At 71.8% G+C, this 113,238-nt stretch carries 104 protein-coding genes (2 of these 104 running past the window's edge); 46 read left to right on the top strand and 58 right to left on the bottom strand.

The window, feature by feature from the left end; genetic code table 11:
• A protein-coding gene (locus ACZ32T_RS11685) for an AMP-binding protein (RefSeq protein ID WP_467366514.1) crosses the window boundary here: on the bottom strand, positions 1-885 show its 5' portion. The gene continues 723 nt to the left of window position 1, outside the view; only the first 885 of its 1,608 coding nucleotides appear in the window; it begins with the start codon at positions 883-885; its stop codon lies beyond the left edge, outside the window.
• Positions 882-2,558 carry an AMP-binding protein gene (locus ACZ32T_RS11680; protein ID WP_467366512.1) on the bottom strand — a complete coding sequence of 559 codons (1,677 nt, stop codon included), beginning with the start codon at positions 2,556-2,558 and terminating at the stop codon, positions 882-884. The genes ACZ32T_RS11685 and ACZ32T_RS11680 overlap by 4 nt, the downstream gene beginning before the upstream one ends.
• 115 nt (positions 2,559-2,673) lie before the next feature.
• Here ACZ32T_RS11680 and ACZ32T_RS11675 point away from each other — a divergent pair, with 115 nt between their 5' ends.
• Both ACZ32T_RS11675 and ACZ32T_RS11670 read left to right on the top strand, forming a co-directional pair.
• Positions 2,674-3,525 (top strand): helix-turn-helix transcriptional regulator, encoded by an 852-nt coding sequence (locus ACZ32T_RS11675; RefSeq protein WP_467366510.1) that lies wholly within the window; start codon positions 2,674-2,676, stop codon positions 3,523-3,525.
• 54 nt (positions 3,526-3,579) lie between these two features.
• A complete protein-coding gene (locus ACZ32T_RS11670) occupies positions 3,580-3,747 on the top strand; it encodes a hypothetical protein (protein WP_467263984.1) in 168 nt (55 codons plus the stop codon).
• A gap of 74 nt (positions 3,748-3,821) precedes the next feature.
• Here ACZ32T_RS11670 and ACZ32T_RS11665 read toward each other — a convergent pair whose 3' ends face one another.
• Positions 3,822-4,940 carry a winged helix DNA-binding domain-containing protein gene (locus ACZ32T_RS11665; protein WP_467366507.1) on the bottom strand — a complete coding sequence of 373 codons (1,119 nt, stop codon included), beginning with the start codon at positions 4,938-4,940 and terminating at the stop codon, positions 3,822-3,824.
• A gap of 105 nt (positions 4,941-5,045) precedes the next feature.
• On the opposite strand from ACZ32T_RS11665, the gene ACZ32T_RS11660 reads away from it, so the two are divergent.
• Positions 5,046-5,915: a DMT family transporter gene (locus tag ACZ32T_RS11660; protein ID WP_467263981.1), complete on the top strand. Its 870-nt coding sequence runs from the start codon at positions 5,046-5,048 to the stop codon at positions 5,913-5,915.
• Positions 5,916-5,924: 9 nt separating this feature from the next.
• On the opposite strand, the gene ACZ32T_RS11655 is transcribed toward ACZ32T_RS11660, so the two are convergent.
• Both ACZ32T_RS11655 and ACZ32T_RS11650 read right to left on the bottom strand, forming a co-directional pair.
• On the bottom strand, positions 5,925-6,956 hold the full coding sequence (locus ACZ32T_RS11655) for a glutathione S-transferase family protein (protein WP_467366505.1): 1,032 nt from the start codon (positions 6,954-6,956) through the stop codon (positions 5,925-5,927).
• Positions 6,953-8,449 carry an MFS transporter gene (locus ACZ32T_RS11650; protein ID WP_467366503.1) on the bottom strand — a complete coding sequence of 499 codons (1,497 nt, stop codon included), beginning with the start codon at positions 8,447-8,449 and terminating at the stop codon, positions 6,953-6,955. Before ACZ32T_RS11650 ends, ACZ32T_RS11655 begins: the two co-directional genes overlap by 4 nt.
• Positions 8,450-8,578: 129 nt before the next feature.
• Here ACZ32T_RS11650 and ACZ32T_RS11645 point away from each other — a divergent pair, with 129 nt between their 5' ends.
• Complete coding sequence (locus ACZ32T_RS11645; RefSeq protein WP_356715338.1) at positions 8,579-8,983, top strand: VOC family protein; 405 nt, start codon at positions 8,579-8,581, stop codon at positions 8,981-8,983.
• Between the two features lie 28 nt (positions 8,984-9,011).
• Here the strand turns inward: ACZ32T_RS11645 and ACZ32T_RS11640 are convergent, their stop codons facing one another.
• From ACZ32T_RS11640 to ACZ32T_RS11615, 6 genes are all read right to left on the bottom strand, one after another.
• Positions 9,012-10,388: an LLM class flavin-dependent oxidoreductase gene (locus tag ACZ32T_RS11640; protein WP_467366501.1), complete on the bottom strand. Its 1,377-nt coding sequence runs from the start codon at positions 10,386-10,388 to the stop codon at positions 9,012-9,014.
• A 21-nt stretch (positions 10,389-10,409) separates the two neighbouring features.
• The gene (locus ACZ32T_RS11635; protein ID WP_467263973.1) at positions 10,410-11,156 is read right to left on the bottom strand and encodes an ABC transporter ATP-binding protein; all 747 of its coding nucleotides are present in this window, start codon (positions 11,154-11,156) and stop codon (positions 10,410-10,412) included.
• Positions 11,132-12,016: an ABC transporter permease gene (locus tag ACZ32T_RS11630; protein WP_467366499.1), complete on the bottom strand. Its 885-nt coding sequence runs from the start codon at positions 12,014-12,016 to the stop codon at positions 11,132-11,134. Before ACZ32T_RS11630 ends, ACZ32T_RS11635 begins: the two co-directional genes overlap by 25 nt.
• Positions 12,013-13,077, bottom strand: coding sequence for an ABC transporter substrate-binding protein (locus tag ACZ32T_RS11625; protein WP_467366497.1), 1,065 nt, complete (start codon positions 13,075-13,077; stop codon positions 12,013-12,015). The genes ACZ32T_RS11630 and ACZ32T_RS11625 overlap by 4 nt, the downstream gene beginning before the upstream one ends.
• Positions 13,078-13,090: 13 nt before the next feature.
• Entirely contained in the window at positions 13,091-13,648 is a 558-nt protein-coding gene (locus tag ACZ32T_RS11620) for a flavin reductase family protein (RefSeq protein ID WP_467263967.1), read from the bottom strand.
• A gap of 342 nt (positions 13,649-13,990) precedes the next feature.
• A complete protein-coding gene (locus ACZ32T_RS11615) occupies positions 13,991-15,244 on the bottom strand; it encodes an ROK family protein (RefSeq protein ID WP_467366495.1) in 1,254 nt (417 codons plus the stop codon).
• A gap of 498 nt (positions 15,245-15,742) precedes the next feature.
• Here ACZ32T_RS11615 and ACZ32T_RS11610 point away from each other — a divergent pair, with 498 nt between their 5' ends.
• Entirely contained in the window at positions 15,743-18,157 is a 2,415-nt protein-coding gene (locus ACZ32T_RS11610; RefSeq protein WP_467263963.1) for an endonuclease/exonuclease/phosphatase family protein, read from the top strand.
• A gap of 79 nt (positions 18,158-18,236) precedes the next feature.
• On the opposite strand, the gene ACZ32T_RS11605 is transcribed toward ACZ32T_RS11610, so the two are convergent.
• Genes ACZ32T_RS11605 through ACZ32T_RS11595 form a run of 3 tightly spaced genes read right to left on the bottom strand, consistent with a single transcriptional unit; the run spans position 18,237 to position 20,666 of the window.
• Positions 18,237-19,142 carry an alpha/beta fold hydrolase gene (locus ACZ32T_RS11605; RefSeq protein WP_467366493.1) on the bottom strand — a complete coding sequence of 302 codons (906 nt, stop codon included), beginning with the start codon at positions 19,140-19,142 and terminating at the stop codon, positions 18,237-18,239.
• Positions 19,143-19,161: 19 nt separating this feature from the next.
• Positions 19,162-20,436 (bottom strand): beta-ketoacyl-[acyl-carrier-protein] synthase family protein, encoded by a 1,275-nt coding sequence (locus tag ACZ32T_RS11600; protein WP_467263959.1) that lies wholly within the window; start codon positions 20,434-20,436, stop codon positions 19,162-19,164.
• Positions 20,433-20,666: an acyl carrier protein gene (locus ACZ32T_RS11595; RefSeq protein ID WP_365930546.1), complete on the bottom strand. Its 234-nt coding sequence runs from the start codon at positions 20,664-20,666 to the stop codon at positions 20,433-20,435. The genes ACZ32T_RS11600 and ACZ32T_RS11595 overlap by 4 nt, the downstream gene beginning before the upstream one ends.
• A 211-nt stretch (positions 20,667-20,877) precedes the next feature.
• Between ACZ32T_RS11595 and ACZ32T_RS11590 the strand changes: the two genes are divergently transcribed.
• From ACZ32T_RS11590 to ACZ32T_RS11580, 3 genes are all read left to right on the top strand, one after another.
• The gene (locus tag ACZ32T_RS11590) at positions 20,878-21,348 is read left to right on the top strand and encodes a nitroreductase family deazaflavin-dependent oxidoreductase (RefSeq protein WP_467366490.1); all 471 of its coding nucleotides are present in this window, start codon (positions 20,878-20,880) and stop codon (positions 21,346-21,348) included.
• A 76-nt stretch (positions 21,349-21,424) separates the two neighbouring features.
• Positions 21,425-22,156, top strand: a complete 732-nt coding sequence (locus tag ACZ32T_RS11585; protein WP_467263955.1) for a nitroreductase family protein — start codon at positions 21,425-21,427, stop codon at positions 22,154-22,156.
• A gap of 214 nt (positions 22,157-22,370) precedes the next feature.
• The gene (locus tag ACZ32T_RS11580) at positions 22,371-23,915 is read left to right on the top strand and encodes a peptidoglycan-binding protein (RefSeq protein ID WP_467366488.1); all 1,545 of its coding nucleotides are present in this window, start codon (positions 22,371-22,373) and stop codon (positions 23,913-23,915) included.
• A gap of 342 nt (positions 23,916-24,257) precedes the next feature.
• Here the strand turns inward: ACZ32T_RS11580 and ACZ32T_RS11575 are convergent, their stop codons facing one another.
• The 12 genes from ACZ32T_RS11575 to ACZ32T_RS11520 form a co-directional block, all read right to left on the bottom strand.
• The gene (locus tag ACZ32T_RS11575; RefSeq protein WP_467366486.1) at positions 24,258-24,992 is read right to left on the bottom strand and encodes an urease accessory protein UreD; all 735 of its coding nucleotides are present in this window, start codon (positions 24,990-24,992) and stop codon (positions 24,258-24,260) included.
• A complete protein-coding gene (ureG, locus tag ACZ32T_RS11570) occupies positions 24,989-25,726 on the bottom strand; it encodes an urease accessory protein UreG (RefSeq protein WP_467263949.1) in 738 nt (245 codons plus the stop codon). Before ureG ends, ACZ32T_RS11575 begins: the two co-directional genes overlap by 4 nt.
• The gene (locus ACZ32T_RS11565; RefSeq protein WP_467263947.1) at positions 25,692-26,357 is read right to left on the bottom strand and encodes an urease accessory protein UreF; all 666 of its coding nucleotides are present in this window, start codon (positions 26,355-26,357) and stop codon (positions 25,692-25,694) included. Before ACZ32T_RS11565 ends, ureG begins: the two co-directional genes overlap by 35 nt.
• Positions 26,357-28,069, bottom strand: a complete 1,713-nt coding sequence (locus tag ACZ32T_RS11560; RefSeq protein ID WP_467263945.1) for an urease subunit alpha — start codon at positions 28,067-28,069, stop codon at positions 26,357-26,359. Before ACZ32T_RS11560 ends, ACZ32T_RS11565 begins: the two co-directional genes overlap by 1 nt.
• Positions 28,069-28,404 (bottom strand): urease subunit beta, encoded by a 336-nt coding sequence (gene ureB, locus ACZ32T_RS11555; protein WP_467263943.1) that lies wholly within the window; start codon positions 28,402-28,404, stop codon positions 28,069-28,071. Before ureB ends, ACZ32T_RS11560 begins: the two co-directional genes overlap by 1 nt.
• Positions 28,401-28,703 (bottom strand): urease subunit gamma, encoded by a 303-nt coding sequence (locus ACZ32T_RS11550; RefSeq protein ID WP_467263942.1) that lies wholly within the window; start codon positions 28,701-28,703, stop codon positions 28,401-28,403. Before ACZ32T_RS11550 ends, ureB begins: the two co-directional genes overlap by 4 nt.
• Before the next feature lie 242 nt (positions 28,704-28,945).
• The gene (locus ACZ32T_RS11545) at positions 28,946-32,596 is read right to left on the bottom strand and encodes a S8 family serine peptidase (RefSeq protein WP_467366982.1); all 3,651 of its coding nucleotides are present in this window, start codon (positions 32,594-32,596) and stop codon (positions 28,946-28,948) included.
• Between the two features lie 207 nt (positions 32,597-32,803).
• The gene (locus ACZ32T_RS11540; RefSeq protein WP_467366484.1) at positions 32,804-33,943 is read right to left on the bottom strand and encodes an XdhC family protein; all 1,140 of its coding nucleotides are present in this window, start codon (positions 33,941-33,943) and stop codon (positions 32,804-32,806) included.
• A gap of 41 nt (positions 33,944-33,984) precedes the next feature.
• Positions 33,985-35,442, bottom strand: coding sequence for an NCS2 family permease (locus ACZ32T_RS11535; RefSeq protein ID WP_467263938.1), 1,458 nt, complete (start codon positions 35,440-35,442; stop codon positions 33,985-33,987).
• 222 nt (positions 35,443-35,664) lie between these two features.
• The gene (locus tag ACZ32T_RS11530; RefSeq protein ID WP_467263936.1) at positions 35,665-38,082 is read right to left on the bottom strand and encodes a xanthine dehydrogenase family protein molybdopterin-binding subunit; all 2,418 of its coding nucleotides are present in this window, start codon (positions 38,080-38,082) and stop codon (positions 35,665-35,667) included.
• 2 nt (positions 38,083-38,084) lie between these two features.
• On the bottom strand, positions 38,085-38,681 hold the full coding sequence (locus ACZ32T_RS11525) for a (2Fe-2S)-binding protein (protein ID WP_467263935.1): 597 nt from the start codon (positions 38,679-38,681) through the stop codon (positions 38,085-38,087).
• Positions 38,682-38,683: 2 nt separating this feature from the next.
• A complete protein-coding gene (locus ACZ32T_RS11520; protein WP_104784529.1) occupies positions 38,684-39,574 on the bottom strand; it encodes an FAD binding domain-containing protein in 891 nt (296 codons plus the stop codon).
• A gap of 271 nt (positions 39,575-39,845) precedes the next feature.
• Here ACZ32T_RS11520 and ACZ32T_RS11515 point away from each other — a divergent pair, with 271 nt between their 5' ends.
• The gene (locus tag ACZ32T_RS11515) at positions 39,846-41,561 is read left to right on the top strand and encodes a PucR family transcriptional regulator (RefSeq protein WP_467366479.1); all 1,716 of its coding nucleotides are present in this window, start codon (positions 39,846-39,848) and stop codon (positions 41,559-41,561) included.
• Positions 41,562-41,755: 194 nt separating this feature from the next.
• A complete protein-coding gene (locus ACZ32T_RS11510; protein ID WP_467263929.1) occupies positions 41,756-42,541 on the top strand; it encodes a hypothetical protein in 786 nt (261 codons plus the stop codon).
• 49 nt (positions 42,542-42,590) lie between these two features.
• Here the strand turns inward: ACZ32T_RS11510 and ACZ32T_RS11505 are convergent, their stop codons facing one another.
• Positions 42,591-43,337, bottom strand: coding sequence for a GntR family transcriptional regulator (locus ACZ32T_RS11505; protein WP_467366477.1), 747 nt, complete (start codon positions 43,335-43,337; stop codon positions 42,591-42,593).
• Between the two features lie 144 nt (positions 43,338-43,481).
• Between ACZ32T_RS11505 and ACZ32T_RS11500 the strand changes: the two genes are divergently transcribed.
• Together ACZ32T_RS11500 and ACZ32T_RS11495 are read left to right on the top strand one after the other, a co-directional pair.
• Positions 43,482-44,330: a (2Fe-2S)-binding protein gene (locus ACZ32T_RS11500; protein WP_467366475.1), complete on the top strand. Its 849-nt coding sequence runs from the start codon at positions 43,482-43,484 to the stop codon at positions 44,328-44,330.
• Between the two features lie 205 nt (positions 44,331-44,535).
• Positions 44,536-45,615, top strand: a complete 1,080-nt coding sequence (locus ACZ32T_RS11495) for a DUF2637 domain-containing protein (RefSeq protein WP_467263923.1) — start codon at positions 44,536-44,538, stop codon at positions 45,613-45,615.
• Positions 45,616-45,618: 3 nt separating this feature from the next.
• Here ACZ32T_RS11495 and ACZ32T_RS11490 read toward each other — a convergent pair whose 3' ends face one another.
• Complete coding sequence (locus ACZ32T_RS11490) at positions 45,619-46,002, bottom strand: ATP-binding protein (RefSeq protein WP_467263921.1); 384 nt, start codon at positions 46,000-46,002, stop codon at positions 45,619-45,621.
• Positions 46,003-46,281: 279 nt separating this feature from the next.
• On the opposite strand from ACZ32T_RS11490, the gene ACZ32T_RS11485 reads away from it, so the two are divergent.
• Together ACZ32T_RS11485 and ACZ32T_RS11480 are read left to right on the top strand one after the other, a co-directional pair.
• Positions 46,282-46,680, top strand: a complete 399-nt coding sequence (locus ACZ32T_RS11485; RefSeq protein ID WP_467263919.1) for a guanyl-specific ribonuclease — start codon at positions 46,282-46,284, stop codon at positions 46,678-46,680.
• A gap of 97 nt (positions 46,681-46,777) precedes the next feature.
• Positions 46,778-47,167, top strand: a complete 390-nt coding sequence (locus ACZ32T_RS11480; RefSeq protein ID WP_467366473.1) for a barstar family protein — start codon at positions 46,778-46,780, stop codon at positions 47,165-47,167.
• Here the strand turns inward: ACZ32T_RS11480 and ACZ32T_RS11475 are convergent.
• From ACZ32T_RS11475 to ACZ32T_RS11445, 7 genes are all read right to left on the bottom strand, one after another.
• Complete coding sequence (locus ACZ32T_RS11475; RefSeq protein WP_467263914.1) at positions 47,153-47,992, bottom strand: ABC transporter ATP-binding protein; 840 nt, start codon at positions 47,990-47,992, stop codon at positions 47,153-47,155. The genes ACZ32T_RS11480 and ACZ32T_RS11475 overlap by 15 nt on opposite strands.
• The gene (locus ACZ32T_RS11470) at positions 47,989-49,041 is read right to left on the bottom strand and encodes a FecCD family ABC transporter permease (protein ID WP_467263912.1); all 1,053 of its coding nucleotides are present in this window, start codon (positions 49,039-49,041) and stop codon (positions 47,989-47,991) included. Before ACZ32T_RS11470 ends, ACZ32T_RS11475 begins: the two co-directional genes overlap by 4 nt.
• Positions 49,038-50,081, bottom strand: coding sequence for a FecCD family ABC transporter permease (locus tag ACZ32T_RS11465; RefSeq protein WP_467263910.1), 1,044 nt, complete (start codon positions 50,079-50,081; stop codon positions 49,038-49,040). Before ACZ32T_RS11465 ends, ACZ32T_RS11470 begins: the two co-directional genes overlap by 4 nt.
• The gene (locus ACZ32T_RS11460; RefSeq protein WP_467263908.1) at positions 50,078-51,115 is read right to left on the bottom strand and encodes an iron-siderophore ABC transporter substrate-binding protein; all 1,038 of its coding nucleotides are present in this window, start codon (positions 51,113-51,115) and stop codon (positions 50,078-50,080) included. The genes ACZ32T_RS11465 and ACZ32T_RS11460 overlap by 4 nt, the downstream gene beginning before the upstream one ends.
• Positions 51,116-51,328: 213 nt before the next feature.
• Complete coding sequence (locus ACZ32T_RS11455; RefSeq protein ID WP_467263906.1) at positions 51,329-52,102, bottom strand: helix-turn-helix domain-containing protein; 774 nt, start codon at positions 52,100-52,102, stop codon at positions 51,329-51,331.
• A 116-nt stretch (positions 52,103-52,218) separates the two neighbouring features.
• On the bottom strand, positions 52,219-53,961 hold the full coding sequence (locus ACZ32T_RS11450; protein WP_467263904.1) for a pyruvate dehydrogenase: 1,743 nt from the start codon (positions 53,959-53,961) through the stop codon (positions 52,219-52,221).
• 60 nt (positions 53,962-54,021) lie between these two features.
• Complete coding sequence (locus tag ACZ32T_RS11445) at positions 54,022-55,404, bottom strand: protein phosphatase 2C domain-containing protein (protein ID WP_467366471.1); 1,383 nt, start codon at positions 55,402-55,404, stop codon at positions 54,022-54,024.
• 308 nt (positions 55,405-55,712) lie between these two features.
• Here ACZ32T_RS11445 and ACZ32T_RS11440 point away from each other — a divergent pair, with 308 nt between their 5' ends.
• Positions 55,713-56,699 (top strand): helix-turn-helix domain-containing protein, encoded by a 987-nt coding sequence (locus ACZ32T_RS11440; RefSeq protein ID WP_467263900.1) that lies wholly within the window; start codon positions 55,713-55,715, stop codon positions 56,697-56,699.
• A gap of 70 nt (positions 56,700-56,769) precedes the next feature.
• Complete coding sequence (locus ACZ32T_RS11435; protein WP_467366469.1) at positions 56,770-57,252, top strand: DUF456 domain-containing protein; 483 nt, start codon at positions 56,770-56,772, stop codon at positions 57,250-57,252.
• Positions 57,253-57,307: 55 nt separating this feature from the next.
• On the opposite strand, the gene rsgA is transcribed toward ACZ32T_RS11435, so the two are convergent.
• The gene (gene rsgA / locus ACZ32T_RS11430) at positions 57,308-58,471 is read right to left on the bottom strand and encodes a ribosome small subunit-dependent GTPase A (protein WP_467366467.1); all 1,164 of its coding nucleotides are present in this window, start codon (positions 58,469-58,471) and stop codon (positions 57,308-57,310) included.
• 318 nt (positions 58,472-58,789) lie between these two features.
• Between rsgA and ACZ32T_RS11425 the strand changes: the two genes are divergently transcribed.
• Positions 58,790-59,290 (top strand): DUF5949 family protein, encoded by a 501-nt coding sequence (locus ACZ32T_RS11425; RefSeq protein ID WP_467366465.1) that lies wholly within the window; start codon positions 58,790-58,792, stop codon positions 59,288-59,290.
• A gap of 130 nt (positions 59,291-59,420) precedes the next feature.
• On the opposite strand, the gene ACZ32T_RS11420 is transcribed toward ACZ32T_RS11425, so the two are convergent.
• The 5 genes from ACZ32T_RS11420 to ACZ32T_RS11400 all read right to left on the bottom strand — a co-directional run bounded on the left by ACZ32T_RS11420 (position 59,421) and on the right by ACZ32T_RS11400 (position 62,387).
• Positions 59,421-59,828 carry a rodlin gene (locus ACZ32T_RS11420; RefSeq protein WP_467263894.1) on the bottom strand — a complete coding sequence of 136 codons (408 nt, stop codon included), beginning with the start codon at positions 59,826-59,828 and terminating at the stop codon, positions 59,421-59,423.
• 612 nt (positions 59,829-60,440) lie between these two features.
• Positions 60,441-60,851 (bottom strand): rodlin, encoded by a 411-nt coding sequence (locus ACZ32T_RS11415; RefSeq protein ID WP_467263890.1) that lies wholly within the window; start codon positions 60,849-60,851, stop codon positions 60,441-60,443.
• 186 nt (positions 60,852-61,037) lie between these two features.
• Positions 61,038-61,340 (bottom strand): hypothetical protein, encoded by a 303-nt coding sequence (locus tag ACZ32T_RS11410; protein ID WP_467263888.1) that lies wholly within the window; start codon positions 61,338-61,340, stop codon positions 61,038-61,040.
• Positions 61,341-61,530: 190 nt separating this feature from the next.
• Positions 61,531-61,764 carry a chaplin gene (locus ACZ32T_RS11405; RefSeq protein ID WP_467263887.1) on the bottom strand — a complete coding sequence of 78 codons (234 nt, stop codon included), beginning with the start codon at positions 61,762-61,764 and terminating at the stop codon, positions 61,531-61,533.
• Between the two features lie 221 nt (positions 61,765-61,985).
• The gene (locus tag ACZ32T_RS11400) at positions 61,986-62,387 is read right to left on the bottom strand and encodes a rodlin (protein ID WP_467263885.1); all 402 of its coding nucleotides are present in this window, start codon (positions 62,385-62,387) and stop codon (positions 61,986-61,988) included.
• Positions 62,388-62,652: 265 nt separating this feature from the next.
• Here ACZ32T_RS11400 and ACZ32T_RS11395 point away from each other — a divergent pair, with 265 nt between their 5' ends.
• The gene (locus ACZ32T_RS11395) at positions 62,653-63,405 is read left to right on the top strand and encodes a chaplin (RefSeq protein WP_467366464.1); all 753 of its coding nucleotides are present in this window, start codon (positions 62,653-62,655) and stop codon (positions 63,403-63,405) included.
• 81 nt (positions 63,406-63,486) lie between these two features.
• Here the strand turns inward: ACZ32T_RS11395 and ACZ32T_RS11390 are convergent, their stop codons facing one another.
• From ACZ32T_RS11390 to ACZ32T_RS11370, 5 genes are all read right to left on the bottom strand, one after another.
• Positions 63,487-64,422: a dihydrodipicolinate synthase family protein gene (locus ACZ32T_RS11390; protein WP_467366462.1), complete on the bottom strand. Its 936-nt coding sequence runs from the start codon at positions 64,420-64,422 to the stop codon at positions 63,487-63,489.
• Complete coding sequence (locus ACZ32T_RS11385) at positions 64,419-65,423, bottom strand: oligopeptide/dipeptide ABC transporter ATP-binding protein (protein WP_467366460.1); 1,005 nt, start codon at positions 65,421-65,423, stop codon at positions 64,419-64,421. Before ACZ32T_RS11385 ends, ACZ32T_RS11390 begins: the two co-directional genes overlap by 4 nt.
• Positions 65,420-67,396, bottom strand: a complete 1,977-nt coding sequence (locus ACZ32T_RS11380) for a dipeptide/oligopeptide/nickel ABC transporter permease/ATP-binding protein (protein ID WP_467366458.1) — start codon at positions 67,394-67,396, stop codon at positions 65,420-65,422. Before ACZ32T_RS11380 ends, ACZ32T_RS11385 begins: the two co-directional genes overlap by 4 nt.
• A 1-nt stretch (position 67,397) precedes the next feature.
• Positions 67,398-68,348: an ABC transporter permease gene (locus ACZ32T_RS11375; protein WP_467366456.1), complete on the bottom strand. Its 951-nt coding sequence runs from the start codon at positions 68,346-68,348 to the stop codon at positions 67,398-67,400.
• Between the two features lie 71 nt (positions 68,349-68,419).
• Positions 68,420-70,015 (bottom strand): ABC transporter substrate-binding protein, encoded by a 1,596-nt coding sequence (locus tag ACZ32T_RS11370; protein WP_467366454.1) that lies wholly within the window; start codon positions 70,013-70,015, stop codon positions 68,420-68,422.
• Positions 70,016-70,182: 167 nt separating this feature from the next.
• On the opposite strand from ACZ32T_RS11370, the gene ACZ32T_RS11365 reads away from it, so the two are divergent.
• The 3 genes from ACZ32T_RS11365 (at position 70,183) to ACZ32T_RS11355 (ending at position 73,875) form a co-directional block, all read left to right on the top strand.
• Positions 70,183-70,914: a FadR/GntR family transcriptional regulator gene (locus tag ACZ32T_RS11365; RefSeq protein ID WP_467263872.1), complete on the top strand. Its 732-nt coding sequence runs from the start codon at positions 70,183-70,185 to the stop codon at positions 70,912-70,914.
• A gap of 215 nt (positions 70,915-71,129) precedes the next feature.
• Complete coding sequence (locus ACZ32T_RS11360; protein WP_467366452.1) at positions 71,130-72,566, top strand: exo-alpha-sialidase; 1,437 nt, start codon at positions 71,130-71,132, stop codon at positions 72,564-72,566.
• Positions 72,567-72,672: 106 nt separating this feature from the next.
• A complete protein-coding gene (locus ACZ32T_RS11355) occupies positions 72,673-73,875 on the top strand; it encodes an FAD-dependent monooxygenase (protein WP_467366450.1) in 1,203 nt (400 codons plus the stop codon).
• On the opposite strand, the gene ACZ32T_RS11350 is transcribed toward ACZ32T_RS11355, so the two are convergent.
• Positions 73,833-74,558: a FadR/GntR family transcriptional regulator gene (locus tag ACZ32T_RS11350; RefSeq protein WP_467263865.1), complete on the bottom strand. Its 726-nt coding sequence runs from the start codon at positions 74,556-74,558 to the stop codon at positions 73,833-73,835. The genes ACZ32T_RS11355 and ACZ32T_RS11350 overlap by 43 nt on opposite strands.
• Before the next feature lie 163 nt (positions 74,559-74,721).
• On the opposite strand from ACZ32T_RS11350, the gene ACZ32T_RS11345 reads away from it, so the two are divergent.
• From ACZ32T_RS11345 to ACZ32T_RS11325, 5 genes are all read left to right on the top strand, one after another.
• Positions 74,722-75,681: a dihydrodipicolinate synthase family protein gene (locus tag ACZ32T_RS11345; RefSeq protein ID WP_467263863.1), complete on the top strand. Its 960-nt coding sequence runs from the start codon at positions 74,722-74,724 to the stop codon at positions 75,679-75,681.
• Positions 75,678-76,622, top strand: a complete 945-nt coding sequence (locus tag ACZ32T_RS11340) for an ROK family protein (protein WP_467366449.1) — start codon at positions 75,678-75,680, stop codon at positions 76,620-76,622. Before ACZ32T_RS11345 ends, ACZ32T_RS11340 begins: the two co-directional genes overlap by 4 nt.
• A complete protein-coding gene (locus ACZ32T_RS11335) occupies positions 76,619-77,299 on the top strand; it encodes an N-acetylmannosamine-6-phosphate 2-epimerase (protein ID WP_467263859.1) in 681 nt (226 codons plus the stop codon). Before ACZ32T_RS11340 ends, ACZ32T_RS11335 begins: the two co-directional genes overlap by 4 nt.
• 45 nt (positions 77,300-77,344) lie before the next feature.
• A complete protein-coding gene (locus tag ACZ32T_RS11330) occupies positions 77,345-78,829 on the top strand; it encodes a sialate:H+ symport family MFS transporter (RefSeq protein ID WP_467263857.1) in 1,485 nt (494 codons plus the stop codon).
• 91 nt (positions 78,830-78,920) lie between these two features.
• Positions 78,921-81,809, top strand: coding sequence for an FAD-binding and (Fe-S)-binding domain-containing protein (locus ACZ32T_RS11325; protein ID WP_467366448.1), 2,889 nt, complete (start codon positions 78,921-78,923; stop codon positions 81,807-81,809).
• Here the strand turns inward: ACZ32T_RS11325 and ACZ32T_RS11320 are convergent.
• From ACZ32T_RS11320 to ACZ32T_RS11305, 4 genes are all read right to left on the bottom strand, one after another.
• Complete coding sequence (locus ACZ32T_RS11320) at positions 81,800-82,258, bottom strand: MaoC family dehydratase (protein WP_467366446.1); 459 nt, start codon at positions 82,256-82,258, stop codon at positions 81,800-81,802. The two genes, ACZ32T_RS11325 and ACZ32T_RS11320, sit on opposite strands and share 10 nt — an antisense overlap.
• Before the next feature lie 35 nt (positions 82,259-82,293).
• A complete protein-coding gene (locus tag ACZ32T_RS11315) occupies positions 82,294-83,637 on the bottom strand; it encodes an MFS transporter (protein WP_467366444.1) in 1,344 nt (447 codons plus the stop codon).
• Positions 83,638-83,743: 106 nt separating this feature from the next.
• The gene (locus tag ACZ32T_RS11310) at positions 83,744-84,970 is read right to left on the bottom strand and encodes an acetyl-CoA C-acetyltransferase (protein WP_467366442.1); all 1,227 of its coding nucleotides are present in this window, start codon (positions 84,968-84,970) and stop codon (positions 83,744-83,746) included.
• 103 nt (positions 84,971-85,073) lie between these two features.
• Positions 85,074-85,976: a LysR family transcriptional regulator gene (locus ACZ32T_RS11305; RefSeq protein ID WP_467366979.1), complete on the bottom strand. Its 903-nt coding sequence runs from the start codon at positions 85,974-85,976 to the stop codon at positions 85,074-85,076.
• A 155-nt stretch (positions 85,977-86,131) separates the two neighbouring features.
• On the opposite strand from ACZ32T_RS11305, the gene ACZ32T_RS11300 reads away from it, so the two are divergent.
• The 4 genes from ACZ32T_RS11300 (at position 86,132) to ACZ32T_RS11285 (ending at position 89,905) form a co-directional block, all read left to right on the top strand.
• Positions 86,132-87,049, top strand: a complete 918-nt coding sequence (locus ACZ32T_RS11300; protein ID WP_467264377.1) for a CoA transferase subunit A — start codon at positions 86,132-86,134, stop codon at positions 87,047-87,049.
• A 26-nt stretch (positions 87,050-87,075) separates the two neighbouring features.
• Positions 87,076-87,852: a CoA-transferase subunit beta gene (locus ACZ32T_RS11295; RefSeq protein ID WP_467366440.1), complete on the top strand. Its 777-nt coding sequence runs from the start codon at positions 87,076-87,078 to the stop codon at positions 87,850-87,852.
• A gap of 60 nt (positions 87,853-87,912) precedes the next feature.
• Complete coding sequence (locus ACZ32T_RS11290; protein WP_467366438.1) at positions 87,913-89,442, top strand: 3-hydroxyacyl-CoA dehydrogenase; 1,530 nt, start codon at positions 87,913-87,915, stop codon at positions 89,440-89,442.
• A 67-nt stretch (positions 89,443-89,509) separates the two neighbouring features.
• Positions 89,510-89,905, top strand: coding sequence for a VOC family protein (locus ACZ32T_RS11285; protein WP_467366435.1), 396 nt, complete (start codon positions 89,510-89,512; stop codon positions 89,903-89,905).
• Here the strand turns inward: ACZ32T_RS11285 and ACZ32T_RS11280 are convergent.
• Entirely contained in the window at positions 89,842-90,603 is a 762-nt protein-coding gene (locus tag ACZ32T_RS11280; protein WP_467366433.1) for a DUF6597 domain-containing transcriptional factor, read from the bottom strand. The two genes, ACZ32T_RS11285 and ACZ32T_RS11280, sit on opposite strands and share 64 nt — an antisense overlap.
• A gap of 22 nt (positions 90,604-90,625) precedes the next feature.
• Positions 90,626-91,753 carry a YihY/virulence factor BrkB family protein gene (locus ACZ32T_RS11275; protein ID WP_467366431.1) on the bottom strand — a complete coding sequence of 376 codons (1,128 nt, stop codon included), beginning with the start codon at positions 91,751-91,753 and terminating at the stop codon, positions 90,626-90,628.
• Between the two features lie 17 nt (positions 91,754-91,770).
• On the opposite strand from ACZ32T_RS11275, the gene ACZ32T_RS11270 reads away from it, so the two are divergent.
• From ACZ32T_RS11270 to ACZ32T_RS11210, 13 genes are all read left to right on the top strand, one after another.
• Positions 91,771-93,408: an acyl-CoA dehydrogenase family protein gene (locus tag ACZ32T_RS11270; protein ID WP_467366429.1), complete on the top strand. Its 1,638-nt coding sequence runs from the start codon at positions 91,771-91,773 to the stop codon at positions 93,406-93,408.
• Positions 93,409-93,681: 273 nt separating this feature from the next.
• Positions 93,682-94,974, top strand: a complete 1,293-nt coding sequence (locus ACZ32T_RS11265; protein WP_467366427.1) for a GAF domain-containing protein — start codon at positions 93,682-93,684, stop codon at positions 94,972-94,974.
• A gap of 47 nt (positions 94,975-95,021) precedes the next feature.
• Positions 95,022-95,627, top strand: a complete 606-nt coding sequence (locus tag ACZ32T_RS11260) for a GNAT family N-acetyltransferase (protein ID WP_467366425.1) — start codon at positions 95,022-95,024, stop codon at positions 95,625-95,627.
• A 346-nt stretch (positions 95,628-95,973) separates the two neighbouring features.
• A complete protein-coding gene (locus tag ACZ32T_RS11255) occupies positions 95,974-97,671 on the top strand; it encodes a nitrite/sulfite reductase (RefSeq protein ID WP_467263833.1) in 1,698 nt (565 codons plus the stop codon).
• Positions 97,668-97,847 carry a hypothetical protein gene (locus ACZ32T_RS11250; RefSeq protein WP_467263831.1) on the top strand — a complete coding sequence of 60 codons (180 nt, stop codon included), beginning with the start codon at positions 97,668-97,670 and terminating at the stop codon, positions 97,845-97,847. The genes ACZ32T_RS11255 and ACZ32T_RS11250 overlap by 4 nt, the downstream gene beginning before the upstream one ends.
• The gene (locus tag ACZ32T_RS11245; protein ID WP_467263829.1) at positions 97,844-98,560 is read left to right on the top strand and encodes a phosphoadenylyl-sulfate reductase; all 717 of its coding nucleotides are present in this window, start codon (positions 97,844-97,846) and stop codon (positions 98,558-98,560) included. The genes ACZ32T_RS11250 and ACZ32T_RS11245 overlap by 4 nt, the downstream gene beginning before the upstream one ends.
• Entirely contained in the window at positions 98,560-99,129 is a 570-nt protein-coding gene (gene cysC / locus ACZ32T_RS11240) for an adenylyl-sulfate kinase (protein WP_467263827.1), read from the top strand. The genes ACZ32T_RS11245 and cysC overlap by 1 nt, the downstream gene beginning before the upstream one ends.
• Positions 99,126-100,061 carry a sulfate adenylyltransferase subunit CysD gene (cysD, locus tag ACZ32T_RS11235; protein ID WP_467263826.1) on the top strand — a complete coding sequence of 312 codons (936 nt, stop codon included), beginning with the start codon at positions 99,126-99,128 and terminating at the stop codon, positions 100,059-100,061. The genes cysC and cysD overlap by 4 nt, the downstream gene beginning before the upstream one ends.
• Before the next feature lie 2 nt (positions 100,062-100,063).
• Positions 100,064-101,404 (top strand): sulfate adenylyltransferase subunit 1, encoded by a 1,341-nt coding sequence (locus tag ACZ32T_RS11230; protein WP_467263824.1) that lies wholly within the window; start codon positions 100,064-100,066, stop codon positions 101,402-101,404.
• A 233-nt stretch (positions 101,405-101,637) separates the two neighbouring features.
• Positions 101,638-102,747: an aliphatic sulfonate ABC transporter substrate-binding protein gene (locus ACZ32T_RS11225; protein WP_467366422.1), complete on the top strand. Its 1,110-nt coding sequence runs from the start codon at positions 101,638-101,640 to the stop codon at positions 102,745-102,747.
• A gap of 37 nt (positions 102,748-102,784) precedes the next feature.
• On the top strand, positions 102,785-103,576 hold the full coding sequence (locus ACZ32T_RS11220; RefSeq protein WP_467263820.1) for an ABC transporter ATP-binding protein: 792 nt from the start codon (positions 102,785-102,787) through the stop codon (positions 103,574-103,576).
• A complete protein-coding gene (locus ACZ32T_RS11215; RefSeq protein WP_467263818.1) occupies positions 103,563-104,441 on the top strand; it encodes an ABC transporter permease in 879 nt (292 codons plus the stop codon). Before ACZ32T_RS11220 ends, ACZ32T_RS11215 begins: the two co-directional genes overlap by 14 nt.
• Before the next feature lie 6 nt (positions 104,442-104,447).
• Positions 104,448-105,200, top strand: coding sequence for a sirohydrochlorin chelatase (locus ACZ32T_RS11210; RefSeq protein ID WP_467263816.1), 753 nt, complete (start codon positions 104,448-104,450; stop codon positions 105,198-105,200).
• A gap of 20 nt (positions 105,201-105,220) precedes the next feature.
• Here the strand turns inward: ACZ32T_RS11210 and ACZ32T_RS11205 are convergent, their stop codons facing one another.
• The 5 genes from ACZ32T_RS11205 to ACZ32T_RS11185 all read right to left on the bottom strand — a co-directional run bounded on the left by ACZ32T_RS11205 (position 105,221) and on the right by ACZ32T_RS11185 (position 110,031).
• Entirely contained in the window at positions 105,221-106,222 is a 1,002-nt protein-coding gene (locus ACZ32T_RS11205) for a ketopantoate reductase family protein (RefSeq protein WP_467263814.1), read from the bottom strand.
• Between the two features lie 103 nt (positions 106,223-106,325).
• Positions 106,326-107,243 (bottom strand): S1 family peptidase, encoded by a 918-nt coding sequence (locus ACZ32T_RS11200; protein WP_467263812.1) that lies wholly within the window; start codon positions 107,241-107,243, stop codon positions 106,326-106,328.
• A 552-nt stretch (positions 107,244-107,795) separates the two neighbouring features.
• Positions 107,796-108,191, bottom strand: a complete 396-nt coding sequence (locus ACZ32T_RS11195) for a nuclear transport factor 2 family protein (RefSeq protein WP_467263810.1) — start codon at positions 108,189-108,191, stop codon at positions 107,796-107,798.
• Positions 108,184-108,732: a DUF1697 domain-containing protein gene (locus ACZ32T_RS11190; RefSeq protein WP_467263808.1), complete on the bottom strand. Its 549-nt coding sequence runs from the start codon at positions 108,730-108,732 to the stop codon at positions 108,184-108,186. Before ACZ32T_RS11190 ends, ACZ32T_RS11195 begins: the two co-directional genes overlap by 8 nt.
• Positions 108,733-108,828: 96 nt before the next feature.
• Positions 108,829-110,031, bottom strand: a complete 1,203-nt coding sequence (locus tag ACZ32T_RS11185; RefSeq protein WP_467366420.1) for a S8 family peptidase — start codon at positions 110,029-110,031, stop codon at positions 108,829-108,831.
• 307 nt (positions 110,032-110,338) lie between these two features.
• Between ACZ32T_RS11185 and ACZ32T_RS11180 the strand changes: the two genes are divergently transcribed.
• The 3 genes in view from ACZ32T_RS11180 to ACZ32T_RS11170 are tightly spaced (each overlapping or abutting the next) and all read left to right on the top strand, a layout consistent with a single transcriptional unit that may run on beyond the window.
• Positions 110,339-111,760, top strand: coding sequence for a nucleotide sugar dehydrogenase (locus ACZ32T_RS11180; RefSeq protein WP_467366419.1), 1,422 nt, complete (start codon positions 110,339-110,341; stop codon positions 111,758-111,760).
• Positions 111,757-112,680: a hypothetical protein gene (locus ACZ32T_RS11175; protein ID WP_467366417.1), complete on the top strand. Its 924-nt coding sequence runs from the start codon at positions 111,757-111,759 to the stop codon at positions 112,678-112,680. The genes ACZ32T_RS11180 and ACZ32T_RS11175 overlap by 4 nt, the downstream gene beginning before the upstream one ends.
• Positions 112,677-113,238, top strand: partial view of a glycosyltransferase family 2 protein gene (locus ACZ32T_RS11170; protein WP_467263801.1) — the start only. The gene runs 926 nt beyond the window's last position; 562 of the gene's 1,488 nt are visible here — the first part of the coding sequence; the start codon lies at positions 112,677-112,679; the stop codon falls past the right edge of the window. The genes ACZ32T_RS11175 and ACZ32T_RS11170 overlap by 4 nt, the downstream gene beginning before the upstream one ends.

Below are 113,238 nucleotides of genomic sequence, written 5' to 3'. Positions count from 1 at the left end.
GTACGAGGCGAAGTCGGGCAGACCGAGCTCCGCGATGAACATCGTAGGCACGCCGTAGAGCGAGGTGCAGCGCTCCTGCTGGACGGCGGCCAGCACGGCGGCGGGCTCGAAGGACGGCGACGGGATCACGATGCAGGCGCCGTGCGAGGTGATGCCGAGGTTCCCCATGACCATGCCGAAGCAGTGGTAGAACGGCACGGGCAGGCAGACCCGGTCTCGTTCGGTGTAGGCGACCATCTCCCCCACGAAGTACCCGTTGTTGAGGATGTTGTGGTGGGAGAGCGTGGCGCCCTTGGGGAATCCGGTGGTGCCCGAGGTGTACTGGATGTTGATCGGGTCGTCGCAGGACAGTTCCGCCTCACGGTCCGCCAGCTGCCCGGCCGTCACGGACGTCGCCGCGGCGGTCAGCTCGTCCCAGGACGGGTCACCGATGTAGTGGACGGACCGCAGTGCGGGGCAGTCCGGGCGGACCTGGCCGACGAGCGCGCGGTAGTCGCTGGTGCGGTGGGCGAGTGAGGCGACCAGGACGGAGATCCCGGCCTGTTTCAGCACGTACTCCAGCTCGTGCGCGCGGTAGGACGGGTTGATGTTCACCATGACGGCGCCGATGCGGGCCGTGGCGTACTGGACGAGGACCCATTCCGGGCAGTTGACCGCCCAGATCCCGACCCGGTCGCCCTTGGCCACTCCCGAGCCCATCAGTCCGCGGGCCAGCTCCTCGACGGCGGCCCCGAATCCGGCGTACGTCCACCGGCGTCCCGAGACCACGTCGACCAGGGCCTCCCGGTCCCCGTACGCCTCGACCGCCCGGTCGAGGTTGCGTCCGACGGTGTCCCCCAGCAGCGCCGTGGAGCTGGTTCCGTGGGCGTAGGAAAGGCCGCTCATCGCAGGTCCCCCTCGTCGAACCCGGTGCCGCCGCCCTGTGCGGTGCGCTCCCGCAGCTCGATCCTGCGGATCTTCCCGGAGACGGTCTTGGGCAGCTCGGCGAACTCCAGCCGGCGGATGCGCTTGTACGGGGCGAGGACCGCCCGGGAGTGCTCGAACAGCACCTTGGCGGTGGCGGGGCCGGGCTCCCAGCCCGCGGCGAGCACGACGTACGCCTTCGGGACGGAGAGCCGCACCGGGTCGGGGGCGGGGACGACCGCCGCCTCGGCGACCGCCTCGTGCTCCAGCAGGGCGCTCTCCAGCTCGAAGGGCGAGATCTTGTAATCGCTGGACTTGAAGACGTCATCCCTCCTGCCCACATAGGTGATGTAGCCGTCCTCGTCCCGTGAACCGATGTCGCCCGTGCGGTAGTAGCCGCCCGCCATGGCCTCGGCCGTGCGCTCCGGATCTCCGTGGTAGCCCGTCATCAGGCCGACGGGGGCCGCGGACAGGTCGAGGGAGATCTCCCCCTCCGCCGCGCCCGGCTCACCGGTGACCGGGTCCAGCAGCTCGACCTTGAATCCGGGAACGGGCCGTCCCATGGAGCCGGTCTTGAGCCGCTGACCGGGGGTGTTGGCCACCTGCACCGCGGTCTCCGTCTGGCCGAAGCCGTCGCGGATGGTGACGCCCCAGGCGCGCCTGACGCTCTCGATGACCTCCGGGTTGAGCGGTTCGCCTGCGGCGACGACCTCACGCGGCGGTGTCTTCAGCTGCGCGAGGTCGGCCTGGATGAGCATCCGCCAGACCGTCGGCGGGGCACAGAAACTGGTGACGGCCGAGCGGTCCATCTCCGCCATCAGCCGGGCGGCGTCGAACCGGGTGTAGTTGAAGATGAAGACGGTGGCCTCGGCGCTCCACGGCGCGAAGAGGTTCGACCAGGCGTGCTTCGCCCAGCCGGGCGAGGAGATGTTCAGATGGACGTCGCCGGGCCTGAGCCCGATCCAGTACATCGTCGACAAGTGGCCTACGGGGTAGGAGACATGGGTGTGCTCCACGAGCTTGGGGCTGGCCGTGGTGCCCGAGGTGAAGTAGAGCATCAGGGGTTCATCGGCATCGGTGCCGCGGTCCGCGGTGAAGGTCTCGGAAGCGTCGTCGGCCCCGCTGTAGGAGGTCCAGCCCTCGACGTCGGCGCCGACCGAGATCCTGGTGTAGTCGCCGGGCACCTCCTCGAACTTGGCGGTGTCCGCGGACCGTACGAGGACGTGGCGGACCCTGCCGCGTTCGACCCGGTCACGCAGATCGGCCGGCCCCAGCAGCGGGGTGGCGGGGATGACGACGGCGCGCAGCTTCATCGCGGCCAGCGCCGTCTCCCACAGCTCGGCCTGGTTGCCGAGCATGACGAGGATCCGGTCGCCCGCGGCCACACCCTGGTCCCGCAGCCAGTTGGCCGCCCGGTCGGAGCGGGCGGCCATCCGGGCGAAGGAGACCTCGGTGCGGCCGCCGTCCTCCTCGACGATGTGCAGGGCGGTGCGGTCGTTGTCCTCGGCGATGACGTCGAACCAGTCGAGCGCCCAGTTGAACTGGCCGGGGCGGGGCCAGCGGAAGCCCTCGTACGCCGTGGTGTAGTCCTCACGGTGCTCGATCAGGAAGTCCCGGGCCGCCCGGAACGTCTCCATCGCATTCGTTGCCGGCATGTGCTCTCCTCGTCGCGAACCCGTCCTTCGGCCGTAACATCATGTAAACAGTGACCCAGATCTCACCACCCCCGGACGGGGGTGGTCCGTCAGGGCTCCGAGAGGACGGAGAGTCATGGGCGTACCGGAACCGGGCGAGGCGACGGAGCTGCGGGCGGCCATGCTCAGGCTGCGCCGGACGAGCGGGTTGCCCGTGGTCTTCGGCGGGCTGCTGTCCGACGCCCGCCACGCCCGGATCGCGGAGCTGAGCGGGGCGCAGACCCCCGCGCTGCGCGGGCTCGTCATCTCGGCGGGCAGCGGGCTCGGCGGGAAGGCGATCGCCCTGTCACGGCCGTGCGCGGTCACGGACTACCCGTCGTCGCGCCACATCAGCCACGAGTACGACGCGGCCGTCGCCGCGGAGGGCCTGCGCTCCGTCGTCGCGGTGCCCGTCGTCGTGCGCCGGACGGTACGCGGTGTGCTGTACGGGGCGCTGCGCGAGCCGCTCACACTCGGGGACCGTACGTTCGACGCGGCGGCGTCGGCGGCCCGCGACGTGGAGCAGTCCCTGGCCGTACGGGACGAGGTGCAGCAGTTGCTGGCGGCGACCCGGGAGCGGATCGCCGATCCGGGCGTGGACCCCCGCTCCTGGGAGGACGTCCGCGAGGCGCACCGCGAGCTGCGCGCCCTCGCGCCGAAGATCGTGGACCCGGCGCTGCGCGGCGAACTGCTCGCGGTGTGCGGACGGCTCGCGTCGGCCGCGGGGGCGGACCGGCACCCGGCGGCGGGGCGGGTACGGCTGGCGCCCCGCGAGGCCGATGTGATCACCTGCGTCGCCACGGGTGCGACGAACGCGGTGGCGGCCGAGCGGCTGGGGCTGCGGCCGGAGACGGTGAAGAGCTATCTCCGCTCCGCGATGCGGAAACTGGGCGCGCACACCCGGCTGGAGGCGGTGGTGGCGGCCCGGCGAGCTGGGCTGCTGCCGTGAGCGGACGGGGCCGGTAGTATGCCCTTCCGTATGTGAAGAAAGGGGGTGGATACCGTGGGGATCATCCGTAAGAGCCTGTCGGTGACGACTCTGGGCGCCGTCGACTTCCGTTCCGACAAGGAGCGCACCGCGGCCTACACGAAGGCCACGAAGAAGCAGGCGAAGCAGCAGACGAAGTTGCTGAAGCAGCAGCTCAAGATGCAGAAACAGATGGGCCGTTAGCCCGGGGCGAAGGACCGCCGGCCTGAAGGCCGGCGGTCCTTCGCCGTGAGCCCGGCCGTTTCGGGCCGGACGTCTCAGTCCCCGAAGTCGACGAACGTGGCGAACCGGACGTCGTGGGCGGGCGCGGGGGTCATCACCGTCAGCATCTCCCCGGCCTCCTGGGTGATGTCCTCGCGGGTGGCCCGGTCGAGCCCGCCCAGAGCCTGCACGGTGACGGTCGCGGTGTCCCGGGTCTCCTCCAGGCGCCAGAGCGCGGCGAGGAAGCCGTCTGCCAGGACGGTCCCGTAGGCCTGGTTGCCCACGCCGTTACGGCCCTTGTACGCGGGCGGGATCACCCGGGTCCGGTCGGCGTGGCCGAGCAGGACGTTGTCGAACTCGGGGAGGAAGCGGGGCGGTGCCGGGGTGTCGGGGTCGGGGCGCGGGGCGTCGGGCAGGTCGAAGAGTTCGACGCCGTTCTCGTCGCGGAAGGTGACGAGCCGGGGCCGCAGGCGTTCGAAGACCTCGCGCATCCGGGTGAGTCCGGCCCACGTCTGCATGTCCTTCACCGAGGCCGGGCCGAAGGCCCCGAGGTAACGCAGCACGGTCCCGTCGGGCGAGGCCGCCGGCTGCGACGGTGTGCCGAGCCAGTGCTCGGCGGTCGTCAGGGCGACCTGCCCGCTGCGCCCCCACAGCCCGCGCGGGGTCACCTGGACCAGCGGCAGCCGGCAGCGGGCGGCGACCGCGAGTGCCCGGGGGTCGGCGTCCGGCCAGTGGAGGAGGAGTTCCTCCCGCAGTTCCTTCATGGTGCGGGGCCGTTCCTCGACGAGCTCCCTGGCGAGCGAGGAGAGCCGGTCCAGGTCCACTCCCGTGAGCCCGCTCCGGAACACGTTCAGCTCGCGGTCGCGCGCGGGCTGGACCAGGGGGCGCAGTGTGAGGGCGTCCTCGGCGGTGTGGGTGTGGAGGGTGGAGCGCAGGCTGACGATCCTGACGACCTCACGGGACTCCATCAGCTCCGAGAGCGCGGCCGGGGCGAAGCCCTCCAGCCGGGAGCAGAGCTGGAAGTAGGGCGGCCTGGTGTTCTGCGCCTGCAGGCCGACCAGGCGGCTGACCGCGTCCTTCACCGGCACGGCGCTGCGGCGGAGCAGCAACTGGCGTTCCATCGTCGCCCTGTTGAGCGCGCGGGTGGAGAGCACGGGAGCGTATCTGGCGGCCATGGTCCGCAGACTACGCGTGGCCTGTGACACCGGCCCCGGAGCGGGCGACACTCGCACGGGGCGGGGCACCGCTGCCGGGAGGGCACCGGCCCTCATGATGGGGCGGTGATCAGCGTCCTGTTCGCCGTTCTGACCGCGCTCAGCAACGGCACCGCATCGGTACTGCAGCGCCGCGCCGCCCTCGAGGTGCCCGACAGCGAGGCGATGCGCCTGTCGCTGATCGGGCATCTGCTGCGGCAGAAGGTGTGGCTGGCCGGGATCGGCCTGGTGGTCCTCGCCGCCGTCTTCCAGGCGGTGGCTCTGGCCACGGGCCCCATCGCCGTGGTCCAGCCGATCTTCGTGATCGAGCTGCCCGCCACGCTGGTCGTCGCCGGGTTCGTCATGCGGGTCGGGGTGCGGCGTCAGGTCTGGCTGGGGGTGGCCGCCGTGACCGTGGGACTGGCCCTGGGCATGGCGGCCGCCGCGCCGGTCGGCGGCAGCGAGTCCGTGCAGGGGGCGGCCTGGATCCCGGCCCTGGTGGCCACCGGGATCTTCGAGGCGGCTCTCGTCGCCGCGGCGCTCGGTACCTCGGGCAACGCCCGGGCCGCGCTGCTCGGGCTGGCCGCGGCGTGCGGGTACGCGCTCACCGCCGCGCTGATGAAGGACGCCATGTCGCGGCTGGACGCCGACGGTGTGGCAGGGCTGCTGACCGCGTGGCAGCTGTACGCCACCGCGGCGGCCGGTGTGGGCGCGCTGTGGCTCCTGCAGAACGCGCTCCAGGCCGGCTCACTGGTGGCGGTGCAGCCGATGCTGACGCTCGGGGACGCGCTGATCAGCGTCACCTACGGGGTGACCCTGTTCGGGGAGGAACTGCGGTCCGGGTGGTGGCTGCTGCCCCAGCTGATCGGGGTGGCGCTGATCGCCGTCGGATGTGTCGTCCTCGCCCGCTCCCCGCTGGCGACCGCGAACCCGGCACCGCCACCGCGCGTGAAGTGACCGGCCGGGTCAGGGCCGCCCTCGCGCCGGGACCTCCTCGCCCGGCGGCACAGGGCCGGGCGGGGTGCCGTCGCCGAACGGCCGGCCGCCCAGCTGCTCCCGGTGGTGCGGGGCCGTCCAGCCCGACAGGTCGGGGCCGAGCGGCACGATCCCGGTCGGGTTGATGCCGGTGTGCACCTGGTAGTAGTGCCGCTTGATGTGGTCGAAGTCGACGGTGTCCCCGAAGCCCGGGGTCTGGTAGAGGTCACGGGCGTACGCCCACAGGACGGGGTCCTCGGCGAGCTTCGAGCGGTTGCACTTGAAGTGGCCGTGGTAGACGGCGTCGAAGCGCACCAGGGTGGTGAACAGGCGGATGTCGGCCTCGGTGATCGTGTCACCCACCAGGTAGCGCTGCCCTGCGAGGCGTTCGGAGACCAGGTCCAGGCGGCGGAACACATCGACGTACGCGGCCTCGTACTCCCCCTGCCCGGAGGCGAATCCGGCACGGTAGACGCCGTTGTTGACGTCCCGGTAGACGCCGTCCATCACCTCGTCGATCTCCTCGCGGAGCCGTTCCGGGTAGAGGTCGGGGGCGCCGGGACGGTGCAGGCCGGTCCATTCGGTGGCCAGGTCCAGGGTGATCTGCTGGTAGTCGTTGGTGACCAGGGCCCGGGTCGGTACGTCGACGACGGCGGGCACGCTGACCCCGCCCGGGTAGCCGCGCTCCCGTGCGTCGTAGGCCTCGCTCAGGTAGCCGATGCCGAGCACCGGGTCCTTGCCGGCCTCGTCGAGGGTGAAGCGCCAGCTGCGGTCGTCCTGGATGGGGTCGGCGACGGCCACCGAGAGGGCCTGCTCCAGCCCGAGCAGCCGGCGCGAGACCAGCGCCCGGCTCGCCCAGGGGCAGGCCCGGCTGACGACCAGGCGGTAGCGACCGGCCTCGACGGGCCAGCCGTCACGGCCGTCGGCGGTGATGCGGTCGGCGAAGTGGCTGCGGGAGCGCTTGAACGGCTTGTGGCCGTACGAGGTGTTCCCGCCCTGCTCCCGGTCCTCGGTGCCGCTCATGGTGTTCCTCTCGTGGCGTCGGTGGCGTCGGACGTCCCGTCACGTCTCCTTCCCCGTCTGCCCGCCGCGACATCGGCCAGAGCCACGATCAGCCCCGCGAGGACGAACGCGACCGAGACGAGGAGCCCGTGGTCGTAGGCCGCTGCCCAGTCGCCGTCGCCCAGCTGGGCGAAGAAGAGCGAGCCGACCGCGGCGATCCCGATGGCGGAGCCGACGCGCTGGCTGGTCTGGAGGGTGCCGCCGGCGCTGCCCCCGTTCTCCACGGGCACCTCGGAGAGGGTGAGGGTCTGGTTGGGTGCGATGACGAGTCCGCTGCCCAGGCCGGCCAGCAGCAGGGGTGCCGCCATCGCGAGCCCGGCCCCTCTGCCGGGCACCAGGTGCGCGGCCAGCGCGGTGAGCCCGAGCCCGACGGCCACCATGGTGAGGCCCACGACGATCAGGGGCCGTCCGAAGCGGCCGACCAGCCGGCCGCCGATGCTCGCCGACGCGCCCGCGCCCAGGGCGAACGGCGTGATCGCGAGACCGGCCTCCAGTGCGCTGTAGTGCAGCCCGGACTGCAGGTAGAGCGTGCTGATGAAGAAGATCGAGGTGAAGCCCGCGAAGTACAGCAGGATCATCAGGCAGCCGAGCCAGAAGGACCGGAGCCGGAAGAGGGACAGATTGAGCACCGGCTGGACGTTCCGTCGCGCGCAGCGGGACTCCCAGGCGACGAACGCAGCGAGGAGGGCGGCGGCCACGGCCACCAGCAGCCACTTGCCGTTGCCCGGCCACTGCTGGGCCTGGACGAACGGCAGCAGCAGGGCGAGGACCCCGGCCCCGAGCAGCAGGACGCCGACGGGGTCCAGGTCGCGCGGGCGTACGCGGCCGGCGGACGGGGTGTCGGGGAGCAGCCGCCGGGCCAGCAGGATGCAGACGACGCCGATCGGCAGGTTGACGTAGAACACCCAGCGCCAGCCCTCCTGCGCTCCGGCCCCCTGGATCAGGAGGCCGCCCAGGAGGGGGCCGACGGCGGTGGAGATGCCCACGACGGTGCCGAACATGCCGAAGGCGCGGCCCCGCTCGCGGCCGGAGAACATCTGCTGGATCAGCGCGGAGATCTGAGGTGAGAGCAGCCCGCCGGCCGCGCCCTGGAGGAGCCGGGCGATGACCAGCCAGAGACTGGACTGTGCGGCCCCGCAGGCCGCGGAGGCCAGGGTGAAGAGGGCCAGCCCCGCCATGAAGACCGCGCGCCGCCCCCGGGCGTCGCCGAGGCGTCCGCCCGGGATGAGGACGAGGCCGAAGGCGAGCGCGTAGCCGGACAGCACCCACTGGAGGTCGGACTCCGGGGTGTCGAGGCCCTCCTTGATGGACGGCAGCGCCACATTGACGATGGAGACGTCGAGCAGCGTCATGAAGCCCGCCACCAGACAGACGGCGAGGGCACGCCAGCGACGGGGGTCGGAGGGGCCGGGGCCGGGCGTGCCCGCGGGCCGGTGCTCCGTGCTCTCTGCCATGCCCGCACCCTAGTTCGCGTCCGCCCGGTCCTCATCCCGGGCGCGCCGTGCGGCGCGGCGGTCAGCCCCCGTCGGCCCCGGCGGGTGCCGGAGCGGCTTGCCCGGCCCCATCGGGGGTAGCCGTGGGGCATGACTGTGGGGAAAACGAGCGTTCTGGTCCTGGACTGCGGCGAGCCGGTCGAGCTCGCGGACTTCTATGCGAACCTCCTCGGCGCGGAGACGCGGATCGGGAGCGATCCCGACTTCGTGGAGATCGTCGGCAACACCGGTGTGCACCTGGCCGTCCGCCGGGACCACGGCTACGCGCCGCCGAGCTGGCCGCGCCCCGAGGACTCCCAGCAGGCGCATCTGCGCATTCTGGTGGACCCGGGGGACATGGACGAGGCCGAGCGCGAGGCGATAGGCCTCGGCGCCCGGCCCGTGGACACGGGGGACAGCAACAGCGGCCCCCGTGATGTCCGCGTCTACAACGATCCGGCGGGGCACTCGTTCTCGCTGGCCGTGTATCCGGCCCGTCGGGCGGAGAACCGCTGACCGGGTCAGGCCCTCAGCGCGGCGGGAGTCAGGCCGTCGGTGCGGCGAGGCCGATGCCGGTGCGGCGCTCTCCGGTGTCGACGGTGTCGAACAGACGGTTGGCCGGCCTGGGCAGTCCGTAGTGCTCGCGCAGGGTGGTTCCGGTGTACTCGGTGCGGAACAGGCCCCGCTCCTGGAGGATCGGGACGACCCGGTCCACGAAGGCCTCCAGCCCGGAGGGGAGCACGGCGGGCATGATGTTGAAGCCGTCGGCCGCTCCGCTGTCGTACCAGTGCTCGATGGTGTCGGCGACCTGCTCGGCCGTTCCGGCGAAGGTGCGGTGTCCGCGCCCGCCGCCGAGCCGCCCGATGAGCTGTCGCACCGTCAGCCTCTCGCGCCTGGCGAGCTCCACGACCAGGGTGTAGCGGCTCTTGGCCCCCTCGATCTCGTCCTCGTCGGGAAGGTTCTCCGGGAGCTCCCGGTCGAGGTGCAGCTCGGCCGGGTCGAGTTTCAGCGTCCTGGCGAGCTGGCGCTTGGCGTACTCGGGGACGATGAGCCGGTCGAGCTCGGCGTCCAGCTCCAGTGCCTCGGCCTCGGTGTCGCCGATGACCGGGACGATGCCGGGGAGGATCTTGATGCCGTCCGGATCGCGGCCCAGCGCCTCGGCGCGCTGCTTGACGTCCTTGTAAAAGGCGATGCCCTCCTCCAGGGTCTGCTGCGCGGTGAACACCGCCTCGGCGTAACGGGCCGCGAAGTCCTTGCCGTCCTCGCTGGAGCCGGCCTGCACGAGCAACGGGTAACCCTGGGGCGGCCGTTGGACGTTGAGCGGGCCGTCGACCCGGAAGAACTCACCGGTGTGGGCGATGGCGCGGACCCGGTCGGCCAGCGCGTGGACACCGGCCTCCTTGTCGGCCACGACCGCGTCGTCCGCCCAGCTGTCCCAGAGCTTCGTGGACACCTCGACGAACTCGGCCGCGCGCCGGTAGCGGTCGTGGTGCGGGGGCGTGTCGTCGAGGCCGAAGTTGCGGGCGGCGTCGGCACCGGCGGTGGTGACGATGTTCCAGCCGGCCCGGCCGCCGGAGACGTGGTCGAGCGAGGCGAACCGGCGGGCCAGGTTGTACGGCTCGTTGTAGCTGGTGGAGGCGGTGGCGATCAGGCCGATCCGCTCGGTGACCCCGGCGAGCGCGGTGAGCAGCACGGTGGGTTCCAGCTTGGCGGCGGGCCGCCGGCCGGGGTCGCCCATGAGGACGGGTCCGTCGGCGAGGAACACCGAGTCCAGGAGCCCGCGTTCGGCGATGCGGGCCAGATTCCTGAAGTGCTCCAGGTCGGAGTCGGCCCCGGCGTGGCTCTCGGGGAGCCGCCAGGACGCCTCGTGGTGACCGGTGGACATCAGGAAGGCGTTCAGATGGAGCTGCTTGCGCGGCATGGCTGTCTTCTCCTCGGAGGATCAGTGCGTGAGCTGGGGCTGTGCCACGCCGAGGGCGGCGAGCAGGGTGTCGCGGTACTCCTGGAAGCGGGGTTCGCGGCGGGAGCGCGGGGACGGCAGGTCGATCCTGAGATCGACGGAGATGAGGCCGTCCTCCAGGACGAGGACACGGTCGGCCAGCTCCACGGCCTCGTCGACGTCATGGGTGACCAGCAGCACCGCGGGGCGGTGGCGTTCGTACAGCTCGCGCAGCAGGCCGTGCATCTTGATCCGGGTCAGCGCGTCGAGCGCGCCGAACGGCTCGTCGGCGAGAAGGAGTTCGGGTTCGCGTACGAGGGCTCGGGCCAGGGCGGCACGCTGTTGTTCGCCGCCGGACAGCTCGTGGGGCCAGGAACCGTCACGGCCCTCCAGGCCGACCTCGGCGAGCGCCGTCAGGCCTCGCTCGCGGGTCCCGGGGCCGCGCAGTCCGAGGACGACGTTGTCGAGCACCCTCAGCCAGGGCAGCAGCCGGGAGTCCTGGAAGGAGAGCGAGACCCTGTCGGGCACGGAGAGTTCGCCGGACCCCTCGACCGTGTGGTCGAGCCGGGCGACGGCCCGTAGCAGGGTGGACTTCCCGGACCCGCTGCGTCCGAGAAGTGCGGTGAACTCCCCCTGGGCAACGGTCAGATCGAGCTTCCTGAGGACGTCCCGGTCACCGAACCGCCGCACCAGCCGGCGGGTGCGGATCGCTGGACGGATCTCCGTCAGCCCGCCAGGGTACGTCGCCATGAGAGGACCTTCCTTTCGACTGCGCGTACCGCCGCGTCCGAGGCGAAGCCGAAGATCCCGTAGGCCACGAGACCTACGATGATCACGTCGGACTGGGCGTACTGCTGGGCCTGGAACATCATGTAGCCGATGCCGCTGGTGGCGTTGATCTGCTCGACCACGATGAGACCGAGCCAGGACGAGGTGACACCGAGCCGCAGGCCGACGAAGAGGCCGGGCAGTGAGCCGGGCACGACGACCTTGCGGATGAACGTCGCGCGGCTCAGGTCGAGTCCCTCGGCGAGCTCGACGTACCTGCTGTCGATGCCGGTCAGCGACGCGTACGTGTTGATGTACATGTTCACCGCGACGCCGAGCGCGATCACGGTGACCTTCATCTGCTCGCCGATGCCGAGCCAGAGGATCAGCAGCGGGAGCATGGCCAGGGACGGGATGGCCCGCTTGATCTGGAGCGGGCCGTCCAGCAGGTATTCACCGCTGCGGCTCAGCCCCGCCACCACGGCCAGGATCACACCGGCCGACACCCCGAAGAACAGGCCGAGACCGGCGCGCTGGAGCGAGATGAGGACGTTGTCCTGGAGGCGGCCCGTGCTGACCAGGTCGACCGCGGTCGCGAACACCGTGCCGGGCGAGGACAGGATCCGCGGGTCGAGGTAGCCGGAGGCCGACGCCGCCCACCAGGCGAGTACGAGCAGCGCCGGGCCGATCAGCCGTCCGAAGGGCAGCGCCCGGCCAGGGCCGAGACGCCGGCGGGTGCCCCGGGAGACACGTGGCGCCCCCTCTCCGCCCGGTGGCCCGGCCGGCTGCGGCTCCGTCGTCTCCGTGCCGGCCGTCCGCGCTTTCGCCAGCAGGTCGGTCATGACCCCTCCCGGTACTCGGCGGCCACGGCCTCTGCCGCCAGCCTTTCGAATCGGCGGTCGAACAGCTCGGAGGCCTTCTGCTCCGGCACGAAGCCCCCCTCGGCCAGCAGGTCGGCGGTCTTCTGCTCCCAGTCGACGGCCTCGTCCCAGCTGACCGGGAACTGGGGCTTCTGATGCGAGTCGACGATGCGCCGGCCGTCCTCCTTCGACACGCCCTGGTCCTTCACGTAGTACGTGTCGATCCACTCGGCCCGGTTCTCCCAGGCCCATACCTGGCCACGCGCCCACAGTGGTACGAAGCTGCGCACGGCCTTCACCTTCTCGGGGTCGTTGAGGACCTCGTTCGGCGCCCAGAGCACGGTCAGCAGGTCGACGACCTTCGTCTTCACCCCGCGGGCGCCGTCCTTGCCGTACTGGTCGAGATACTTCGTCAGGGTCGGCTCACCGAGCGGGGCCACATCAACCTGCGCGGACTGCAGGGCGGTGAGGAACTGGGTGCTGGGCAGGTCGACCAGTTCGACGTCGGAGTTCTTCAGTCCCGCCTCCTCCAGTGCCCGCAGGACGACGACCCCCTGTGCCTGGCCCTGGGAGAACCCGATCTTCTTCCCCCGGAAGTCCCCGGCCTTCCTGACGGCCGAGCCGGGGGCCGTCGCGAAGGTGTAGATCGGATGCCGGCGGACCTGGACGGCGACGATTTTCGCCCGGACACCGATGGTGTGCGCCTGGATGGGCGGAATTCCCGCATTGGTGGCCAGGTCGATCGATTTCGCGCGGAAACCCTGAATGACATCGGGTCCGGCGGAGAGATTCGGCCACTCCGCGACGGTGAAGGGGAGTTCCCCGGCCAGCCCCGCCGGCTCCAGCTGGAGCTGTGTCGTACGGGCGGCGATTTTCAGTTTCGTCCCGGACGCCGGATCTCCGGAAGCGAGGGCGCCGGCGGGTTCCGCGTCGGCGACGGATTTCACCTGCGGCGAGCAGGCGGCGAGGCTGATTACGGTGCCTCCCGCGAGAGCGAGGAATGACCTCCGGGCCAGGGCCCGCCTGTTGTCGTGGCGTGTCATCGTGAATTCCTGATCACTGGTCGGGCGCGGGGCGGATGGAGTGGTAGGAGCCGTCGTGGAAGAGGAGAGGGCTGCGCCCCTCGTCCAGCCAGGACTCCTCGGCCCTGGCGATGACGATGCGGTGGTCGCCGGCCGGGACGACGCTCCGGAAGGTGAGCCGCAGCCAGCCGGCCACCTCGTCGAGCACGGGTTCCCCGCCGGGCAGGCGGCGCCAGCGGGTCGGGGCGGCGAACCGGTCGATACCGCTGGTGGCGAACGTGGTGGCCAGCTGCCGCTGCTCGGCTCCGAGGAAGTTCACCACCGCCGTCGAGGCCCGCTCGATGTGCGGCCAGGACGAGGTGGAGGTGCCGATCCCGAAGGAGACCAGCGGCGGGTCCAGGGACAGCGAGGTGAGTGAGGTGGCGGTGAATCCCGCCGGTCCGCCCCCGGAGTCGGCGGTGACGACGACGACACCCGCCGGATACCTGCGGAAGGCCTGTTTGAAACGCTCCGGCGCGATACCGGGGGCGGCTGGGGGCGTGGCGGATCCGGAAGGGCGGACGGCGGTGTACGAGGACACGGTGACGGTCAATGTCTCTCCCCGGTCGGAGGCGGAATCGGGACATGGGGAATCGCAACAGGGCTGCGGGAACACACGAGGAAGCAGAGGCGTAAGCACCTGCGGACGGAAGGGGAGTCACGCACGGATGCCGGCCGCCCGGAAATTCAGCCGGGGGCTGCCGGTTTCCTGGTCAGGGGCGACAACAGGAGCGCCGGGCGAATTCGCTCGACGGCGCGGCCGAGCGGCAGGAGCGTGCCGTCGTCGGCGCGTACTCCGAATTCCGCTGTCGGCTGTTCATGAATCCATCTTCCCGTCGGGGTGGGGCCGGGTCAACAATGCAACGTTCTGAATTAAAGCGGGTACCGGCGGAGTTCAGGACACCGCGGACAGCGCGGGCCACGGGCCCAGCGGGTCGGCGTAGAGCGCCCCCAGCGCCACCGCGCCGCCCGCCGTGGCGAGCACCGATCCGGTGAAGCTGCTGGGCACCACGGCCCGTTCGGGGTCCTCGCAGACCGAGGAGCGCAGGCCCACCTCCTCGCGGAGGTCGGCGAGGCATTCCGGCAGCCGGCCCGCCCCTGGCTCGACCACCACCAGGCACTCCGGGTCGAACATGTCCAGGAGCAGCGCGGCGGCCCTGCCCACCAGCCGGGCACGGCGGCGGAACAGCGCCACGGCGCGCGGCTCCCCGGCCAGGGCCTGGTCCAGCAGCTCCTGAAAGGTGTCGACGTGGAGGCTCTGTGCGGCGGCGCGGCGGATCATGGCCCGTTCGGACACCTCGGACTGCAGGCACCCGGTACGCCCGCAGTTACAGGACTCCGCACCGCCCGACCCACCCGATCCCAGGGGGAGGTGGGCCACGCTTCCGGCGCCGGAGCGCGGTCCCCGGTGGAGTTCGCCGGCGGAGGCGAAGGCGCCGTCGACGACCGCTCCGACGAAGAGCAGGACCGTGCTGCGCCGGGTCGAGACCTCGCCGAACATCTGCTCCGCACGCGCCAACGCCCGTGAGTGGCTGTCCACGTGGACCGGGAGGCCGGTGGCGGCGGTCAGGATCTCGCGTACGGGAACGGCGCGCCAGCCGAGGTGTGGATGTTCCACGACGACTCCCGCGGCGGGGTCCACCCGGTGCCCGGTGGCGAAACCCAGCGCGAGCACACGCCGGCCGGCCGCGTGAGCCTCCGTCAGCAGCGGCAGCCGGGCGGCCAGGTCGTCCAGGACCCGGCGCGGGTCGGTGTCGAGGTGCGGTCTGCGGTCCTCGGCGACGATCCGGCCGCGCAGGTCCATCAGCGAGACCGTCGAGTGGGCGACCGCGATGTGGGCCCCGGCCACCAGGAAGCGGGAGGTGTCGATCTCCAGGGGCACATGCGGGCGCCCCAGTCCGCGCGGTCCGGTCGTCTCGGCGCTCTCCCGGACCAGGCCGCGGGAGAGGAGCCGCGCCACGTGGCCCGTCACCGAGGCGGGTGAGAGGCCGGTGAGCCGGGCGACGGTGGAGCGGGCCACCGGGCCGTGGTCGAGGATCGCACCCAGCACGGACCCCGTGCCCGGGCCGCGGCGGGCGTGTGCGGACGGGGCGATCTCGGAGCGGCGCGGGGGGCGGGTTCGGCGGGTGGGAGCAGGCAGACGTGTCACAGGTCTTCCAGGTCCTCGATGACAGCGGGCGTGGAGGTGAGCGCCCCGGGAAGGGGCCTCCTGACGGAACCCGGCGGCAGCGTGCCGGCCGGCGTCCCGCTGAGCCGTGACGGGGCGTCCCGCGCGTGGCCGGGGAGGAGACGGATCCTCCGGGGGCGCGTGGACCACAGGGTGTTCAGCCCCGGTGACACGCCGCGGAGCACACGCGCTTCAGGTCGACATGACCTCGCGTCGTCAGGTGTGCGGATCGCTGCATGTCACGCAACGTATCCGCAACGCCAGGAGGCGGTCAAACACCTGACCGCATGGTGGACCTGCCCATCGGTTGCCGACGGAGAGCGGTGACAGCCCGCGGCAGACCCCCTGCGCCGGACCCGCGCAGCGGCACCGAGCGGCGCACGGCGGTGATGACGCCCGGAATTAACCTCCGGTCTCTTGCCACGGTCGTTCTACGCGCATAGTTTTTGGCCCCTCACTACACAACTGGGGGCAGTTCCCGTGCACATAGCCAGACCCGGCTCCGCCCTGCTGGCCGCCGCCGTCGCCGTGACCCTCTCGGTGACCGCGCTGCCCGCCGCCTTCGCGGCACCGTCGTCGTCGGCCGTCATCTCCGAGGTGTACGGCGGCGGGGGCAACTCCGGCGCGACGCTCACCCGTGACTACGTCGAGCTGGCCAACGCCGGCGGGACCTCCTTCGCGCTGTCCGGCTTCAGCGTCCAGTACCTCCCGGGGACGCCGTCCGCCGGATCGCTGTGGCAGGTCTCCGCGCTGTCCGGCGCCGTCGCGCCCGGCGGCCGCTACCTCGTCGCGCAGGCCACGGGCACCGGCGGCACGGTGGCGCTGCCCGCCTCCGACGCGACCGGCACGACTGCGATGTCGGCGGCCGCCGGCACCGTCGCGCTCGTCTCCGGTACCACCCCGCTCACCTGCAGAACCGCCGCGGACTGCGCCGCCGACAGCAGGATCGTCGACCTCGTCGGCTACGGACCGGCGGTCGTGCGCGAGGGCAGCGGACCGGTGGCAGGCGCCTCCGCGACCGCCTCCGTGGCGCGCGGCACCTCCCTGGCGGACACCGACGACAACGCGGCCGACCTGACCGCCGGCGCCCCGACCCCGGTCAACGCCGCCGGCGAGACCTCCGGCGGCTCCGGTCCCGGCGAGCCCGGCGGGCCGACCGAGCCCGGCCCGGAGCGGGTGCACGACATCCAGGGCACGACCCGTCTCTCCCCGCTCGCCGGGCAGGCCGTCTCCGGCGTCCCCGGCGTCGTCACCGGCGTACGCACCTCGGGGTCCCGCGGCTTCTGGATCCAGGACACGGCTCCGGACGCCGACTCCCGTACGAGCGAAGGACTGTTCGTCTACACCGGGTCCTCGGCCCCCGCCGTCGCCGTCGGCGACTCGGTCCTGGTCAGCGGCAAGGTCACCGAGTACTACCCTGCCACCGGCGCCCAGTCGCTCACGCAGATCACCGCACCGCTGACCACGGTCCTGTCCTCGGGCAACCCCCTGCCGGAGGCAGTCGTCCTCGACGCCTCCTCGGTGCCGGACGCCTATGTGCCGACGGCCGGCGGCGGTTCCGTCGAAGCCCTCGCCCTCGACCCGGCGGCCTACGCCCTGGATCTGTACGAGTCGCTCGAAGGCGCCCGCGTCACGATGGCCGACACCCGCGTGACCGGCGCGACGACCGCGTACGACGAGGTCTGGGTGACGGTGAAGCCGCGGGAGAACCCCACCCGGCGCGGCGGCACGCTGTACGCCTCGTACGAGGACCAGAACACCGGCCGGCTCAAGGTGATGTCGCTGGACGCCGGGCGGCCCGTCCCGGTCGCGGACGTGGGTGACGTGCTGTCCGGCTCCACCACGGGCGTCGTCGACTACGCGTCCTACGGCGGCTACAACGTGCAGGCCACCGAGCTGGGAACGCTGAAGGACAACGGCCTGGAGCGCGAGGTGACGCGGAAGCAGAAGCGCAAGGAGCTCGCCGTCGCCACGTACAACGTGGAGAACCTCGACGCGGTGGACGAGCAGACCAAGTTCGACACGCTCGCCCAGGGCGTGGCGGTCAGCCTCTCGTCCCCGGACATCGTGTCGCTGGAGGAGATCCAGGACGACAACGGTGCGGTGAACGACGGCACCGTGGGCTCCGAGGCGACGCTGAAGCGCTTCACGGACGCGATCGTCGCGGCGGGCGGCCCCCGCTACGCATGGCGCTACGTGGCGCCCGCCGACGGCCAGGACGGCGGCGAGCCCGGCGGCAACATCCGTAACGTCTTCCTCTTCAACCCCGACCGGGTCGATTTCGTGGACCGCCCGGGTGGCGACGCGACCACGGCCGTGAAGGCGGTGAAGACGAAGAAGGGCGCCGCTCTCTCCGTCTCGCCCGGCCGGATCAACCCGACGAGCACGGCCTGGGACAGCAGCCGCAAGCCGCTGGTGGGCGAGTTCCGCTTCCGTGGCGAGCCGGTCTTCGTCATCGCCAACCACTTCGCGTCCAAGGGCGGCGACCAGTCCCTGCACGGCCGCTACCAGGAGCCGGTGCGCGGCTCGGAGACGCAGCGCGTGCGACAGGCGACGGAGGTCAACACCTTCGTCACCTCGCTGCTGAAGACGGACAGGTCGGCGAAGGTCGTCACCCTCGGTGACCTGAACGACTTCGCCTTCTCCCCCACGATGAAGGCGCTGACGGTGGGCAGCGTGCTCGAGCCGCTCATCACGACGCTGCCCGAGAGCGAGCGGTACAGCTACGTCTACGACGGCAACTCGCAGACGCTGGACCACATCCTGACCAGCCCCGCGATCCGCCGATTCGACTACGACGTGGTGCACATCAACGCGGAGTTCGCCGACCAGGCGAGCGACCACGACCCGCAGATCGTGCGGATCGACGTGAAGGGACGGGGCCACCGGCACTGACCGGCCCGGGTGGCGGCCCCGTGCGGGCCGCCATCACCGGGGGCTCACCATGGTGCGTACGAAGCGGACTCCGTGTCGATCACGACGGTACGGTCCCGGCGGTGCGTGCCTGGTGCGGGAGGCGGGCCGTCACCGGTTCGAGCGGCTGGTCCGTGAAGAAGCGGGTCGCCAGGGCGGCGACCTCGTCGGACCGCTCCAGCACGACCCAGTGGTCGGATTCCGGGAGGGTGAGGAAGCGGCTCCCCTCGATGGTCCCGGCGAACTCCCGCTGGAGCTCCGGCGAGGTCACCGTGTCGTGCTCCCCCGCGAAGACCAGGGCCGGTACGCCCGACAGTCCGCCGGAGAAGTCCGGCAGGTCGCCCAGCGCCCGTCGCAACGAGTCGGCGGCGTGCTCCGAGTGGGCGAGCGCGTGCAGGAAGGAGCGCCGCACATATCGCCGGGCGAGCTCCCCGCGGTGCACGGGGCGGTCCGGATCCAGGCACATCAGCCCGTCGGCGGCCAGCGTCGCGAAGCCCTCCGCGTCCCCTTCGGCCAGGGCCTGCGTCGCCCGCTGCCAGTAGATCCGCCGGTCCTCACCGATGTGGGTGGGGACGCCGCCGAGGACCAGCCGGGCGATGCGGCCCGGGTCGTGCTGTGCGCAGCCGAAGGCGATGGCGGAGCCGTAGGAGAAGCCGAAGAGGTTGATCCGGGAGGCACCGAGGTCGTCGATGATCCCGGTGACCGCCGCGCGCAGCACGGGGGCGCTGGGGCCGGCCGGCAGGGGGTCGGCGGTGCCCATGCCCGGCAGGTCGGCCGTCACCACGTCGGCCACCGGGCCCAGGTGGTCGTCCATCTGCGGCCAGCCGAACATGCCCTGCAGCGCGCCGCCGAGCACGAGGACCGGTTCGGTGACACGGTCTCCGTCCGCGGCCGGGTCCCGGGGCAGGAGGCGGTAGCCGTAACGCAGTCCGTCCACGGTGAGGGACCTGATGATCTCCTCGGGCATGATGCTCCTCGCCTTCCCGTCAGGCCCTGGTGAGCACGAGCGCGGCGTTGTGACCGCCGAAGCCGAGCGACGTCTTGACCGCGCACTCGAACACGGCGCGCCGGGCCTCCTTGCTCACCACCTCGACGGGGATCGCCGGGTCGGGGGCGTCGAGGTTGCCGGTCGGCGGGACGAGCTGGTGCTGGAGCGCCAGGACGGTCAGCGCCGTCTCGATGCCGCCCGCGGCGCCCAGGGTGTGCCCGGTCATCGCCTTCGTCGAGGTGACGAGGGGGTGCTCGCCGAGGACGCGGCGCAGCATGGTCGCCTCGATGCGGTCGTTGGCGACCGTCGACGTCCCGTGGGCGTTGACGTGGCCGACGTCGAGGGCGTCGATGCCGGCGTCGGCGAGTGCGGTCCGCAGCGCCCGCTCGATGCCGAGGCCGTCGGGATCGGGGGCGACGGCGGAGTGGGCGTCGCTGGAGGCCCCGTAGCCGGCGACACGGGCGCGGACGGTGGCGCCCCGGGCCCTGGCGTGCTCCGGGTGCTCCATGACGAGGAGGCCGGCGCCCTCGCCGACGACGAAGCCGTCTCGGTGGGTGTCGAAGGGGCGGCAGGCGGCCCTGGGGTCGTCGCGGCGGGTGGAGACGGCCCTCATCTGGCAGGCACTGGCGATCAGGAGCCGGGAGCGGACGGATTCGGCGCCGCCCGCGACGACGATGTCGCAGGCTCCGGTGCGGAGCATCTGGTGGGCCGTTCCGATGGCCACGGTGCCGGAGGAGCAGGCCGTGGAGACGGCCTGGCTCGGGCCGTGCACGCCCAGGTCCATGGCGACGCTGCTGGCGGCGCCGTTGACGACGGTCAGCGGGGCGAGTTTCGGGGAGACACGGCGCGCGCCGCGCTCGGCGAGGGTGGTGTGCTGCTCGTCGTAGAAGGGCAGGCCGCCGTGGGCGGAGCCGATGACGACGGCGACCCGTCCGCTGTCCCAGACCGAGGGGTCGAGGCCCGCGTCCGCGACGGCCTCGCGGGCGGCGACGACGGCGAGCTGCGAGAAGCGGTCCATCAGCCGCTGTGCGGCCACACCCAGTGCGGCCTTCGTGTCCAGGGCGTCGACGGTGTACATGAAGTCGCAGGGCAGTCCGTCGAGTTCCGGCAGGTGCGGTACGGAGGGGGCGAGCCCCGTGTCGCACACACCGCGCCAGGCGTCCTCGACCCCCACGCCTGCGGCGGTGACCAGGCCGACGCCGGTGACGGCGGCGCTGAACGGCTCGATGCCCGGCCGGGCTGACCTGGGTGCGAACGGCCCCCGGCCCGTCACGCGCCGGCCTTGGTGCACACGGCCGCGACCAGACTTCCCACGGTGTCGCGCGACGACAGGACGACGTCCTCCAGGTCGATGTCCATCCGGTCCTCGATGAGGAGCCGGAGCTCCTCCAGGGCGAGCGAGTCCATCCGCAGCTGCCTGAGCGGCACCTCGGGCCGGATGGCATCCGGATCGGTTCCGAATCTGGTGACGAGCAAGGCGCTGATCTCTTCCGAGGTGCTCATGGAACGCTCCTCCGCTCTCGGTACGCGGTGACGCCGGCCGCGTGGGGGGTGAGATGGCCATCGGGGGACGCCGGCTGCTCGGAGGGACCCTTTATACGCCTTCGCGGCCGGTGTTCCCGACCCCGTTCCCCCGTGAGGAGGGGGGACGGCCAGGTGTGCGATTCCGGCGCGCCGCGGCGGCGGGTGACACGATGGGCACGGACGTACGGACATGGACCCGGCGGAGGACGAGGCAGCGGTGGCGACGGAGCGGAACGACGGGGCGGTCATGCCCAGCCCGGCCAAGTGGGTCGCGGCGCAGGCGGAGTTGTACGAGTCGTCGGGCGGCACGAAGGGCACCACGCAGCTCGGCGTGGACTGCCTGCTGCTGGACTACGTCGGCCGGCGCAGCGGCGCTGTGCGGCGGACGGTGCTGATGTACGGGCGGGACGGCGACGGCTGGCTGATCGTCGGTTCGAACGGCGGCTCGGACCGCCACCCCCTCTGGTACCTGAATCTGCTGGCCGAGCCCGCGGTGGACGTACGGGTGGGCACAGAACGCTTCCCGGCCCTCGCCGAGACGCTCTCCCCCGAGGACAAGGAGCGGGTGTGGCCCGGCCTGGTGGAGATCTTCCCCCGGTACGCGGAGTACCGGGCGAGGACCTCCCGTGACATTCCCGTGGTCCGGCTGCGGCGGCGCTGACCTGCGTGGTGCCGGGACCAGCAGGGTCGCCAACAGGGCTGACCGAGCTGGGGCTTGAGCCGTACACTCCGCGATCATGACCTTCGAAACGGTGTACGCCGACGCACCCGCCCCCGACGGGCCCGCCCTCTTCCCGACCATGTCCACCATGCGCGCCATGCGCCGCCTCAAGCCGGACGCCGTCCCGGACGAGACGATCGACCAGCTCGTACAGGCCGCCGTCTGGGGGCCGAGCGGCGGCAACATGCAGTGTTACGAGTACGTGGTCGTCACCGACCGCGCGGTGATGGCCGAGCTGGCCCCGCTCTGGAAGCGGTGTGTGGACGCCTACCTCGCGACGACCGGCAAGCACGCGCCGAAGGGCATGGACGACGCGGCGTACGGACGGATGGTCGCGGCGATCGAGCACCAGCGCGACCACTTCGCGGACACCCCGGCGCTGATCATCCCCTGCTACAAATTCCCGGAGCCGGAGTTCGACGAGGAGGGCCTGGGGGTCTACGCCGAGTCGCTCGGCCCGGCGGGGCTGGAGCACATGGGGAACACGCAGACGCGCTTCCAGGCCCTCGCGGAGGGCTCCTGCGTCTATCCGGGTGTCCAGAACATCCTGCTCGCGGCGCGGGCGCTGGGGCTCGCCGCCAACCTCACCATCTGGCACCTGATGCTGGAGCAGGAGTGGAAGAAGGCGCTCGGCATCCCGTCGGACACGCACACCTTCGCCGCCATCCCGGTGGGGTGGCCCCAGGGTAACTTCGGGCCGGTCCGCCGCCGCCCGGTGGCCGACGTGATCCATCGGAACCGCTGGTAACGCCCCCGCGCGCCGTCACCCTCCGACGGGGGTGACGGCCCACCGGTCGCCCCTCCGGCGAATCCCCAACTCCATTGGAGTGAAAGGGATTTGGACACACGGGGGCGTCATTGTCATGCCCTGAACAGATGGATAGCCTGTGCGGACTCAGCGGCCCCCGGCCCACCCCGTCCAGGACCGGCGGCCCCCTCTCCCCCACAGACCTGGAGCAGGTATGCCCCGACGTCCCGCCGGCCACACCCGTGGCCGCGCAGCCGTTCTGGCCTCTCTCACCGTCACCGCACTCGTCGCCGCGGGCCACCCGGCCGGCGCCGCACCCACGGACACGGACCCGATGAACCGGGCCTTCGAGGAGGCCGCCGAGGAGTACGGCGTACCGCGTGACCTGCTCGCCGCCGTCGGTTACGGCGAGACGCACCTGAACGGGCACTCCGGGCGCCCCAGCCAGGACAACGGTTACGGCGTCATGCACCTCGTGAGCAACCCCGTCAACCACTCCCTGGAGCAGGCCGCCGCACTGACGGGCGAGTCCACGGCCGAGCTGCGCGAGGACACCGGGGCCAACATCCTGGGCGGAGCTGCCGTGCTGCGGAGCCACGCCGACGCGCTCGGGCTGGACACGGCCGAACGGGCCGACATCGACGCCTGGTACCCGGCCGTGGCCCGCTACAGCGGCGCCGACGGCGCCGTCGCCGCGCTCTACGCGGACACCGTCTACACCTTCCTCGCCCAGGGCCTGCGGGCCGCCGTGGCCGGGGGCGAACTGGTCACGGTCACCTCCCGTCCCGTCTCCCCCGAGAAGGGCCCCCTCGCGAAGGCCGACGTCACGGCCAAGAGCCCGGACTACCCGGCGGCGCTCTGGGTCGCCGCCAACTCGGCCAACTTCGCGGCGGGCCGTACGGCGACGGTGGACAAGGTCGTCATCCACGTCACGCAGGGCTCGTACGCCGGGACCATCAGCTGGTTCCAGAACGCGACGTCGAAGGTCAGCTCGCACTACGTGGTCCGTTCCTCGGACGGCCAGATCACCCAGATGGTGCGCGACTCGGACACGGCGTACCACGCGAAGAGCGCCAACGCCTCGTCGCTCGGCATCGAGCACGAGGGGTTCGTCGACGACCCGACGTGGTTCACCGACACGATGTACCGCTCCTCGGCCGCTCTGACGGCGTACCTGTGCGGCCGGTACGGCATCCCCAAGGACCGGTCGCACATCATCGGGCACAGCGAGGCCCCCGGCAACGACCACACCGATCCGGGCGCCAACTGGAACTGGACCTACTACATGCAGCTCGTCGGCGGCTCCGGCAGCGGGGCCGACGGGCTGAGCTTCCCGTCGTACACGACCCAGAGGACCGGTTCGACGGGGACGCAGGTCAAGGCCGTGCAGGCACTGCTCAACAAGCAGGGTTACGACGCTGGCACCGAGGACGGCGTCTTCGGGGCGAGGACGGAGAGCGCCGTACGGCTGTTCCAGACCGCCCGCGGTCTCGGCTCCGACGGAGCGGTCGGCCCGAAGACCTGGACCGCGCTGCTCTCGGCCGGCACGACGCCGACGCTCGTCGCGGGCGCCTCGGGCGAGCCGGTGAAGCGGATCCAGCGGGCACTGACCGCCGCGCTGGGCAGAACCGTGGCCGTCGACGGGGCCTTCGGCTCGAACACGGACAAGGCCGTCCGCGACTACCAGAGCGCCCGGCAGCTGTCGGTGGACGGGAGCGTCGGCCCGGACACCTGGAAGGCACTGCAGTCCGGACGCTGATCCCGCGAAGGTGAGTGGTGCGGTGCCGACTCCGCGGCGGGGAGACGGACGCCGCCCGTGCGCCAGGAGCGCACCCGGACGGCCCGGGTGCGCCTTCCCCCGCACCACGCCCACGGGCGAATCCGGGCTCTGTCGGCGCCCGGCCGACGGGACCCGGAGGGCGGTCGGACATGGCTCGTACGCAGTCGAAATGCGGGGCACTCACCCAGAAGGGCACGCGCTGTCAGCGGCCGGCGATGAAGGGCGCCTCCCGGTGCGACCGGCACCGGGGCGACTGGTCGAGCTACACCGTGGCCCGGCGCAAGGGGCGGTAGGAGGCGGTCCGCCGCCGCTCGGGTTCCTTCACGTGTCGCGGGGCTCACGCCAGCTCTCCCAGACAGCCGTCAGTTCCCGTTCCACGGCGGGGGCTCCGGTGGCGAGCAGCCGTATCTGTGCGCCCGGGCCCGCGAGGTCCATGCGGGACGGGTGCGGTGGGCCGCCGGGGTCGGTTCCGAGGGCGGTGACGGCGCCGATGATCCGGTGCGGGCCGAGCACGCCGGGGAGTTCGCGTACGTCAGGGTCGGTGAGGTCGAGGTCCTCCACGAGCAGTTCGCGGCCGTCGTGGACGGCTCTGGTCCTCGCCCTGATCCGGCCGCCGCGCTCGCCGGAACGGCCGAGGACCAGAGTGTCCCGCCACAGCATCCGGGCCCCGGGGGCCAGCGTCACGTCCATGTCCCGCGTGACGTCGGCCCCGGCGGAGACCACGAACGGCTTCGAGTCCCAGGTGAGTTCACCGCCTGCGGCGATCTCGACGACGGCCCGCCAGGACGCGCGGCCGCCCCGGTGGTCGTAGGCGACCAGGCCGGCGGGTTCCATGAGGTGCAGCCGGGCTCCGGGGCCGACGGTGATCCGGACACACAGTTCGTCGCCGGCGAGCAGGCCCGCCGTCGTGCCGACCAGGGCGAGGTGCAGGCCGTCCCCCGAGGGGTGCAGGGGGCGCGGGGCGAGGAAGGTGCCGGGCCGCAGGTCGCCCGCGACGTCCCGGCCGCCGGCGTCGCGGTGGACGGCGACGACGGTCGGTTCGCCGGGCAGGGTCACGGGTGCGGGTGGCTGTGCGGCGCCATCGGTCCCGGGTCGCTGGGGACATGGCTGCCCGCCCGGTGGCGGGCGAGCACCGACCGTACCCAGTCGGCGAGCCGGGCGACGGAGTCCCCGTCGTGCTTGGACAGGGCGAGCACCGGCAGACCGCCGCGCACGGAGGAGGCGTCGGCGACCATCTGCTCCACATCGACCTCGACGTACGGGGCGAGGTCGGTCTTGTTGATGACGAGCAGGTCGGCGCGGGTGATGCCGGGGCCGCCCTTGCGGGCCACGTCGCCCCCGCCCGCGACGTCGATGGTGAAGATCTGGGCGTCGGCCAGTGCCGGGCTGAAGGTCGCGGTGAGGTTGTCGCCGCCGCTCTCCACGAGGATCAGGTCCAGCGGCCCGTATGCCTCCTCCAGGTCCTCGACGGCGTCCAGGTTGGCGCTCACGTCGTCTCGGATCGCGGTGTGCGGGCAGGCCCCGGTCTCCACCGCGCGGATGCGTTCGGTGGGCAGGACCCCGGCGGAGCGGAGGAAGCGGGCGTCCTCGTCGGTGTAGATGTCGTTGGTGACGACCGCCATGGAGAGTTCACCGGCCAGTTGGCGGCAGAGGGTCGCGAGGATGGAGCTCTTGCCGGTGCCGACGGGACCGGCGACCCCGATCCGCAGGGCGCGGGGCTGGTTGAGGGGCTCATGGAAGTGCTGGTTGCGCTGCTCAGGCAAGGAAGAGTCTCCGTTCGCTTCGTTCATGGTCGAGTGCCCACTGCTCGGTGAGCGGGGCGGTGCGGGCGGGCAGGGCGGCCGGGGTGCGTACCGCGAGGGCGGCCGACGCCGCGGCCGCGGCGTCGGACTCGGCGCCGAGGATCCAGGCGACCGAGTCCAGCGGGTCGCCTGGCAGCAGCTTCAGCGCCGCGGAGGTGATGGTCTGCAGCTCGTCGTAGACGACGGCGTACGCCAGCTCCTCCTCCCCCACTCCGAGTGCGGCCCCGAGGGCGCCGAGTGCCACCGGCCGCAGAGGCCTCGGCCGGACTCCGGGCAGGGCGAGGACCGCGGGGTGGTCCGGGGCGAGGCGCCGGGCCAGCCGGTGGACGCCCCGGCCGAGCGTCATGGACGCCGCCCGCAGCGGCGCCGCGGGTGTGCGGGCCTCCAGGGCCTGCTGGACGCTGCCGTAGTCCACCCGGTCCTGACCGGCGGCCCGCAGGGCGAGTACGGCGCCGGCGGCCTCGGTGACGGCGGTGGTGTGCAGCCGGGCCCGCAGCAGTGCGGGGATCCGGTCCCGGGTGAGGCCCGCCGCGACGGCGGGTTCCAGCCCGGCGCTGTACGTGTACGCCCCGACGGGAAGCCGGCCGTCGGCCAGGAGCAGGGGTCCGAGCGCGCCCATCAGAACATGCTGTACCGCTGGGCGAGCGGCAGTTCGGTGGCCGGGGCGGGTTCGACGGGTTCCCCGTCGATGTGGATCGCGAAGGTCTCGGGGTCCACGTCGATGGCGGGCAGCGCCGTGTTGTTCGGCAGGTCGGCCTTGGTCAGGTGGCGGGTGGGGCGCACGGCGACCAGTTCGCGTTCCAGGCCGAGCCGTGCGGCCAGGCCGTCCTCCAGCGCGGCCGGGGCGACGAAGCTCACCGACAGGTGGGCGGCTGCTCCGGCGGCGGCGGTGGGGCGCAGCAGGACCGGCTGGGTGGTGGGGATGGCCGCGTTGGCGTCGCCGAGCGGCGCGAGCACGACCATGCCGCCCTTGATGACCGCGGCGGGCCGGATCCCGAAGAACGCGGGATCCCAGAGCACCAGGTCGGCGAGCTTGCCGGGTTCGACGGATCCGACGACATGGTCGATGCCATGGGCCACGGCCGGGCAGATGGTGTATTTGGCGACATAGCGACGGGCGCGCGCGTTGTCGGCGGGAAGGGCCGTGACGCCGGGGAGGGCGGCTCCGAAGCGCTCCTTCATGACGTGCGCCACCTGCCAGGTGCGACAGATGACCTCACCGATCCGTCCCATGGCCTGGGCGTCGGAGGAGGTGATGGAGAGGGCGCCGATGTCGTGCAGGACGTCCTCGGCGGCGATGGTGGTGGCGCGGATCCGGGACTCGGCGAAGGCCAGGTCCTCGGGGACGCGTGGGTTGAGGTGGTGACAGACCATCAGCATGTCGAGGTGCTCGGCGACGGTGTTGACGGTGTGCGGGAGCGTCGGGTTGGTGGACGCCGGGAGGATGTGGGGGTGCGAGGCGACGGAGATGATGTCGGGTGCGTGGCCGCCGCCGGCGCCTTCGGCGTGGAACACGTGGATGCCGCGTCCGGCGATCGCGTCCAGGGTGCCTTCGACGTAGCCCGCCTCGTTGAGGCTGTCCGCGTGCAGGGCGACCTGGAGGCCGAAGGTGTCGGCGGCGCGCAGGGCGGCGTCGATCGCGGCGGGGGTGGCGCCCCAGTCCTCGTGGACCTTGTAGCCGCCGGCCCCGCCGAGCGCGGCCTCGCGCAGCCCTTCCTCCCCGACGGTGGAGCCCTTGCCGAAGAGCATGACGTTGAGCGGGACCCGGTCCAGGGAGCGGTGCATCATCGCCAGGTTCCGGGCGCCGGGGGTGACGGTGGTGGCCTTGGAGCCCTCGGAGGCTCCGGTGCCGCCGCCGATGACGGTGGTGGTCCCGGTGGCCAGCGCCTCGTGCAGGGTCTCCGGCATCAGGAAGTGGACGTGGGTGTCGACGGCTCCCGCGGTGAGGACGCGTCCTTCGCCGGAGACGACGTCGGTGCCGGGGCCGATGACCAGGTCCGGGTGGACGCCGTCGCTGATGTCGGGGTTGCCGGAACGCCCGAGGGCCACGATCCGGCCGCCCCGCACGCCGACGTCGGTCTTGACGACGCCCCAGTGGTCGAGGACCACGACGTTGGTGATGACGAGGTCCAGGGCCCCCGCGGCGCTCGGCCTGGTGGACTGGGCCATCGACTCGCGGATGGACTTGCCGCCGCCGAAGACCGCCTCGTCCCCGCCGAAGCAGCGGTCCTCCTCGACCTCGATCCAGAGACCGGTGTCGGCGAGCCGTATGCGGTCACCCGCGGTCGGGCCGTACAGCGCCGCGTAGGCGGCGCGGGTCAGTTGCGCCATCAGCTCTCCTCCGTCTCTCGCGTACGTCGTTCGTCCCCCTGGCCGGCCCGCACGACGAGTCCCGGCACCAACCGCCGGCCGCCGAGTGCGACGAGCGAGACGTCGGCGCCGACCCCGGGTTCGAAGCGCAGGGAAGTACCGGACGGAATATCGAGACGAAAACCCTGTCCGTGAGCACGGTCGAAGGAAAGCGCCGGATTCGCGTCGGGCAGATGCAGGTGCGAGCCGATCTGAATGGGCCGGTCCCCTTCGTTGACCACGGTGATATTCCGGATCTCCCGGCCCGCATTGATCTCCAGAACTCCGGATCCCGTCCGGACCTCGCCGGGGATCACGGAATCGGCGAGGTGATCGTGACGAGCTTGCGCCCGTCGGGGAAGGTCGCCTCGACCTGGACGTCGTGCAGCATCTCGGGCACACCTTCGAGCACGTCGGAGCGGGTGAGCACGGCACGACCCGTGGTCATCAGCTCATGGACCCCGGCCCCTTCGCGCGCACGCTCCAGGACCCAGCAGGACAGCAGGGCGACGGACTCCGGATAATTCAGAAGTACGCCGCGCTCCCGCCGGTCGCGAGCGATCATTCCCGCGACACTCAGCAGCAATTTCTCCGTGTCGGACGGAGTGAGAAACATGGGAAACCTCCATGGCGGCATTTCCCGGAATTCCCGGAAGCGCCCGAGCCACGTTCCTCTTATAAACCCCCCGGCAGCTCCGTGGCAACTCACTCCGCACCGCAAAAAGTCCCTTTCTGGCGTTATCGCCTGCCATATACGGGCAAAGTAGACATAATTTGATCTTCAAGATCACGCAAAGAGAGGTGGTCCCGCACCCCTCGCCAGGGGACGGGACCACCTCGACCAGGTGTTTCAGCGGTTCACTTCAGGCCGAAGGCCTTGATGATCTCCTGGTCCACGGCGAGCCCGCCGGGGCCCTCTGCGTGGGCCTTGAGCGAGACGGAGCCCGCCCGCTTCGGCGTCCTGAACTCCGCCGTCCACTCCCCTGCCGAGCCCTTGCGCAGCTCCACCTCGTTCCAGGTGGCGCCCTCGTCGTAGCTGACCGACAGCGAGGCCTTCGCCGCCTTCACGGCACCGTCCAGCCACGCCTGGGTGCCGGCGGTCAGGCCGACCTCGGTCTTCTTGCCGGCCTTCACGTCGCCCGCCAGGTCCGTCTCGACGTCGTAGTCGAGCTGGAGCAGCGGGATGTCGGCCTGCCCGGCGCCCTCGGGCAGGGCGCCCGAGACGAAGTCCCACGCGGTGCTGGTGCGCGTCGAGGTCTTCCAGGTGGCCTCGTCCCGCTCCGAGTCGATGACCAGACGGTAGGGCAGCTCCTCACCCGACAGGTCCCAGGCGTAACCAGCACGGCCCGCGCCCTTCTTGACCAGGGTGTCGCCCTGGTAGAAGGCGTACGACGTGGTGTCGTACTCGTCCGCGGGCATCGAGCCGGAGTGGCCCTCGCCCGAGTCCGTCCACGGGGTGATGTTGAACTGGATGTCGTTGTACGACGTGCGGAACGGCCCCCAGTAGGCCGTGCCGAGACGGGGCCCCGTGACCGGCGCGAACCAGTCCGCGCGATAGGTCCGGCCCGCCGTGTGGTCGAGTTCGGCGCTGCGCATCTCGTGCGCCCGGTCGGAGGCGTCGGCGTTGAGCACCGAGTGGTTCTCGTACCAGTAGGACTCACCGGGGAGCGGGGTGACCCACTCCGTACGGGTACCCGGGAACTGCTCGTACTCCTCGAAGCCGAGGCCCGGGCCGTAGTCCGGGATGTCGTAGCGGTAGCCGGCGCCGAGCGTCGCCTTGTGGCCGTAGAAGGTGTTCTCCACCTTCGCGAGCTGCCGGGTCGACGGGGTGAAGGCCAGCGAACGGTCCGGGACCGCGCCGTCGTGACGGTCCACCAGGTCGTAGAGGTAGGAAGCGAACTTCCTCTGGTCGACCGACAGCTTCTTGCCGCGCTGCGCCGCCTTGATCAGCGTCCCGCCCGCGATCTCCCGCACCGAGGCGACCGGGATGGTGGTCTCCTCGCCGTAGGGCGCGTAGCTCTCCATGGCGACACCCCGGCCGTCGTTGACGACGAAGAGCGCCTTCGCGCCCGCCGCGAGCGCGTTGGCCAGCCGTTCGGCGGGCGGGACGGCGTCGCTGCGGGTGACGACGACGGCCTTGCCCTTGACGCTGCGGCCCTTGTAGCCGGCCGCGGCTCCGTCGCCGGCGTAGACGCCGGTGAGCTTCTGCTCGCTGTCCTCGGCGACGGCCGAGCCGTTCTGCACGGTGACGGGGATGTCGTGGCCGTCGGCCGTCAGGTCGAGCAGTTCCTCGCCCTGGCGCCAGCGGGTGAGGAAGCTGAAGCCGCCCTCGGTGACCTTCTTCGTGGGGCTTGCCCACAGCTGGTCGTAGGTCAGCGGGATCTGGAAGGCGTCACGCTGGACGACGCCGTCGGGCGAGGTGCGGGCCATGTCGTAGCGCAGCTGCCGCGTCTCGGTCTCCTTCGGGGTGCGCACGCTGACCTTGCGGGCCTCGGACGCGTCGAGGGTGACGGTCGTGGCCTTGTCGAGGACCGTCTCGGGCGCGGCGAGGAAGGCGACGGCCTTCGAGTCGGCGCGGTCCCCGTCGATGTCCGCGGAGGTCCAGGCGGTGTAGTTGCCCGGAGGCAGCCGCAGGGTCGTCTCACCGGAGACCGGGACGACGTCCAGCTGCGGGTCGCCGAGCGCGGCGAAGACGACCTGGCCGTCCATCGGCTCGCCCGAACGGTCGCGCAGGCGGAAGGTCAGGTCGTACAGCTCCTGCTCCTTCTGGAGCGCGAAGCCGGTGTGGGCGACGGTCGCACCGGAGGCGTCGGTGGCGACGACCTGGCCGGAGAAGCGGGTGTCGTTCGCGACCTTCGAGGGATCGAGCGACAGGACGACCTCGGCGGTGGAGCCCGCCGGGACGGTCACCTCGGAGGCCGAGAGGGTGTAGGCCTCGGCGTCCGTGTCGGTGGCCAGGCCGAGGGTGACGTCCGCGTCACCGGTGTTGCGGTAGGTGATGGTGCGCTGCGCGACCTCGTCGTCCGCGCCGTGCGGCCAGCTGTAGGCGGCGACGGGGACGGAACCGGTGGCCTCGATCGTGGTGTCGACGGCGGCCTCGATGTCGAGCCGTCCGGTGCCCTGCTCGTACGGCGTGTAGCCGGTCAGCTCGGCGGAGGAGCTCATCAGGGCGTTCTTGACGCGCTCGCCGGACCAGTCCGGGTGACGCTGCTTCAGGATGGCGGCGGCGCCCGCGACGTGCGGGGTGGCCATCGACGTCCCGTCCATGGACTGGTACATGCCCTCGATGCCGGGCACCGACTGGGAAGCGGCGGCGTTGATGCCCACGCCGGGCGCGGACAGGTCCGGCTTCAGGCCGTAGGAGCGGACGAGCGGGCCCATGGAGGAGAAGTCGGCGCGGTTGTCGCTCTTGTCGACGGCGGCGACGGTGAGCGCGCTCGCGGCGGAACCGGGCGACCCGATGGTGCCCGCGCCGTACGCGTTGCCCGCGGCGATCACGAACAGCGGGCCGCCGTCGGCGGACAGCGCGTTGACGGCCTGTGCCATCGGGTCGGTGCCGTCGTCGGGGATGCTGGATCCCAGGCTCATGGAGACGACGTCGGCGCCTTCTGCCTTCGCCCACTCCATGGCCTCGATGATGCCGGAGTCGGCGCCGGACCCCTCGTCGCTCAGGACCTTGCCGACGATCAGGTCGGCGCCCGGGGCGACGCCCTTGTTGACCCCGTCGGAGGCCGCCCCCGAACCCGCGATGGTGGAGGCGACGTGGGTGCCGTGGCCGTTCCTGTCGACGACCTCCTCACCGGGGATGAAGCTCCTGGACCGCCTGACGCGGTCCTTGACGTCCGGATGCGTCGCGTCGATCCCGGTGTCGAGTACGGCGACCGTGGTGCCCTTGCCGTCGTATCCGGCGGCCCAGGCCTGCGGGGCGTTGACCTGCGGCACCGAGTCCTTGAGCGCCGCCTCCGCCTTGCCGTCGAGCCACAGCTTGGTGATGCCGTCCTTCAGCGAACGGCTTTTCGCCGTCCGGGAGATGTCGCTCCAGAAGGCGCGGGCGTCGCCCTTGTCGGTCTTCAGGGCGGCGCCGTTCACCGACTCGAGCCGGCGGACCGTCTCGCTGCCGCGTGGTGCTGCGGGCAGCGAACGCGCCGTGCCCGCGGGGTAGGTGGCGATCAGCGGGATGCCGCCGGAGCGCGCGTCGTCGTAACCCATCCCGACGAGCGTCGAGATGTTGAACAGCCGGCGGTCGAGCTTGTCGGCGGCGATGAGGGCACTCGCCTCGTCGGGGATGACGAAGACGTCCTCCCCGGCCTGCCGCACGTGCACGCCGCCCTGCGCGCCGTCGGGGCGGTCGACGGTGACGGTGTCCTGGCCGCCCGCGCCGTCCGTGTAGTGGACGACGTCGCCGGTGACCAGCGTGATGTCGTAGTCGCGGACCCCGGACCCGGGACGGTGGTCCTCGGCGGTCGACGGCTTCGGGGCGGCGGTGGCGGAACCCGCTGCGGGAAGCATGACGCCGCTCACCAGGGCGACCGAGGTCGCTATGAGCAGAGCCCTGCGTCCCGCGCGAGCGGGTCTCGCCCGGCCGGAAACGGAGGAGAGGGAAAATGTCATGCAGCTGATCTACCGGTAAATCCGGGGCTGCGGACGGCTCCACCCCTGGCGTGAAACCGCCGTGGCGGCAACCCGCCCGCCGTGATCAGCCGCCGATGGTCGGGATCAGGCCACCGAGGCCAGCGGGGTGGTGCTCTCGTGGTGGATCGGGGTGCGGGCGCCCTTCAGCGGCAGGCCGCTGCCGCCCCGCCGCACCGCGACGATCTCGGCGGCGATGGACAGGGCTGTCTCCTCCGGCGTACGGGCTCCGAGGTCCAGCCCGATCGGCGAGTGGAGCGCGGCAAGCCGGCGCTCGCTGACGCCGGCCTCGCGCAGCCGCTCGTTGCGCTCCAGGTGGGTGCGGCGCGAGCCCATCGCGCCGACGTACGCGACCGGCAGCCGCAACGCCAGCTCCAGCAGCGGGATGTCGAACTTGGCATCGTGCGTGAGGACGCAGAGCACGGTGCGCGCGTCCACCTCGGTGGTGGCCAGATAGCGGTGCGGCCAGTCGACGACGATCTCGTCGGCGTCCGGGAAGCGGGCGGCCGTGGCGAAGACGGGGCGGGCGTCGCAGACGGTGACGCGGTACCCGAGGAAGCGCCCGGCCCGCACCAGGGCGGCGGCGAAGTCGATGGCCCCGAAGACGATCATCCGGGGCGGCGGAACGCTCGATTCGACGAGCAGGGTGAGGGGGCTGCCGCAGCGGGACCCCTCGGCGCCGATGACGAGCTCTCCCGTACGGCCCGCGTCGAGCATCGCGCGGGCCTCGGCGCCGGCCGTACGGTCCAGTTCGGGATGCCCGCCGAGCCCGCCCTCCCGGCTGCCGTCGGAGTGGACGAGCAGGGGGCGGCCGAGGAGGTCGTCCGGCCCCTCGGTGACGCGGGCGACCGCGGCCGCCCGGCCCTGTGCCGCGGCGGCGAACGCGGCGGCGAACACCGGGCGCGCGGGGTCGTCCGCGCGCACCGGCGTCACCAGGATGTCGATGATCCCGCCGCAGGTCAGGCCGACCGCGAACGCGTCGTCGTCGCTGTAGCCGAAGCGCTCGCGCACGGTGGTGCCGTCCTGCAGCGCCTGTCGGCACAGCTCGTACACCGCGCCCTCCACACACCCGCCGGAGACCGATCCGATGGCCGTGCCGTCGCTGTCCACGGCGAGGGCGGCACCCGGCTGCCGGGGCGCGCTGCCGCCGACGGCCACCACGGTGGCGACGGCGAACGCGCGTCCCTGCCCGACCCACCGGTGCAGCTCTTCGGCGATGTCCAGCATGGCGTGTCTCCTTCTGACGGATGTGCGGAGGGCGGGGCGGGTCAGCTGACGCCCAGCCAGCTCTCGATGGGGTGCAGGGCGAAGTACACGATGAAGACCAGCGTCAGGACCCACATGAAGACGCCGACCTCGCGGGCCCTGCCCTGGGCGAGCTTGATGGCGGAGTACGAGATGACGCCCGCCGCGACACCGGTGGTGATGGTGTACGTGAACGGCATCAGGACGACGGTGAGGAAGACCGGGACGGCCACCGAGCGGTCGGACCAGTCCACGTGCCGGGCGTTCTGCATCATCATGGCGCCGATGACGACCAGGGCGGCGGCGGCCACCTCGGCCGGCACGATCGCCGTGAGGGGGGTGAAGAAGAGGCAGGCCGCGAAGAAGAGCCCCGTGACGACGGAGGCGAGACCGGTACGGGCGCCCTCGCCGACCCCGGTCGCCGACTCGACGAACACGGTCTGGCCGGAGCCTCCGGCGACACCGCCGATCGCCCCGCCCGCGCCGTCGATGAACAGCGCCTTGGAGAGACCGGGCATCCGGCCCTTGTCGTCGGCGAGGTTCGCCTCCGTGCCGACCCCGATGATGGTGGCCATGGCGTCGAAGAAGCCCGCCAGGACGAGAGTGAAGACGATCATGCCGACCGTCAGCACCCCGACGTCACCCCAGCCGCCGAACTCGACGTCGCCGAGGAGCGAGAAGTCCGGTGAGGAGACGGCACTGCCGCTCAGCTCGGGCGGGCCGCTGCTCCAGGCCTTGGGGTCGATGTCACCGACCGCGTTGACGACGATCGCGATGACGGTTCCGACGACGATGCCGATGAGGATCGCCCCGGGGATGTTCCGGGCCTGCAGCATGAAGATGAGCAGCAGGGTGAGGGCGAAGATGAGCACCGGCCACCCGGTGAGCGCTCCGGTGGGGCCGAGCGACAGCGGGGTCGCCACTCCCTGGTGGACGAACCCGGCCTTGACCAGGCCGATGAGCGCGATGAAGAGACCGATCCCGATGGTGATGCCGTGCTTCAGGGCGAGCGGGATGGCGTTCATGATCATCTCGCGGAGTCCGGTGACCACCAGCAGGCAGATGATCACCCCGTAGATCACACACATGCCCATGGCCTGCGGCCAGGTCATGGCCGGCGCGACCTGCGAGGCGAGCACACCGGAGACGCTCAGTCCGGCCGCGAGCGCGAGGGGGACCTTGCCGACGAAGCCCATCAGCAGGGTGGTGGCCGCCGCCGCGAGCGCGGTGGCGGTGATCAGCCCGGACTGGCCGAGCAGCTGGCCGTCGACGTCCTTGCCGCCCAGGATGAGCGGATTGAGGAGGAGGATGTACGCCATGGCCATGAAGGTCGTGACGCCGCCGCGCACCTCGCGCGCGACGGTCGATCCCCGTTCGGATATGTGGAAGTACCGGTCGAGCCAGGACCGTCCGGCGGGGACACGCGAGCCGGGGCCCGCGTCCTCCGCGCTCGTCCTGGGTTCCACGGACTGCTGGGTCATGTTGCCTGACTCCCAAGGTTCACAGGGGCACCCGCGTGGAGCTCTGGAGACTGCGGGATTTGGGATGACTGCGAGGCGCACGACCCGGGGGACGGCCCGAGACGAACTCTTCGTGCAGATGGAGCGGTGGCGCGGTGGTGCGGTGGCTCCGGACAGTGCGCGGCGCGGGGAAGTGTGACGTTCACGGCAGGCACGCACCGCCCGGAGGGTCTTGAGGAGCCGTCAGCTGCCGGTGATGTGCTCGGGGCGCACCGGCGTCCTGTTCAGCTCCAGTCCCGTCGCGTTCCGGATCGCCGCGAGGACGGCCGGGGTGGACGAGAGGGTCGGGGCCTCACCGACGCCCCGCAGCCCGTACGGGGCGTGGTCGTCGGCGAGTTCGAGCACGTCGACCGGGATGGTCGGGGTGTCGAGGATGGTGGGGATCAGGTAGTCGGTGAAGGAGGGGTTGCGCACCTTCGCGGTCTTCGGGTCGACGATGATCTCCTCCATGACGGCGACACCCAGCCCCTGGGTGGTGCCGCCCTGGATCTGGCCGACGACCGACAGCGGGTTGAGCGCCTTGCCGACGTCCTGCGCGCACGCGAGCTCGATGACCTTGACCAGGCCGAGTTCGGTGTCGACCTCCACGACAGCGCGGTGCGCGGCGAAGGAGTACTGGACATGGCCGTTGCCCTGTCCGGTGCGCAGGTCGAAGGGTTCGGTGGGCCGGTGGCGCCACTCCAGCTCGACGTCGACCGCCTCGTCCTCCAGCACGTCGGCCAGTGAGGCGAGCACCTCGCCGCCGTCGGTGACGACCTTGCCGCCTTCGAGGAGGAGTTCGGCGGTGGCCCAGGCGGGGTGGTACGTGCCGAACTTGCGGCGGCCGATCTCCAGGACCTGTTCCCGGACGGCCTCGCAGGAGTTCTTCACCGCGCCGCCGGTGACGTACGTCTGCCGTGAGGCGGAGGTGGAGCCGGCCGAGCCGACCTGGGTGTCCGCCGGGTGGATGGTCACCTGGTTGACGCCCAGTTCGGTACGGGCGATCTGGGCGTGGACGGTGACCCCTCCCTGCCCGACCTCGGCCATCGCGGTGTGCACGGTGGCGACCGGTTCGCCGTTGATGACCTCCATCCGCACCCGGGCGGTGGAGTAGTCGTCGAAGCCCTCGGAGAAGCCGACGTTCTTCAGCCCCACGGCGTAACCGACGCCGCGCACCACGCCCTCGCCGTGGGTCGTGTTGGACAGCCCGCCGGGCAGGGCTCGTACGTCGACGGAGCTGCCGTCCGCGTCGGCCGAGAGCCACTGCTGCTCGGGCGGCAGGGGCCTCGCCTTCACGCGGCGGAGCAGTTCGGCGACCGGAGCCGGCGAGTCGACGCGCTGGCCGGTGGGGAGCAGGGTGCCCTGCTCCATGGCGTTCAGCTGCCGCAGCTCGACCGGGTCCATCTCCAGTGCGGCGGCCAGCTTGTCCATCTGCGCCTCGTAGGCGAAGCAGGCCTGGACGGCGCCGAAGCCGCGCATGGCGCCGCAGGGAGGGTTGTTGGAGTAGAGGGCGATCGCCTCGATGTCGACGTCCTCGATGACGTACGGTCCGACCGCGAGCGAGGAGGCGTTGCCGACGACGGCCGGGGAGGCGGAGGCGTAGGCGCCGCCGTCCAGCACGATCCGGCACTTCATGTGGGTGAGCTTGCCGTCCTTGGTGGCCCCGTGCTCGTAGTGGAGCTTCGCGGGGTGGCGGTGGACGTGGCCGAAGAAGGACTCGAAGCGGTTGTAGACCATCTTGACGGGCTTGCCGGTGCGCAGCGCAAGCAGGCAGGCGTGGATCTGCATCGACAGGTCCTCGCGTCCGCCGAAGGCGCCGCCGACGCCGGAGAGCGTCATGCGGACCTTGTCCTCGGGGAGGCCGAGGACGGGAGCGATCTGCTTGAGGTCGGAGTGCAGCCACTGGGTGGCGACGTACAGCTCGACGCCGCCGTCCTCGGACGGCACGGCGAGGCCGGACTCCGGGCCGAGGAAGGCCTGGTCCTGCATGCCGAAGACGTAGTCGCCGGTGACGATCACGTCGGCCCGCGCGGCGGCCGCGTCCGCGTCACCGCGGACGATGGGCTGGCGGTGGACGATGTTGGGGTGCGGGACGTGCCCGATGTGGTGGTCCTCGCGGCCCTCGTGGACCAGGATCGCGCCGGGGGCGGTCGCGGACGCCTCGTCCGTGATCACGGGGAGTTCGGCGTAGTCGATCCTGATCTTGGCGGCGGCGCGGCGCGCGGTCTCGGGGTGGTCGGCTGCGACGAGCGCCACGGGTTCGCCGTGGTGGCGGACCTTGCCGTGGGCGAGCACGGGGGTGTCCTGGATCTCCAGCCCGTAGTTCTTCATCGCCGCGGGCAGGTCGTCGTAGGTGAGGACGGCGTACACACCGGGGGTGGCGACGGCCTCACCGATGTCGATGGAGCGGATCTCGGCGTGCGCGACGGTGGAGCGGAGCGTGTGGCCCCACAGCATGTCCTCGTGCCACATGTCGGAGGAGTACGCGAACTCTCCGGTGACCTTGAGCGTGCCGTCGGGGCGCAGGGTGGACTCGCCGACGCCGCCCCGGGTCTCGGAGCCCTGGGTGATCCTGGTGGGGGTGCCGGCCGGTACGGACGCGGCTCGTGGGTGCAGCGTCATGGCTATCGGACCGCCTCTTCCTGACGGGCGGCCGCGAGGCGGACCGCGTCGAGGATCTTCTCGTAACCGGTGCATCGGCAGAGGTTCCCGGAGAGCGCCTCGCGGATGTCCTGGTCGGACGGCGAGGGCTGATTCTCCAGCAGCTCGTCGGCGGCGACCAGCAGACCGGGGGTGCAGAAGCCGCACTGCACGGCGCCCGCGTCGATGAACGCCTGCTGGACCGGGGAGAGTTCCTCCGCCTCGGCGCTCTGTCCGTCGGTGGGCCTGGCCTGCCAGCGCCGGGCGGCGTCCAGTGAGGTGCCGCAGCTGCCGGCGGCGCAGCCGGCGCCGGGGTGGGCGTCGTCGCGGTGCCTGGCGTAGTCCGCCAGACCCTCGACGGTGACGACCTCGCGGCCCTCGGCCTGGCCGGCGGCGACGAGACAGGAACAGACCGGCACACCGTCGAGGCGCACCGTGCACGAGCCGCACTCGCCCTGCTCGCAGGCGTTCTTGGAGCCGGGGAGGCCCATGCGCTCGCGCAGGACGTACAGGAGGGACTCGCCCTCCCAGACGTCGTCGGCTTCCTGCTTCCGGCCGTTGACCGTGAAATTCACTCGCATGGTTAAGCAGCTCCTTCGAGGGTGCGTCCCGCTCCGCGGTACTGCTCCCAGGTCCAGCCCAGCGTGCGGCGGGCCATGATGCCGACGGCGTGCCTGCGGTAGGCGGCGGTGCCCCGTACGTCGTCGATGGGGTTGCAGGCGCCGGCGGCGAGCTGGGCGAACTGCTTGGCCACGGATGGGGTGATGATCTTCCCGCTCTCCCAGAACCCGCCCTCCTCCAGCGCGGCGTTCAGGAACGCCTCCGCCTCCTTCGCCCGGACCGGGGTCGGGGCGGCGGAGCCGATGCCGGTGCGCACGGTGCGGGTCTCCGGGTGCAGCGCGAGACCGAAGGCGCAGACGGCGATGACCATCGCGTTGCGGGTGCCGACCTTGGAGTACTGCTGCGGGCCGTCGGCCTTCTTGATGTGCACGGCCCGGATCAGCTCGTCCGGGGCGAGGGCGTTGCGCTTGACGCCGGTGTAGAAGTCGTCGATCGGGATCATCCGCGTCCCCCGTACGGACGCGGCCTCGACCTCGGCGCCCGCGGCGAGCAGCGCCGGGTGGGCGTCGCCGGCGGGTGAGGCGGTGCCCAGGTTGCCGCCGACGCCGCCGCGGTTGCGGATCTGCGGCGAGGCGACGGTGTGCGAGGCGAGGGCGAGACCGGGCAGCTCGGCCCTCAGGTGGTCCATGACGGCGCTGTACGGCACGGAGGCGCCGAGGCGTACGGCGTCGGGGCCCACCTGCCACTCGGACAGCTCACCGATGCGGTTGAGGTCCATGAGGTACTCGGGCCGCCGGTGGTCGAAGTTGATCTCGACCATCACGTCGGTGCCACCCGCGATGGGCACAGCCGTCGGGTGCTCGGCCTTGGCGGCGAGCGCCTCCTCCCAGCTGGCGGGGCGAAGGAAGTCCATGAGTGGCTCTCTTCTTCTCAATCGGGTCGTTCGGCTGGGCTGGGGACGGCCGGCCCTGGAAAGGTCGTTCATGTGTTGTTCACGCGGTGTGTGGCCCAGTACACAAGCCTTGCTCCACTCGGTGCAGTCACCGAAACCATGAAGGAATTGGCTGGCCCCCGTCCCGGTCTTGTAGATTCGAACGAATGGCGGGTACCGGTAACCTCACCGCAATTCACAGGTGACCCTCCGCCCTCCCCCGCACCAACGAAGAGATCGGCGGCAATCGACGATGCGGCTGCGCGCACTGCTGGACACCGAGGGACTGGGCCTGCGGCTGCTCGGCGGCGAGGACGAGCTGGACCGTTCGGTCCGGGGCGTCATGACGACGGACCTGCGCGACCCCAGCCGCTATCTCTCCGGCGGTGAGCTGGTCCTGACGGGTCTGGCGTGGCGCCGGGACGCGTCGGACACGGAACCGTTCGTACGGATCCTGGCGAACGCGGGTGTGGCCGGCCTGGCCGCGGGTGAGGCGGAGCTCGGGGCCGTCCCCGACGATCTGGTCGAGGCGTGTCTGCGGCACCGGCTCCCGATCTTCGCGGTCGACGAGACCGTTGCGTTCGCGACGATCACCGAGTATGTGGTGCGCCAGGTCTCCGGCGAGCGTGCCGGTGACCTCGCCGCGGTCGTCGACCGTCATCGCAGGCTCATGACATCCGGACCCGCCGGCGGCGGCCCCGAGGTGGTCCTCGACCTGCTCACCTCCGACCTGGACCTTCATGCCTGGGTCCTGTCACCGACGGGCCGGCAGATCGCCGGGGCCGGTGAGCCGCTGCCCCCGCGCGTCGGCGCGGAGCTGGCGGGCCGGCATCTCGCGGCGACCCGCACCGGGCGCCCGGGGCCGCACCGTGCCGAGGTGGACGGCACCGCCTACTCGCTGTTCCCGATCCGGAACACCGGCCGGGGAGCTCTGCCCGTACCGTCCCGCGACGTGCGCGAGTCCGTGCTCTCGGAGTGGCTGCTGGCCGTGGCGGCGGACTCCGGCGACTGGCCCGCGGCCCGCCTGGACCTGCTCCAGGGCGTCACCCAGCTGATCGCCGTCGAGCGGGACCGCCGCGATGCCGCCCGCGCGGTACGCCGCAGACTCGCCCAGGAGGTTTTGGAGCTGGTCCAGACGGGCGCCGCCCCGGCCGAGATCGCGGCCAGGCTTCGGGTGGCCGCCCCGGTCCTGCTGCCGGGCCTCGGCACGGCGCCGCACTGGCAGGTCGTGGTGGCCCGGGTCGAGTGGTCGGCCGAGGGCACGGGCATGGGCGGCGGTCAGGCCGCGCAGGCCCTGCTGGAGGAGATCCTGGTCGACCCGGCGGTGACGGGCCCCGACTCGGCGGACCGGATCGCCGTCGCGCACACCGGCGAGGAGGCCATCGCCCTCGTACCGCTGACCGCTCTCCCCCCGGCGGGGACCGACGGGACCGACGCGGCCGGGGGCTCCGAGGACCCGGAGCACCACGACACCGCGCTCCACGCCGACGCCCTGCTCGACGCCGTCCGCGGGCCGCTCTCGGCCGGCCTCGCGGACGACGGGCGCCTGACACTGGGTGTCAGCGCCGCCGTGCACTCCGCCGAGGGGCTGCGCGGAGCGCTGGAGGAGGCGCGGCACGCCCGCCGGGTCGCCGCGGCACGGCCGGGCCCGGTCTGCGCGGCAGGCCATCACGAGCTGGCCTCGCACGTCCTGTTGCTGCCCTTCGTCCCGGACGACGTGCGCCGCGCCTTCACCGCCCGGCTCCTCGACCCGCTGCGCGACTACGACCGGCGGCACCGCGCGGAGCTGATGGAGACGCTGGAGGCCTTCCTGGACTGCGACGGGTCCTGGACCCGCTGCGCGGCCCGGCTGCACCTGCACGTCAACACACTGCGCTACCGCGTCGGACGCATCGAGCAGTTGACGGGGCGTGACCTTTCGCGCCTGGAGGACAAGCTCGACTTCTTCCTCGCCCTGCGTATGAGCTGACTTCGCGGGCGTATCACCGCCCTCCCCGGCTCCGGGCGATTGTGAAAACTTTCACCTGACATTGATCCCACCCCTTGGCCCGGCGTGCCATTCCGTGCTGAGATGCGCGCAGACCCTGGCCGACCCCGGCGCTCGCCGGCCGGCCTCCACAGCTCGATGGCGCGCTCGGGGAGGGCAATGTGGCGCATACCGCCATGTCTGGTTCCGGAACGACCGCAGATGACGATCCGCCGCTCCAGACCGCGGTATGGCGGCTGCGCTCACGAGCCTGCTGGACGGACGCGGCCGCGCTGCTCGAACCCCGGGCGGCCACCGACCCCGCGGCAGCCCTCCAGCGGACCTCGCTGCTGACGGAGCGGTGCCTCTACACAGGCGTCGGATGGACGGACGCCGAGGACGCGCTGCGCACCGCCGAGGCGCTCGCCCAGGACGACGCCGAGCGCGGGGCGGCCGCCTGCGAGCGCGGCTATCTCGCCTACGCCTCGACCCTGCTCGGGGCACGTGACCGGGCCGACGAGGCCAGCGTGGCGCTCAGCAGAGCCGCGGCCCTGCTCTCCCCCTCGGCCGCCGGCCGCCCCCTGCTGGACTTCCGCCGGGGCCTGATCGCCCAGAACATCGCCGATTCCCCCCAGTCCGCCCGCGCCGCCTACCGCAGGGCGCACGCCGGTGCCACGGCCCGGGGCGACGAACTCCTGCTCTCCTTCACGTGGCGGCACCTCGCCTCGCTCGCCCTGGGCGAGGGAGAGCTGGCGGAGGCGCGGCACGGCTTCGCGGAGTCGCTGCGGATAAGGGAGGAGCTGGGCTACCTGGTGGGCACGGCACCGGCGCTCATCTCCCTCGCGGACGCCGAGCCGGAGCCCGAGGCGGCGGCCCGGCTGCGCGCCGAGGCGGGCCGGCTGTTCCGGCTGCTCGGCGGCGTACCGACCTGGCTCGCGCCCCGGCTGGAGCCGCCGTCCCCGGAGACCGTCGAGGCGAACTGAGCGCCGCCCCTTCCCGGCCGTCCGCGCCGCTTCGGCCGTCCGCGCCGTCTCAGACGTCCGCGCGGTTGAAGTGTTCACGTACGAGGGACTGCACCACCGTGATGTCCCGCGCGATGAGCGCGTCCAGCAGCGCGGTGTGCTCCGAGGCGTCGGCGAGCAGGTCGGCCCTGCGGCCCGCGGGGCTGTTGACCAGGGGCCACTGGGACCGGCGGTGCAGCTCGTCGGCGACCGCGACGAGCTGCTGGTTGCCCGACAGGGCGAGCACGGCGCCGTGGAAGGCACGGTCGCTCTCCGCGTACGCCGCGCGGTCACCGACGGCGGCCGCCGCGACCGTGGCGTCGGCCAGCGGCCGCAGCGCGCACCAGCCGGAGGCGGGCACGGCGCGGGCGAGCCGCAGCATGACGGGCACCTCGATCAGGGCGCGCACCTCGGCGAGCTCCGCCAGCTCGCGGGGGCCCCGCTCGCTGACCCGGAAGCCGCGGTTCGGGACGACCTCGACGGCGCCCTCGACGGCCAGCTGCTGCATCGCCTCGCGCACCGGGGTCGCGGACACGCCGAAACGAGCGCCGAGCGCCGGGGCCGAGTAGACCTCCCCGGGGACCAGCTCCCCGCCGACGAGCGCGGCGCGCAGGGCGTCCAGGATCTGGCCGCGCACGGAGTGCCGCTGGACCACGCGGGGCGTGGGCGGCTCGCTGTGGGTGTGCTCGCCTCGCGCCTGCTCGGGCACGCGCACGTCCTGCGGGGTGCCCGCGGACACGTACGGCCGCGCGTTCTCACGCGCTCTGCCCTGCTCCACCGGACCCTCCTCGCACTGGCGGGCCGACTCGCGTGCGTCCGGCCCCTTGTGCACGATAGGCGGAGCGGGCCTCAGTTCAAACACCGATCAGTTCGGGTAAGGTAAGGCTTACCTGCAAAAAGATCGTGATTCGGTGGTCCCTGAATGACCGTGCCCGCTCTGCTCGCCGCCACCGCCCCGTCCCCGTTGACGGCGGCGTACGAACGTCTGGCCGAGGTCTTCCCGGGACTGCGTGCCGAGGTGCTCGCCGACGGAGTCGCGACCCCCTCGGACAACGGCTGGGTCGGCGCCTGGGAGCTCGCGGCGGGCGGCGCCGCACTGGACGCCTTCCTGGCCTGGGACGAGGCGCAGGTGCTGCGGGACTACGGCACCCCGGCCCGCCCCGACGTGATCGCGAGCTTCGGACTCCACCGCTACGCCTGGCCGGCCTGCCTCCTGGTGACGCTGCCGTGGTTCACGCACCGCCGGGTGCCGAGGATTCCCGTAGGTGACGTCTCCTTCCACCGGGGCCTGGGTCATCTGACCCTGCGCGTGAGCGAGTTCGCCTGCCTGCCCGACGACCCGGCGGCAGGACTGCCCGGCGCCCGGGTCGTTCCCGACGAGGCGGCGCTCCGGGCCGAGGTCCTCGACTCCGTGGCCCAGCATCTCGGCCCCGTGCTGGACGGCTTCCGGCCGCGCATGCGGCGCGGGAAGCGGGCCCTGTGGGGCATGGCGACCGACGAGATCGTCGAAGGCCTCTGGTACATCGCCCATCTGCTCGGCGAGGAGAGCCGGGCGATGGAGGAGCTGGAGCTGTTGCTGCCGGGCACGACCAAGCCGTACGTGGGCACGGCCGGCTTCCGTGAACTGACCGGCCCGGACGGCGAATCACTGCCGACGCGCGACCGCGCCAGCTGCTGCCTCTTCTACACACTGCGGCCCGAGGACACGTGCGTGACCTGTCCGCGCACCTGCGACGCCGACCGTGTCCGGAAACTCACCCCCGCGACCTGAACCACGAGGCCTCTCGCATCACACGGGCGAGCGACTGGAATTCGAATACAACTCAGCTTGTACGCGCGGGCGTTCGGAATATTTTCCCCCAAAGGGAGGGCGCGCGACCTCAATGACGTCCGCTAGCCCCGAAAGCCACGGGAAGAGACGTTATTTCCGCCAGAATGGCGCCCCTGAACGTCCTACGTGACACAAGGGACCGCGCATGAGACTGACCGACATCTCGCTCGACTGGTTGCTTCCGGGCGCCGTACTGCTCGTGGGGGTTCTGGCGGCGGTGACGGTGGTCGCGCGCGGCAAACGCGCCGCCGAAAAGGCCACGGCCGACGACAGCTGGGAACGCAGCGAGGAGCGCCGCAGGCGCAAGGAGGCGCTTTACGCGACCGCCTCGTACGTCCTGCTGTTCTGCTGTGCCGCAGTCGCCGCCGCCCTTTCCTTCCACGGGCTCGTCGGCTTCGGCCGGCAGAATCTCAATCTCTCCGGAGGCTGGGAGTACCTCGTTCCGTTCGGGCTGGACGGGGCCGCTATGTTCTGTTCCGTGCTCGCGGTACGCGAGGCCAGCCACGGTGACGCCGCTCTCGGCTCCCGGCTGCTGGTGTGGACGTTCGCGGGTGCCGCCGCCTGGTTCAACTGGGTGCACGCACCGCGCGGGATGGATCACGCGGGCGCCCCGCACTTCTTCGCGGGTATGTCGCTCTCGGCCGCCGTGCTCTTCGACCGCGCGCTGAAGCAGACCCGCCGGGCGGCCCTGCGCGAACAGGGCCTGGTGCCCCGCCCACTGCCGCAGATCCGGATCGTCCGGTGGCTGCGTGCCCCCAGGGAGACCTTCGGCGCATGGTCGCTGATGCTCCTCGAGGGTGTACGCACCCTGGACGAGGCGGTGGACGACGTCCGCGAGGACCGTCAGGAGAAGGAGCAGAGCCGGCACCGCAGGAGGGACCAGGCCAAGCTGGACCGGGCCCACATCAAGGCACTGAACCGGCAGAACCGGGTCTGGGGGCGCGGCGTCCGGGCGGGCCGCCAGGTGGACGTCCAGGCCCTCGTCCCGGCACCGGGCGGGCCTCCGGCCGTGGAACCCGCCGTGACGGAACCGGGACAACTGCCACTGCGTCCCCGGCCATCCCTCCAAGCCGTGAACGGCTCGAACTCCAGGAGCACTTCGGCACAGACCACCAGCGGTGAAACCGCGACCGTCGACCTCACGGCCGAGGACGACACCCAGGCCCTGCCCCGGCTCGATTCGCTGGAGCAGAAACTGAAGGACCTGGAGCAGCAGTTCGGCTGAGCGTCAGGCCTTCCCGGCGTTCAGCTCGAACCAGACGACCTTGCCCAGGGCCTGCGTCGTGACTCCCCAGGAGTCGGCCAGGCTCCGGACGAGGATCAGTCCCCTGCCGTGCGTACCGTCGTCGGCGTTCGGTACGTACGGCGCGGGCTCCTGTCCGGTCACGAAATCGCGCACCTCCACCCGCACCCGCGCGGGCGCGGAGGTCACCGTGACCACGGCGCCGTTCCTCGTGTGGATGAGGGCGTTCGTCACCAGCTCGCTGAGCAGGAGTTCCGCCACCTCCGTCTCCTCCGGCCGTCTTCGGCTCCGCAGGAACTCCCGCAGCGCCCCGCGTATCTCCCCCACGGCCGACAGATCGGCATGGCCGACTCTGCGGTGCAGCCGCATGGGCGGGCTCTCCTGTCGCTTCGCCCTCTCCCCCGTACGCACGCTGAATCGGCCTCCCCGGCTTCCGTTTCATGACGTCATGTCTCGAACACCGTCCCGGGATGCATGCCCCACTGGGCCGCGGTCACGCGTCCCGAGGCATCAACATATGAACGGGTGGCCGCGCCACCCCCGACCGGCGGCCGGCGGGTTACGTTTTCGTACTCACCGTTAACTTCCCAAAAATTCACTCGTGTTGGCGTTGACGGATGGGGATCTACGCGCGTCATCATGGTGGACATGCGAATCCCCCCACGGATCACCACGCTCGGCGGCATCGCCGCCCTCCTGTCCGTCCTCTTCGTCGGCGGCCCCGTCACGGCATCGGCCGCGACGGCTCCCTCGACCGCCGCGGTCGGCAGCATCTGCTACTCGGCGCTGCCGTCCCAGGCCCACGACACGCTCGACCTCATCGAGGCGGGCGGCCCGTTCCCGTACGAGCAGGACGGCACCGTCTTCCAGAACCGGGAAGCCCTGCTGCCCAGTCAGAGCACGGGTTACTACCACGAGTACACCGTCATCACGCCCGGCTCCCCGGACCGCGGCGCCCGCCGGATCGTGACGGGCGAAGAGGCCGAGGAGGACTACTACACCGCGGACCACTACGAGTCCTTCGACCTGGTCGACCACGGCTGCTGAACCGCACCCCCACGGACCGGTCCGCGCCGTAGTCCCCCACCTGCGGCGCGGACCACCGGACCGGCGTCGGGAGAACACGCGCTTGTACGCTCCACGCATGACCGTGACCTATGTGATCGACGGCTCCCGGATCACCGGCCTGGACAGTTTCTGGGATGTGGTCGGGGAGGCGGTGAACGGCCCGGGCGGCCGTTTCGGCCGCAATCTGGACGCCTTCGCGGACTGCCTCGGCGGCGGTTTCGGCACGCCGGAGGACGGGGCCTTCGTCATCGAGTGGCACGACCACGCCCGCTCCGCCCACGCACTGGGCCACGAGGAGACCGCCCGCCGGCTGGTGGGTCTGCTTCCCCGCGTCCATCCCACCAACAAGGCACGAGTCGAGCGTGAGCTGGCCGAGGCCCGGGCGGGCCGGGGCCCGACGCTCTTCGACCAGCTGGTCGCGATCATCAGGGAGCGGACCGGGCCAGGGACCCTACGGCTGATGTGAGCCCGCAGCGGCCACGCCGGTCTCCTCCCGTACGTGGTGCCGGCCGATGGGAAGCATCAGCGGTCTGCCGGAGACCGGGTCCTCGATGATGCGGCTCCGGAGGCCGAACACCGTCTCCACCGTCTCTTCCGTCAGCACCTCGGCGGGGCGACCGGCGGCGTGGATGCGCCCCGCCGCGAGGGCGATGAGGTGATCGGCGTACCTGGCCGCCAGATTGAGGTCGTGCAGAACCATCACGACGGTCGTCCCCCGCGTCCGGTTCAGGTCGGTCAGCAGGTCGAGCACCTCGACCTGATGGCTGGCATCGAGGAACGTGGTGGGCTCGTCGAGCAGCAGCAGATCCGTCTGCTGGGCCAGCGCCATGGCGATCCAGACCCGTTGCCGCTGGCCGCCGGAGAGCTCGTCCACCGCGCGGTCGGCGAGTTCCACGGTCTGCGTGGCCTCCAGGGCGGATGCCACGGCGGCGTCGTCCTTCTCGCTCCAGCGCGTGAACACTCCCTGGTGGGGGTGACGCCCGCGGCCGACCAGGTCCAGCACCGTGATGCCTTCGGGCGCGATCGGTGACTGCGGCAACAGCCCGAGTGTGCGGGCGAGTTCCTTGGCGGGCATCCGGTGCACCTGCCGGCCGTCCAGGAGCACCTGTCCCTCGCGGGGGCCGAGCAGCCTGGACATCGAGCGCAGCAGTGTCGACTTCCCGCAGGCGTTGGCACCGACGATGGCCGTGACCTCTCCGGGCGGCACCGTCAGATCGAGGGACTCGACGACCACGCGGTCGCCGTAGCCGAGCGTCAGCCGCTCGGCGGTGAGGGAGTGGGACGTGGTCATATCGAGCCTCCAGCCCGATGGGTGCGGACAATCAGGTAGACGAGGTACGGCGCGCCGAGCACCCCGGTGACGACGCCGACCGGGTAGCGGGTGTCGAAGGCGAACTGTCCGGCGAAGTCGGCGACGAGGACGAGGAGCGCGCCGACCAGTCCGGCGGGCACCAGGAGTGAGCCCCCCGCACCGACGATCCGGGCGGCGATCGGACCGGACAGGAACGCCACGAAGGCGATGGGGCCGGCGGCGGCCGTGGCGAAGGCGATCAGGCCGACGGCCGCGACGATGACCGTGATCCGGGTGCGTTCGACGCGGACTCCGAGGGCCGAGGCGGTGTCGTCGCCGAGCCGCAGGGCGGAGAGGTTACGGCCCTGCGACAGCAGGACGGGGGTCAGCACGGCGACCGCCGCCAGGGCGGGGACGGTCTGGTCCCAGCCCGCGCCGTTCAGGCTGCCCGTCAGCCAGCGCGTGGCCTCCTGGAGGTCCCACTCGGCCGCGCGGGACAGGACGTAGGAGGTGATGCTGTCGAGCATCGCGGAGATCCCGATGCCGATGAGGATCAGGCGCGTGCCGACGACCCCGTCGCGGAACGCCAGCGTGTACACCAGCAGGGCCACGACGAGTGCGGCGATGATCGCCAGGACCGACACCTGGGTCTCGTCGAGCGACAGGGTCACGATCGCGATGGCCGCGGCGGCGCTCGCCCCCGAGCTGATGCCGATGACGTCGGGGCTGGCGAGCGGGTTGCGCAGCATCGTCTGGAAGGTGACTCCGGCCATGCCGAAGCTGAACCCGGCCGTCACGGCGAGGACCGCGCGCGGCAGTCTCAACCGTCCGACGGTGAACGACGCCCCGGGCACCTGCTCCCCGAGGATCACCCTCATCACGTCGCCGGGCGGGTAGAAGGTCTGGCCGGCCATCAGCGTCACGGCGAAGGCGGCGACCACGAGCACGGCCAGGACCAGCGCGACGAGGCGTCGGCGGGAGGCGTTCCTCACGCGTCCGCGGGTGACCTCGTGAAGGACGGAGGGCCGGGTGACGGCGGGGGCGCTCACAGGGCACGCACTTTCTGACGGCGGACGGTCCAGATGAAGAACGGGGCGCCGATCAGCGCCGTCACGATGCCCACGTCGACCTCGGAGGGCCGCGCCACGATCCGTCCGACGACGTCGGCGGCGGTCAGCAGCACCGCCCCGGTCACCGCGGAGAGCGGCAGCAGCCAGCGGTGGTCGACGCCGGCCATCATCCGGCAGGCGTGCGGGACGACGAGTCCGACGAAGCCGATCGGTCCGGCGGCGGCCGTCGCGGCGCCGCACAGGATGACGGCGCCGGCCGCCGCCGTGGCGCGGGCCACCCAGACGCGTTCGCCCAGTCCGGCGGCGAGTTCGTCGCCCAGCGCCAGCGAGTTCAGGGCCCGGGCGGAGAACAGGCAGATCAGGAAGCCGACCGCCAGGAACGGCAGCACATGTCCGATGCGTTCGAAGGACGCACCACCGACTCCGCCGATCTGCCAGAGCCGGAAGGAGCCCGAGATGTCGTTACGGGGCAGGACGACTGCGGTCACCAGCGAGGCGAACGCCGCTGAGGTGGCGGCGCCCGCCAGGGCGAGCTTGAGGGGTGTGGCGCCGCCACGCCCCAGGGAGCCGACGGTGTAGACGAACACGGCCGAGAGCGCCGCCCCGGCCATGGCGACCCAGACGTACCCGGTCGGCGAGGTGAGCCCGAAGAAGGCGACCCCCGTGACGACGGCCAGCGACGCGCCCATGTTGACGCCGAGGATGCCCGGGTCGGCCAGCGGGTTGCGGGTCACGCCCTGCATGACGCCGCCCGCCAGCCCCAGCGCGGCGCCGATCACCACGGCGAGAACGGTGCGCGGGATCCGCTTGGTGACGGCCGCCTGTTCCAGTGTGGCGTCCGCGCCGCCGAGGGCGCTCCAGACGTCGGACCAGGCGACGGTGCGCGAGCCGACGGCGACCGAGAGCACGGCCACGGCCGCGAGCACCAGCAGGGTGAGCAGCAGCCACAGGATCCGGACACGCGCCGGACGCCGCACCACGGCGGCGTCCGGAGTGTGTCGGGTGTCGAGCGTCGTCACTTGACCTTGTCCGCGGCCTTGGCGAGCTCGGCCACGTAGTCCTCCAGCACCCAGGAGATCGACAGCGGCGTGGGGTTCGCGGCGGTGGCCAGCGGGGCGCTGCCCGGCAGGAGGTAGACCGAACCGCGCTCGACGGCGGGAATCTTCGAGAGCAGCGGGTCCTTCTTCAGGGTCTCCAGCAGCTCACCCTTGTCGTCGCCGTATCCGGTGATGATGTCGACGTCGTCGAACGCGTCGATCTGCTCCGCGCTCTTGGTGAGCGAGAACTTCTTGTTGCCCTCGGAAGCCTCGGCGATGCTGCCGGGGGTGTCCAGACCGAGGTCCTCGAAGAACAGGGTGCGCGTGTCGTGGGTGGTGTAGAAGCCGACCTCGCTGACGTCGTTGGGGTCGACGTGCGTCATGAACATCGCCGACTTCCCCTTCAGCTGCGGGTACTTGGCGACCGTCTTCTTGATGTCGCCCTCGACCTCGCCGATCAGCTTCTCGCCCTCGTCGGCGAGGCCGATCGCCTTGCTGTTCATCTGGATGATCTCGCGCCACGGGGTGGCCCACGCCGCCTCCGGGTACGCCACCACGGGGGCGATGTCGCTCAGCGTCTCGTAGTCCTGCTTCGTCAGCCCGGAGTACGAGGCGAGGATGACGTCCGGCTCGGTGTCGGCCACGGCCTCGAAGTCGATGCCGTCGGTCTCGTCGAACAGGACCGGGGTCTTGGCGTCCAGTTCCTTCAGCTTGTCCTCGACCCAGGGCAGGACGCCGTCGCCGTCGTCGTCACCGAAGTTCGCGGCGGCCATGCCGACGGGTACGACACCGAGTGCCAGCGGCACCTCGTGGTTGGCCCAGTTCACCGTGGCCACCCGCTTGGGCTCGGACGGGATCGTGGTCTTTCCCAGCGCGTGCTCGATCGTCATCGGGAACGCGCCCGAGCCGGCCTTGCCGCTCGTGTCCTTCTCGGACTCGGACTCCCCGCCGCAGGCCGTGAGGCCCACCAGCAGGGCAGCCGCGACGGCGACTACGCGAAGGGGGTGTGGACGCATGGATCCGTACTCCAGTTTCGGGAAGGGCGGTGCTGCCTCGCACGACCGCGTGGGCGGTGCACCGGAAGCGCTCAAGACTTAGGTAAGGCTTGGCTTTCCTTTGACCTTATGAAACACACAGGGTTGTCGCAATCAACCGTTTCAGACATCGCTTGTAGCGATCGGGACATCAAAGAGGTGCGGCACCGCCGGCCGGCGCCGCGCAGCCCACGCTCAGCGGGCCCGGAACGCCCCCGGCGTCAGCCCCGTCGTGCGGCGGAAGGCCGCGCCGAAGGCGCTCGCCGAGCGGTAGCCGACCTCCTCCGCGACGGCCTCCACCTCCCAGCCGCGGGTGAGGAGTCCGACGGCGTGCTGCGCCCGGACCCCCGCGACCCAGCGCGCGAAACTGGTGCCGGTCTCGGCGTTGAAGGCACGGGTGAGCGTGCGGGCACTCACGCCCAGCTCGGCGGCCCACCGGGACAGCGTCCGCCGGTCGCCGGGGTTCTCACGCACCGCGTCGGCGATCGGGCGCAGCAGCGGAGACGTCGGGACCTGGACCAGCAGCTCGCGGGGGGACGGGGTGAGCACGTCCAGCACCATGGCCTCCGTCGCGGCCCGGGAGCCGGGGTCGAGGCCGGCGTCGCCGAGCCGTTCCAGCAGCAGGCGGAGCAGCGGGGTGATCTCGACGGCGACGGGGACGTCCGGGAGCGAGGGTGTCGTGGCACGGCCGAAGAAGGTCGCACGGAACCAGGTCCCGGCGACCGCGGAGCCGGAGTGCAGGGTGCCCGCCGGCATCCACAGGCCCAGCGTCGGGGTGATCGTCCAGGCCCGGGCACCCACCACGGCCATGGAGGAGCCGCGCTCGTTCCAGAGGAGTTCGTCCCAGGGATGGACGTGGGCGTTCCAGCTGGTGTCGTGCGCGACCGTCTCCTCGTAGCCGTGTATGACGAACGGCGCCCGCACCGTCTCCGGGTCCTGCGCCGGCACGGTGCGGGTCTGTCTGGTCACGGTGTGGCCCCCGGTCCGCCGGTGGGCGGCGCCGGGCCGTCACCGGCGGAAGGGGTCAGTCGCATGCCCTCACATTACCGAGCCCGCCGGGGCGCGACCGCACCCCGGCCACCCGCTCAGGGCCGCGGGACGTTACGGAGGTTGGAACGGGCCATCTGGAGCATCCTGCCGACCCCGCCGTCCAGGACGATCTTGCTGGCGGAGAGCGCGAAGCCGGTGACCATGTCGGCACTGATCTTCGGCGGGATGGAGAGGGCGTTCGGGTCGGTGACCACGTCGACGAGCGCCGGGCCCTTGTGCCGGAAGGCCGCCTTGAGCGCGCTCTCCAGCTGCTTGGGCTTCTCGACCCGCACCCCGTAGGCCCCGGCGGCCCGCGCGACCTCCGCGAAGTCGGGGTTCTTGTTGGTCGTGCCGAACGAGGGCAGCCCCCCGACCAGCATCTCCAGCTCGACCATGCCCAGCGAGGAGTTGTTGAAGAGGACGACCTTCACCGGCAGGTCGTACTGGACGAGCGTGAGGAAGTCGCCCATCAGCATGGTGAATCCACCGTCGCCGGACATCGACACGACCTGCCGGTTCCGGTCGGTGAACTGCGCTCCGATCGCCTGGGGCAGGGCGTTGGCCATCGAGCCGTGGCTGAACGAACCGATCACCCTGCGCTTGCCGTTGGGCGTGAGATAGCGGGCGGCCCACACGTTGCACATGCCGGTGTCGACGGTGAACACGGCGTCGTCGTCAGCGAGTTCGTCGAGGACCGAAGCGACGTACTCGGGGTGGATCGGGATGTGCTTGTCGACCTTGCGGGTGTACGCCTTGACCACGCCCTCGAGCGCGTCGGCGTGCTTCTTCAGCATCCGGTCGAGGAACTTGCGGTCGGTCTTGACCTTCACGCGCGGGGTCAGGGCGCGCAGTGTCTCGCGCACATCGCCCCAGACGGCCAGGTCGAGCTTGGACCGCCGGCCCAGGTGCTCCGGGCGCACATCGACCTGGACGATCTTCACGTCGTCCGGGAGGAACGCGTTGTACGGGAAGTCGGTGCCCAGCAGGATCAGCAGATCGCACTCGTTCGTGGCCTCGTAGGCGGCCCCGTAGCCGAGCAGCCCGCTCATGCCCACGTCGTACGGGTTGTCGTACTGGATCCACTCCTTGCCGCGCAGCGCGTGGCCGACCGGGGACTTCACCCGCTCGGCGAACTCCATGACCTCGGCGTGCGCGCCCGCCGTTCCGCTTCCGCAGAACAGCGTCACCCGTCCGGCCTTGTCGATCATCGCGCACAGCTTGTCGATCTCCTCGTCACCGGGTTTCACGGAGGGCCGGGAGGTGACCAGGGCGTGCTCGATCGACTTCTCCGGGGCCGGCTGCGAGGCGATGTCACCCGGCATCGACACGACGCTGACGCCGCCGCGGCCGATCGCGTGCTGAATCGCGGTCTGGAGGAGCCTCGGCATCTGCTGCGGGTTGGAGATCATCTCGTTGTAGTGGCTGCACTCCTGGAAGAGCAGCTCCGGGTGCGTCGCCTGGAAGTAGCCGAGGCCGATCTCGCTCGACGGGATGTGCGAGGCGAGGGCGAGCACCGGGGCCATGGAGCGGTGGGCGTCGTACAGGCCGTTGATGAGGTGGAGGTTGCCCGGCCCGCAGGACCCGGCGCAGGCCGCGAGGGTGCCGGTGATCTGGGCCTCGGCTCCGGCCGCGAACGCGGCGGTCTCCTCGTGCCTGACCTGGACCCACTCGATGGCGGCGTTACGCCGGACGGCGTCGACCACGGGGTTGAGGCTGTCGCCGACGACGCCGTACAGCCGCTTGACCCCCGCCCGCACGAGGATGTCGACGAACTGTTCCGACACGTTCTGCTTGGCCATGGGTGCGCACCCTCTCTGCCTCCGGCTGTCCGTCCCTCCATCAACCCATGGCGTGCCGGGTTACGCCTCCCAGACCGCCGCGCTCGTACGGTCGTCGGCGTACCCCTTGACCCTCAGCTGGGTGTCGGCCAGGTAGGCGGGCAGTCCGGGAGGGCCGTCGGCGGCCCAGCGCCGCGCGAGCTCCTCGGCGAGCGCCGGCTCCCCGCGCATGGGTTCGGCCAGGCCGTTTCCGCAGAGCAGCAGCGTGTCCCCCGGCCGTGCCACGGAGGCACGGAAGCGGAAGCGTTCCGCAGGCGGTGGCGGCGGGCTCCCGGCGTACGGGGGCCGGGCCGTGGTGATCTGCAGATCCATCGTCAGCCGGTCCCCGCCCGGACTCTCCTCGCTCGCCTCCGGGCCGGTCGCGGGGAGTACGGGGTCGAGGTCCTGCCAGACCCCGTCGCGCAGGCGGAAGAGCCCGCCCGGGCCGATGCCGAAGAAGACCCGGGTACGGCAGTCCGGGTCGGCGGACAGCAGCAGGCAGCGCAGGTCGGCGCTGTACGCGGACGGTTCGAGCCCCAGCTCGGCGGCCCGGCCGCGCAGCTTGCCGTAGGTGCGGTCGGTGAGGCGTTGCAGCCCCGACTTGAGGTCGCCCCTGCGTCCTGCCCTTATGTCGTCGGAGAGCCGGGCGTGACTGCGGGCGACGGATCCGCCGATCCAGCGACACGCGTCGGCGGCGGCGAGGCGGGTCCGTTCCGCGCCCCGGGCGCCGCCGGCCACCGCGACCAGGACCAGGGCGCTGTCCCCGGCGCCGAAGCGCGCGGTGAGGAGGGCGTCGCGGCGGGGCTCGCCCCGGAAACGCGCCGAGTCGCCGCGCACGGACGCGGCCCGCAGGGTGTACGTCCCGTGGTCGGCGCCGTCCAGGACCGTGTCGGGGACGAGACCGTCGATGTCGTCGGGACCGGAGGCGGGCAGCGCGGCCGGCTCGGCGTCGTAGGTGGGGGGCCGGTTTCCGATGTGGCCGACGACAGGACGTACGGGTGGGGCCGCGGGCGGCTCCGGCACGGCGGGCGGACCGGCGGCCGGAGCCCGTACGGCGAAGGTGCGCGGCCCGGGGGGCCCGGTGGGCGCCTCCCAGGGAGCGCGCCCGACCGCGACGGTGCGTGTGGGCGGGGGTTCCGGCGCGGGAGGCGGAGGCGGCTCCGGCGCGGGCGGGGGTGCCGGGGGCTCCGGCGCGAGCTCCGCTTCCGGCCGGCGCGGATCGGGCAGCGGCACCGTCGTGACCGGGTGGTCCACCTCCGCCACCTGGTCCGTCCCCGGCCCGCCCACGGCGTCCGCCGCGGAGTCGAAGCGGTCGTCGAGACTGTCGGCCGCACCGCTCGGCCCGGTGTCCGGCGCGGTCTCGTCGTACAGCGCCCGCCACCAGTCGTCCTCATGGGCGGCGGGCTTCTCCCCCTGCTGGCTCATGACCGTATTGTCGACCGCTCGGGGCGTACGAAACCGGGTCATCCGGAAAAGTGGCCCGGAAGTGGTTGCGAGGTTGGCCCGCCAGGCGTCCCCACCCCCCACGGGAAGGTCGCCCGGCGGGCCGGTCTGTGTTCTCAGCCCGCCGCCCGTGGCACGGTCGTCGCCGCGGTGGCGCCAGATTGTCAGAGTGGCGGGTGCTACGGGGCATGATGGGCCCGGCGGGTTTACGCCGTGGCTGTTTCCCGCCACCGCGCACTCCGTCCGACGGGCGCGGGAACGCGCGAGCACGAAGCCGGGGAGGGCCGAGGATGCTGTCAGCGATAGGTCTCGACGAGAGACAGGAAGCGGCCTACCGGGCACTGGTCACGGCCGGCGCCGCGGAGCTCTCAGGCCTCGCGCGCCGGCTCGCGCTGCCGGAGGCGGACACCGAGCGTGCGCTGCGCCGGCTGGAGCAGCAGGGGCTCGTCGCCCAGTCGTCGTCACGGGCCGACCGCTGGGTCGCCGCGCCGCCAGGAGTCGCCCTGGGCGCGCTGCTGACCCAGCAGCGCCACGAGCTCGAACAGGCGGAGCTGGCGTCCGCGCTGCTCGCCGAGGAGTACCGGGCGGAGGCCGCCGAGCCCGCGGTGCACGACCTGGTGGAGGTGGTGACGGGCGCGAGCGCGGTGGCCCACCGCTTCCACCAGCTGCAGCTGGGCGCCACGTCCGAGGTCTGCGCGCTGGTCACGGGGAAACCGATCGCGGTCACCGGGATGGAGAACGAGTCCGAGGAGCGGGCGGCGATGCGCGGCGTGTCCTACCGCGTGGTCGTCGAGCGCGACGTGCTCTCGCTGCCGTCCGGGATCGTCGAGCTTTCGGCGGCGCTCGGCCGGGACGAGCAGTGCCGGGTGGTCGACCGGGTACCGACCAAGCTGGTGGTCGCCGACGCCGCGCTGGCCATGGTGCCGCTGACCGGCCGGGGGGCCGAGCCCGCCGCCCTGGTGATCCACGCCAGCGGGCTGCTGGAGTCCCTGATGGGCCTCTTCGAGGCGGTGTGGCGGGACGCGATGCCGTTGCGGCTCGGCGGGAACGGGATCAGCGAGGAGAACGGGCCCGGCGCCGATCCGACCGATCTGGAGATCCTCTCGCTGCTGCTGGCGGGTCTGACGGACGCGAGCGTGGCGAAGCAGCTGGACCTGGGGCTGCGGACGGTGCAGCGGCGGGTGAAGGGGCTCATGGAGCTCACCGGGGTCACCACCCGGCTGCAGCTCGGCTGGCACGCGTACGAACGTGGCTGGGTGGCCCGCGCCCCGCGCTGACCGCGGCTTCGTGCGCTCGTGGGGGTGGCGCTGACGGGCGGGACCCGGCGTACTCCGGCACGCTGGTCGAATGAGTGTGTGGCAGCTCGTTGCCGTCGGGGCGGTGATGCTGCTCGGCCTGGTCGGCGTCCTGGTGCCGGGCGTGCCCGGGCAGGCGATCGTCTGGGCCGCGGTGCTCTGGTGGGCGCTGACGGACCCGACCCCGGTCGCCTGGGGTGTACTGATCGGCGCGACCTGCCTCCTGCTGCTGAACCAGGCGCTGAAGGCACTGCTGCCCTCGCGGCGCCCCCGCGAGTCGGGGGCGCCGCGCAGGACGCTGATGGCCGGCGGCCTCGCGGCGATCGCCGGCTTCTTCGTCATCCCGGTGGTGGGCGGGATCCTGGGATACGTGGGAGCGGTCTACGGTGCCGAACGCCTGCGGCTCGGCAGCCGGGCGGCCGGCTGGACGTCGCTCCGGTCGGTGATGAGGGCGACGGGGTATTCGGTGCTGCTGGAGCTGCTCTGCTGTCTCCTCGCGGTGGGGGCGTGGCTGGGCGCCGTCATCTGGGGCTGACGGCGGGAGGGGGCCGGAACCCCGACGCCGGCCCCGGCTCCCTCCGCCGCGCTCGTCAGCTCGTCCTGCCGCGCTTCATCGCCATGGCGGCCCGGCCCTCCGCTCCCCTGCGCTTCCACTCGCGCAGGGTCTCGGTGCGCAGCCGGGCGTCCGTCTTCGCCGCGATGCGGTGGTTCTCCCGGAGCAGCTTGCGGTAGCTGTCGAGGCGCCGTTCGGGCAGCGACCCGTCCTCGACGGCGCCGAGCACGGCACAGCCGGGCTCGGCCTCGTGGGCGCAGTCATGGAAACGGCACTGCCGGGCCAGGTCCTCGATCTCCGAGAAGACCTGGCCGACGCCGGCTTCCGCGTCCCAGAGGCCGACCCCCCGCAGCCCGGGGGTGTCGATCAGGACGCCGCCTCCCGGCAGCACGAGGAGGTTGCGCGTGGTGGTGGTGTGACGGCCCTTGCCGTCCACGTCCCGCGCCGCCCGCACATCCATCACGTCCTCGCCGAGCAGCGTGTTGGCGAGGGTCGACTTGCCGGCGCCGGAGGTCCCGAGCAGCACGCTCGTACCGCCGCCGACGATCGCGCCGAAGACGTCCACCCCCTCCCCCGTTGCGGAACTGACGGGGAGCACCTGCACACCGGGGGCGATGCGCTCGATGTCCTCGACGAGGTGGGACAGGGTCGTGGTGTCGGGGACGAGGTCGGCCTTGGTGAGCAGCACGAGCGGGTGCGCCTCGTACGTCCCGTGACCCGCGGGGCGGCCCGTGTCGCCGAGCAGAGCCGCGCCGGCGGTGCTGGACATGGCCAGCGCCAGGAACCGCTCCAGCCGTCCGAGGTCGAGCTCGACGGCGAGCGAGACACAGATGACGATGTGATCGATGTTGGTGGCGAGCACCTGGCCCTCGGAGCGCTGCGACGACGTCGAACGTACGAAGGCGGTACGGCGGGGCAGGAGCGTACGGACGAACTGCGGGTCACCGTCGGCGTCGACGGCCACCCAGTCCCCGGTGCAGACGATCCGCATCGGGTCGCGGGGCACCACGAAGGCGGTGTCCGCCCTGAGAGTGCCGTTCGGAGTGACCACGTCGCACCGACCGCGGTCGACCCGCACCACGCGTCCCGGCAGGAGTCCCTGCTCGGCGTACGGGGCGAAGGTTTCGGACCATGCGTCGTCCCAGCCGTACGGGGTCAGCGGGTGCGGCGGGGTGGAGGTTCGGGAGATGGAGAGAGACAAGGGAAACCCTTCACAAGGGCGGCCCCGGCACCGCGCGTTCAGGCGCGGAGGAAAGGTGAAGGTCAGCCGGCGGCCACGGGGGTGGGAACGATGCGCTTCGGGTCGTGGGCAGTGCCCACCGCAACGACAGTCATCAATGTCCTCACCTCCTGGCTCCTTGAACTGCGCACACCCTAGCCCGGGGGCTCCCCGGCCGGTCAACGGGTTTTCCGGACTGCCCCTCGCAGCGCACCGGATTGGACCGGGTTGGCAGAGATATTCCCCGATCAGGTGATACGCGTGCACAAGGACCGGTCTCGGGCCGTTAGTGTGCCGGACATGACCTCAGCCAAAGCCGCCACCGCCCCTTTCTCCCCAGCCCAGTTGGGCACCCAGATCCTGATCGGCTGGAGCGGCTCGAATCCCGGGACAGGGCGTGAGACCGCCTTCCTGCTCACCTACACCCTCGGCGACGCTCCGGGCGGACCGGAGGCCGGCGAGCGGGCCATGCGCACCGCGCTGGAGCGCAGTGGCCTGCGGGTGGGGGGTGAGACCCTGGACGCCTCGGATCTGCCGAGCCTTCCGGTGAAGCTGCTCGTCCAGGCCGGTCAGGCCGTCCTGACGCTGCCTCACTTCACGGCGCAGTACACGGTCCCGCCGGAGTGGCTGGCCGTGGCACGGTCGGAGGGCACGGTGCACGGGATGTTCGCCACGCGCCCCTGGCCCGCGGCCGTCCCCGGACAGCCGGTCGGTGAGGCTCTGCTGCGGTCCTTCGTGGGCGACCCCGAGGTCATCAGCACCTCCGCCCACTGCCTCATGCCGGTACGCAGCCTGGGCTGAAGCGCTCCCTGGCCCGCACGGACGGTGCCCACCACCCCCCGTGGAGTGGTGGGCACCGCCGTGTGCGCCACGCAGCCGAATGCGGGCGGCCCTCAGGCGATACGCCGGGAGCCGCCCGCATTCGATGGTGTCAGTTGTTGCCGACGCCGTTGCCGGAGAGAACCGGGATGTCCGACAGGATGTGCGACAGCGGCTCGTCACCCTTGGCCTGGGTGGAGTTGTCGGTGCACTGCTGGTTCTGCGGGTTCGACAGGACGTTGACGTCCTGGACCGTGATCGGGACGAGCCCGATGAGCGAACCGACGTTGGCCTTGGCCGGCAGGCCGACGCAGAGCTTGTTCAGCGAGCCCTGGACGAGGCTGAGCTGCGGGCTCATGTCGCCTTCGGTCTCGCTGTTGCCGAACTCGGACTCGGCACCGTTGCCGTTGACCGTGGTGGTGCCGCGGTCGTCGCCGATCGCCATGGCCGAGGGGGCCGCGGCCGCGGAAAGACCGATCAGGGACACGGCCACAGCGGCGGCGGCGGTCATCTTCTTCATTGCGCTTCACCTTTCGGAGCGTCCCGTTGTGGAACGTACTGTTAACCGAATTCGGAGGGTTTGGTTCCGCTACACCACTCGAACGAGTTGGATCACGCTTCCAGGTCGACGCGACCCCTACCCGCGACCCTCTTCCGCGCGCGCCGCGGGGACGAAGGCGCCCCTCCGGCCTCGCGCCGAGCCGCGGGTCCCCTGCGGGCCGGGCGACGCGTCCACCGGGCCCGGTCCGGCGTCGCGCCGTGCCGCTGCCTGCCATTCGGCGAGCAGCCGGTCGTAGATGGGCGTGCGGCTTTCGGGCGACCGGTCGGGTCCGGGGGCGTGATGACTGTCGTACGGGTCCATGAGGCGCATCTACCCGGCCGCGCCGGTGGCGTGGGCCGCGGATGAGGCATCCGGCCCCATTCCCGCACTATCGGGCTACCCGGCATGCGGACCGGCGGACGGACGGCCGGGCGCGCGGACAGACGTGTGGGGCCGCTCCGTCCCCGGCGGCCGGCCGAGGTCGGCCGCTGCACGGACGGAACAGCCCCACACGTCTTCACGAACTACGACGAGGCGGGAAACGGTGCACCCTGACCGGAATGGCGCAGGGGGAGCCGGAGTCGCGCGGTGTCAGTTGTTGCCCGCGCCGTTGCCCGAGAGCAGCGGGATGTCGTTGAGGATGTGCGACAGCGCCTCGTCACCCTTGGCCTGGGTGGAGTTCTCGGTGCACTGCTGGTTCTGCGGGGAGGACAGGACGTTGATGTCCTGGACCGAGATCGGGACGAGCCCGAGGAGCGAGCCGATGTTGGCCTTCGCGGGCAGCGCGATGCAGGGCTTGTTGAACGAACCCTGGATCAGGCCGATCTGCGGGCTCATGTCGCCGTGCGTGCTGCTGTTGCCGTAGTACTGGTCGGCGCCGTTGCCGTTGACCGACGTCGTGCCGTTGTCGTTGCCGATCGCCATGGCCGAGGGGGCCGCGGCGGCGGAAACGCCGGCGACGGAGGCGGCGACTGCCGCCGACGCCAGAATCTTCTTCATCATGAAACTGTGCCCTTCTGGTATTTCTGTTGCCCGCCTGTCCGGAGCATTCTGTTCAACTCCGCCCGGTGCCGATGGTTGCGCCATTTCACCCGAACGATTTCCTCGGCCGGACGCCGCGTAATGCGCGGTTATCCGGTCACAGGTGCAGCGCGGAGTGAAGGGGCGGGCCAGGCGTCGCGCGGTGGTTCAGCCGCCCAGCGGCAGCCCGCCCATGAGCGGCCCCGCAGCTTCGGCCACACCGGTCACCGCGTCGGCCGACCTGCTGATCGTGCCGTCCTCGTGAACCGCTCCGGCGGTCTGTCCGACCGCGTCCACCACGGGGTTCACCACCTGGTCGGGGATCTGCGGCGCGGTCGACGTCAGCTCGTTCACACCGGTGGTGAGGCTCATCCTCGGCGCCGTGGGGGTGGGGGCCGCGAAGGCGGGAGCGGCCGCTCCGAGAGCGGCCACGGAACCTGCGACAACGGCTACGGTCTTCGCGTACTTCACGTTCTCAATTCCCTTCTGCGGGCGGCGTCCGCCGCCTCTGCCCGGGACAACGACCAAGCCGCGTGCGGGGAAACTGCGCGCACCGGGATTTCCTCGCGGGGGCCTGGAACGGGACAGCGAGAAGGCCCCGGGGCGGTGTAGGCGCTCCGGGGCCCTCTCATGATGAGCCGTCGGCTCGAACGACAGAAGATCAGTCGTTGACGCAGGTGTTGCCGAAGGCGGGGTTGAGCAGACCGATCACGTTGATCGTGTTGCCGCAGACGTTCACCGGAACGTGGATCGGAACCTGCACGACGTTGCCGGACAGGACGCCCGGGGAACCGACCGCGGCGGCACCGGCACCGGCGTCAGCCATGGCCGGGGCAGCGGCGCCGAGCGCCATGAGGGTTCCGGCGGCGACGGCGGCAACCTTGGTGTACTTCACTTTGATCCCTTTCTGCAGCGGAGTCCTGGGCGGACACGTCTTTCGTGCCGCACGAGCGATTACCTGAATGCGCTCGTGACTCCGGAGCTGTAATCCGTAACGATTGGCGGGCGGCACCGAAACGCTATGGGAGCCGTTTCTCGAAAAACCGCCCGAATGCTGCAGGCCCGGGCCGCGCGATGGAGGAGTGTCGGCGGCCCGGGCCGGTCGTTGAGGCCCGGTCAGCTGTTGCCGGCACCGTTCCCGGAGAGAACCGGGATGTCCGACAGGATGTGCGACAGCGGCTCGTCACCCTTGGCCTGGGTGGAATTGTCCGTGCACTGCTGGTTCTGCGGGTTGGACAGGACGTTGACGTCCTGGACCGTGATCGGGACGAGCCCGATGAGCGAACCGACGTTGGCCTTGACCGGGAGCGCGACGCAGGGCTTGTTCAGCGAACCCTGGACCAGGCTGAGCTGCGGGCTCTGGTCACCCTTGGTCTCGCTGTTGCCGAACTCGGACTCGGCACCGTTGCCGTTGATCGACGTCGTACCGGTGTCGTCACCGATCGCCATGGCGCTGGTCGCCGAGAGACCGAGGATGGAGGCGGCGACGGCGCCCGTAGCCAGAACCTTCTTGATCACGATGAACCCTTCTCGTACCGAGTGCCCCGCAGCGGAGCACCCTGATCAACTGGCCGCCGGGCGTTTGGTTCCCCCCGTTCACCCGAATGCCAGAACTCCGCCTCCGGACGAACACACGTACGTGACCCTTTCGGGTGGTTACATAATTTCCACCGATCTCCAAGTTTCCCCCGCATCCTCCGCGTCGTTATGGATGCGTCCGCGTCGTTGGAATGACCGCCATCAGGGTCACCGCCCACGCGAATTTCCCGGAGAAGGGCATGTAATGCGACAGGTTCTGAATAAAAGCATGATCGTCATGGCGGCGGCGTCGGGCATCCTGACCGCCGCGGGCGGTTACGCCCACGCCGACGCCTCGGCCGACGGTGTTGCCGCCAACTCCCCCGGTGTCGGTTCGGGTAACGCCGTGCAGGTTCCGGTGCACGTTCCGGTCAACCTCTGCGGCAACACCGTGGACGTGATCGCCCTGCTCAACCCGGCCTTCGGCAACACCTGTGCGAATGTCAGCTCGGGCGACGCACACGAGGAGGAGCACGGCGACGCCTACGGTGACGAGCACGGCAGCTCCCAGGGCGGCGGGCAGGGCCACCAGGGCTCCGGCGCGAGCGCCGAGGGCCAGGCCGTCGGCTCCCCCGGTGTGCTGTCCGGCAACCTGGCCCAGGTCCCGCTGGACGTCCCGGTGAACGCCTGTGGCAACACCGTCGACGTGGTCGGCCTGCTGAACCCGGCCGGCGGCAACACCTGCGTCAACGACAGTGGTTACGAGCACCCGCCGGTCGACCCGCCGGTGGTGGAGCCGCCGACCGTCGAGCCCCCGACCACCGAGCCGCCCACCTCGAAGCCGCCGGTCCAGCCCCCGGCCGAGGAGCCGCCGGCCGGTAACCCGGGTCCGAACACGCCTGACACGCAGCTGGCCCAGACCGGTGCGGGCGACATCGGCATGGCCGCCGGTGCGAGCGCCGCACTGCTGCTGGGCGGCGCGGTGCTCCTGCGCCGCACCCGCGGTTCGCGTAACTAGTCCGGAACGAGCGGAGGGGCCGCCCGGCAGCAGAGATGCTGCCGGGCGGCCCCTCCGCTCGTTCCCGCGCGAAACGCGGTGTCAGACGCGGGACAGACCCGCCCCGTCCAGGAGCGCGGCGATCGCCCTCGTCTCGCCGGCGTCCAGGCGGCGCATCGGCGGGCTCATCACGTTGGTCGCGATGACACCGCGCAGCATCAGGGCCGTCTTGAAGGCCCCCAGCCCGGCGGCCGTCGCGGACGCGGTGCCGGGCGCGGCGGCCCCGACGATGTCGAACAGCGCGACCAGCCGGTCCTGTTCGGCCCTGGCGGCGGCCCAGTCCCCCTTCACCGCGGCCTGGTGCAGACGGACGTAGCCGTGCGGGTCCACGTTGCCCAGGCCGGGCACGGAACCGTGCGCGCCGCTCAGCATCATCGCGTCGACCACGAGCTCATGCCCCGTGAGGACCGAGAAGCCCGGGAGCTCCCGTGCTCCGATGACCAGCCGGCGGAAGGACCCGTCGTCCCCACTGGAGTCCTTCACGCCGGCGAGCACCCCGTCCGCGGCGAGCGGCAGCAGCAGCTCGGGGTCCAGTTTGCTGTGCACGCAGACCGGCACGTCGTACGCCAGGAGCGGGAGGTCGACGGCTGCCGCGATGTGGCGGAAGTGACGGTCGGTCTCGGTGGCATGGGTGCGTGTGTAGAAGGGCGCGGTGGCCACGACCGCGTCGGCGCCGAGGCCGGCCGCGGCGCGGGCCCGCTCGATCGCCCGGTTGGTGGTGGTCTCGATGGCGCCGACGAGCACCGGCACCTGTCCACCGGCGGCCGACGTGATCACCTTGATGACCTCGTCCTGCTCCGCGGGCGTCAGGTAGGCGGTCTCGCCGGAGCTGCCGAGGGCGAAGAGTCCGCCGGCTCCGCCTTCGAGGAGGTGGCCGACGACCCGTTCCAGGGATGCCCGGTCCAGTTCGCCGTCCTCGGTGAGCGGCGTGACGACGGGCGGGATCACTCCGGAGTACGGGGTGGTGAGGGCGGTCATGCGGTGCTCCTTGCGGGCGGTACGGGGGCCAGGTCCTCGAGGGGGACGGGGGTCCGGGGGTGGACGCAGTGCCAGCGGTGTTCGCCGGGCCCGGAGGCCACGGCCGGGAAGGCCGTGGAGCACTCCGCGTCCGCGTGCCGGCAGCGGGTGCTGAACGGGCAGCCGGGCGGCGGGTTGGTCGCGGAGGGCACCGGGCCGGTGAGCACGATGCGCTCCGTCGCCTCCAGCAGGCTGGGGGTCGCGGAGAGCAGCGCCTCGGTGTACGGGTGCCTGGGGGCGCCCGCCACGTCGGCGGCGCGGCCCTCCTCGACGATCCGGCCGAGATAGAGGACGGCGATGCGGTCGGCGAGGTAACGCACGGTCTGGATGTCGTGCGAGATGAACACCATGCCGAGGCCCAGGCGTTCGCGCAGGTCGACGAGGAGGTTGAGCACCTGGGCGCGTACGGAGACGTCGAGGGCGGAGGTCGGTTCGTCGGCGACGATCAACTCCGGTTCGAGGGCGAGTGCGCGGGCGATGGCGACGCGCTGGCGCTGGCCTCCGGAGAGCTGCCCCGGCAGCGCGGCGAGGGTGTGGCCGGGCAGTCCGACCAGGTCGAGCAGCTCCTCCACGCGGGCCTCGCGCTCCTCGCGGGTGCCGCGCCTGTGCACGTCCAGCGGGTCGCGCAGGATCTGGCGGACGGTGAGGCGGGGGTTGAGCGCGGTGGAGGGGTCCTGGAAGACGACGCCGACGGCCGAGCCGAAGTCGTTGCGCCGCTCGGCGCCGGTCATCCCCCACAGGTCACGCCCGTGGAAGAGGACCCTTCCCTCGGTGGGCTTCTGCAGCCCGGTGAGCACCCGGGCCAGGGTGGACTTGCCGCAGCCCGACTCGCCGACCAGCCCGACGATCTCTCCGCGCCTGACCTCCAGTGAGGCGTCGGTGAGGGCGTGGACCGCGTCGCGGCTGAGGAGGCCTCCGCTGCGTGCCTTGTGGCGTACGTGTACCCCGTCGAGCCTGATCACAGGGCGCTCCCTTCCAGCTTCTTCACGGCGTCGGCCTCGGACGGGTGGTGGCAGGCGAAGCCGTGGTCCTTCTTGGTGCCGCGTCCGGTGAGTACGGGTGGCGTGCTGCGGCAGAGGTCGGTCGCGGCACCGCAGCGCCCGGCGAAGCGGCATCCCTCGCCGAAGCCCTGGGGAGCGGGCACGACACCGCGGATCTGGTGGAGTCGGTCGGCTCCGGCTTCCAGGGACACGACGGAGCCGAGGAGGCCGCGGCTGTAGTGGTGGGCGGGGTCGGTGAGGACGGACCTGGTGTCACCGGCCTCGGCGAGCCGGCCCGCGTACATCACGGCGACCCGGTGCGAGAGGTCCCCGACCAGGGCGAGGTCGTGGGAGACGAGCACCATGGCGAAGCCGAGCTCGTCGCGGAGCTGGATGAGGAGTTCGACGACCTGGGCCTGGACGGTGACGTCGAGGGCGGTGGTCGGCTCGTCCGCGATCAGGAGGCGGGGGCGGCGGGAGAGGGCCATGGCGATGAGGACGCGCTGGCGCTGCCCGCCGGAGAGCTCGTGCGGGTAGCTGCGCAGGGTGCGTTCCGGCGAGAGGCCTACGAGTTCGAGGAGTTCGGCGGGGGTCTTCGTGCCGCCGCGTGAGGTCAGCTGCCGCAGCTGGGTGCCGACGAGCACGGAGGGGTTGAGGGAGGAGAGCGCGTCCTGGTAGACCATCGCGATCTCGGGGCCCATCAGGGCGCGGCGTTCCCTGGGCGGGAGTTTCAGCAGGTCATGGCCGCGGTAGAGGATCTCGCCGCTGACCACCGCGTTGCGGGCGAGGAGGCCCATGACGGCGAGGCTGGTGATGGACTTGCCGCAGCCGGACTCGCCGACCAGGCCGAGGGTCTCTCCGTCGTGGACGGTGAAGTTCAGCCTGTCGACGACCGGGACGTCGCCGTAGCGGTCGGGGAAGCGGATCGCCAGGTCGCGTACGACGAGGAGGTCGTCGGCATCCTCGCGTACGGGGGCGATGGTGGGCTCGGTGGAGTTGATGTGGCCGGCGAGCTCGGCGAGGGCGGCGTCGACGTCGACGGCGGAGGCGGCCTCGACCGGGTCCGGTGCCGTGGTGGCGGCCGGCCCGGCGGCGGGGCGGGCGCTCCTGGGCGCGGCGGAGGCGTCGGTGAGACCTTCGGAGAGGATGTTGAGCGCGAGGACGGTGACGAGGAGGGCGAGGCCGGGGAAGAAGGTGGCCCACCATCCGCCGGCGAGGAGGATCTGCCGGCCGTAGGCGAGGACACTGCCCCAGCTCGGGTCGGGGTCCTGCACGCCCGCTCCGATGAAGGAGAGGCTGGCCTCGAAGATGATGGCCTCGGCGACCATGACGGTCGCGAACACCATGACCGGGGCCATGCAGTTGACGGCCACGTGGCGGAGCACGATGTAGCCGCGCCGTGCGCCGATGACCTTCTCGGCCGCCACGTAGTCCTCGCCGTACTGCGAGAGCACGTTGGCGCGTACGACGCGGGCGAGCGAGGGGCTGTAGACGAAGGCGATCGTGAAGATGATCACCGGGATGCCGGTCCCGAAGACGGCGACGAGGACGGCCGCGAGCGCGATCGGCGGAAACGACATGACGACGTCGAGGGTGCGCATGATCGACTCGTCACCGAGCTTGCGCGAGGTGGCGGCGAGCGAGCCGAGCACGGCTCCGACGACCAGGGCGAGGGCGGTCGCGCCGAGGCCGATGACCAGCGAGTAGCGCGAGCCGTGCACCACGCGGGCGAAGACGTCGCGTCCCGCGCGGTCGGTGCCGAACCAGTGGTCCGCGCTCGGTGCCTGCACGGGGGTTCCCGTGGTCAGCGGGTCCTGGGTGAGCAGGGGGGCGAGTACGGCGCCGAGGACGACGACGATCAGCACGCCGAGGGCGACGCGGGAGGTGACCGGGAGGGCGCGGAACGCGATGCCCGGTCGGGAGAGCTTCTTGGCCAGACGGCCCGTGGCGAACATGTCACACCGTCCTGATGCGCGGGTTGACCAGCAGGTAGAGCAGGTCGACGATGACGTTGACCACCAGGAAGGCGATGGCGATGGTCAGTACGGTGCCCTGGACCAGGGCGACATCGCCTCCGGTGACACCTTCGAGGATGAGTTTGCCCATGCCGGGCAGGTCGAAGATCGCCTCGATGACGACGGCTCCGCTGAGCAGGTAGCCGACCTTGACGCCGAGCACGGTGAGCGGGGTGACGAGCGCGTTGCGCAGCACGGAGCGGATCACCAGGGGGACCGGCAGGCCGTTGCCCTGGGCGGTACGGACGTAGTCGCGGTCGAGTTCGGCGACCATCGAGGTGCGCACGAGGCGGGCAAGAGACGCCGCGACGGGTACGGCGAGCGAGACGGCGGGAAGGAACATGGTGGTGAGCCACCCGCTGAACGAGTCGGCGGGGTTGGTGTATCCGCCGGTCGGGAAGAGGGAGGTGTTCAGTGCGAACTGCTGGATGAGCAGGACGCCGAGCCAGAAGGACGGGATGGCGACCCCGGCCATGGACAGCACCCGGAAGAGCTGGTCGGGCCAGCGGTCCCGGTACATGGCGCCCAGGACGCCACCGGCCACGGCGAGGACGACGGCGATGACCAGCCCGAGGAAGGTGAGCTGGAGCGTGAGCGGGAAGGCGGCGGTGATCCGGTCGACCACGGGCCGGCTCGGCGGGACGGTCGTCCCCAGGTCGAAGTGGAGCAACTGGCCCAGGAAGTCGAAGTAGCGCAGGGGCAGGGGGTCGTTGAGTCCGTTGGCCTCGGCGAAGGCCTCTCTGGCCTCAGGGGTGGCGCTCTCCCCGAGCGCGTTGTAGGCCGGGTCGGCCGGCGAGAACTGCAGCACCACGAAGACCAGCAGCGCGATGCCGAGGATCATCACCGGCATCATCGCGACGCGGCGCAGCGCGAGCCGGAGGAAAGCAACCATCGTCGGGTTCCTTGCGATTGGGCGGACAGCGGGTCCGGGCCGCCGGGGAGGGCGGCCCGGGCCGGCGGGTATCAGGCGCGGCCGACGTCCAGGAAGGACAGGCCTGTGGTGGACAGCGGCTTGAAGCCGGTCAGTTGCTCGTCACTCCAGGCGGTGGGCAGCTTGCGGTGGAGGATCGGGTAGAGCGGAACCTCGTCGGCGACCAGGTCGGTGGCCTCGCCCCACAGCTGCTTGCGCGTCACCTCGTCGGCGGACCGCGCCGCCTTGTCGAGGAGCTGCTTGACCTTCTTGTACTCGGCGGTCCCGGACCAGCCGTAGCGGCTCTCCGGCCAGAGGCCGTAGTAGAACCAGCGCAGCAGGAGGTCTACGTCGTTGCCGAAGACGGACGGGTCGCCCGGGGCGACCAGGACCTCGAAGTCGCCGCCGTCGACCTTGGCGTACTGCGCAGCGGACTGGGCGATGTCGAGGGTCGCCTCGATGCCCGCCGCGGCCCAGCTCTCCTTGAGCAGGGGGGCGATGTCCTTGACCCAGCCGGTGTCGGTGGTCAGGACGGTGAACTCGAGCTTGCTCACGCCCGCCTCGGCGAGCAGCTTCCTCGCCTTGGCCACGTCGTGGTTGTAGACGGTGGAGGCCTTGTGGTGGTCGGGGTGGGTGGTGGGGACGTATCCGGTGGCGGCCGTCGCGTTCCCGACCATGGCGGTCTTGATGATCTTGTCGGTGTCCAGCGCGTAGTGCAGGGCCTGGCGGACCCGCTTGTCGGCGAACCGTTTGTCGGCGGTGTTGAACATCAGGAAGAGCAGGCCGAACGACTGCACGGACCGGGTCTTCGCCGTGCCGGACAGCCCCTTCACGTCGATGTACGGGATGTCCTCGATGGCCTGGACGCGACCTGACCGCATGGCGCTGACGCGGGCCGACTGGTCCGATATCAGCCGCCAGATCATGTCCTTGGCCTTGGCGGGGTGCGAGCCGTTGTACTTGTCGTACTTCGCGAAGACGATCTTGTCCTCGCGAGTCGCCGAGACGAACTTGTACGGGCCCGAGCCGACGGGCTTGGCGTCGAATCCCTTGACGTCCGCCTCGACGATCTTCTTCGGCACGATCCGGGCGACGGCTATGCGGGAGGGGAAGAGCGCGAAGGCGTACGTGAGCTTGAACTCGACCGTCTTGGTGTCGACGGCGGTGATCGTGTCGATGAACGGCACGAACTGCGCCATCAGCGAGGAGTTCTTCGGGTCCAGGATGCGTTCGAAGCTGAACACGACGTCTTCGGCGGTGACCGGTGAGCCGTCGTGGAAGGTCGCGCCGTCGCGGAGGGTGGCCCGGTAGGTGGTGGCGTTGATCTTCTCAGGCATCTCGGTGGCGAGCGCCGGGCGGGCCACGAGCGTCACGGGATCGAGATCCACGAGGCCCTCGAAGATGTGCATGTTGGCGGCGTACGGCGTGGCGCCCGAGGTGATCATCGGGTCGAATCCGGTCGACAGGGGGTATGACATACCGGCCTCGATGGTGCCGGTGCCGTCGCCCTTGCCCGCCGCGCCGTCGGCGGTCGAGGAGGGCCCGCCGCATGCCGAAAGGCCTGCCGCGATGGCGGCGGCCGCGCCGATGGCGCTCGTGTAACGCAGGAAGGTGCGGCGCTCGACGCCGGCTGGCCTCAGCTCGGGCACGGGTCCTCCAAGGGACATCGATGATGAGAGATCGGTCGAGAACTGCTGTTCGGCGTCCAACAGGTGACGATGGACCGCCAAGCATCAGACGTCAGATGTCTGATGCCTTGATAGCGTGGGAACGTAGCTTGACAATGGAGAGGGGTCAAGAGGTGGGGAGTTCAGATATGTCCGGCACACGCCCCGGTCGCACCTTGCTGCGGCAGGAAGTCGTCGAGGGCATCAAGCGCTACATCCTTGACGAGCGGCTGCGCCCCGGGGACCCGCTCCCGACGGAACCGGCCCTGTGCGAGGCGCTCGGCGCCAGCCGGTCCAGCGTCCGGGAGGCCGTCAAGATCCTCGCCGCCCTCGACATCGTCGAGGTGCGCCACGGCCACGGAACGTACGTCGGCCGGCTGAGCCTGTCCGCGCTGGTGGAGAGCCTCACCTTCCGCGGCCTGCTCTCCCCCGACGACGACTTCCAGGTGATGGCCGACCTCGTCGACGTGCGCGAGCTCTTCGAGCGGGGCATGGCCGACCGGATCATCTCCTCGCTCTCCACCGAGCAGCTCGACGCCCTGGACGGCCTGGTGGAGACCATGCGAGCCACCGGCGCGGGCGACGGCCACGGCTTCGTCGCGGCGGACCGGGCGTTCCACGCCCTGCTCGTGGCCCCACTGGGCAACGACCTGATCGGCCAGCTCTCGATGGCCTTCTGGGACGTGTACACGATCGTCGCCCCGCACCTCGACGGGTTCACGCACGCCGACGAGACGGCGACGATCACCGCCCACCAGAACATCGTGGACGCGGCCCGCGCGGGCGACACCACCGCGTTCCTGAAGGCGCTCGGCGAGCACTACGCACCCGTCAGGCGACGCATCGCCGAGGCCAGGTCACGCGGAGCGGGCCCGCTCTGACCGCGGCCCCTCCGCCTCCCCGCCCCGCGCCGGGGGCGGGGGCTGCCGACGCCGCCCCACCCTTGACGGCCGGCCGCAAGCCTCCCTAGGGTCCGGATGCCAACAGGACATCTGACGTCTTCTGTCCTGCCGCGGCAGGCCGACCGCTCCTGACCGCGTGCCACTCGCTCCGCTCCCTCTCCGCAGCTCTCCCCTCACGAGAAGAGAGACCGTACATGCAGCGCAGAGTCACCCTCGCCATGCTGTCCGCCGCCGTCATGGTGGCCACCGCCACCGGCACCGCGCACGGCGCCCCCACCGCCGGCGAGCTGACCTCGCAGGACATCGCGACCGCGGGCGCCGGGTCCCCCTACTACCGCATTCCGGCGCTGACCACCTCCACCGAGGGCACCCTGCTGGCCGCCTACGACGCCCGTCCCACCCTCGGCGACCTGCCCGGCAACCTCGGGGTCGTACTGCGCCGCAGCACCGACGGCGGCACCACCTGGGAGACCCAGCAGGTCGTCCGCAAGGAGGCCGCACCCAAGGGCTTCGGCGACCCGAGCCTGCTCGTGGACCGCACCACGGGCCGGATCTTCGTCTTCTACGCGGGCTCCGTGAACCAGGGCTTCTTCGGATCCGGCACCGGCAACGACGAGACCGACCCGGACATCCTCCAGGCCGACTACAGCTACTCGGACGACGACGGCGTGACGTGGAAGCACCGCCGCATCACCCAGCAGATCAAGGACCCCGCCTGGGCAGGGATGTTCGCGGCCTCGGGCGAGGGCATCCAGGTGCGCAACGGCACGTACAGGGGCCGGCTGATCCAGCAGTACGCGATCCGGAACAACGGGGCGAACTACGCGGTCAGCGCGTACAGCGACGACCACGGCGAGACCTGGCGGATGGGCAACCCGGTCGGCCCCGGCGGGGACGAGAACAAGACCGTCGAGCTGAACGACGGCCGCATCATGCTGAACAACCGTTCCGCGCCCTACCGGACGATCGCCTACTCCTCGGACGGCGGGGTCACCTACACGCCGTTCACGCAGGACACGAACCTGCCCGACCCGGCGAACAACGGCTCGGTCATCCGGTACGCCCCGGACGCCCCGGCGTCCGACCCGAAGTCCTCGTGGCTGCTGTTCAGCAACACCGAGAGCACCTCCTCCCGCCAGAACCTCACCGTGAAGATGTCCTGCGACAACGGGAGGTCCTGGCCGATCAGGAAGGTCGTCGACTCGGGCGCGGCGGCCTACTCGACGCTGACGCGGCTGCCCGACGGCCGGCTCGGGCTGCTCTACGAGCGCGGCGGTGTCCAGGCCATCACGTACTCCTCCTTCGACCTGAAGTGGCTCGGCGGAACCTGCGCCGACATCACCATCACCCCGCCGGCCACACTGAAGGCGGGAACCACCACGGAGGTCACCGTCCGGGTGGTCAACCGGATGGACGTGACCCGGAGCGCGGGCACGCTCGACCTGACGGTGCCCGGCGGCTGGACGACGAAGCAGGTGGCGTTCCCCGCGACGCGTCCGGGTGAGGGCGCGAACATCAAGGTCCCGGTCACGATCCCGGCCGGCGCGTCCGGGGACACCAGGCTCACCGCGACCTACAAGGCCGACGGCAAGCAGGCCTCGGGGAGCCGGACGGTGACCGTCACCCCGTGACGCCCCGCCCCGGGGATGGTGTTGCTCCCCCGTCCGCGCCCGCCGGGCTGCGACGATGGGGGACGGCATCCTCCTGGAGCCGGGGCGACGGACAGGCGGTAGCGGCATGGCGGCAACGGGCTTACGGATGGGCGTCGTCGGCGGCAGCATCGCCGGGTGCGCGATGGCGGTCGCGGGTCTGCGGGCGGGGGCCGACGTCACCGTGTACGAGCGCAGCGCGGGCGCGCTCCAGGACCGGGGGCTCGGGATCGTCATCCCGCCCGCCCTGCACGGGCGGCTGGTCGCCACGGGCTATCTCGGCGCCGCCATGCCCACCGCACCCGTGGCGACCCGCGTCTGGCTGACCCGGGCCCCCGGTGACCGCTCGGCACGCGAGTTCGCCCGGCAGCCCAGCCCGGTGACCCCCTGCAACTGGGGTCTGCTGTGGCAGGCGCTGCGCACCGCTTCCGCCGGCGCGAGCCATCACCGCGGACGCCCCGTCGTCTCCGTCGGGCGGGCGCCCTCCGGCGGCGCCGTCGTCCGTACGGCCCGGAGCGAGGACACCTACGACATCGTCGTGGGCGCCGACGGGCACGAATCGCTCACCCGCCGCGTCCTCGCCCCTGACCTGCGGCCCACCCCCGCCGGGTACGCCGTGTGGCGCGGCACGCTCCCCCTGGCCGCGCTCGCGGACCACCGCCGGCCCCTGGAGCTGCTGCGGGGCGCCTGGGTGACGATCGGTTTCCCCGGCGGGCACGGCATCTTCTACCTGATCCCCCGGGGCGACGGTGCCGGGCCGGAAGGCCGCCTGCTCGCCTACGCGATCTACGCGGCCCCGCCCGGCGGGGCGCCGGGCGGGGCCGGATACGTACGGCAGCTGGCGGATGAGCACTTCCCCCGGGAGTGGGCCGAGATCGTGGCCCGGGGAGAGCACACCGCGATGACCTGCCACCCCGTCGCCGATCTGCACGCGCCCCTCGCCGCGGAGCACCCGTTCCTTCTCGCGGGCGACGCCGCCGGAGTGACCCGCCCGCACACGGCGAGCGGGGCGGTCAAGGCGCTGCAGGACGCCCTCTGCCTCGAGGAGGCGCTGCGGACGTCCGACTCGGCCGCCGGAGCGCTGCGGCACTACGCCCGCGAGCGCACCCCGGAGGGGGCCCGGCTGGTGGAGCTGGGCCGCAGGCTGGGCCACGCCCAGGTGGAGGCGGCCCCGGACTGGACCGCGATGGACCAGGGCGCGGTGGACGCGTGGTGCCGCGCCACCCTGGCGGGCACGAGCAGCTATCTCTACGCGGACACGGGCGCGGACACCGGCGCGGACGCGGGCTGAGGTTCCAGGCGGTCGCGGATCCCGTCGAAGTGGGTGCTCATCGCGCGCACCGCACGCGCCCCGTCGGCGGCCGCGACCGCCTCGACGATCTCGTGGTGCTGGGCACAGGTGACGGCGGGGTCCTGGTGGCCGTCGTCCATGTCCTCGCGCACCCGGTCCATGGCCGCCCAGAACGCGTCCAGCACCTCGCTGAGCAGGTGGTTGTCGAGGGAGGCGTAGAGCGCGAGATGGAAGGCGCGGTCGGTGGCGCGGGCGACCCGGCCGTCCTGGGCGGCCTCGCTCTCCATGGTCACGACGAGGGCCCGCAGCACGGCCAGGTCCTCGGCGGGTACCCCGGCGGTGACGGCGCCGACCAGCCCGGTCTCCAGCGCCTCGCGCACCTTCATCAGCTCCAGCAGGCCCGGCTCGCCCTGCCTGTGCCGGACGGCGGCCCGGAAGGCGAGCCCTTCGGCGAAGGGCGACAGGGAGAGGGAGCCGACGAAGGTCCCGAAGCCTCGCCGGATCTCGACGACGTTCATGGCCTGGAGCGCCTTGAGCGCCTCGCGCACCGAGACGCGTCCGGCCGTGAACAGCTCCATCAACTCCGTCTCGGTGGGCAGCGGGTCACCCGGTCCAAGCCTGCGTTCGAGGATCAGTTCCTTGATCTTTCGCTCGATGTCCTGAGCCATGGTGGGGCGGGCCACAACGGTCCTCCTGCGGTGTCGCCGGCCGCCGGGACCTCTTGACCGGTCGCCGGGGCATCTGTTTAAGGTGAGTCCAGACATAGGACATCTTACGTCCCATGTCTCGGTCCCGTCTCCCTTTCCGGACGAGGGGCCAATGTTCCGAACGAGCTGGAGCCCCACCATGTCCTTGACCGCACCGCTGCACGGCGTCGTACCGCCGGTCTGCACCCCGCTCGACGACCGCGGGGAGGTCGACACGGCCTCCCTCACCCGGCTCGTCGGCCACCTCGTCGACGGCGGCGTGCACGGTCTGTTCGCCCTCGGCTCGACCAGCGAGGTCGCCTATCTGACGGACGGCCGGCGGGCCACCGCGCTGGAGACCGTGGTCACCGCGGCCGCCGGCCGGGTCCCGGTCCTGGCCGGGGTCATCGACACGACGACCGCCCGCGTCGTCGAGCACGCGCGGACCGCGGCGGAGCTCGGCGCGGACGCCCTCGTGGCGACCGCGCCCTTCTACACCCGTACGCACCCCAAGGAGATCGCCCAGCACTTCCGCAGGCTGCGCGCGGCCGTCGACCTGCCGTTGTTCGCCTACGACCTCCCGGTCTCCGTACAGTCCAAGCTCTCCGCCGCCCTGGTGCGCGAGCTCGCCGAGGACGGCACCCTGGCCGGACTCAAGGACAGCAGCGGCGACGAGGGCGGGCTCCGCCGGCTGATCGTGGAGCTCGGCGGGCGCGAGGGCCGGGCGCGGGGGCCGGTGCCGCACTTCAGCGTGCTGACCGGCTCCGAACTCACCGTGGACGCCGCTCTGCTGGCCGGCGCGGACGGTGTGGTGCCCGGCATCGGCAACGTCGACCCGGCCGGCTACGTCCGGCTGTACGACGCCGCGCGCGCCGGTGACTGGGCGCTCGCCGCCCGGGAGCAGGAGCGTCTCATCGAGCTGTTCGCCATGGTGGACGTCGGCCCGGAGCAGGACATGGGCCGCAGCTCTTCGGCGCTCGGCTCCTTCAAGCAGGCGCTGCGGCTGCTCGGTGTCATCGACAACGGTGCCACCGCCTTCCCGCAGATCCAGCTCTCCGACGCATCCGTCGCGCTGATCGCCGACCGGCTGCGCGCCGCCGGTCTGCCGCCGGTCCGATGAGTGCGCGGGCGACCGGGGCCGTGGTGATCGGCCTCGACCTCGGCGGTACGAAGATCGCGGCGGCGCTCTTCGCCGCCGACGGCACGGTGCTGGCCCGGCACACCCGGCCCACCCCCGCCCGGGACGGCTCCGCGGCGGTGCTCGACGCGCTCGCCGCGGCGGCGGCCGAGGTGGACCCCGGGCGCCTGGCCACGGTGCTCGGCATCGCCGCCGCCGGGGTCGTCGACCCCCGCACCGGGATGGTCACCAGCGCCACGGACTCGATCAGCGGCTGGGCGGGCACCGCGCTCGGCGCGGGTCTCGCCAACCGTACGGGTCTCCCCGTGGCCTGTGACAACGACGTACGCGCCACCGCGGGGCCCGAGCTCGCCGAACTGCCGGACGGCGGCGGATCGCTGCTGTTCGCGGCCGTCGGCACGGGGGTGGGCGGCGCGATCGCCGTCGACGGGCGGATGCTGCACGGCGCGTCCGGCATCGCCGGCCACCTCGGCCACCTCCCCAGCGCGGAGGCGGCCGGACTGCCCTGCACCTGCGGTGCCACCGGCCACCTGGAGGTCATCGCCTCAGGACCGGGCATCACCGCCCATTACGAGCGGCTCACCGGCGCCCCGGTGGACCGGCTCGAAACGGTGGCCGTCCGGGCGGCCGACGGCGACGACGCCGCCGTGCGCGCCGTCACCACGGGGGCGACCGCCGCCGGCCGGGTCCTCGGCGGCCTCGCCAACGCGCTCGGCCCGGACCGGGTCGTCGTCGGAGGCGGGGTCCCGCGGATCGGGGCGCTGTACGTCGACGCGCTCGCCGCCGCCTTCGCCGCCGAACTGATGCCTCCGCTGCGCGGGCTCGCCCCCGAGCCCCCGCGCTTCGGCCACGACGCCGCCGTACTGGGCGCCGCGGCTCTGACCACCGCCCTTCCCCTCCACCACCCGGGAGCTCTCCGATGACCGCACAGGACCTGGCCGACACCCTCCGGGGGCGGCTGATCGTCTCCTGCCAGGCGCCTCCCGGCGACCCGATGCGGGAGACCGCCACCCTCGTACGCCTCGCTCTCGCGGCGGCGGCCGGCGGCGGTTCCGCGATCCGCGCCAACGAACCGGAGGTCGTCGCCGCGATCGCCGGGTCCGTGGACCTGCCGGTCATCGGCCTGTGGAAGGACGGCGACACCGGCGTCTACATCACCCCGACCGTCCGCCACGCCCTGGCGATCGTCGAGGCCGGCGCGGCCGTGGTCGCCGCCGACGCCACCGACCGGCCGCGCCCCGACGGCTCGGCCTTCGCCGAGCTGGTCACCGCCGTGCACGCGGCCGGCGCCCTGGTCATGGCCGACGTCTCCACGCTCGCCGAGGGGATCACCGCCGCCGGACAGGGGGCGGACTTCGTCTCCACGACCCTGTCCGGCTACGTACCCGGGACCCCGGAGCAGGCCGGCCCGGACCTGGACCTGGTGACATCTCTCTCGGCCGCCGTCTCCGTACCGGTCGTCGCCGAAGGCCGTATCAACACCCCTGAGGAGGCTGCCGAGGCCCTCGCCCGCGGCGCCCACAGCGTCGTGGTCGGCACGGCCATCACCGCACCCACCGCCCTGACGTCCCGCTTCGTCGCCGCTATCGCCCGGCCCTGAGCAGCCCTCACCACGCGGGACGGCGACGCGTCGCCGTCCCGCAGCATGGAGCGCACCGTGCAGAAATCCTCCCCCACGCTCCCCTGGTACCGCGAGGTGAGCGGTACGCAGTGGAAGTCCTTCTTCGCCGCCTGGATCGGCTACGTCCTCGACGGCTTCGACTTCGTCCTCATCACGCTCGTCCTCACCGAGATCAGTGACGACTTCGGACTGAGCACCGTCCAGGCGGCGAGTCTGATCTCCGGCGCCTTCATCACGCGCTGGCTGGGCGGCGCGGTCCTGGGCGCGATCGGCGACCGGTACGGCCGCAAGCTCTCCATGGTGCTGAGCATCCTGCTCTACTCGCTGGGCACCTTCGCCTGCGGCTTCGCCTGGAACTACCACAGCCTCTTCGCCGCCCGGCTCGCCATCGGCATGGGCATGGCCGGGGAGTACAGCGCCAGCGCCACGTACGTCATGGAGAGCTGGCCGGCCCGCCTGCGCAGCCGCGCCAGCGGCTTCCTGATATCCGGCTTCTCCGTCGGCTCGGTCCTCGCGGCGCAGGTCTACACCTGGGTGGTGCCGTCGCTGGGCTGGCGGTGGATGTTCTATCTGGGCCTGATCCCGATCGTGGTCGCGCTGTGGATGCGGCGGGCCCTGCCGGAGGCGGAGGAGTGGACCGCGGACGTCGCGGACCGGGGCGCCAAGCCCAACCCCTTCCAGCCGCTGTTCCGCACCCCGCGGACGGCCCTGGTCAACACGGTCCTGACCGTGGTCGCCACCCTCGCGCTCTTCATGGTCTTCACCCCGAGCGGTGAGGGGATGGTCCCGGTCCTGTCGGTGGTCGCCGGACTGGCCCTCGTGGCGTTCGCGGTGCAGCTGGGCGGGAGGCGCGGCTGGTTGCTCTACGTATCGATGATCGTGACGCTGTTCTTCGCGTTCCTCTACTCCTGGCCCATCCAGGCGCTGCTGCCCACGTATCTGAAATCCGAGCTGGGTTACAGCACCGACCAGGTCACCGACGTCCTTTTCTTCGCGGGCTTCGGCACCATGGCCGGCTGCTGGGGCGCGGGCTTCCTGGGTGACCGGATCGGGGCGAAGAAGGCGTACGCGCTGACGCTGCTGGCCTCGCTGGCCTTCGTCTACCCGGTCTTCGCGGTGCAGGACAACCTGCTGGTGCTCGGCTGTCTGCTGTTCCTGCTGCAGGCCACCGGCTTCGGCATCTCGGGGCTGCTGCCGCGCTACATCGGCGGGCACTTCCCGACCGCGAACCGTGGGGCCGCGCTGGGCTTCACGTACAACGTGGGGGCGCTCGGCGGGGCCGTCGCGCCGGTCCTCGGGGCGCACCTGGCGTCCGGCATGGACCTGGGCCAGGCACTGGCGGTGCTGACCTTCGCCGGGACGGTGATCGTGGTGCTGCTGGTGGGCTTCGACGTACCGGCCCGGCTGAACCGGCTCACGGATCCCGACGCGCCGAGGGACCATCTGGCCGCGCCCGCCGAGGCCGTGGGGGCCGGGCGGAAGGACCCGGTGGGCCGGGGTCCGGCCTGAGCTCCCCTTCCGCGAATGCGGGCCACCGGTTCCTCCTTCCCCTATGCTCTGGCCATCGCGTTCACCACGAGCAAGCCCGGAACCGTCGGAAGTGGCCTTGTCGACGACTGAACCCCGCGACCCCCGTCTCGGCGCAGCGGTCCGCACCGACCTGCGCCGGGCGGGCGTCCTCGACGTCCTCACCGACACGACGTCGCGGGCCGCCCACTCCACCGACGCCTCCCTCTACCGTGTGCCGCCGCTCGTCGTCGTCCGGCCGCGTACGGCCGAGGAGGCCGCCGCGACGCTGGAGGTCTGCCGGCGGCGGGGAGTCGCCCTCACCTCCCGGGGCGCGGGGACCTCGGTGGCCGGCAACGCCATCGGGCCGGGCGTCGTCATGGACTTCAGCCGGCACATGAACCGCGTACTGGATATCGACCCGGCCACCCGGTCCGCGACCGTCGAACCCGGCACGGTGCACGCCACCCTGCAGAGGGCCGCCGCAGGTCACGGTCTGCGCTTCGGCCCCGACCCGTCCACCCACACCCGCTGCACGATCGGCGGGATGATCGGGAACAACGCGTGCGGCTCCCGGACACTGGCGTACGGCCGGACCTCCGACAACGTCCTCGGGCTCGACGTGCTCACGGGCACCGGCAGCGCCCTCGCCCTCACCTCACCGCCCGGCCGGGCGCCGGTGAGCACACAACTGGACGCGCTGCGCCGCCTCGTCGGCACGGGTCTGGCCACCGTCCGGACCGAGTTCGGCACGTTCGGCCGCCAGGTGTCCGGGTACGCACTGGAGCACCTCCTGCCGGAGAACCGCTTCGACGTCGCCCGCTTCCTCGTCGGCAGCGAGGGGACGCTGGCCGTGTCCACGCGGGCCACCGTCCGCCTGGTCACCGACCCTCGCCACCGCGTTCTCGTGGTCCTCGGCTATCCGGACATCGCCACGGCGGCGGACCACGCCCCCGAGGTGTCGGCACACCGGCCGACGGCGTGCGAGGCGATCGACTCCCGCATCGTCGACGTGGTCCGGGCGCGCCACGGAGCCGGCGCCGTGCCTCCGCTGCCTGCGGGCGGGGCGTGGCTCTTCGTCGAGGTGTCGGGCGACTCCCCCCGCGAACTCACCGACAGGGCCCGCGCGGTGGGCCGCGACTGCGGCGCGCAGGACAGCCTGGTCGTCTCCGACCCCGCCCGGGCGGCGGCACTCCGGCGCATCCGGGAGGACGGTGCGGGCCTGTCGGGACGCAGCCCGGCCGGTCTTCCGGCGCACGCCGGATGGGAGGACTCGGCCGTCCCCCCTGCGGCACTCGGCGACTATCTGCGCGACTTCCAGGGGCTGATGGACCGGTTCGGCGTCACCGGGCTGCCCTACGGCCACTTCGGTGACGGCTGTCTCCACATCCGGCTGGACCTGCCTCTCGACAGGCCCGGAGGCCGAGCGGTCCTGCGCGCGTTCCTCGGCGAGGCCGCCGGGCTCGTGGCCGGATACGGCGGGTCGCTCTCCGGTGAGCACGGTGACGGACGGGCCAGGAGCGAACTCCTGTCCGCCATGTACTCGCCCGAGGCCCTGGAGCTGTTCGCCGGCGTCAAGGCCGTGTTCGACCCCGACGACATCCTGAACCCCGGCGTCCTCGTCGGTCCGCGGCCCGTCGACGCCGACCTGCGGGTCCCCGCCGCGCCACCGGTGACCCGCGGGCTCGCCCTGCTGTACGAGGAGGACGGCGGCGACTTCACCCAGGCGGTGCACCGCTGCACGGGCGTCGGCAGGTGCCGGGCGGACAACACCTCCGCCGGGGGTGTGATGTGCCCGTCGTACCTGGCGACGAAGGAGGAGAAGGACTCCACCCGCGGCCGGGCCCGGGTCCTCCAGGAGATGGTCAACGGGACACTGGTCGGCTCGGGCTGGCGGGCGCCGGAGGTCCACGAGGCTCTCGATCTGTGCCTGTCGTGCAAGGGCTGCCTCTCGGACTGCCCCACGGGCGTGGACATGGCGGCGTACAAGTCCGAGGTACTCCACCAGAGCTACCGGCACCGGATCCGCCCCGCCATCCACTACTCGCTGGGACGGCTTCCCCGTTGGGCGCGTCTCGCCGCTCACGCTCCCGGCCTGGTCAACCGGGTGGCACGGCTTCCCGGTGTCGCCCCTCTCGCGCTGGCGGCGGCGGGCGTGGACGGCCGGCGGACCCTTCCGTCGTTCCCGCGCGAGACCTTCCGGAAGTGGTTCGAGCGGACCCGGCCCGGGCGCCGGACGGGCGGCAGGCCCGTGCTGCTCTTCGTGGACACCTTCACCGACCACTTCTCCCCCGGGGTGGGTGTCGCCACCGTCCGTGTCCTGGAGGACGCCGGGTACCGGCCGCAGATCACCCGGGAACAGCTCTGCTGCGGTCTCACCTGGATCTCCACGGGGCAGCTCGACACCGCACGCCGGGTCCTCGGGAGGACGGTCGACGTCCTGGGGGCCGCGGCGGCCCCGGGCACGCCCGTCGTCGGCATGGAGCCCTCGTGCACCGCGTCGATCCGCTCGGACTCCCTCGAACTCCTGGGCGCCGACAGGGCCCGGCCGGTCGCCGAAGCCACCCGCACCCTCGCCGAACTCCTGGCGGGGACCCCGGCCTGGGCGCCCCCGGATCTGAGCGGACGGGAGATCGTCGCCCAGCCCCACTGCCACCACCATGCGGTGATGGGATGGGACACCGACGCGGGGCTCCTGGAGTCCGCGGGTGCCACGGTCCGGCGCCTGGGCGGATGCTGCGGGCTGGCCGGCAACTTCGGTGCCGAGAAGGGCCATTACGAGGTGTCCGTCGCGGTGGCCGAACAGCAGCTCCTGCCGGCCCTGCGCGGTGCACGGGAGGGCACCGCTCTCCTCGCCGACGGTTACTCCTGCCGGACCCAGATCGCCGACCTGACCGGCCGGACCGGCCTGCACCTGGCCGAACTCCTCGCACGCGAGCTCCCCGGGCCGCCCCCTGACGGGAGCGACGGCCGTCAGGGATAGAAGTGCGTCAGCGACTCCGCGACGCAGGCCGGCTTCTGCGACCCTTCGAGCTCGAAGGTGAAGGCCCGGGTCATCTGCACACCGCCCCGCGCGACCTCCGTCACCTCCGCGACGGACGCGTGCAGCCGTACGCGGCTGCCGACGGGGACGGGCGCCGGGTACCTGACCCGGTTGACCCCGTAGTTGAGCGCGCGTCCCACGCCTCGGACCTGGAGCAGCTCGCCGAACATCGGGATGCCCCAGCTCAGCACCATGTAGCCGTGGGCGATGGTGCGCCCGTACGGGCCGGCGGCGGCGCGTCCGACGTCGGTGTGGATCCACTGGTGGTCCCCCGAGACGTACGCGTAGGCGTCGATCAGCTCCTGGGTGACCTCCTTCCACCCCGAGTGCCCGAGGTCGCGCCCGCCGAGGGCGAGGATCTCCGGGATGCCGTTGACGGTCAGGGGCATCGGTGGTGCTCCGTTCTGCTCGTACGGGGGTGTGGTCAGGCGGTGACGGGCGCGGCGCGGGGCGCGGCGACGGGTTCGGCGGCCTGTTCGTCGTGGTTGGGGCGCTTGAGCAGCAGGAGCATGCAGCCCAGGGTCAGCGCCACCTGGAAGACGGCGTACGCGATGACGGCGGTGATCGAGCCGGTGCGGTTGAGCAGGAACTGGCCGATGATCGGGGTCGTGCCGCCGAGCAGCGTGCCGCAGAGCTGGTAGCAGAGCGAGATGCCGGTGTAGCGCAGGTGGGCCGGGAAACGGCTGGCGAGCATGCCGGCGAGGGCCGCGTAGTAGAGGCAGTGCGGGATCGTGGCGACCGCGACGCCGAACATCGCGAGGCCGTAGTTCTCGGTGCTGATGAGGACGAACATCAGCGGCATAAGGATCAGTTCGGGAAGCAGCATCACGGTGACCGCGCGGGACCAGCTCTTCATGCGGGTGGCGATGAGGGCGCCGAAGGGCTGGACGATGATCTGGGTGACGTTGGCGACGAGGATGATCGTCAGGAACGAGCTGCGGTCGAAGTCGAGGGACGTGGTGGCCCAGGACAGGGCGAACGTCGACTTGAAGTACGTGGCCGAGAGGCCGATGGTGCAGGCGCCGATGCCGAGGACGATGAGCATGGGGTGGCTGCGCAGGACCTCCGTCAGCGGGAGCTTGACGACTTCCTTCTTCTCGATGAGCTTGGCCATCGCCGGGGACTCGGTGACCTTGAGGCGGACCAGCAGGCCGACCATGACGAGTGCGGCGGAGGCGAGGAACGGCACCCGCCAGCCCCAGGAGACGAAGGCGTCGTCGGGCAGCTGGCTGATGGCGAGGAAGCTCACGGTGGAGAGGGTGTTGCCGACGGGCGAGCCCTGCTGGGCGAACGCGCCGTACAGCACGGACTTGCCCTTGGGGGCGTGCTCGGAGGCGATCAGGACGGAGCCGCCCCACTCACCGCCGAGACCGATCCCCTGGATCATGCGGATGCAGACCAGCAGGATCGGGGCGGCGATGCCGATGGAGGCGTAACCCGGCAGCAGACCGATCGCGGTGGTCGAGATGCCCATCATCAGCAGGGTGATGACGAGGGTCTTCTTACGGCCGAGCTTGTCGCCGTAGTGGCCGAAGATGATGCCGCCGAGGGGGCGGGCGAGGAAGCCGACCCAGAAGGTGGCGAAGGCGACCAGGGTGCCTATGGGGCCTTCGAGTTCGGGGAAGAACACCTTGTCGAAGACGAGCGCTGCCGCGGTTCCGTAGATGTAGAAGTCGAACCACTCGATGGTGGAGCCGATGAAGGCTCCGAACCCTGCGCGGTTGGCGGCTTTCGTTCGCTCGCGTGCGGTGGCGGTGTTCGCACTCATGGTGGCTCCCGTGAACATCGTTGATCAAGCGGATGGGGGCATGGCGGACGGAGGCGTCGCCCGGGACGCCTCGGCCGCGCTGAGGAGGGGACGGAACAGGGGACGGTCAGGCGGTGATGCGTTCGAAGACCGCGGCGAGGCCCTGGCCGCCGCCGATGCACATGGTCTCCAGGCCGTAGCGCGCCTCGCTGCGGTGCATCTCCCGGCTGAGCGTGGCCAGGATGCGGGCGCCGGTGGCGCCCACGGGGTGGCCGAGCGAGACGCCGGACCCGTTGACGTTGATCCGCTGCTCGTGGTCCTTCTCGCCGAGTCCCAGCTCCCGGGTGCAGGCCAGGACCTGGGCGGCGAACGCCTCGTTGATCTCGATCAGGTCGAGGTCGGCGAGGGCGAGTCCGGCGCGGCCGAGGGCCGCGTGGGTGGCCGGGACGGGGCCGATGCCCATCGTCGCGGCGGGGACACCCGCGCGGGCGAAGGAGACCAGACGGACGAGCGGGGTGAGCCCGAGCCGTTCGGCGGTGGCGGAGCTGGTGACCAGGCAGGCGGCGGCCGCGTCGTTCTGCCCGCTCGCGTTGCCGGCGGTGACGGTGGCGTCCGGGTCGGCCTCGGCCATGATCGGACGGAGCGCGGCGAGCTGCTCGGCGGTGGTGTCCGGGCGGGGGTGCTCGTCGGCCGAGACGACCGTCTCGCCCTTCCTGGTGCGCACGGTCACGGGGACGGTCTCCGCGTCGTAGCGCCCCTCCCGCACCGCCCGGGCGGCGCGGGCCTGCGAGCGCAGGGCGAGGGCGTCCTGGTCGGCCCGGCTGATCCCGTACTCACGGCGCAGGTTCTCCGCCGTCTCGATCATGCCGCCGGGCACGGGGTGGTGGACGCCGCCCGCGGTGACCCGGCCCCTGGCGAGGGAGTCGTGGAGCTGGAGACCGGGGCCCTTGATGCCCCAGCGTCCGTCGTGCGTGTAGTAGGGGGCGGCGCTCATGACGTCGACACCGCCCGCGATGACGACGTCGCTGAACCCGGCCCGGATCTGCATGGCGGCGTCGAGGACGGCCTGCAGCCCGGAGCCGCAGCGCCGGTCGGTCTGGGCGCCGGTGACGGTGTCGGGGAGTCCGGCGTCCAGGGCGGCGACGCGGCCGATGGCGGGGGCCTCGGACGAGGGGTAGGCGTGTCCGAGGATCACCTCGTCCACCCGGCCGGGATCGATGCCCGTACGGGCGACGACCTCGGCGATGACGCGTGCGGCGAGCGCGGCGGGCGTCTGCTGGGCGAAGGCTCCGCCGAAACGCCCGATGGGGGTGCGCAGCGGTTCGCAGATGACGACATCGGTCTGGTCGGGCACGGCGGAACACCTTTCGGCGGCTCGGGTGTGTGGGGTGACCTTCGCACTGGACCACTGAGTCGGTCCAATATCGAGTTTCCGCACATTCAAGACGCCACGCGTCTCAATCGGAGCCCCCCGGCGTGGGCAGGGCCTCCTCGGCGACCGCGAGGACCGCACGGAGGGCGGCGGAGGGGTTGTCCGTGCGCCAGGCCAGAGCGGCCTGACGACGGACGGGCGGACCGGCGAGGGAGCGGTAGACCAGCCCGTTCTGCTGGATGTGGCGGACGGAGGAGACCGTGAGCGTGACGCCGACGCCCGCGGCGACGAGGGCCAGGATCGTGTACGAGTCGGGGGCCTCCTGCACCACGCGTGGATTGAAGCCCGCGGCCTCGCAGACCTGGACCATCGCGTCGCGCACCGAGGAGCCGGCGTTCGCGGGGAAGGAGACGAAGGGTTCGTCGGCGAGGATCCCGATCGGGATGCTTCCCAGGCGGGCGAGCGGGTGGTCGGAGGGCAGCGCGCAGAGCAGCTCCTCCTCGTCGATCACCCGGTAGGCCACCCCGGGCTGGGTGACCGGCAGCCGGACGAAGCCCACGTCGAGAGAGCCGTCCGCGACCCGGGACAGGGCGACGTTGGCATAGGTCTGGCCCTTCATGGCCAGCTCGATCCCGGGGTGGGCGGCCCGGACGGCCCGGGTCAGCAGCGGCAGCGTCTCGTGGCTGGACGCTCCCGCGAAGCCGATGGTGACCCGGCCGTACTCCCCGCGCCCGGCTGCCTTCGCGGCGCGTACCGCGAGGTCGAGGTCGTCGAGCACGGTCCGTACGGGTTCGAGGAAGGACTCCCCCGCGCTGGTGAGCCGCACCGAGCGGGTGTTGCGCTCGAAGAGCTGGACGCCGAGCTCCTTCTCCAGCTGCCGGATCTGCTGGCTGAGCGGGGGCTGCGCCATCTGGAGCCGCTTGGCGGCGCGGCCGAAGTGCAGCTCCTCGGCGACGGCGGTGAAGGCGGTCAGATGGCGCAGTTCCATCGGGGCTTCCATTCATCAACGATCAGTCTTGATCCGACCTTAATTTGGTATTGGACAGCAATCAATGGCCGCTGACACGGTAAGGGCGACCAGCACGCACTCGCCCGAGGAGCACCGTGGAGCGGACGGATACGGCCGACGGGGCCGGCAAAGTCATGTCGATGAGGGAGGCCGTCGCCTCCTTCGTGCACGACGGGGCCACCGTCAGCCTCGAAGGGTTCACCCATCTCGTCCCCACCGCCGCGGGGCACGAGATCATCCGGCAGGGCCGCAAGGACCTCACCGTCGTACGCATGACGGCGGACATCGTGGTCGACCAGATGATCGCGGCGGGCTGCGTCTCGCGGCTGGTCTCCTCCTTCGTGGGCAACTCCTCCGCCGGTTCGCTCGGCGAGCTGCGGCGCAGGATCGAGCGCGCCGACCCGGCGCCGCTGGCCTTCGAGGAGTACAGCCACTACGGCATGGTCTGCCGCTACCTCGCGGGCTCCCAGCGGCTGCCGTTCTATCCGCTGCGCAGCTACGGCGGCAGCGATCTGCCGTCCGTCAACAGCGATCTGCGCAAGGTGACGTCTCCCTATCCCGGTCCGGACGGGGAGCCGGAGCAGATCTACGTCGTGCCGCCCGTGAACCCGGACGTGACGATCGTCCACGCACAGCGGGCCGACCGCCGGGGCAACACCCAGATGTGGGGACTGACCGGCATCCAGGCCGAGGCGGTGTACGCGGCGGACAAGGCGATCGTCGTCGTCGAGGAGATCGTCGGGGACGAGGTGGTCCGCTCGGACCCCAACCGCACGCTCGTCCCGTCGCACGCCGTGGACGCCGTCGTCGTCTGTCCGCGCGGCGCGCACCCGTCCTTCGCGCAGGGCTACTACGACCGCGACAACGCCTTCTACCGGGCCTGGTCGCACATCAGCAAGGACCCGGAGCGGCTGCGGGCCTGGCTGGCCGAGTGGGTGTACGGGACGGCGGACCACGCCGAGTACGTCGACAAGCTCGGCGAGGACTTCTGGGCGGGGCTCGCGGTGGGCGAGGCGCTCAGCGAACCGGTGAACTACGGGCGGCGGCTGTGAGCGCGCCCCAGGGGAAGGAACCGCACATGACCACCACCGCACCGGAGTCCGTCACCTCGTCCGAGCTGCTCTCCGTCGTCGCCTCCCGCGAACTGGCCGCCCGGCGCACGGTGTTCGCCGGCATCGGGCTGCCGACGCTCGCCACCGAGCTCGCCCGTCTGACCGTCGCGCCGCGGATCGAGGTCGTGTACGAGTCCGGGGTCTGCGGGGCGCACCCCTCGCATCTGCCGGAGACCATCGCCGACGCGGTGCTCATCTCGGGCGCGGAGGCCGTGCTGTCGATGCCGGCGCTCTTCGGCTGTGTGCTCCAGGGCGGCCACATCGACGTGGGCTTCCTCGGCGCCGCGCAGATCGACCGGTGGGGCAACCTCAACACCTCCGTCATCGGCGGCTGGGACAGTCCCACGGTGCGGCTGCCCGGTTCCGGCGGCGCGATCGAGGTGATGGCCAACTCCCACGAGGTCTTCGTGGTGATGCGCCGTCACAACCCGCGCTCCTTCACCGGGACCCTGGACTTCTGCACCACCCCGGGCCCGGACCGCGCGCTCGCCGAGGGCATCAGGCCGCTGGGCGCGGGAGTCACCCGGGTCATCACCGAGCTGGGCATCCTGGCCCGCGAGGGCGTCGGCGAGGAGCTGGAGCTGATCGCCGTCCACCCGGGTGTCACGGTCGAGCAGGTCCGGGATGCGACCGGCTGGGACCTGAAGGTGTCCGGCGAGGTCGGCACCGTGCCGCCGCCGACCGCCGCGGAGCTGCGGCTCCTGAGGGAGGACGTCGACCCCGGCCGCGTCTATCTTCGCTGAGGGCACCCCGGCCCCGGGGAGCCCTTCCCCGATCCCCACCCCGAGAGGACCGTAACTGCCATGCGTATCAGGATCGTCGGCGCCGGAGCCATGGGGCGCGGCATCGCCCAGTGGGCGGCGGCCGGCGGACACACCGTAGAGCTCTGCGACGTCCGGACCGAGGCGGTGACGGCGGCGGTCGACTTCGTACGGTCCATGCTGGAGCGCGCTGTGGACAAGGGGCGGATGTCCGCCGGGGACCGGGACGCGGCCCTGGAGCGGCTGGTCCCGCTGGACGACCCGTGGGCTCCCGGCCCGGAGGTCGGGCTGGTCATCGAGGCCGTACGGGAGGACCTGGACACCAAGGCCGAGGTCTTCGGGAAGCTGGAGCAGGCCCTGCCGGAGTCGGCCGTCTTCGCGACCAACACCTCCTCCCTGTCGGTGACCCGGATCGCCGCGTCGCTCCGGGACCCGGGCCGGCTCGCGGGGCTGCACTTCTTCAACCCCGTACCGCTGATGAGGATCGTCGAGGTCGTGCCGGGCGCCGCCACCCGTCCCGGTGTCCCGGCGGTTCTCACCGAGCTGGTCGAGAGCTGCGGCCACCGCGCGGTCACCGTCGCCGACACCCCCGGCTTCCTGGTCAACCACGCCGGCCGGGGTCTGGTGACCGAGGCCCTGGCGCTGCTGGAGGAGTCCGTCGCCGACCCGGCCGGCATCGACCGGATCGCCCGGGACGTCCTGGGGCTGCGCATGGGCCCGTTCGAGCTGATGGATCTCACCGGGCTCGACGTCACGGCTGCCGTGATCGACTCGATCTGGCAGGGCTTCCGCCACGAGGACCGGCTCCGCCCCTCCTACCTGACGCCGAACCGGGTGACCGCGGGCCTGCACGGCCGCAAGACCGGGCAGGGGTGGTTCGCCTACGGCCCCGAGGCGCCCGCCCCCGCCCCGGAGGCACCGGTGACGGGTGCCGCGGACCGGCCCGTGTTCGTCGCCGACGGCGAGGGCGCGGAGGGGTTGCGGACCGCGCTGTCCGAAGCCGGTGCGGCGGTGGAGAGCGGCGCCGGGCCGTCCGGCCGCGCTCTGGTCCTCGTCCCGGTCTGGGGCACGACGGTGGCTGCCGCGGTCGCCGCCCTGGGCCTCCCCGCCGCACGCACCTTCGGCGTCGACCCGCTGGCCCCGGCGGGCCGCCGGCGGGTGCTCGCGGTGACGCCGGCGTCCGATCCCGCCGCCGCGCGGGACGCCCGCGCCGTCCTGGCCCGCGCTGCGGACGGCGAGGACCCCTGGGCCGTGTCGGTCGTGCGGGACACCGCGGGCTCGGTGGCGCAGCGGCTGCTCGCGTCGGTGGTCTCGGTCGCCGCGTCGATCGCGGAACGCTCGCTGGCCACCCCGGCGGACATCGACCTCGCCGTCACGACGGGCCTCGGCTACCCGGCGGGTCCGCTGGCCTGGGGCGACCGGGTCGGCGTCGCGCGGATGCTGGAGCTGCAGCGGTCCCTGCACGCCACGACCGGCGACCCACGTCACCGGCCGACCCGCTGGCTCACCGAGCGCGCCCGGCTGGGGCTGGCGCTGACCGACCCGGGCACCACGCCGGCCGACTGCGCCTGAGCCGTACGCCGGGGCCGTGACCGTTTCGTACAAGACCCGGCCACGGCCCCCGCCGTACGGTCGTTCCATGACTCCACGACTCGACGCGTTCTCCGTCATCACGGCCGACATGGCCGCATCGCTCGCCTTCTACCGGAGGCTCGGGCTCGACATCCCCGCCGGGGCCGAATCGGCACCCCATGTCGAGGTGACCCTTCCCGGCGGGCAGCGCTTGCTGTGGGACACCGAGGACGTCATCCGCTCGTTCGATCCCGGCTGGACGGCTCCGAAGGGCGGTGAGCGCCTCGGGCTCGCGTTCCTCTGCGACAGCCCGGCTGAGGTCGACGCGGTGTACGCCGAACTGACCTCCGCCGGTTACGAGGGCGGTCTGGAACCCTGGGACGCGGTCTGGGGACAGCGTTACGCGGTCGTCCTGGACCCGGACGGCTGCGGGGTCTCGCTGTTCGCGGCGAACCCTTCGTGACCCGTCGCGGCCAGATAGCCGCCGAGGGTCGTCCCGGCCAGGTCCCGCATCTCCCGGGCCAGGTGCGCCTGGTCCGTGCAGCCCGCCGTGTACGCGGCCTCGGCGTACGGCGTTCCCGCCCGCACGAGGTCCAGGGCGCGCTGCAGCCTGAGGACCCTGGCCAGCGTCTTGGGGCCGTAGCCGAACGCGGCCAGCGAGCGCCGGTGCAGCTGGCGGGCGCCGAGCCCGACCTCCTGCGCGGTGGCGGCGACCGAACGCCCCCGCCGCAGCGAGGCGGCGACGGCCACCGTGAGCGGGTCCGGGGGCCCTGCGGCGGCCGCCCGGCGCAGGGCGATGTCCTCCAGGGCGGCGGCCGGGTCCTCGGCCTCGCCGGTCCGCTCGGTGAGCCCGCGGACCTCGTGGCCCGGCCAGAGGGCGTCGAGCGCGACCCGCCGGTCGCGGAGCTCGTGCGCGGGGACGCCCAAGAGCGCGGGCGCCGTGCCGGGGGCGAAGCGGATGCCCGCGCAGCTGCCGGAGAGCGCCGCGGCGGGGGTGAACGCGTGGGTGTCGGGGCCCGCCACCAGCAGCCGCCCGCCGGCCCACAGCAGGTCCAAGCAGCCGTCGGGCAGGACGGGCCGCGAGGGTTCGCGCGGTCCGGACCAGCTCCAGAGGACCGCGCCGCCGAAGCGCGATGCCCGCTCCTCGTACCGTGCGCCCATGGTCACCAGGCTAAGGGCTGTCTCAGGGGGAATCCTTGTCGCGGTTGCCGTGCAGGCGGGACTTCACGTCGTCCGGGGGCAGGAAGCGTGACCAGCGTTCGGGGAATTCGGACGGCATGGACACGTCCTCCTCGTCGTCCTCGTCGGCGTACGCGTCCCAGTTCGCCGCCCGTGCCACGAGTTCCGCGGCCTGGGCGGCCTTGATCCGGTCACTGGCGGCGCGGGCCGCGGCGGTGGCGAGCGAGGGCCAGACACGGTCGATCGCCGCGTTGACGGCGGCGCCCACGAGGACGGCGAAGGCGGAGATGCCTATCCAGAGCAGGACGGCGATGGGCGCGGCCAACGAGCCGTAGATGGTGGGTCCTTCCACCGTGCTCGTCAGGTAGATCCGCAGCAGGAAGCTCCCCAGCACCCACATCCCGAGCGCCACGAGCGCCCCGGGCACGTCCTCTATCCACGGCGAGCGGACCGGGACGGACACGTGGTAGAGCGTCGTCAGGAACGCGATGGACAGCAGTATCACGAGCGGCCAGTACATGACCGCGAGCACCTCGGTGCCCCAGGGCACGAACTCCACCACCCGGTCGGGACCGACCACCAGCAGCGGCAGCACCACCGCGCCCAGCAACAGCGCGACCACGTACAGCAGGAACGCCAGCAGACGGGTCTTGACGATGCCGCGGTGGCCGTCGAGCCCGTACATCACGGTGATGGTGTCGATGAAGACGTTCACCGCGCGCGAGCCCGACCAGAGCGCGATCGCGAAACCGAGGGAGATGACGTCGGGGCGCGCGCCCGTGGTCACGTCGGCTATGAGGGGCTCGGCGATCTCCTTGACGCCCCGCTCGGAGAGCACCGTCTGCACCGCGCCCAGGATGTTGCGCTCGATGGAGGCGACCGTGGTGGTGGACGTCCAGTCGTCGACGTAGCCGAGCAGCCCGATCAGGCCGAGCAGCAGCGGCGGCAGGGACAGCAGGGTGAAGAACGCCGCCTCGGCCGCCAGGCCGAGGATGCGGTACTCGATGCACGAATTGACCGTGTCCTTGAGCAACTGCCATGTCATCTGCCGCTTCGAGACGTTGCGGTAGAGGACTCGAGCCCGGTGGAGCCGACCCGGTGGCCGCTCGGGTGTTTCATTTGCTGCCTGCACCTCCTTACCGTATCGGCATGGCACCTAGCACCCACACAGTGACCAACCAGGTTCCGCCGCTGGTCGGCTATGACGTCTTCACGGCCGACCGGGCGCTGACGGAGGCCGTCGAACGGCATCTCGCGTCGGGCGTCCTCGACGAGGCCCGGGAGGAGCTCGGCGGGCTGGGCCGGTCCGCCGGCTCCTTCCAGGCCCAGGAGTGGGGCGCGCAGGCCAACGAGAACCCGCCGAAGCTGCGCACGCACGACCGCTACGGGCACCGCGTCGACGAGGTGGACTTCCACCCCGCCTGGCACCGGCTGCTGGGGCACGCGGTCACGGCCGGGCTGACGGACGCCTGGGGGAGGCCGGGCGGCCATGTCAGGCGCGCCGCCGGTTTCCTGGTCTGGACGCAGGCCGAGGCGGGCCACGGGTGCCCGCTGTCGATGACGCACGCGGCGGTCCCGGCGCTGCGGACCGACCCCGCTCTGGCCGCGGAGTGGGAGCCGCTGCTGACGTCGCACGTGTACGAGGAGGGGCTGCGGCCCCCGTCGCAGAAGGCCGGTGTGCTCTTCGGGATGGGCATGACGGAGAAGCAGGGCGGCACCGACGTGCGGTCCAACACCACCCGGGCCGAGCCGCTGGCCGGCGACGGGGAGTATCTGCTCACCGGCCACAAGTGGTTCTGCTCGGCGCCCATGTCGGACGGCTTCCTGGTGCTGGCGCAGGCGCCGGGCGGGCTCACCTGCTTCCTCGTACCGCGGGTCCTGCCGGACGGTGAGCGCAACGTCTTCGCCATCCAGCGCCTCAAGGACAAGCTGGGCAACAGGTCCAACGCCTCCGGCGAGGTCGAGTTCGACGGGACGTGGGCCCGCCGGGTCGGCGAGGAGGGGCGGGGGGTGCGCACCATCATCGAGATGGTGGCGGCGACCCGGCTGGACTGCGTGGTCGGCTCGGCGGCCCTGATGCGCCAGGCGGTGGCGCAGGCGATCCACCACAGCGCCTACCGCAGCGCGTTCGGCGGACTGCTGATCGAGAAGCCGCTGATGCGCAACGTACTGGCCGACCTGGCCCTGGAGTCGGAGGCGGCGACGACGCTGGCGCTGCGGCTGGCCGCCGCCTACGACGCGGACACGGAGGAGGAGCGGGCCTTCCTGCGGATCGCGGTGCCCGCGGCCAAGTACTGGGTGACCAAGCGGTGCACGGCGGTGGTCGGGGAGGCCCTCGAATGCCTCGGCGGCAATGGTTACGTCGAGGAGTCCGGGATGCCGCGGCTGTTGCGGGAGGCGCCGCTCAACTCGATCTGGGAGGGCTCGGGCAACGTACAGGCCCTCGATGTGCTGCGGGCGCTGCAGCGTGAGCCGCAGGCGCTCAACGCCTTCCTCCAGGAGGTCGGAAAGGCGCGGGGCGCGGACCACCGGCTGGACGCGGCGATCAAGGACCTGCTGACGGAGCTGGCCGACCTGGACGCCGTCGAGGCACGTGCCCGGCGGCTGGTGGAGCGGATGGCCCTGGTGCTGCAGGGCTCGCTGCTGCTGCGGTGGGCGCCGCCGGAGGTCGCGGACGCGTTCTGCGCGTCACGGCTGGGCGGCGACTGGGGGTCGGCCTTCGGGACGCTGCCGCACAGTCTGGATCTGGCCACGGTCGTGGAACGGGCGCGGGCGCAGGAGGGGTAGGAGTTCCGGAGGAACGGTGACAAACGACGGAGGGTGGTGCTGCGCCGACACGGCACCACCCTCCACGCTTGTGCACCACCGCACGGCGGGTCGAGGACTCCCCGCACGGTGTTCCGCCACTCTCGCGGGTCCGCGGCCTGTTCACCAGAGTTGCAAGGGGTTGCAACCATTGCGTGGAGTACGAGCCGACGGGCACCCCGCACGGCAGGATGTGTCCTTTGGGCCGGGTTTCTCTCCCGCGGACCGGGCCCACGCTTTGTTGGGGGGACCGTCATGAAAACAGACCCTGCCGCGCGACCGCGGCCGGAGAACGCCTCGCACCCGGCGCTCACCGAACGCCAGGTCCACCGCGCGCGGGAGGCCCGGCTGACGGGCGAGCCCACGGCAGCGGTTCCGCGCGCGGAGATCGACGCGTCCTGGGACCGCGTGCTGCGCAGTGGGGTCGACCCCGACCAGTCGCCGGAGAGCAGGCTGCTGGAGACCGACGAGATCGAGCACCGGCGCAGGAGCACGGCGCTCGGCGAGATCATGCCCGTGCTGCGGGACGGGCTGGCCACGATCGCGGACGCGGCGCAGCAGATCATGGTCGTCACCGACACCGAGGGCAGGGTCCTGTGGCGTCAGGGACACGCGGCCGTGATGCGCCGGGCGAAGGACATCTGTCTGGAGGAGGGTGCCGCCTGGGACGAGTCGGCGACGGGCACGAACGCCATCGGTACGGCGCTCGCCACGCGCACGCCCATCCAGGTCCACTCCGCCGAGCACTTCGTCCGCGCCCTGCACACCTGGACCTGTGCGGCGGCCCCGGTGCGTGACCCCCGGGACGGCCGGCTGATGGGCATCGTCGACATCAGCGGGCCCGCCTCCACCTTTCACCCGGCGACGCTGGCGCTGGTGGGTTCGGTGGCGGCGCTGGCGGAGAGCGAGCTGCGCGGCCGGCATCTGGTGGCGATCGAGCGGCTGCGCTCGGTGGCCGCGCCGCTCCTGTGCCGGCTGGGCGGCCGGGCGCTGGTGGTCGACGTGCACGGCTGGCTGGCCGCCGTCAGCGGGATGCCGCCCGTGGACCGGCTGCCGCTGCCGAAGTCGCTGCAGCCGGGCACGGTGTGGCTGGCCGCGCTCGGGATGTGCCGGGTGGAGCCGCTGCCCGGCGGTTGGCTGGTCCAGGTCGCGGAGGGCGCGCACGACCGCTCTCCGCGCCGGGTGGTGCTCGACCTGAGCCGGGAGCGGGGGCTCACGGTCCATGTGTCGGGCCCCGTGGGCAGCTGGACGCACCCGCTCTCGCCGCGCCACGCGGAGCTGCTGTACGCCCTGGCCCTGCACCGGGAGGGGCGTACCGCGGCCGAGCTGGCCGAGGACGTCTTCGGCGACGCCTCCAGGACGGTGACGGTGCGGGCCGAGATATCCCGGATGCGCCGCCATCTCGCGGAGGTGCTGACCCATCGGCCGTACCGCTTCCGCGAGGGTGTCGAGGTGGAGGTGGTCCATCCGGACGTGCCGGCCGATCTGCTGCCGCGTTCGACGGCCCCGGTGGTGCTCAGGGCGCGTACGCCCGCGGGGACGGTCTGAGCCCGGCCGGTTTGGCCGGAAGTCGTGGCCGTGGTTTTCTGACCGCCATGAGCGACTCCGCACACTCCGCCCCCGCCGTCTCCGTCTCCGTCTCCGACGTGACCGTCTGGTACCTGGAACAGACCTCGCCCGCCGACCTCAGCCCCGCCGCCCTCCCCGCGGACGGAGTGACGGTCGCACGCTCGGAGATACCGCTGCCGGAGTTCAGCCGCTTCCTCTACACGGCGGTGGGCGCGGACGTCCGGTGGACCGACCGGCTGGACCACAGCTACGCGCAGTGGCTGGAGATCGTCGAGCGTCCGGCGGCCGAGACCTGGGTGGCGTACGAGAAGGGGACCCCGGCCGGGTTCATCGAGCTCGACGCCCAGGAGGACGGGGCCGTAGAGATCGTCTACTTCGGCCTGATCCCCTCCTTCCGGGGCCGCCGGATCGGCGGGCACCTGCTGTCGTACGGCGTGGCGCGCGCCTGGGACCTCGCGGAGCGCCACCCGGAGCGGACCCCCACCAAGAGGGTGTGGCTGCACACGTGCTCCGACGACGGCCCGCACGCGATGGACAACTATCTGCGGCGGGGGTTCCGGCTGTTCGACACGAAGACCGAGCAGGAGTTCCAGGTCGCCCACCCCGGCCCCTGGCCCGGCGCGCACGCCTGATCGCGCGCGGCATCGCACACCCTCCCTGTCGCTTTATCGACAGGGAGGGAGTGATCGACACCACAGCGTCTCATTCTTCGGGACCATCTCGTCCACATACTGGATCGTGGTGGACTGGCCCGAGATGCGCGTGCCACGCTTCCGTCATGTCTGGAACTGGAATTGCCTTGGTGAGTCGGCGGCACGTCGACCTCGGCCGCATGTCCAGCGCCATCTGTCCGGTCCGCTGAGAGTCTCCAGCACCGCGATTTCCTTCAAGTCCGCTCCACCCCCCTGCGCACCGCCGCGCCTCACGCGAGTGTGCAGTTCAGAGCCGCCCTCCTGCAGTCCCGAAGGACGTATAGCCATGGCCGCCATTCCCGAGAAGCCTGCTACCGCCACGCCCCGCCGCAAGGCCGGACGTCACCGTGGTGAAGGTCAGTGGGCCATGGGTCACTACACCCCGCTCAACGGGAACGAGCAGTTCAAGAAGGATGACGACAGTCTCAACGTGCGGACGCGCATTGAGACGATCTACTCGAAGCGCGGCTTCGACTCCATCGACCCGAACGACCTGCGCGGGCGCATGCGCTGGTGGGGCCTGTACACCCAGCGCCGGCCCGGCATCGACGGCGGCAAGACCGCCGTCCTGGAGCCGGAGGAGCTGGACGACCGCTACTTCATGCTGCGGGTGCGCATCGACGGCGGGAAGCTGACCACCGGGCAGCTGCGCGTCATCGGCGAGATCTCCGAGGAGTACGCGCGGGGCACCGCCGACGTCACCGACCGGCAGAACGTCCAGCTGCACTGGATCCGCATCGAGGACGTCCCGGCGATCTGGGAGAAGCTCGAGGCCGTCGGGCTCTCGACGACCGAGGCATGCGGCGACTGCCCCCGTGTGATCATCGGTTCTCCGGTGGCCGGGATCGCCGCCGACGAGATCATCGACGGCACGCCCGCGGTCGACGAGATCCACGAGCGCTACATCGGCAGCAAGGAATTCTCCAACCTGCCCCGCAAGTTCAAGACCGCGATCTCGGGCTCGCCGGTCCAGGACGTGGTGCACGAGATCAACGACATCGCCTTCGTCGGGGTGGACCACCCCGAGCACGGCCCCGGCTTCGACCTGTGGGTCGGCGGCGGGCTCTCCACCAACCCGCGGTTCGCCGAGCGCCTCGGCGCCTGGGTGCCGCTGGACGAGGTCCCCGACGTCTGGGCGGGCGTCGTCGGGATCTTCCGCGACTACGGCTACCGCCGGCTGCGCACGCGCGCACGCCTGAAGTTCCTGATGGCCGACTGGGGTCCGGAGAAGTTCCGCCAGGTCCTGGAGGACGAGTACCTCAAGCGCCCGATGCTGGACGGCCCGCCGCCGGCGCAGCCCACCTCCCGCTGGCGTGACCACATCGGTGTGCACGCGCAGCAGGACGGCCGCTTCTACGTGGGCTTCGCCCCGCGCGTCGGCCGGGTCGACGGCTCCACCCTCGCCAAGATCGCCGATCTGGCCGAGGCACACGGCTCGGGCCGGGTACGCACCACCGTCGAGCAGAAGATGCTCATCCTCGACGTGGAGCAGGACCAGGTCGAGTCCCTGACCGCCGGTCTGGAGGCGCTGGACTTCCAGGTGAACGCCTCCCCGTTCCGGCGCGGCACGATGGCCTGCACCGGCATCGAGTTCTGCAAGCTGGCGATCGTCGAGACGAAGGCGCGCGGAGCCGCGCTCATCGACGAACTGGAGCGCCGCCTGCCGGACTTCGACGAGCCGCTCTCCATCAACATCAACGGCTGCCCCAACGCCTGCGCCCGCATCCAGACCGCGGACATCGGCCTCAAGGGCCAGCTCATGCTGGACGGCGACGGCAACCAGGTCGAGGGCTACCAGGTGCACCTCGGCGGCGCGCTCGGCCTGGAGGCCGGCTTCGGCCGCAAGGTCCGCGGGCTGAAGGTCACCTCGGCCGAACTCCCGGACTACGTCGAGCGGGTGCTCGGGAAGTTCCAGGAGGAGCGCGAGGAAGGCGAGCGCTTCGCGACCTGGGCCGCCCGGGCCGGTGCGGAGTCGCTGTCATGAGCGAGCGAGCGGCGCCGTTCTACTGCCCGTACTGCGGCGACGAGGACCTGCGCCCGCACGAGGCGGGGCACGGCGCCTGGGAATGTGCTTCCTGCAATCGCGCGTTCCAGCTGAAGTTCCTGGGGCTGCTGGCCCAGGGACTCCAGCGCAACGACGGGGAAGGGGACGGGACATGACGGACACGCTGCACACCGCCGAGCTCACCGACGAGGCACTGAGGGACCTGGCCGAGCGGGCCGGACGCGACCTGGAGGACGCCTCCGCGAGCGACATCCTGAAGTGGGCGGCCGACACCTTCGGCAAGCGCTTCTGCGTCACCTCCTCCATGGAGGACGCGGTCGTCGCACACCTCGCCTCCCGGGTCATGCCCGGCGTGGACGTCGTCTTCCTGGACACCGGCTACCACTTCGAGGAGACCATCGGCACCCGGGACGCGGTGGACGCCGTCATGGACGTCAACCTCATCACCCTGACCCCGCGTCAGTCGGTGGCCGAGCAGGACGCCGAGTACGGGCCGAAACTGCACGACCGCGACCCCGACCTGTGCTGCGCGCTGCGCAAGGTCAAGCCGCTGGAGGAAGGGCTGACGGCGTACGCCGCCTGGGCGACCGGGCTGCGCCGCGACGAGTCCCCCACCCGGGCGAACACCCCGGTCGTGGGCTGGGACGAGAAGCGCCGCAAGGTCAAGGTCTCGCCGATCGCCCGCTGGTCCCAGGACGACGTGGACGCGTACGTCGCCGAACACGGCGTACTGACCAACCCGCTGCTGATGGACGGTTACGCCTCCGTCGGCTGTGCGCCCTGCACCCGCCGGGTGCTGGAGGGCGAGGACGCACGGGCCGGCCGCTGGGCCGGGCGGGGCAAGACCGAATGCGGGCTGCACGGCTGATGACGACTGATCAGGAGATATCGATGAGCGTGACGGAGACGGGAGCCACCGTCTGGCTCACCGGTCTGCCGAGCGCGGGCAAGACCACCATCGCCTACGAGCTGGCCGGCGGGCTGCGTGCCGACGGGCACCGGGTCGAGGTGCTCGACGGTGACGAGATCCGGGAGTTCCTCTCCGCGGGCCTCGGATTCTCCCGCGAGGACCGGCACACCAACGTCCAGCGGATCGGCTTCGTCGCCGAGCTGCTGGCCGCCAACGGTGTGAAGGTTCTCGTCCCGGTCATCGCGCCGTACGCCGACAGCCGTGACGCCGTGCGCAAGCGTCATCAGCAGGAGGGCACCGCGTATCTCGAGGTGCACGTCGCGACCCCGGTCGAGGTGTGCTCCGAGCGGGACGTGAAGGGGCTGTACGCCAAGCAGGCAGCGGGCGAGATCAGTGGCCTCACCGGGGTCGACGACCCCTACGAGGCGCCCGAGTCGCCGGATCTGCGGATCGAGTCGCACCAGCAGACCGTGCAGGAGTCCGCAGCGGCGCTTCGTGCGCTGCTCACCGAGAGGGGCCTGGCGTGAGCACCGTCGCCACCGTGCCGGAAGGCACCGTCAACCCGTACGCGCTGAGCCACCTGGACTCCCTGGAGTCGGAGGCGGTGCACATCTTCCGTGAGGTGGCGGGTGAGTTCGAGCGGCCGGTGATCCTGTTCTCCGGCGGCAAGGACTCGATCCTGATGCTGCACCTCGCGCTGAAGGCGTTCGCCCCCGCCCCGGTCCCCTTCACGCTGCTCCACGTGGACACCGGGCACAACTTCCCCGAGGTCCTCGAATACCGCGACCGCACCGTCGAGAAGCACGGGCTGCGCCTGCACGTCGCCTCCGTCCAGGAGTACATCGACGCGGGCAAGCTCCGCGAGCGCCCCGACGGCACCCGCAACCCCCTCCAGACGGTCCCGCTGACCGAGGCCATCCAGCAGCACCGCTTCGACGCCGTCTTCGGCGGCGGACGGCGCGACGAGGAGAAGGCCCGCGCCAAGGAGCGCGTCTTCTCGCTCCGCGACGAGTTCTCCCAGTGGGACCCCCGCCGCCAGCGCCCCGAACTGTGGCAGCTCTACAACGGCCGCCACGCCCCCGGTGAGCACGTCCGTGTCTTCCCCATCTCCAACTGGACCGAGCTCGACGTCTGGCAGTACATCGAGCGCGAGGGCATCGAGCTCCCGGCCATCTACTTCGCCCACGAGCGCGAGGTGTTCAACCGCTCCGGCATGTGGCTCACCGCCGGCGACTGGGGCGGCCCCAAGGACCACGAGAAGACCGAGACCCGCCAGGTGCGCTACCGCACCGTCGGCGACATGTCCTGCACCGGCGCCGTCGACTCCGACGCCACCACCCTGGACGCCGTGATCACCGAGATCGCCGCCTCCCGGCTCACCGAGCGGGGCGCCACCCGCGCCGACGACAAGATGTCCGAGGCCGCGATGGAAGACCGCAAGCGCGAGGGGTACTTCTAAACATGACCACCATCACCGACCTCTCGGCCACCACCCTGCTGCGGTTCGCCACCGCCGGGTCCGTCGACGACGGCAAGTCCACCCTCGTCGGACGCCTCCTGCACGACTCCAAGTCGGTCCTCACCGACCAGCTGGAAGCCGTCGCGCTGGCCTCCACCAACCGCGGGCAGGAGGCGCCCGACCTGGCGCTGCTGACCGACGGACTGCGCGCCGAGCGCGAGCAGGGCATCACCATCGACGTCGCCTACCGCTACTTCGCCACACCGCGGCGCCGCTTCATCCTCGCGGACACCCCGGGCCACGTGCAGTACACCCGCAACATGGTCACCGGCGCCTCGACGGCCGAGCTGGCCGTCGTCCTCGTCGACGCCCGCAACGGCGTCGTCGAACAGACCCGTCGGCACGCGGCCGTCGCCGCCCTCCTGCGGGTCCCCCATGTCGTCCTCGCCGTCAACAAGATGGACCTCGTGGACTACGCGGAGCCCGTGTTCGCCGCCATCGCCAAAGAGTTCACCGCCTACGCCGCCTCCCTCGGCGTCCCTGAGATCACCGCCATCCCGATCTCCGCACTGGCCGGCGACAACGTCGTGGAGCCCTCCGCCCACATGGACTGGTACGGCGGCCCCACCGTCCTGGAACACCTGGAGACGGTCCCGGTCAGCCACGACCTGACCGAGTGCCACGCCCGCTTCCCCGTCCAGTACGTCATCCGCCCCCAGACCGCCGAACACCCCGACTACCGGGGGTACGCCGGTCAGATCGCCGCCGGGGTCTTCCGTGTCGGCGAGACCGTCTCCGTGCTGCCGTCCGGGCGCACCACCACGATCGCGGGGATCGACGCGCTCGGCGAGAGCGTCGACATCGCCTGGGCTCCCCAGTCCGTGACGCTGCGGCTCACCGACGACCTCGACATCTCCCGCGGCGACCTCATCGCGCCGAGCGCGGACACGCCCGCCACCACGCAGGACGTCGAAGCCACCGTCTGCCACGTCGCCGACCAGCCCCTCACCGTGGGCCAGCGGGTGCTGCTCAAGCACACCACCCGCACGGTCAAGGCCATCGTCAAGGACATCCCGTCACGGCTCACACTGGACGACCTGTCCCAGCACCCCGCCCCCGGACAGCTGGTGGCCAACGACATCGGCCGGGTCGTCGTACGCACCGCCGAGCCGCTCGCGCTCGACGCCTACGCCGACTCGCGGCGCACCGGATCGTTCCTGCTGATCGACCCGGCCGACGGCACGACGCTGACGGCGGGAATGGCGGGCGCCTCGTTCGCCGCCGTCGCCGACGGGGACGAGGGCGCGGACACCACCGCCGAGGATGCGGAGTGGGACTTCTGATGACCACGGACTTCTTCTCGACCTTCGCGAAGGAGGGCGGCCGGGTCGGCAGCGGCGCCCTCGGCAGCGGCCAGGGCGGGGTCGGGCGATGTGCGTGATGACGTACGCGCACTGCCTGCGCGCCCGCTCGCAAGGACCGCACCGCCAGTTCATACGAAGACCTGCCGACCGCCCGGCCACGCCACCTGATCCCAGGAGCACGTGAGACCGGGCCTACGAGAGGAAGACCTCCCGTGCCTGCCGCCCGTACGACTCTCCGCCGCGGCCTCGCCGCTGCCGCCGCATCGTCGCTGCTCGCCGTGGCGGTCACCGCCTGCGGCTACGGCTCCGAGGCGAAGGACGACGACACCGAGAACGTCTCCGCCGGCGGGAAGAAGCTCTCGGCCGACACCGTGAAGATCGGTTACTTCCCGAACCTCACGCACGCCACCGCCCTGGTCGGTATCCACGAAGGCCTCATCGCCGAGGAGCTGGGCGGCACCACGGTCAAGCCCTCGACGTTCAACGCCGGACCCTCCGAGATCGAGGCGCTCAACGCGGGCTCCATCGACATCGGCTTCATCGGCCCCTCCCCCTCGATCAACGGCTACAGCAAGTCCAAGGGCCAGAGCCTGCGGATCATCGGCGGCTCGGCCTCGGGCGGCGTGAAGCTCGTCGTGAACCCGAAGAAGATCAAGACCCTGGACGACCTCAAGGGCAAGAGGATCGCCACCCCTCAGCTCGGCAACACCCAGGACGTCGCGTTCCTCAACTGGATCTCCGAGAAGGGCTGGAAGGTCGACGCCCAGAGCGGCAAGGGTGACATCTCCGTGGTCCGCTCGGACAACAAGGTGACCCCGGACGCCTTCAAGGCGGGTTCCCTGGACGGCGCCTGGGTCCCGGAGCCGACCGCCTCCAAGCTGGTCGCCGAGGGCGGCAAGGTCCTGCTCGACGAGTCGACGCTGTGGCCGGACGACAAGTTCGTCATCACGAACATCATCGTGTCGCAGAAGTTCCTCTCGGAGCACCCGGACGTCGTGGACGCCGTGCTGCGCGGCACGGTGAGCACCAACAAGTGGATCAACGCCAACCGGGACAAGGCGAAGGCCTCGGCCAACGCGGCGCTCGAGGAACTGAGCGGCAAGGCCCTGCCCGCCGAGGTGCTCGACCCGGCGTGGGAGTCCATCCGGATCACCGACGACCCGCTGGCCGCCACGCTGCAGGCGCAGGCGGACCACGCGGTCGGGGCCGGACTGCTGGAGAAGCCCGACCTCAAGGGCATCTACGATCTGGAGCCGCTGAACAGGATCCTCAGGACCGCAGGGCAGCCCGAAGTCGCCGACGCCGGTCTCGGCGTGAAGTAACCCGACCCGTAACCGGATTCCCCAGGAGGTGACGACCATGGCGACCACCACCCTCACCAAGGCCGAGGACCGTGCAGCGGTCGAGCACGCCGCTCGCATCACCAACGTCTCCAAGTCCTTCGCCGGACCCACGGGGCGGCAGCTCGTCCTGGACGACATCACACTCGATGTCGCTCCGGGCGAGTTCGTCACCCTCCTGGGAGCATCCGGGTGCGGCAAATCGACGCTGCTCAACCTGGTGGCCGGACTCGACCGCCCGACCGCGGGGTCCATCGAGACCCCCGGCGGGCGGCCGGCCCTGATGTTCCAGGAGCACGCCCTCTTCCCGTGGCTGACCGCGGGCAAGAACATCGAACTGGCCCTGCGGCTGCGCGGGGTACCGAAGTCGGAGCGCCGCCCCGAGGCGGAGCGGCTGCTCGAACTCGTGCGCCTCGGCGGGGCGTACGGGAAGCGGGTGCACGAGCTCTCGGGCGGGATGCGCCAGCGCGTGGCGATGGCCCGGGCGCTCGCCCAGGACAGCCAACTACTGCTGATGGACGAGCCGTTCGCCGCGCTCGACGCCATCACCCGCGATGTGCTGCACGACGAGCTGACCCGGATCTGGCGCGAGACGAACGCCTCCGTCCTCTTCGTCACCCACAACGTGCGGGAGGCGGTGCGGCTCGCGCAGCGCGTCATCCTGCTGTCGTCACGACCCGGCCGGATCGCCCGGGAGTGGACGGTCGACATCGAGCAGCCCCGCCGCATCGAGGACACCGCCGTGGCGGAGCTGTCCGTCGAGATCACCGAACAACTGCGTGGGGAGATCCGCCGACATGGCCAGCACTGAAACGAAGGCCGACGACCTGGCGGGTCTCGAAGCGGGCCTGGACGCCCTCGACGCCGTACAGGTACGCAGGACGCCGACCCGCGAGATCCTGCTGAACAAGGTCCTGCCGCCGGTCGTCGCGGTCGTCCTGGTGGTCCTGGTCTGGCAGCTGCTGGTCTGGGCGGAGGTCACCGACGACTACAAGCTCCCGCCGCCCGCGGCGGTCTGGGACAGCCTGACCGACATGTGGCTGCAGGGCACCCTGCTGGAGGTCATCTGGACCAGTGTGTCGCGCGGTCTGCTCGGCTTCGTGATGGCCGTCGCCATCGGCACCCCGCTGGGTCTGCTGGTCGCGCGGGTGAAGGTGGTCCGTGCGGCGATCGGCCCGATCCTCTCCGGACTGCAGTCCCTGCCGTCCGTGGCGTGGGTGGCGCCGGCCATCATCTGGCTGGGCCTCGACGACAGGACGATGTACGCGGTGATCCTGCTCGGCGCGGTGCCGTCCGTCGCCAACGGTCTGGTCTCCGGCGTCGACCAGGTGCCGCCGCTGTTCCTGCGCGCGGGCCGCACCATCGGCGCGACAGGGCTGCGCGGGACGATCCACATCGTCCTGCCGGCGGCGCTGCCCGGCTATCTGGCGGGCCTCAAGCAGGGCTGGGCGTTCTCCTGGCGCTCGCTGATGGCCGCCGAGATCATCGCGTCCTCGCCCGACCTGGGCCTGGGACTCGGCCAGTTGCTGGAGAACGGCCGGAACAACTTCGACATGCCGGGGATCTTCCTGGCGATCCTGCTCATCCTGTTCGTCGGCATCGCGATCGACCTGCTGATCTTCAGCCCGCTGGAGCGGCGGGTGCTGCGCAGCCGCGGTCTCCTCGTGAAGGGCTGATCTCCCATGGCCTCCCCCGTCCTGCTCGTCATCGCCCACGGCAGCCGCGACCCGCGGCACGCGGCGACCGTCCACGCGCTCACCGCGCGGGTACGGTCGTTGCGGCCCGGGCTGCGGGTGGAGACGGGCTTCCTGGAATTCAACGCCCCGTCCGTGCCCAGGGTGCTGGAGCGCCTGGCGGCGGAGGGGGCGGGCGAGGTCGTCGCACTCCCCCTGTTGCTGACCCGGGCCTTCCACGCCAAGTCGGACATCCCCTCGGTGCTGCGCGAGGCCCGGACCCGGCTGCCCCGGCTGCGGATCGGCCAGGCCGAGGTGCTCGGCCCCTCCCCGCTGCTGAACGCGGCACTGGAACAGAGGCTGTACGAGGCCGGGGTCTCCCCCGGCGACAAGAGCTCGACCGGGCTGGTCCTGGCCTCGGCGGGCTCCACAGACCCGGAGGCGATCGCAGTGATCGCTGAAATCGCGCGGGAGCTGCGGCACACCGGTTGGTGCGCCGTGCGGCCTGCGTTCGCCTCCGCATCCCTTCCTCGCACCGCCGATGTCGTACGTGCCCTGCGGGCCGACGGCGTACGGCGGGTCGCGGTCGCGCCGTACGTCATCGCCCCCGGCCGTCTCCCCGACCGCATCGCGGCGGGGGCGGAGGAGGCCGGGGCGGAAGTGCTGGCCGACGTCCTGGGGCCTTCCCCGGCGCTGGCCCGGCTGCTGCTGACCCGGTACGACGACGCGCGGGTGCCGGTGGCCGGGGCGATGAGCGCGTAACGCCTTTCGGTCAAGGGTATTCAGGACGCCGCGTCGGCCAGGGCGGTGAGTTCGGCGACCGTCATCGAGCCGGCGGCGCGCCGCTCCCGGGCGAAGGCGTTCGCGGTGCGCCGCAACACCTCGTTGACCGGTGTCGGGACGCCGTGCGCCCTGCCGAGCAGGACGATCTCGCCGTTGAGGTAGTCGGCCTCGATGGTGCCCGTGCCCCGGCTGAGACTCTGCCAGGACGAGCCGCCGGCGCGCCCTGAGCCGTCGAACGGGTCGAAGCGGATCCTGTCGCCGCGGGCCTCCTCCTGCTCCGCGGTTCCCGTCGCCTCGATGCCGGCGGCCGCGAGCACCGCACGCCCTTCCGCGCGGGCCCGGTCGAAGAGGGCGAATCCTTCGGGACCGTCGAGCACACCGGTGACCGCCTCGATCGCGTTGGCGAGGTTGGAGAGCAGCTTGGCGTACTTCCAGCGCATCACGTCGGGGACGACGGGTGCCTCCAGCTTCGCCTTCCGCCAGTCCGCGGCGACGGCGCGCACGGTGTCGTCGGCGCCCGACGGATACCGGCCCAGGTGCAGGATGCCGGTGAGCGGGGCTCCGGCGGCGAGGACCCTGCCCGGTTCCACGAAGCTCGCGGGGAGGTAGACGCAACAGCCGTAGACGCGGTGGAACCGGCGAAGGGCCAGGCGCTCGCTCTCGACGCCGTTCTGCGCGCAGATCAGGGGGAGCCGCTCCCCCGCCGTTCCACCGCCCGCCACGGGCCGTGCGCTCCAGGCGTCGAGGGCGGCGACGCTGTCCTGCGTCTTGACGGCGAGGACGAGGACGTCGTCCGGACCGAGTTCCACCGCCTGCGGTCCGTCGACGACGGGGAGGCGGTGGGTGCGGGTGCCCTCGGGTGTGGTGAGGCGCAGCCCGTCCTCGCGCAGGGCCTCGTACTGCGCTCCGCGGGCCACGAGCACCACCTCGTTGCCCGCCTCGGCCAGCCGTCCGCCCAGGGCGCCGCCGACGGCGCCGGTTCCCACGATGATGTGACGCATGCCCGCGAGCCTGGCACAGCGCCCGCCCTCGCGTGAAGCGGCCACGACAACGGGCCGCGCTCGGTGAGCGCGGCCCGTCGGCAGGTGGTGCGGGGCGTGAGCTCTAGAAGACGCTGACGCCGTAGGCGCTGAGCGCCTCGGTGACCGGCTGGAAGAACGTGGTGCCGCCGGAGGAGCAGTTGCCGCTGCCGCCGGAGGTGAGGCCGAGGGCCGTGGTGCCGGAGAAGAGCGAGCCACCGCTGTCGCCGGGCTCGGCGCAGACGTTGGTCTGGATCATGCCGTAGACGATGTCGCCGCTTCCGTAGTTCACGGTCGCGTTGAGACCGGTCACCGTGCCGCTGTGGACACCGGTGGTGGAGCCGCTGCGCTTGACGGCCTGGCCGACGCGCGGGGTCGCGGCGGAGGTGATGTCCTGGTAGCTGCCGTTGTACAGGTAGACCCGGCCGTCGGCGGCGGAGGAGTTCGAGTGCCGGATGAGCCCGTAGTCGTTGGTCGGGAAGCTGGATCCGGCCCGCGTACCGAGGGTGGTGGACTGGCCGGAGTTGGTGTACCAGGTGCTGCCTATCTCGGTGCAGTGCCCGGCGGTCAGCGCGTAGTAGGTGCTGCCGCTGCGGACGTTGAAGCCGAGGGAGCAGCGTCCGCCGCCGGCGTAGATGGCCTGGCCGCCCGCGATGAGCTTGTTGAAGGTGCCCTCGGTGCGGTTGATGTCGGCCTTCGCGCCCGAGTCGGTGACCGACTTCTTGATCGTGGCGATCTCGGCGGCGGTGACGGTGCTGTCGACGGTCACGACGACCTTGCCGGAGCTCGCCTCGGTGTACCAGGCGGTGCCCGCGATGTCGGCACCGCGTACGGCGGAACTGGCTTCGGCCAGCTCGGCCTTCGTCACCGTGGTGTCCGGTGCCGCCTGAGCGACCGCGGTGGGCGCCGCGAGCGCCACGGCGGTGACCAGCCCTGAGGTGGCGGCGATGAGACGGGCGCGTCTGGAGATCGAGGAGAGGGGGGCGAAGCGCTTGAAGGTCACAGGATCCTCCGTCATTGGGGGGTGTCCGGTCCGCTGGGTGGGCGGTCCGGAGTATGCGGCTGTCCGCGACCAGTGGGTTCTAGTCGTGGACCTGCCAACCGCACGCCTCGAATCCTTGACTCCGCTTGAACCGGTGACAAGGACTTGTTCCGGACCAGGACGGAGAACGGACCCTGAACTCCGATATGCGTGCGGATGACCTCCGAACAACGGCGTCCGCTCACCGAACGGAGGAGGGCAGCGAATTGCAGCAAAGTCCGTAACGGTGGGCGGACGTCGGCCGCTGTCCGGGCGCATCGCGTTCACACACACCGCCCTTGCCCGCGGGGCGCGCCGGCACGGGTCTCCACGGCCCGGACCGGGCCTGCCGGGGCGCGGCCCGTTCGGGCGGCTTACCGGTGTTTTGCCCGGCGGCCCCAGGTGGCCGGAATCGGGCCCTTGAGCGATAACCGGCCGGACTCCGGGCACAGATCAGACCGGCACGGCACTCTTGCGGCGCCGTTCCGGCGTGTGCTGTGGGGGTGGGAGAGCGAGTCGGCGGGAAGCGCCGGCTCAGATCTCCGCGAACGGATCGTCGATGAAGGGCGTCGCCTGGTGGAAGTAGAGCAGCCAGCCGTCCACCGTCAGCCGCCACAGGGAGCTGCGGTGGGACCGCAGGCCCCGGGACTCCGTGTCGAAGGTGAGGTGCACCAGGTCCTGCGCGAGCTGGTCGCCCCGCATCCGTGTGGCGGTGAGCGGGACGGGAGGCGGAGCACCCGGGTCCGTCTCCGGCTGCGTGAGCATGGCGATGATCGTGTCCCGCTGCCAGAGGCGGCCGCTGGTGCCGATCTCCCGGAAGTCCGGGTGCAGCAGCGTGGCGAGCACGTCGGCGGAGGCCCGCACCACGGGGTCGAGGAGGCGTAGCTCGCCTTCGATGGCTGCGGCCACGGCGGGCGAGGGCTCAGTCACGCGTCATCTCCACAAGCTTGACCACGGTGTTCCAGTTACGGCTCGTGGCGACGAGGCCACGGGTGAAGGCGGGCCGCCCGAGCGCCACTGCCAGTTCGGAGCGCCCGAGCCCGTCGGGCGCGTACAGGTAGAGGGCGCGATCCCCCAGCCGGAACTCCTCGGGGCGGAAGGCGTCGGCGTCGAGCGCGGCGAACCGGGCGGCGTCCACGGCCTGGTCGAAGTAGGTGACGTGCAGCTGCTTCGCCTCGAGTTCGGCGGCCGGGAAGGGACAGGCCTCGGCCACGCCGGCGAGATAGGCGCCCGAGCGGACGAGACAGTCGACCGGAAAGCCGAACCGTTCCTCGATGGCCCGCTCCAGCTCGGCGGCCAGCGCGCTCTCGTCGCCCGGCGCGGCGCGGAACACGGCGTTGCCGCTCTGCAGATGGGTGGCGACGTCCTCGTGCCCCAGCTCCCCGAGCAGCGCCCGGAGTTCCGCCATGGGGACCCGCCGGTGGCCGCCGACGTTGACCCCGCGCAGCAGCGCCGCGTACATCGTGCTCATGCCCCCACCCTAGATCCTTTTCCACCTGCGACGGCCGCCGCGCCCCGTGGGGGAGGGCGCGGCGGCCTTCTGCGTGTTCTACCGGGCCCGCCCGGCCTATTCCACGATCTTCAGGAGCTTGTTCGCCGTGCCCTCGGTCGCGTTGGATATGGCGTCCGGGGTGGCTCCGTCGGTCAGCGCCGTGGCGACCTCCTCGGGCGTGGCGTCCGGGTGTCCGCCGAGGTAGACGGCGGCGGCACCGACGACGTGGGGGGTCGCCATGGACGTGCCCGAGATGGTGTTGGTGCCGTCGTCGCTGTCGTTCCAGTCCGACGTGATGTCCGAACCCGGGGCGTAGACGTCCACGACCGAGCCGAAGTTCGAGAACGACGACTGCTCGTCGTCCACCGTGGACGAGGCCACGGTGATGGCCTCGGGGACACGGGAGGGGGAGCCTTCGCCCGCGTCGCTCGACTCGTTGCCCGCGGCGACCGCGAAGGTGACGCCGGAGGTGATGGCCTTCTGGACGGCGGCGTCGAGGGCCGGGTCCGCGGATCCGCCGAGGCTCATGTTGGCGACGGACGGGCCCTGGTGGTTCGCGGTGACCCAGTCGATGCCCGCGACGACCTGCTCGGTGGTGCCCGAGCCCGCGTCGTCCAGGACGCGGACGGCCACGATCTTCGCCTTCTTGGCCACCCCGTGGGAGGCGCCCGCGATGGTCCCGGCCACGTGCGTGCCGTGTCCGTTGCCGTCGTCGGCGTCGTCGTCGTTGTCCACGGCGTCGAAGCCCGAAGTGGCGCGGCCCTCGAAGTCGTTGTGGGTGACGCGGACACCGGTGTCGATGACGTACGCGGTGACGTCCCCGCCCGCGGCGTCCGGGTAGGTGTACGCACTGTCACCGGCGGTCTCGGCCTGGTCGATCCGGTCCAGACCCCAGGACGGCGGGTTCTCCTGGGTGGCGTCGATGTGGAACTTCTTGTTCTGCACGACCTTGGAGACGGCCGGGTCGGCGGCGAGCCGCTTGGCCTCGGTCTCCGAAAGCCCGCTGGCCGAGAAGCCGTTGATGGCCGACTTGTAGTTCCGCTGGAGGGTGCCGCCGTACTCCTCGGCCAGGCCGGCCTTGTCGGCCTTCCGGTCCAGCATCACGATGTAGCTGCCGGAGACGGCTGTCGCCGCGTCCGCGCCGTAGACGGTGCCCGTCGCGGGCGCCGTGGCGGCTCCGGCGAACGGGGTGGTGAGCAGGGTGACACCGGCGGCCGCGGCCACCGCGGTTATCGCGGCGGTGAGCTTGACCGAACGCACACGCTTGTGAATTGCCATGAAGAGGGGTCTCCTCGTCATTCTTTTGTGGGGGGATTGACCCTCGGCCGGAAGATCTCCGGGGGTTGCCTCGAAACACTGCTCGATTGACGCGCCCAGATCAAGACCTTCATGTAGCCGTCACCTAGTCGGCAAGCTTTCGTCACAGAAAACCTGCTCACTTACCTGTATCTCAGGCAAACCGCCCGGCTTCCGGCCGCACATGAGGACGGGTGCGGGTTCCGGTCGAGTGAACTTGGCGCGATCGAGCGCGCATAACCCCACTTCATTGCTAATGAACGTGGGAACGGAATGTCATGTTTCAGTTGTGCACATCCCCAGCAATCCACCCCGCCCCTCACGCGAGAACGCGCGGCACACCGCTTGTACGACAAGTCGGAATGACGGGGCATCTGAAATTCCGCCACGCGCCGCCGTCACCTCTCCGGAGCCGCTGACCACGGCGACCCTGCCGTCCCAGGTCCAGCACGGGCGCCGTCCTACGGTCGCGGTCGTCGGCCTCGGTTACGTCGGACTGCCCACCGCGCTCTCCCTCCACGCGGCAGGCCACGCGGTGGTCGGCGTGGACACCAGCGAGGCACGGCTGCGGGACATCCGGTGCGGGCGGGTCGACCTGCTGCCCTCGCAGCACGGCAGGCTGACCGCGGCTCTCCAGGACGCGGGCTTCCGGCTGACGGCCGACCCCGCCGCGGTCACGGCCACGGAGGCGGTGATCATCTGCGTGCCGACCCCGGTCGACGGGGATCTCGTGCCCGACCTGCGCGCACTGACCGCCGCCTGCGCGTCGGTGGTGGCCCACGCGGTGCCGGGACAGCTCCTGGTCCTCACCTCGACCAGCTACGTCGGCACCACGCGCGACCTCCTCGTCGAGCCGCTCGCGGCACGGGGACTGCGGCCCGGAACCGATGTCTTCGTGGCGTTCGCTCCCGAGCGGATCGACCCCGGGAACCCCGCCCACTCCCCCGACCGGACCCCGCGTGTCATCGGCGGCGTCACTCCCCGGTCCACCGAGCTCGCCGCCTCCCTGCTGGCCGGAACCGCTCCGTCCGTCCACCGGGTGGACAGCCCGGAGGCAGCGGAGATGAGCAAGCTGTGGGAGAACACCTTCCGAGCGGTCAACATCGCACTCGCGAACGAACTGACGGAGAACTGCCTGGTGTTCGGGCTGGACCCACGACAGGTCATCGAGGCCGCGGCCACCAAGCCGTACGGCTTCATGCCCTTCTATCCGGGGGCGGGCGTCGGCGGTCACTGCATCCCCTGCGACCCGCACTACCTGCTGTGGCAGCTGCGGGCGAGAAAGAGGACGTCCCCTCTGGTGGACACCGCCATGACGGCGATCGCCGAGCGGCCCGCCCGGGTCGCCGGGAAGGCGCGGGACGCCCTCGCGGCCGGCGGGCGGGGCACCGCCGGCTCCCGGGTACTGATCCTCGGTGTGGCCTACAAGCCCGGTGTGGCGGATCTTCGCGAGAGCCCGGCTCTGGAGATCATGGACCGGCTCACGGCCTGGGGCGCCACCGTCGAGTACACGGACCCGCTGGTGCCGAGCCTGGACCGGCACGGCGTCCTGCGGCGCAGTGTCGACGTCCCGGGAGCCCTCCACTGGGACCTCGTCGTCGTCCACACCGTGCATCCCGGGACGGACCTGGGCTGGCTGGACGGCGGCCCCGCCGTCCTGGACGTCACACATCGCCTGACGACGGCCGCCGCCACCGGCGCCGCCGTATGAGCGCCTCCCCGCCGCCGAGCCGGCGCATGCTGCTCACCGCCGCCGTCGCGACCCCGGCCGCCGGGCTCGCCGGGGCCCTCACCTCGGACGGGCGGGACCCGGACACCACCGCCAGGCCCGGGGACGGCAAGGCCGCGGGCGGATCCGCGAGCGCCGGCCCGGCGGAAGCGGACCCGGCGACGCACACCGGTGGTCCCGGGGCACCGTTCCGCCCGGAACTCCCGGCGGAGGGGCTGGTCACCAACGAGTACGCCCACGGCCATCCGGACTCCGGGGACGCCCGTCTCTCGCCCGACTGGATCGTCACCAGCGGCTCCCTCTTCGCGCACTGGGCCCTCGGGTGGACCGGCGTACCCGACGGCGAGGCGCCCGGCCCCGACTCGGGCCTGCACACCGGGTCGGCCGTCTTCCGGCTCGTGAGCCGCCGTCAGGACTTCGGCGACACGGCCGTGCGGTCCTGGGTGTTCCTGAAGCCGCCGGGTGCCACCGGACGCACCCCGGCGCGCGCCTGGGACGGCGGGCATCTCTGGCTCCGCCACCACAGCGCGCAGGAGCTGTACGCGCTGAGCTTCCGCCGCCGCGACGGCATGGTCGTTCTCAAGCGCAAACACCCGGCGCCGGGGCGGCCCGTGGGCGAGGAGGGCGTCTACACCACGCTCGCCACGGCGCGTCACCCCCTCGACTACGGCCGGTGGCACCGCATCTCGGCCACGGTGAGCACCCGGGGCGACGACCGGGTCCGGATCGCGCTGGCCCTGGACGGGCGGACGGTCCTCGACGCGGAGGACCGGGAGCCGGGCCGGCTGACGGAGCCGGGCGGGGTCGGGCTGCGCGGCGACAACACCGAGATGGCCTTCTTCGGCTTCACGGCGCGGGACGACGCCCGCCGCCGCCGCCCGGCCGGAGGGACCTACCGGTGAACGCCCTCCACCGGCCGCCGGCCGGTCCCCGCGCCTCCGCGCCGCACACCGCGCAGGACACCGTGCCGGGTCCCCGCGGGATGCGCGCGATCAGGGCCCGGGTCACCCCCGCCGACCCCGCGCTCCGGCACGGGATGCGCCGGCTGCTCGTCCTGTTCTGCCTGATGCCGCTCCTGGCCGTCCTGGCCCATCACACCGCCCGGCTGCCCCGGCTGAACCTCCCGGTCTGCTACGGACTCGTGGTGCTGGCCGGCACGATCGCCCTGCTCTACGTCGCCTACAGCCGGTACGAGGACCCTGCCGAGGGCGAACTGCGGGTGCGGCCGGGCCCCGGCGAGACCTTCCCACCGCTGCCCGCCGGCCCCCGGGTCGCGTTCCTGCTGGCCGTCAAGGACGAGGTGGACGGCATCGAGGCGTGCGTACGCTCCATGGCCGCCTCCGACTGCCCCGGGGTACGGATCATCGTGGTGGACGACCACTCCCAGGACGGGACGGGCGACGTGCTGCGCCGGCTCCGGGACGAGCTCGGCATCACCGTCATCCATCTGGACTCCAACG

The organism is Streptomyces sp. NPDC023573, from assembly GCF_055559735.1.
Note: the sequence above shows the minus strand (reverse complement) of the source record. Positions and strands in the feature narration are given on the sequence as shown.

Coding starts and splice junctions, on each gene's coding strand:
- ACZ32T_RS11680 (WP_467366512.1), bottom strand. CDS start 2,558: ATGCCGGCAACGAATGCGATGGAGACGTTCCGGGCGGCCCGGGACTTC.
- ACZ32T_RS11675 (WP_467366510.1), top strand. CDS start 2,674: ATGGGCGTACCGGAACCGGGCGAGGCGACGGAGCTGCGGGCGGCCATG.
- ACZ32T_RS11665 (WP_467366507.1), bottom strand. CDS start 4,940: ATGGCCGCCAGATACGCTCCCGTGCTCTCCACCCGCGCGCTCAACAGG.
- ACZ32T_RS11655 (WP_467366505.1), bottom strand. CDS start 6,956: ATGAGCGGCACCGAGGACCGGGAGCAGGGCGGGAACACCTCGTACGGC.
- ACZ32T_RS11650 (WP_467366503.1), bottom strand. CDS start 8,449: ATGGCAGAGAGCACGGAGCACCGGCCCGCGGGCACGCCCGGCCCCGGC.
- ACZ32T_RS11645 (WP_356715338.1), top strand. CDS start 8,579: ATGACTGTGGGGAAAACGAGCGTTCTGGTCCTGGACTGCGGCGAGCCG.
- ACZ32T_RS11640 (WP_467366501.1), bottom strand. CDS start 10,388: ATGCCGCGCAAGCAGCTCCATCTGAACGCCTTCCTGATGTCCACCGGT.
- ACZ32T_RS11635 (WP_467263973.1), bottom strand. CDS start 11,156: ATGGCGACGTACCCTGGCGGGCTGACGGAGATCCGTCCAGCGATCCGC.
- ACZ32T_RS11630 (WP_467366499.1), bottom strand. CDS start 12,016: ATGACCGACCTGCTGGCGAAAGCGCGGACGGCCGGCACGGAGACGACG.
- ACZ32T_RS11625 (WP_467366497.1), bottom strand. CDS start 13,077: ATGACACGCCACGACAACAGGCGGGCCCTGGCCCGGAGGTCATTCCTC.
- ACZ32T_RS11605 (WP_467366493.1), bottom strand. CDS start 19,142: ATGCCCGAGGAGATCATCAGGTCCCTCACCGTGGACGGACTGCGTTAC.
- ACZ32T_RS11595 (WP_365930546.1), bottom strand. CDS start 20,666: ATGAGCACCTCGGAAGAGATCAGCGCCTTGCTCGTCACCAGATTCGGA.
- ACZ32T_RS11590 (WP_467366490.1), top strand. CDS start 20,878: ATGGACCCGGCGGAGGACGAGGCAGCGGTGGCGACGGAGCGGAACGAC.
- ACZ32T_RS11585 (WP_467263955.1), top strand. CDS start 21,425: ATGACCTTCGAAACGGTGTACGCCGACGCACCCGCCCCCGACGGGCCC.
- ACZ32T_RS11580 (WP_467366488.1), top strand. CDS start 22,371: ATGCCCCGACGTCCCGCCGGCCACACCCGTGGCCGCGCAGCCGTTCTG.
- ureG (WP_467263949.1), bottom strand. CDS start 25,726: ATGAACGAAGCGAACGGAGACTCTTCCTTGCCTGAGCAGCGCAACCAG.
- ACZ32T_RS11565 (WP_467263947.1), bottom strand. CDS start 26,357: ATGGGCGCGCTCGGACCCCTGCTCCTGGCCGACGGCCGGCTTCCCGTC.
- ACZ32T_RS11560 (WP_467263945.1), bottom strand. CDS start 28,069: ATGGCGCAACTGACCCGCGCCGCCTACGCGGCGCTGTACGGCCCGACC.
- ACZ32T_RS11550 (WP_467263942.1), bottom strand. CDS start 28,703: ATGTTTCTCACTCCGTCCGACACGGAGAAATTGCTGCTGAGTGTCGCG.
- ACZ32T_RS11545 (WP_467366982.1), bottom strand. CDS start 32,596: ATGCTTCCCGCAGCGGGTTCCGCCACCGCCGCCCCGAAGCCGTCGACC.
- ACZ32T_RS11540 (WP_467366484.1), bottom strand. CDS start 33,943: ATGCTGGACATCGCCGAAGAGCTGCACCGGTGGGTCGGGCAGGGACGC.
- ACZ32T_RS11535 (WP_467263938.1), bottom strand. CDS start 35,442: ATGACCCAGCAGTCCGTGGAACCCAGGACGAGCGCGGAGGACGCGGGC.
- ACZ32T_RS11530 (WP_467263936.1), bottom strand. CDS start 38,082: ATGACGCTGCACCCACGAGCCGCGTCCGTACCGGCCGGCACCCCCACC.
- ACZ32T_RS11525 (WP_467263935.1), bottom strand. CDS start 38,681: ATGCGAGTGAATTTCACGGTCAACGGCCGGAAGCAGGAAGCCGACGAC.
- ACZ32T_RS11520 (WP_104784529.1), bottom strand. CDS start 39,574: ATGGACTTCCTTCGCCCCGCCAGCTGGGAGGAGGCGCTCGCCGCCAAG.
- ACZ32T_RS11515 (WP_467366479.1), top strand. CDS start 39,846: ATGCGGCTGCGCGCACTGCTGGACACCGAGGGACTGGGCCTGCGGCTG.
- ACZ32T_RS11510 (WP_467263929.1), top strand. CDS start 41,756: ATGTCTGGTTCCGGAACGACCGCAGATGACGATCCGCCGCTCCAGACC.
- ACZ32T_RS11500 (WP_467366475.1), top strand. CDS start 43,482: ATGACCGTGCCCGCTCTGCTCGCCGCCACCGCCCCGTCCCCGTTGACG.
- ACZ32T_RS11495 (WP_467263923.1), top strand. CDS start 44,536: ATGAGACTGACCGACATCTCGCTCGACTGGTTGCTTCCGGGCGCCGTA.
- ACZ32T_RS11490 (WP_467263921.1), bottom strand. CDS start 46,002: ATGCGGCTGCACCGCAGAGTCGGCCATGCCGATCTGTCGGCCGTGGGG.
- ACZ32T_RS11485 (WP_467263919.1), top strand. CDS start 46,282: ATGCGAATCCCCCCACGGATCACCACGCTCGGCGGCATCGCCGCCCTC.
- ACZ32T_RS11480 (WP_467366473.1), top strand. CDS start 46,778: ATGACCGTGACCTATGTGATCGACGGCTCCCGGATCACCGGCCTGGAC.
- ACZ32T_RS11475 (WP_467263914.1), bottom strand. CDS start 47,992: ATGACCACGTCCCACTCCCTCACCGCCGAGCGGCTGACGCTCGGCTAC.
- ACZ32T_RS11460 (WP_467263908.1), bottom strand. CDS start 51,115: ATGCGTCCACACCCCCTTCGCGTAGTCGCCGTCGCGGCTGCCCTGCTG.
- ACZ32T_RS11450 (WP_467263904.1), bottom strand. CDS start 53,961: ATGGCCAAGCAGAACGTGTCGGAACAGTTCGTCGACATCCTCGTGCGG.
- ACZ32T_RS11445 (WP_467366471.1), bottom strand. CDS start 55,404: ATGAGCCAGCAGGGGGAGAAGCCCGCCGCCCATGAGGACGACTGGTGG.
- ACZ32T_RS11440 (WP_467263900.1), top strand. CDS start 55,713: ATGCTGTCAGCGATAGGTCTCGACGAGAGACAGGAAGCGGCCTACCGG.
- ACZ32T_RS11435 (WP_467366469.1), top strand. CDS start 56,770: ATGAGTGTGTGGCAGCTCGTTGCCGTCGGGGCGGTGATGCTGCTCGGC.
- ACZ32T_RS11425 (WP_467366465.1), top strand. CDS start 58,790: ATGACCTCAGCCAAAGCCGCCACCGCCCCTTTCTCCCCAGCCCAGTTG.
- ACZ32T_RS11420 (WP_467263894.1), bottom strand. CDS start 59,828: ATGAAGAAGATGACCGCCGCCGCCGCTGTGGCCGTGTCCCTGATCGGT.
- ACZ32T_RS11415 (WP_467263890.1), bottom strand. CDS start 60,851: ATGATGAAGAAGATTCTGGCGTCGGCGGCAGTCGCCGCCTCCGTCGCC.
- ACZ32T_RS11395 (WP_467366464.1), top strand. CDS start 62,653: ATGCGACAGGTTCTGAATAAAAGCATGATCGTCATGGCGGCGGCGTCG.
- ACZ32T_RS11390 (WP_467366462.1), bottom strand. CDS start 64,422: ATGACCGCCCTCACCACCCCGTACTCCGGAGTGATCCCGCCCGTCGTC.
- ACZ32T_RS11380 (WP_467366458.1), bottom strand. CDS start 67,396: ATGTTCGCCACGGGCCGTCTGGCCAAGAAGCTCTCCCGACCGGGCATC.
- ACZ32T_RS11375 (WP_467366456.1), bottom strand. CDS start 68,348: ATGGTTGCTTTCCTCCGGCTCGCGCTGCGCCGCGTCGCGATGATGCCG.
- ACZ32T_RS11365 (WP_467263872.1), top strand. CDS start 70,183: ATGTCCGGCACACGCCCCGGTCGCACCTTGCTGCGGCAGGAAGTCGTC.
- ACZ32T_RS11360 (WP_467366452.1), top strand. CDS start 71,130: ATGCAGCGCAGAGTCACCCTCGCCATGCTGTCCGCCGCCGTCATGGTG.
- ACZ32T_RS11355 (WP_467366450.1), top strand. CDS start 72,673: ATGGCGGCAACGGGCTTACGGATGGGCGTCGTCGGCGGCAGCATCGCC.
- ACZ32T_RS11345 (WP_467263863.1), top strand. CDS start 74,722: ATGTCCTTGACCGCACCGCTGCACGGCGTCGTACCGCCGGTCTGCACC.
- ACZ32T_RS11340 (WP_467366449.1), top strand. CDS start 75,678: ATGAGTGCGCGGGCGACCGGGGCCGTGGTGATCGGCCTCGACCTCGGC.
- ACZ32T_RS11335 (WP_467263859.1), top strand. CDS start 76,619: ATGACCGCACAGGACCTGGCCGACACCCTCCGGGGGCGGCTGATCGTC.
- ACZ32T_RS11330 (WP_467263857.1), top strand. CDS start 77,345: ATGGAGCGCACCGTGCAGAAATCCTCCCCCACGCTCCCCTGGTACCGC.
- ACZ32T_RS11320 (WP_467366446.1), bottom strand. CDS start 82,258: ATGCCCCTGACCGTCAACGGCATCCCGGAGATCCTCGCCCTCGGCGGG.
- ACZ32T_RS11315 (WP_467366444.1), bottom strand. CDS start 83,637: ATGAGTGCGAACACCGCCACCGCACGCGAGCGAACGAAAGCCGCCAAC.
- ACZ32T_RS11305 (WP_467366979.1), bottom strand. CDS start 85,976: ATGGAACTGCGCCATCTGACCGCCTTCACCGCCGTCGCCGAGGAGCTG.
- ACZ32T_RS11300 (WP_467264377.1), top strand. CDS start 86,132: ATGTCGATGAGGGAGGCCGTCGCCTCCTTCGTGCACGACGGGGCCACC.
- ACZ32T_RS11295 (WP_467366440.1), top strand. CDS start 87,076: ATGACCACCACCGCACCGGAGTCCGTCACCTCGTCCGAGCTGCTCTCC.
- ACZ32T_RS11290 (WP_467366438.1), top strand. CDS start 87,913: ATGCGTATCAGGATCGTCGGCGCCGGAGCCATGGGGCGCGGCATCGCC.
- ACZ32T_RS11285 (WP_467366435.1), top strand. CDS start 89,510: ATGACTCCACGACTCGACGCGTTCTCCGTCATCACGGCCGACATGGCC.
- ACZ32T_RS11280 (WP_467366433.1), bottom strand. CDS start 90,603: ATGGGCGCACGGTACGAGGAGCGGGCATCGCGCTTCGGCGGCGCGGTC.
- ACZ32T_RS11270 (WP_467366429.1), top strand. CDS start 91,771: ATGGCACCTAGCACCCACACAGTGACCAACCAGGTTCCGCCGCTGGTC.
- ACZ32T_RS11265 (WP_467366427.1), top strand. CDS start 93,682: ATGAAAACAGACCCTGCCGCGCGACCGCGGCCGGAGAACGCCTCGCAC.
- ACZ32T_RS11260 (WP_467366425.1), top strand. CDS start 95,022: ATGAGCGACTCCGCACACTCCGCCCCCGCCGTCTCCGTCTCCGTCTCC.
- ACZ32T_RS11255 (WP_467263833.1), top strand. CDS start 95,974: ATGGCCGCCATTCCCGAGAAGCCTGCTACCGCCACGCCCCGCCGCAAG.
- ACZ32T_RS11250 (WP_467263831.1), top strand. CDS start 97,668: ATGAGCGAGCGAGCGGCGCCGTTCTACTGCCCGTACTGCGGCGACGAG.
- ACZ32T_RS11245 (WP_467263829.1), top strand. CDS start 97,844: ATGACGGACACGCTGCACACCGCCGAGCTCACCGACGAGGCACTGAGG.
- cysC (WP_467263827.1), top strand. CDS start 98,560: ATGACGACTGATCAGGAGATATCGATGAGCGTGACGGAGACGGGAGCC.
- ACZ32T_RS11230 (WP_467263824.1), top strand. CDS start 100,064: ATGACCACCATCACCGACCTCTCGGCCACCACCCTGCTGCGGTTCGCC.
- ACZ32T_RS11220 (WP_467263820.1), top strand. CDS start 102,785: ATGGCGACCACCACCCTCACCAAGGCCGAGGACCGTGCAGCGGTCGAG.
- ACZ32T_RS11215 (WP_467263818.1), top strand. CDS start 103,563: ATGGCCAGCACTGAAACGAAGGCCGACGACCTGGCGGGTCTCGAAGCG.
- ACZ32T_RS11210 (WP_467263816.1), top strand. CDS start 104,448: ATGGCCTCCCCCGTCCTGCTCGTCATCGCCCACGGCAGCCGCGACCCG.
- ACZ32T_RS11205 (WP_467263814.1), bottom strand. CDS start 106,222: ATGCGTCACATCATCGTGGGAACCGGCGCCGTCGGCGGCGCCCTGGGC.
- ACZ32T_RS11190 (WP_467263808.1), bottom strand. CDS start 108,732: ATGAGCACGATGTACGCGGCGCTGCTGCGCGGGGTCAACGTCGGCGGC.
- ACZ32T_RS11185 (WP_467366420.1), bottom strand. CDS start 110,031: ATGGCAATTCACAAGCGTGTGCGTTCGGTCAAGCTCACCGCCGCGATA.
- ACZ32T_RS11175 (WP_467366417.1), top strand. CDS start 111,757: ATGAGCGCCTCCCCGCCGCCGAGCCGGCGCATGCTGCTCACCGCCGCC.